Below are 115,343 nucleotides of genomic sequence, written 5' to 3'. Positions count from 1 at the left end.
CTGCTGACTCTAACGGGTTATGGCCGCCTCGCTCTATTAAACTACCGCCAACATAGCTGATGTTTGCCACACCATATAAGCATTGTAACTCACCTAACGTGTCAGCTAACACAACTTGTTGGTTGTTATAGTTATCTTCACTGCGACGACTAAAGCTCAAATTTGAGCTTTTTAATATCTCCGCGACTTTATCAAATTGCTCTGGGTGACGTGGAGCAATAATCAAAAGTGCGTGGGGTAACGCTTTTAATAGCTTCTCATGAGCAGTTAAAATAAGCTCATGTTCAACAGGATGAGTGGAGCCTGCAACCCAGATAAAGCGCTCGTTGTTATACTGTTTTTTTAGTGCTGCAACTTTATTTAATTGCTCTTCTGTAGGCGTGATATCAAATTTAATTGAGCCAAATACGCGTGCCTTTTCAGGTTTTAAACCAAGTTCAATAAAACGTTTGGCATCATTTTGATTATGACTAGCAAGATCGCTAATAGACTGCATGATCACCTTAGTTAAAGGCATTACCTTTTGGTAGCCTTGCTGTGATTTAGCTGAAAGCCGGGCATTTAAAACAAGTACTTTTGTGCCGGTGTTGCTGCTTTGCGCCATCAGGTTTGGCCAAAGCTCAGTTTCTAAAATACACAGTACCTTTGGCTGGATTCGTTTTAAAAATCGATTGGTAGCGAAGAAAAAATCAATCGGTAAATAACTACAGCTAACCGCATCTTTAAAGTTATTTTTTACTTGCTCGCGACCTGTTGGGGTATTACAGGTTACTAAAATAGTAAGCGCTGGATTTTCTGATTGAACAGCCTTAATAAGCGGGGTTGCCGCTAACACTTCACCAACAGAGGCACAATGAAAAACAACATCGTGGTGCGATAAATTCGAAAAGCCAAAGCGCTCAGCAAAATGCTCACGGTAACCCTTATTCTTTTTGCCACGTAAAACATACAGGTAAAAAACAACCAGTGGGCTTAGTAGGTATAAAAGTAAAGAGTATAAAATGCGCGCCATAATTTTTAATATATAGAGTTTTAGGGTAGTTTAACGCTAATCGAGCTGTTGCCAATAGTTAGTCTACATATAACTGTAATTATCCAGTCGATATTCATAAAAGTACGATAAACTGAACACAAAGAAATAAATCTGTGGAATAATAACATTATTACTCCTGCCAAAGTTTGTTCCAAAGAGGGATATTCATGCCTGAATTAGATTCTGTAGCAGCAAGCTACTTAGAAAGTTTGAACCGCCATCAAATGTTATTTGAAACGATGGATACATATCACCCAGAAGTGATGCAATTACTTGAAGTATGTCACAGCGCTTTACAAGCTGGTGGTAAGGTAATTTGGTTTGGTAATGGCGGTAGTGCGGCTGATGCACAGCATTTAGCTGCTGAGTTTGTCGTACGTTACAAATTGGAACGCGGTCCACTTGCTTCTATCGCATTGACAACAGATACTTCAATTTTAACCGCTCACAGTAACGACTATCATTTTGATACTGTATTTGAGCGCCAAGTGCAGGCGTTATGTAAACCTGAAGATTTGGTGATTGGCTTAACCACCTCAGGCACTAGCCCTAACATCAATCTTGCACTGGCAGCGGCAAATGAAATTGGCGCCTTTACAGTCGCATTAACGGGCCGAGATGGCGGTAAAGTAAAAGATATCGCTAAGCTACCTATTATCATTAAAAATGATGAAACAGCGCGTATCCAAGAGGCGCATATGTTCATCGGACATTGGCTATGCGAAGCCATCGATATGGTTGTAGCGGAGCAAAAGTAATGGATTTAGCGTTACTAAAAAACCTTTCAAAGGCTCGTATTTTAGTCGTTGGTGATGTCATGCTAGATAGATATTGGCATGGCGATTCAGGGCGTATTTCGCCTGAAGCCCCTGTACCTGTTGTTAAAGTCAGTAAATTTGAAGACAAAGCTGGTGGTGCAGCAAACGTAGCAAAAAATATTGCCCGTTTAGATGGTAAAGTGGGCCTACTAGGTTTAGTTGGTGAAGATGAAAGTGGGCAAATCCTCGAAACAATTTTAAGTTCGGAGAAAATTGATTCTCAATTAGTGAGTGTTTGCGATTTACCGACTATTTCTAAAATGCGAGTAATCAGCCGTCATCAGCAAGTTGTTCGATTAGACCTTGAAGAGAGCTTTACTGAGCAACACAGCCAATTGTTATTAAACCGTTTAGAGCTGGTTTTAGATGACTACGATTTTGTGTTGTTTTCTGACTACAACAAAGGTTCTCTGAGCTTAATTCAACAAATGATTCAGGTTGCAAAGAAAGCGGGTAAAACGGTACTTATTGATCCTAAATCATCTGATTTAAGCTTATATCGTGGTGCTGATTACATAACCCCTAACTTAAACGAGTTTAAGCTTGCTGGTGGTTTGACGGACTCTGAGCAAAACTTGACTGACAGCGCACGTAAGCTAATCACTGAAGCAGGCATCGCTGCTATGTTGTTAACTCGCTCAGAGCAGGGTATGTCGTTAATTAGCCAAGCAGAAAAACATGATTTTGCAGCCCAGCAGCTTGAAGTTAGCGATGTTACTGGCGCAGGCGATACCGTAATCGCGACGCTTGCAGTGATGCTTGGTGCGGGAATGGCAGCAAAAGATGCGGTCGAAATTGCCAACCTTGCTGCCGGAATTGCGGTGAGTAAACTGGGTGCCGCAACTGTGTCGCCAGAAGAGTTGAGCCGTAAGCTTGGTCAATATTTACAGCAAACTGGCGAGCATTACCAAACGCCTTTTGAAGATGTGCTTCAGCACATTGAGTTTGCTAAGCAAAATGGTGAAAAAATAGTTTTCACTAATGGTTGTTTTGACATCCTTCACGCAGGCCATGTGCGCTACCTAGCACAGGCAAAAGCACGAGGTGACAGGCTGGTTGTTGGCTTAAATAATGACGAATCAATCTCTCGTTTAAAAGGCCCAGAAAGACCGATTAATCCATTGGATGAACGTGCCATGGTATTAAGTGCGCTAGCGTCAGTTGATTGGGTTATTCCATTTGGCAGCATTGAAGAAAATGACACGCCAGCTAAGCTTATTGAGCAAATTAGCCCTGATGTACTGGTTAAAGGCGGTGATTACACCGTTGACCAAATTGCCGGTGCCGAGCATGTGTTACGCCATGGCGGAAAAGTCGAAGTACTTGAGTTTCTTAATGGTTGCTCAACATCAAACGTAATTAGCAAAATCAAAAGTTAATAAAAAAGCCAACATGTGTTGGCTTTTTTGATTCTAAAAGTTCATTTCATATTTCATAAATGCGGAGGTTTCAGTGTCTGATTCCTCCATTGATTTATTCTTAGCAGCCAGAGCACCGAAAGAGATTCTTCCTTGTAATGCTAACATTCTGTAGCGCAGTTCTAGTTGTGTGCTATCAATGGCATTTTTAGTGATTGTATGCCCTAAATCTGGGTTGCTAGGGTAAAGATCTACATTGTCGTTGTTATAATCAACTTGGCGCAGTTTAACCTGCCAATCGTTGCCATTTCTATGCTGCCCAAGCACTGTGAGTACAAGGGATTCTGTGTCGTTATCAAATGTAGAGCCTATCGTTCTTCCTTGGTAGCGATAACCAGAATTATATTTACCATGCTCGTAATAGCAGTTATTGAAGATTTCAGCACCAGGCACAGATTCATCACCAGAGCATGAAACCACAGTATCAATGTATTCAATGTTTACTTTGATATTTTGCTCTGCAAATGGAATTGTTGTTTCTACACCTGCTAAATACGCTCTGTCTGCGGGTTTAAAGTAGCTACTAGCGTCTTCGCCAATCGTACTTACATAAATAGCGTACGGGTATGAATAGAGAGTATCTGACCAGCGTAAATCAATACCTGCCAGTTGGTTGCCTAATTTTGACTTTTCAGCTTCAGTACAGTCTTGCGAACCATCAGGACAAGTACTTTTACCTGAAACCATATCAAAAAATTCTGAGATAGATTGGGGTTCACCATCCCCGCCCCATTGTGCAGACCAGCTTAGAGCAACTTCAAGTTGCTGAATTGGCCTAAAGTTCACTCGGCTACTCCAAAGTAGCGCATCAGGGACTGCTCGGGTTGATTCAAGCTTAGCCATTTGAGTTGTTAAGCTCCAAGGACCAATCCAGCTCAACCAAGCTGATTCAAAAGCGGTGGCTTTTTCACGACTGATGCTGAAAGCTTGTAAAGGTTTACTATTCGCTGTGAGAATTAGACTGTTGTCAACACCTGGTCCCCAGAATTGTTCAACTGCACCTGCACGAAAGACCCAATTGCCAATTTTATAGGCAAGGTAACTATGGTCAAAAGTAATATCATCACAGTCAGTAAGCGCTTGATGATCTTCAGCTATGTCTGATTGTTCCATGCCCTCTAGATAGCATTTTCGACCATCAGAACGATAATTAACTGCTAGTTTACCAGCTAAACTTTCACCTAAATAACTATAAGCGACGGTCGCTTCTGATTTTTGTGTGTTGGTGGCGCCAAAACTCGTGGCTGGTAATGTATCTGTTGATAGAAAAACTTCAGTATGGAAATTGTGCTGTTCGGTATTTTCGGCTTTATATCTGTGTTGTACTCGAAGTAAAGCATCTTGAACAAAACTAGGTAATTGCTCTAGTGTGGTGTCATTTAATTCATCAATAAAGCTATTCCACATTAGCGGGTATGTAGTTACAGGAGCTTTAATCACTCCTGTATCCGCTAATAATTGAATGTCGGCTCGTAAGCCATAGTCGTCTGGTTTAACCCAAGGTTCAGCAGCTAGAGGTAGACTAAATGCGCTAGCAAGAGCGAGTAATAAAAGTGTTTTTTTAGGCAATGCTTAATTCTCGGTTTGTTTTTTGGGACTAGAAGTCTACCAACCCTACATGATGATTGCAGTAAATAATTCACAACGAGCAATTCGTCTAGGTATCGTAAAAGGAACTCAATTTGATGTATAATCTGGCAAATTTTATAATTTAAAGTGTAATGGAAAAAAAACGCCTTTTATTTATCCCCGTGTCATCATCTGAAGGAATAGGTGAATACATGCGTTCGTTATCATTTGCTCATTATTTAGATGAGAGTTTTCCCGATCGTTTAGACATCCACTTTTTATTAAATAAACATACAAATTACGCCCTTGATTGCCCATTTGATACAACACTGATAGAGCAATCAGCGACAAAAGAAACGCGTAAAGTTAATCAGTTAATTGAAACATTTAAGCCTAACTTGGTTGTTTTTGATTGTGCAGGTAGAGCAGCCCAAATGAAAACAGCAAAGCGTGCAGGGGCTAAAGTGGTGTTTATTTCACAGCATAATAAAAAAAGAGCGAAAGGCTTAAAGCTAAATCGTTTAAATTTAATAGATAAACATTGGGTTGCACAACCTGACTATTGTATTGAAAAAATAAGCTTCAGTGAGCGATTAAAGCTTAAGCTCTTCCCTTTGTCACCTCCGGTAAATGTGGGTCCTTTCTTCTCTCAGTCATCAAGTACCGAAACGTATCAATTGTTAGCTCAGTTAAATCTTACGAATGAAGGTTATTTTTTAGTAAATGCTGGGTCAGGTGGGCACGGTGAAAAAAACCAGTTATTTGCTGATATTTTTTATCAAGCAGCGAAGAAAATAGCTGCTGAAACAGGCTTGAAAGGTATCGTTGTTTTTGGTTCTAACTACCCAAACGATCTACCTAAAGATGATACCCTGATCATTTTAAAAAGTTTACATGCAAGTGAATTTGTTGGTGTATTAGCACATGCTAAATTTGCAGTGTTATCAGCAGGGGACAGTTTATTACAAGCTATTTCACTCAAAGTCCCCACTGTTGCTGCAGCAATTTCCAAGGACCAACCGAAACGTTTGCAAAACTGTGTTGAAAGTAACTTAACTTTAGCCGCAGACCCAACGTTAGACAGTTTAAGTGACGCTGTTAAACGATTACTGGAACCTACAACTTATCAAGCAACTAAAAACGTTTTGGCGAAAATAAAACCGCATAATGCCAAGAAAGAAATGCTGCAAGGCGTGTCTGAGTTATTGTTTGGGGTTTCTAAATGAAGGTTGCCATAGTTATTGATTCTTTGGTTGGCGGTGGGGCTGAGAAAGTCATGCTGACGCTGGCTGGCGAGCTTTTGGCTCAACAACATGAAGTTGTCATTCTTAGTTTAGCGAATTCGATTGAATATACCTTACCATCACAACTAAATGTTGAATGTTTGTTTGACCATAAAGCAAAAAAAGTTGATAGGTTCTGGCAACTAAAAAAAAGCGTAAAACGTATCGAAAATTGGTTTGCACAATACCAATCTAAAAACGGGGAATTTGATCTCGTTTTATCAAATTTAGATCGCAGTAATAATTTGTTAATTTGCAGTACTGTTAAACATGTTTTCTATGTCATTCATAACTCAATTACGGCTGAGTTAAATAGACAAAAGAAACTTGGACCATTTGCTTATCAATATTTACTGAAAAGTAAAAAGCGCTTGTCAGGACAAAACTTAATTTGTGTTTCTGAAGGTATTGAAAGTGAAATTAAGCAGCAAAAGTTGATTGCTCCCCGCACTATCACAACAATTTTTAACCCGTTTAATGTTCAAAGCATAGTCAAAAAAGCGAGTGAAGCTGAGTTAGGATTACCACGTGAGCCCTATATTATTCACGTAGGTCGTTTAGCCAAACAAAAAAGACATGATGTTTTATTTTCAGCATTTGCTAATTTAAATACATCCCATAAGCTTGTTTTATTATGTAATAAAGTTAATAAAGCTGCCAAACTCGGTCGCCAGCATGGTATTGAAGATAGGCTTATTTTGCCAGGCTTTCAGCAAAACCCATATGCTTGGATTAAAGGCGCTGATGCTTTGGTACTGAGTTCAGATTATGAAGGATTACCCACTGTTCTCATTGAGGCGCTCATACTGGGTACGCCAGTTGTAAGCACCGATTGTACTCATGGACCAAAAGAAATCTTAACGGGTAGTTTAGCCAAGTATTTAGTTCCTACAAATAACCCTGAGGCTTTAACTCAAGCTATTGAGTCTGTGTTAAACGATAAGCCAGAGGTTGTTGATGCAGAAATACTATCAAAAATATCAGCAACACAAGTTGCAGAAAACTATTTAGCATTGGCCCAAAATCGATAATTAGTTCAGCAATGCTTGGTAGTCACACACCAGTGACTGCCAATCACTTTGTTGCCAATGCATCACTTCATTACGGCCTTGCTCTTTTGCAAACGAACGGGCAAGGCGCTTGATGTTTTCTGTTTGCCAGCTAGCATGTGGCTGTTTGATTTCACCGCGGTCAAAGTCGATGATAAACACCTTACCTGTGTCATCGAACAGTATGTTATTGATGTTTAAATCTGCGTGATAGACGCCGTGATTGTGAAACTCGCTGAGAGTCACTGCTATCGCTTTTAGCTCAGACTGGCTAAGTGGGCGCGTGATTAAAATATCTAGCACGCTTTTTGCGCCTGTTACTGCCTCGGTAATGATATCGCCGCGATAGATTAAGCCACGGGTGGTCACTTTTGCTGCAATGGGTGTAGGCACATTTAGGCCAAGCTCAATTAAGCGCATCATCAGTGTAAACTCTTTATAGACACGAGTTTGCTTTAAACCAAAATATAAGTACTGATCGCTCAGCAACTTACCTATTAAACCACCACGCCAATAGTGGCGAAGAACGCCTGTAAGCTGTTGATGTTTAAAAAACCACGCTGTTGCGCGACCTTTTTTTGCTCCAACGATTTTATCTTGTTGTTGCCAATAATTGGCATCGAACCACTGTTGCGTGAGCTCATCTTTATAAGCTGGGTGACACAAAAGGGTGGTGTTCTGCAGATGCTGAGTTTCAAACATAACAACTTCAAGATTAAATAAAATTAGCGCTATCTTACCGTATTTTTAGCTTTTCGCATAAGTGCTTGCATTAGCATCAAGTTAATTTAAGATCGCATATTATTTGCTGTAGCTAAGGGCGCACGTGACTCAATCAACCTCCTATTCAGATATTTGTATTTTAAGGCTTTCGGCTATTGGTGATGTATGTCATGCCGTATCAGCAGTGCAAGCAATTCAAAAGGCACATCCGAAGGCAAAAATTACTTGGGTGATTGGTAAAGTTGAGGCCATGTTACTGGCCGATTTACCAGGTGTTGAGTTTGTTGTATTCGATAAAAAACAAGGCAAACAGGCTTATCAGCAACTAAAAGATACGTTCAAAGGGCGTAAATTTGATGTGCTATTACATATGCAAGTCGCACTCAGAGCGAATCTAGCAGCCCGTTGTATTCCGGCAAAAGTCAAAGTGGGGTTTGATTGGGCGCGCTCAAAAGAGTTACATAGCTTGTTTATTAATAAGCGTATTGCCCCGCAATCAGAGGCGCATGTATTAGAGGGCTTTAAAGGTTTTGCTCAAGCAATTGGGACGCCTGATTACAAACCTCAATGGAAAATGCCAATTACCGAACAGCACCAACAAGCAGCCGATGCGCTATTAGGTGAAGAACGTTTAGCCGGGCGTATTTTTGTTATCTCGCCTGCGGCAAGTAAAAAAGAGCGTAATTGGTTACCTGAGCGTTATGCTGCACTTGCTGAACATGCTCATCAACAAGGCTTTTCGGTGGTTATTACTGGTGGCCCAACCCCTTTAGAAATTGAACTTGCCGAGCAAATTATCGCGCAGAGTTCGGCACCTGTGCTTAACTTAGTAGGGAAAACCCAACTAAAAGAACTGTTATGTGCTTTGAAACGTGCGGCGTTAGTGCTAGCTCCTGATACTGGGCCTGCACACATGGCTGTAACGGTAGGAACGCCTGTTATTGGTTTGTATGCCCACTCAAACCCAAAACGCACAGGGCCTTATTTATATCAAGATTATGTTGTTGAGGTTTATCACCAAAATTTACGTGAGCAAACAGGCAAAACAGCGCAAGAGCTACCTTGGGGAACACGCGTTAAAGGGGCTGATTTAATGGCGCAAATCAGTGTTGAAAAGGTGATTTCGATGTTTGACCACGTGGTAGATAAAGAGCAATTGTAATGAGCAAAGTTTTATTTTTAGACCGTGATGGTGTGGTCAATATTGATCATGGCTATGTATACAAACCAGAAGAGTTTGAATTTGTACCCGGTGTATTTGAGGCGTGCAAAGCCTTCGCTGATGCGGGCTATCAAATTGTGGTAGTAACTAATCAGTCAGGTATTGGCCGGGGTTATTATGCAGAGCAAGATTTTTATAACCTCACTGAGTGGATGAAGGGCGAATTTTTACGCCATGGCGTTACTATTCTTGATGTCTATTTCTGTCCGCATCATCCAAGCAAAGCTGAGCCTGCCTATTTGCAAGAGTGTATTTGTCGCAAGCCTGCCCCAGGTATGCTTTTACAAGCCATTGATGAGCATCAAATCGATCCATCTCAAAGTATTATGGTTGGTGATAAGCTTGGCGACCTTATTGCCGCTGAGAGAGCCAATATCGCTACCCGCGTTTTAGTTCGTTCAGGGCAAAGTTATGCCGAGTCAACTGAACAACACGCCGATGTAGTCTGTGAGTCTTTAGCTGAGTTACCTGCTTTAATTTTACAGTCTTAGCAGGTAAGACCAGTTTTATTTCGCAAGCCTTAAGGCCTGCGACGAACTGCAAACAGTGCAATTGTTCGTCTAAGCTTTTACAATAGGCGCAAAATTTAATGTCATGCTAATCATTTCTGGTTAGATACAAGAATATGTGGAGATTACAGATGAGAGCATCTGCGTTTTTTAATCAGTTGCAGCAGCAAATTGATGAAGTGAAAGCTGAAGGCTTATACAAAAGCGAGCGTGTTATCACGTCACAGCAACAGGCTCAAATTGAAGTTGCCTCTGGTGATAAGGTCATTAACTTTTGTGCTAATAACTACCTTGGCTTAGCAAATAGCCCAGAGTTAATTAAAGCAGCTCAACAAGGCCTTGACGATCATGGTTTTGGTGTTGCGTCTGTACGCTTTATTTGTGGTACTCAAGATATTCATAAAACTTTAGAGCAAAAGATCTCTGAGTTCTTAGAAACCGAAGACACTATTCTTTACTCATCATGTTTTGATGCCAACGCAGGTTTATTCGAAACAATCTTAGGCCCAGATGATGCAATCATCTCTGACGCGCTAAACCACGCTTCGATCATTGACGGTGTGCGTCTTTGTAAAGCAAAGCGTTTCCGCTATGCAAATAACGACATGAGCGACCTTGAAAAACAACTTATTGCTGCTGATGAAGCGGGTGCTAAAACTAAGCTAATCGCCACTGACGGTGTTTTCTCAATGGACGGCGTAATTTGTAATCTAGAAGCGGTTTGTGACCTAGCTGATAAATATGATGCATTAGTGATGGTTGATGACTCTCACGCGGTTGGTTTTGTTGGTGAAAATGGTAAAGGTACGCCAGAGTACTGCGGTGTACTAGACCGTGTTGATATCATCACAGGTACCCTTGGTAAAGCACTTGGTGGCGCATCAGGTGGTTACACTTCAGGTAAAAAAGAAATTGTTGAGTGGTTACGCCAACGCTCTCGTCCATACCTTTTCTCAAACTCACTTGCACCATCAATTGTTACTGCATCAATTAAAGTACTTGAGATGCTAAGCAATGGCGGCGAATTACGCGCTAAGCTTTGGGATAACGCAAAGTATTTCCGTGAACAAATGGAAGCAGCAGGATTTACCTGTGCAGGTAAAGACCACGCTATTATCCCTGTCATGTTAGGCGATGCTAAAGTTGCCTCAGCCATGGCTGACAAATTACTTGCTGAAGGTATTTACGTAACAGGTTTCTCATTCCCTGTAGTACCAAAAGGCCAAGCACGTATTCGTACGCAAATTTCTGCGGCGCATACAAAAGAGCAATTAGATACCGCTATTGCTGCCTTTACCCGTATTGGTAAAGAAATGGGTGTTATCTAATTTTATTTCCTAAACCGAAGCTTTTGCTTCGGTTTTGTTTAATTGAGTGTAAATCATGAAAGCATTATCTAAATTAAAAGCAGAACCAGGGATCTGGATGACTGATGCGCCAAAACCTGAAGTTGGCCATAACGATCTGCTTATTAAAATCCGCAAAACAGCAATTTGTGGAACAGATGTCCATATTTATAAATGGGATGAGTGGGCACAAAATACAATTCCTACGCCAATGGTTGTTGGTCATGAATATGTAGGTGAAGTGGTTGATATGGGTCAGGAAGTACGTGGTTTCCAAGTGGGTGACCGTGTTTCTGGCGAAGGTCATATTACCTGTGGTCACTGTCGTAACTGTCGCGCTGGTCGAGTGCATTTATGCCGTAATACAACTGGTGTTGGTGTAAACCGCGAAGGTGCATTTGCTGAATACCTTGTGATCCCAGCTTTCAACGCATTTAAAATTCCAGATAACATTCCTGATGAACTAGCATCAATCTTTGACCCATTCGGTAATGCAGTGCACACAGCGTTGTCGTTTGACTTAGTAGGTGAAGACGTATTAATCACAGGTGCTGGTCCTATTGGTATCATGGCTGCTGCTGTTGCCAAACATGTTGGTGCACGTCATGTGGTTATCACCGATGTAAACGAATACCGCTTAGATTTAGCACGTAAAATGGGCGCGACTCGTGCTGTAAACGTAGCAACTGAAAAGCTTGAAGATGTAATGAAAGAGCTTGGCATGACCGAAGGCTTTGATATTGGTCTTGAAATGTCAGGTGTGCCAGTTGCATTTAACAGCATGCTAAACAACATGAATCACGGCGGTAAAATTGCCATGTTAGGTATTCCACCTTCAGATATGGCGGTTGATTGGAACCAGGTTATTTTCAAAGGTCTAATTATTAAAGGTATTTACGGCCGTGAAATGTTTGAAACTTGGTACAAGATGGCGAGTCTAATTCAGTCAGGTCTTGATCTGAAACCAATTATCACTCACCAGTTCTCCGTGGATGACTTCCAAGCAGGCTTTGATACAATGATTTCAGGCCAATCAGGTAAAGTAATCCTCAACTGGGATTAATACCGAGTAATTTGATAAGGCGGCTTTGGCCGCCTTTTTAGTTTAGAGAGTACTATGTCGTATAAACATATTTCAGTGAGCGATACGTTTGCGCTGTTAGATAAAGAAGAGGTTGTGATTGCTGATATTCGCGATCCTAACTCATTTCAAACTGGGCATATCCCAGGCGCTGAGCATTTATCAAATGCTAATATCAGCGAATTTATGATGCATAAAGAGTTTGATCAGCCAATCATCATTGTTTGCTACCATGGTGTGAGTTCTCAAGGTGCTGCGAGCTATTTAGTAGAGCAGGGGTTTGAAGACGTATACAGCATGGATGGTGGCTTTACAGCTTGGCAGACACAACTTCCGGAGCACATTGAACGATGATTGAGTTGGGTAGCATAAATAATCCTCGCGCCGCACAAGGCTTTATAGATTACATAAAAAGTAAGGGCTTACATGGAGAGCTGCGCTCGCAAGATGGACAAACTGTGATTATTTGTGTTGCTCCAGAGCACTTTCATCAAGCTCAACCTCTTTGGCAGGAGTTTGCTGCTAACCCTCATGACGAAAAATACCAACAAGCTTCATGGCAGGTAGGCAGTACACAATCGCCTCTGTCATATCAAGGGCAATCCCTTAATTTAAAAGCTCGCTTTAAGGCATTAAGCTGGCTAAACCGTACAGTTACTTTAGTCTCGATAGCTATATTTATTGCCTTCTTATTAGGTGGTTTTGAAACTATTTACAGTATGTTGCAGTTCAACCCTGCACAGCCACTAACTTGGTTTACACCTGCCATTGTGCATTTTAGCGCTATTCATCTTATTTTTAATTTGATCTGGTGGATGACGCTGGGTAACGATATAGAAAAACGCAGTGGCAAAATAACCTTAGTGGGTTTATTTTTAGTGACGGCATTCATTAGTAACTGGGCACAGTTTTTAGTAGTTGGGCCTAACTTTGGTGGTTTAAGCGGCGTTGTGTATGGCTTACTGGGTTTTTGTTGGATTTACAGTGTAATGAGGCCAACAGAGCCGCCACTAGTAAGTAATAGCATCGTTGGTTTTATGCTGGTTTGGCTTATTTTGGGCTTTGTAGATATGTTGCCTGTGAGTATGGCGAACTGGGCGCATTTAGCAGGGTTATTGGCTGGTATGGCTTATGCTGTGTCAGACAAGCTGCTTTCACGCAAATAATCGCGTAAATAAAAATGGCGGCTAATGCCGCCATCTTACAATTAATGATATAAATACTTAGTAAATAACACTTCTCGGACAATTTCTTGTCCTGTTTCTTGTTTTAGTAGTGCTTTTAGCTTTTCGGTGCAGCGCTTTCTGATTTCTTCGCGACCGGTAAGCGATTTAATGTTTTCTTCAGGCTCTTTTGAGAGTATTTCAACAATCGCATCACGCAATAGTGGAGTGTGATGTTCTACGATTGCGATATCAGATAGATCATTGAGCATGAGATCCACCGTTATACGAACATAGCCAAGCTTTTTATTACCTTGACCTATGTAGTTTGTGATGATGTCAGGCTCAAAACCAAAGTAGCCAACATTTGATTCAGCGCGTACAGACCAACTTGTTGCAGTAACAAGTAGCATGCTTATCAAGTAAATTGATAACAATGATTTTTTCATAGTTAAGAATATTCCACCCTTTCAATGATTTTTAGTCTATACCCAAATTCACTTAAGATACAGGCTGTTCTGCGTTTTTTAACCCTGCTTGAGATTAAATCATGACTTTTTCGAAACGTGCAGCAGTGATATCATTTGCACGGTTTTTAAAAATAATGAGTCGTTGTGATCACATTCCCAGTTTCATTAGCTGCAAATTGGCAGCCTGCTTCAGCATTTCCAGATTTGACGCAACAACAGCAAAGTTGGTTGCTTGAAGCTGGGTCATTAACAGCCAAGCTTAAAAGTCACTGTCAGGCCTTTTCAGTTGAAGTTTTAAACGAAGCACCCTTTGACCTAACCTGCGAGCAACAAGCGTTACTCAATACCTCTCTAAGTCAGGCTTTAAACCGCGAAGTGTTACTTCTATGCGATGGTAAACCAATGGTTTATGCACAAAGCTGGTTGCCGGCAGATGATACATTAAAAAAGCAGCAGTTACTAAGTATGGGAACAAGGCCGCTTGGTGACGTTATTTTTCAAGACCCAAGCTTATCGCGCACAGAAATAGAAGTTGCTGAGTTTTCACAGCAGCACGCTATCCAAGCTTTAACATCTGAAATTGGCTTCTCTTCAAAACCATTGTGGGGAAGACGCAGTGTTTTTAGCTTATCTAATGCTCATTTTCTCGTGGCTGAAGTATTCTTACCTGGAGCATATATTTACCTATGAAGCTAGCTGCACTTAAGGTCGCACATATACCTTACTATAAACAGTTAATGCGTACCGATAAGCCAATTGGCACCTTGTTACTATTGTGGCCAACTTATTGGGCGCTGTGGCTTGCTGAGCTTGGCACACCGAGCTTATTAAATTTTGTGGTTTTTAGTTTGGGCGTCTTTGTGATGCGCAGTGCTGGGTGTGTAATTAATGACTTTGCCGATCGTAAAATAGATGGCTCTGTTAAGCGCACAGCCCAGCGACCGCTGGCAGCAGGTTTGGTATCAAGTGGTGAAGCTCTGAGCTTATTTGTACTGCTTATTGTGGTGGCCTTTGGTTTAGTATTAACACTAGGGTGGTCAACGATATTACTGTCGTTTGGTGCCTTAGCACTGGCTTTCTGTTATCCCTTTATGAAACGCTACACGCAATTACCGCAAGTTGTGCTTGGTGCTGCATTCAGTTGGGCTATTCCAATGGCCTATATGGCATCAATAGGCTCAGTACCATTAGAAGCATGGCTCCTATTTACCGCGAATCTTGTGTGGACTGTGGCTTATGACACTATGTATGCCATGGTTGATAGAGATGATGATTTAAAGATTGGCGTTAAATCAACGGCAATCTTGTTTGCCAGCTATGACAGACACATCATCTTTTTACTCAATGCCTTGTTTATTACGATTCTTGCTTACATAGGTATGAGTAATCACCTTGGCTTGCCTTATTGGGTGGGCTTAGCTGCAGCGGTTGGTTTTTTACTTTATCAACAAATGCTTATTCATAAACGAGAACGAGATCCTTGTTTCAAAGCATTTTTGAATAACCATTATGTAGGGTTAGTGATTTTTATCGGTATAGCAGCATCCTTGCCACTGCCATTTTAATTACCTTGGTGGGTCGATAATACCGCTGATTGAGGCATTTTTTCTGAACCAGCCTGCAATAGAGTAGCGTACATCGTTTGCGGGTAATACTTCATGCATAAAGCGTTCGCTTTCAAACATAACCAATAAGCCCGCTTGAGGTTTAATGACTATTTCAATGTCTTTACTTTTTGGTTTGTAGATCACCAATTCACCGCCAGACTCTGGCGTATTTAAGTAACAAACCGTTGTAAAAATGCGATTCGAACGGCCTTTGAAGGCATCATAGTGCTTTTTATAAAAGTCACCTTGTTGATACTTTGCATAATGGCATTCATAATCAAATAAGCCTAAATAGAAGCTACGGTTTAACTGTGTCTTTATTGCTTCCATGGTCGCCAGATAAGTAATTTGTGCTTGGCTAGAGCTATCAAACCAAAAGGTTTTATCTTTACGCACAGTTTTATCTATTTGTTGGTCGTTTAATCGGCCAATACCTGCGGTATGAAAATGCGGATTAATGCGATAGCAATCTGCAATTAAATCAGCAATTAAGCTTTCATCAATCGCGTTTTCAACAACAGCATATCCTGTACGTTCAATAGCATCTAAGTATGTGTCGGTAATTAGCGGTGCGGTCATTCATGTGCACAATCAAAAAAAGGTGCGTAAGTGTATATGAAAAATTCTGCGATGCACGCTTTTTATGCATTAAAAGATGAAGAAATAAAGCGGATTGGCTAGCCTGATTAATTACAGGCTAGCAGTATATATTATAGCTATTAGCTTTGGCTTGATAACGCCGTTTTTTCAATGAGGTCAAGTAAATGACTAACATGAGAATTCTCATTGATTTGTTGATTTGTTTGGATCACAAGCTGCTCGTGTGCGATACCTTTATTGGTTTTCAATAACAGTAAATCTGGATCTGAAGAGACAATATTTGTGTGTTCAATACTGGCTATTGCGATGTGGTTTGACTTTTTAAGGCCATCCATTACTTGCTCGATGCTACCTACTTTGATGCTTGATGTTTTATCAAAAGATTCGATAGCATCGTTTAGCATAGCTTGCACTTGTTTAGACTGTGAAAAACAGCTGTACATAGGGTAGTCTGCAAAGTCGCGTTTACTAATGTCGCTCTTATGCGCAAGTGGGTGGTTTTTAGCTACAAAAATAATCAGTTGATCAGGTAAATGTATATCACTACCAATGCTGTTCATTGCCTGCGAGCATACGCTAATATCAATTTCACCTAATTGCAGTTTACGTACAAGTTCACTTTGCTCTTGTAGTTGCATCTCGATTTTTACATGCGGATACTGCGCTAAAAATTGGCCGCAAGAAACAGGCACAACCGTGCTTGCTTTGTTGGTATAACCAATAACTAATTTTTCGTTAGTGCAACCGTTTAAAGATTCGAATAAACGCTTTTTGGTTTCTTCTAGGTTGTCGAGGGTTTGTTTAGCGTACTCAAGGAAAAGTTCACCTTCTTTGGTTAACTTAACTGAGCGTGTAGAGCGGGTAACGAGCTCATAACCAATTTCATCTTCGAGCGTCTGAATACTGCGAGTTAACGCTGAAGTGCTGATTTGGGTTTTTTCTGCAGCTTGTCGGAAATGCCTCAGCACCCCGAGCGCCACAAATTGTTCAAGTTGTTCAAATCTCACTTTAATAGTCCCTTGTTATAAGTAAGCCTTTTACGTCCAGGCAATATTATTATACTTCACGGTAGGCATAGTAAATTATTGTACCTATTTTGGGAAGTGTTTTACAGAAAAGTTACATCTAATCAGGATAACGGTCCTTAATCTCTAAGAAAAGTGGTAAATTTTCAAGTAATAAGTCGACTAGAATTGGATCAAAATGTTTCGCCCGCTGATCTTTTATGAGAGTTAACGCCTCTTCTAATGGCCAAGCCTTCTTATAACAACGGTCGCTGCAAAGGGCGTCAAACACATCGGCGAGGGCGGTTATGCGGCCAACTATATTAATATCGTCTGCCATTAAACCTTGCGGATACCCTGAACCATCCCACTTTTCATGATGCTGGTAAGAAATTAAAGCACCGCATGTCAATATCTCGTTACTTGAGTTTTTTAATATTTCATAGCCGATTTCTGCATGGGTTTTCATTATTTCCCACTCACCATCAGTGAGTTTACCAGGTTTATTCAATATGCTGTCTGGAATGCTGATTTTACCTATGTCATGTAATGGTGAAGCAAGCTTAATGATTTCACATTGAAATGGGTTAAGCTCTGAAAGCTGAGCAAGTAATTCACTATATAAAGCAACACGTTTAACGTGAGAGCCGGTTTCTTTAGAGCGTTTTTCTACTGCTTCTCCAAGAATGTACGACAGCTCTTTTTGCGACTCTTTTACCATTTCTCTGAGTTTTAAATTATCGTAAGCAAGCGCGATATTGTTGGCATAAAACTCTAACAGTTGATGTTCTGTGGCCTGTAACTTACTGCCTTTATGAACATAAAGCATGGTTTCAAGGCCGGCTTTGGTAGGGAAGTAACCAATATAATCATTACTTGTTTTTAGTGATGATTTTCGCTCATGTGCATCTATAAATAAGTTTTTTACTTCATCAGGAATGGTATTTTGCTGTGGTGTGGGGCCTACACCTGAGGCTGCAAGTAATTGAAAATCTTTTGCTGGTGACGATTGTAGATTAACGGCCGCAGCACAATAAATTTGCGTGTCATTAATGCCCATCACGTTAGTAACATGGCTTAAAATTGTTGAAGCAAATTCATGAACACTGTCACATTTTAAAAAGTTAGCAGACGCGTTGATGATCTGTTCAAGACCATGCTTGTGCCGGTCTATAATTTGAATATCGCGATGTGCTCTTAACGCCGAGTAGAGCAAGGTTTTAATTTTAATCGCGGTGAGCTCAGTTTTGTTTTTATAATCGTTAATGTCGTAATCGCGGATAATCGCTTCTTCAGGGGCTTCACCTGGCTGACCTGTGCGAAGAATTAAACGAATATCGTGGTTTTCTATTTCATCGCGAATGTATTGAATAAGCTCAAGACCAGCATGATTGGTTTCCATTACTACATCAACTAGAGCAACAGAAAAGGGAATATCTTTTTTTAAAAACTCTTTTGCTTCCGCCGCAGAGTAGGCGTCATAAAAGCGCAGACCTTTATTTTCGAAAGTGAAGCCAGCTAATACTAGTTTCGTAACTTGATGGATATCTTCTTCATCATCAACAACAAGAATATGCCAGTATTCAGGCTCTTCAGTTTCTATATTATTTTCTTCTAACTGTTCTTCAGAAAATAAGAAATCATCCACAAAAACACCACTTATTGTTGTATCTCATACAATAAGTATAGAGGCAGAAATTTACTCTGCCTTATCTGAAACTGGTTTTTTTTCGATATTCTTTAATTCGATTTCAATAGCATCACAAGAAATGTGGATCTCATACAAAGAGGTGAGAAGTGATAAGGCTAAGCAAGCGAGGCTGATGCCAAATAAAATGATTCCAGTAGTATTAAACTCAATAAATAAAGCAAACATTGATAAGGTACACATTAAAAAAGAGGCAACGCCATAAACCTGCATAACCCGAATGAGTTTAATGCGTTTTCTTAAATTGGTAATTTGCGCAACAACTAACGGGCGGATACTTTCCCCTTCACGTGCATTGAGCTCTCGAATAAGCTGAGCAAGCACCAAAAAACGGTTGGTGTAAGCAAGTAACAGTAAAGAAATTGCTGGGAATAACAGTCCCGGTGTTGTTAAAGTCATGTGGCTACCTTGAAATAAGCATTGCAGCGAAGTTAGTTGCTAGCGTAGTTTAGGATTTAAAGATAGAAAAGTAAAAGGGAAGTGATTTGCAAAACAATAATTTAAATCAACCTGCTAAGCAGGACCCATTCGCTTGGGTGAAAGTGTTTCAGGCTGAAAATGGCTTAGAAGCCAACATTATTAAAGGGCTTTTAAAAAGTAAAGGGATCGAATCGCAACTGCAAGGTGAGCTTTTACAAGGTGCGCTTGGAGAGATCCCATTTGAACAAACAGGGGTCGATATACTCGTTTACGCATTAAAAGAGCGCCAGGCGCAAGAAATATTGCTAAACTACCGGCAATTAAAACAATCGGCTCCTGACTGGGTATGTCCTAAGTGTCATGAGCTTAACGGAGCAACATTTGAAATATGTTGGTCTTGTGGGACTGTAAAGAATGACAAAAGCGAATAATTTTCAACGTATTAGAGAATTAAACTATTTGCAAAAAGCGGTTTTAGGTGGCGCATTACTTGAGCGTATGCTGCCTAATTACAGCTTATTTAGTGAAGCAACAGGGTTTGGTGATGCCGCGGTTTTTCGTAGCGCATTAAGTGTCTGCTGGGAAAAAATCTTACTACCAAAAAGTAAAATCAGCCTTGAAAAGCAAATTGAAAAAATAGAGCCGAATGTGCCAGAGCTTACTGACTTTGACATGTTCGGGACTTATCCCGCAATCGATACAGCAACCGCTTTGCTTGGCATGTTGCACGGTTTGATAGCTAAAGATGAACAAGAGTTTTTAAATATTAGTAAAATTTCACAGGCTTCAGTGGCTCGTTTTATTGAATATCAACTAACAGTAGATGGTGAAATTGCTGATAACAAAGCTGTTCGTGAACACCCTTTAATGCAGTATGAAATTGATGTGCTTGCAGAGCTTATTGATTTTGTAGAGCAAATGGGCCGAATTACCTCAGAGAACGTAAAAGAGCTTAAGCAACTTGCTGTATCTGACGGCCAAACCAACATAGGTATTGCAATTTAATATTCAGTAATGCGTATTTTCACTGTAAAATACGCGTTTGTTTTTTCTTGGCGGAGTAATTGATGCGAATTTTAGGTATTGAATCATCATGTGATGAAACGGGTATTGCCATTTATGATGATGAACAAGGCTTATTAGCACATCAACTGTATAGCCAAGTAAAAGTGCATGCCGATTACGGCGGTGTGGTACCTGAGCTTGCGTCACGCGATCACGTACGTAAAACCTTACCTTTGATTGATGCTGCTTTTGCACAAGCTGGTTGTGGCCCAGAAGACTTAGATGGCATTGCTTACACCGCAGGCCCTGGACTTGTTGGTGCACTCCTTGTGGGAACTTCTATTGGTCGCTCGTTGGCCTATGGTTGGAATATTCCTGCTGTTGCTGTTCATCATATGGAAGGCCACCTACTTGCGCCAATGCTTGAAGAGGACAAACCGGAATTTCCGTTTATCGCACTACTGGTGTCTGGCGGTCATACTATGATGGTTAAAGTATCTGGCATTGGTGAATACGAAGTGCTGGGAGAGTCAGTTGATGACGCTGCCGGTGAAGCATTCGATAAAACCGCGAAGTTATTAGGTCTTGATTACCCTGGTGGCCCACGTCTAGCAAAACTTGCGGAGCAAGGTACGCCTGAGCGTTTTGTATTCCCACGTCCGATGACTGATAAACCAGGCTTAGATTTTAGCTTCAGTGGCTTAAAAACAGCAGCGTCTCTTGCGATTCGTGATAGCGATGATGACGAGCAAACCAAAGCTGATATTGCTCATGCATTCCAAACAGCGGTAATAGATACTCTAATCATTAAATGTAAGCGTGCATTAAAGCAAACAGGTATCAAACGTTTAGTGATTGCCGGTGGTGTAAGTGCAAACGTGCAATTGCGTGCGCAACTTGAACGAGTAATGCAAGGCATGAAAGGGCGCGTTTATTACCCGCGCACAGAGTTTTGTACAGATAACGGCGCTATGATTGCTTATGCTGGTATGCAGCGTTTGAAAGCAGGTCAGTTTGCTAGCCTTGATATGAAAACAAAGCCGCGCTGGCCTATTGATTCACTCGAAGCACTTTAATTTATAACACTATTCCTGCTCTGGGGCTTTTTTCTTAGCCCCTACTTTAGGCTCTTCCCTCGCCATCAAGCGAGTAATATTTGCTCTGTGACGGAAAATTATCAACACGGTTAAAAAGGTAACTGGCAAGGTATACAAAGGTTTTATCCACCAAGTATAAAGAGGTGCTAACGAAACCGTAACCAGTGCTGCAAGCGATGAATATCGTGTGATAGCAATAATTATGAGCCAGGTTGCGATCAGCATCCCACCTAGCGATAAACCAATGGGTAATAACGTGCCAAAAGCGGTCGCGACAGCCTTACCACCTTTAAAGCTAAAAAACAGCGGATACATATGCCCTAAACAGGCTGCCACACCAATTAAACCTAGCATTAGCGGGTCTATTTTTAAAAAGTAGGCACCCCAGACAGGGATGGTTCCTTTTAAAATATCAAAGACAAGAACTAAAACAGCGGGGACTTTTCCCCCAAGGCGATAAACATTTGTAGCACCAGGGTTATTCGATCCATGACTGCGTGGGTCTGGTAGTTTAAACAGCCGTGATACAAGGATAGCGGAAGAGACCGATCCCAGTATGTAAGCTAAAACTAACATTAAAACTTCTAACACGCGCTTCCTTATTTTTTAATCTGCACTTTTGGGCTATCATTGGCGGCAAAACCATCTGCCGCTCTCATCGAGTAGAATGTAAGCACCTTATTGCAATGCATCTATCCGTTATTGTAGGGGTAATTTTTATATATTAAAACAGTATGACAGCTTATATAGCGCATTATTGTTATCAATAAGCGTTTAGTATGAGGAGTTGTTTTAATATTCATGTCACTTGGAGTATCAATGGACAAGGTATATATATCACAACTACATGTAGACACCATTATTGGCGTGTATGATTTTGAAAAAGAAAGTAAACAAAGCCTGTATTTTGATATCGAAATGTTATGTGATATTTCTGCCGCAGCGGCAACTGATGATATAAATTTAGCACTTGATTACGCCAAAGTGAGTGAACGAGTGATTGAGCATACAACGGCAAAACCAATTGAGTTACTTGAAACTTTAGTTGAGCAATTAGCTGCCATTATTTTAGCTGAGTTTGCGACTAACCAAGTCACTATACGTGTTAGTAAACCAGCCGCAGTACCACAAGCGCAAACGGTGGGAGTTGAGATCACCCGTCGTAAGGCAAACTAACCATGGCGCAAATTTTTATAAGCTTAGGCTCTAATGTCAATAAAGAGCATTATCTTCGACAAGCGCTTATTGCCTTAAAGCCTTTTTTTCCAGACTTTATACATTCGTCTGTTTATGAAAGTGAAGCGGTGGGGTTTGCAGGTAGTAATTTTTATAATTCAGTGGTCGCAGCAAAAACAGATATGCCATTAGCTGAACTATGTAAACTACTGAAAAAAATTGAGCTTGATAATGGCCGCACTCGTGAGGATAAAAAGTTTAGTCCTCGCACATTAGACCTTGATTTATTGTTTTATGATGACATTATCTGTGATTCGCCTGCGCAATTACCGCGGGATGAAATAACCAAAAATGCGTTTGTATTGCAGCCTCTAGCTGAAATTGCTCCTGATTTTTATCACCCCGTAGCTAAGCTAACTTTGGCTGAGTTATGGAATAATTATAATAACCCACAACAAAAACTATGGAAGGTGGAGTTTTCTAACCCATGAGTATTATTGAGATAATTGTTTTAGCCTTAATTCAAGGATTGACTGAGTTTTTACCTATTTCGAGCTCAGCACATTTAATTTTACCCTCACAAGTTTTAGGTTGGCACGACCAAGGCTTGGCATTTGATGTTGCGGTACACGTAGGTACGCTAGGTGCTGTGGTACTGTATTTTCGTAAAGAAGTGGTGGATATTCTCGGTGCGTGGTTTAAATCGTTTGGTTCACAAGGGGCAACCGATGATAGTCGTTTAGGCTGGTGGATTATTGTTGCGACCATTCCAGCATTATTAATTGGTTATTTATTTAAAGATTTTGTGGAAAGCTACTCGCGTAATGCCTGGGTTATTGCTACTTCAACCATCGTATTTGGTTTGTTACTTTGGTATGCCGATGTAAAAGCAAAGCAAGTTAAGAATATTTACCAAGTAAACTTTTTCAGTGCGCTTTTATTAGGCTTCTCGCAAGTGCTCGCTATGGTATTTCCTGGTACATCCCGTTCAGGTATTACCATTACTGTGGGCTTAATGTTGGGTCTAAACAAGCAAAGCGCCGCACGTTTTTCGTTTTTAATGTCAATTCCAGTTATTGCTGCAGCTGGTTCATATTATGTGTATCAGTTGGCTACAGCGGGCGAGGCGATTGATTGGCATGCAATTCTATTAGGCGCAGGTTTATCATTTGTATCGGCTTATGCATGTATTTTCTTTTTCTTAAAAGTGATTGAGCGCATGGGCATGATGCCATTTGTTATCTATCGCTTACTATTAGGTGTAGGTTTGTTTGCATTCTTAATGCTGTAAAATAGGCTTTAAACTTAATTAAAAAACACCTCAAGTTGAGGTGTTTTTTTATGTCGGCTATTTGGCAATACTCTAATGCCGTGTAGTAATGGTAAGTAAAGCTTATATTTGGCATTATAACGCCTTACTTATCTCTTATTCATTTTGCTCAGGACAGTAGATGCATATTCACATTCTTGGAATTTGTGGCACCTTTATGGGTGGTATTGCCGCAATCGCTAAATCGTTAGGTCATACAGTGACAGGCTCTGATCAAAATGTGTACCCGCCGATGAGCACGCAATTAGAAGAGCTAGGGATTACACTCACCCAAGGTTATGACGTTGCCCAACTAGAACCCGCGCCAGATATGGTGGTGATAGGTAATGCTATGAGCCGAGGCAACCCTTGCGTTGAATACGTACTTGATAAAGGCTTGCCTTATACTTCTGGTCCAGAATGGTTAAAGCATAATTTACTGCAAAACTCTTGGGTGTTGGCTGTGGCCGGAACACACGGCAAAACGACTACAGCCAGTATGCTGGCATGGTTACTAGAATACGCAGGAATGAAACCGGGCTTTTTAATTGGTGGTATCGTACAAAACTTTGGTGTGTCTGCCCGTGTAGGCGAAACGCCATTTTTTGTTATTGAAGCCGACGAATACGACACGGCGTTTTTCGATAAACGCAGTAAATTTGTACATTACTTACCACGCACCTTAATTCTAAATAATCTTGAATTTGATCATGCTGATATTTTTGAAGATTTAAACGCGATAAAGAAACAATTTCACCACTTGATGCGTACATTACCCTGTAGTGGCAAAGTGATTTGGCCAAGCCAAGACGAAGCACTACAAGATGTGATTGAACGCGGCCTTTGGAGCGAGAGCGAAACACTGGCGGGTGATTGGGATTATCGCTTACTTAAAGCTGATGGTAGTGAATTTGAAGTGCTACTAAATTCACAAGTGCAAGGTGTTGTCAGTTGGCAAGCTATGGGCGAGCACAATGTCAAAAATGCCATTATGGCCATTGCAGCAGCTAGACACGTAGGCATCGCGGTATCAGTCAGTATTGCAGGCTTAGCTGAGTTTATCTCTCCTAAGCGCCGTATGGAGCTTAAAGCCGACGTTAACTCAATAAAAGTGTATGACGATTTTGCCCATCATCCAACGGCAATTAAAACGACCTTAGCAGGTCTACGTGCAAAAGTAGGCACTGAGAAGATAATTGCTATTTTAGAGCCTCGTTCAAACACTATGAAAATGGGCGTGCATCAACAAACCCTGATTGATTCACTCGATGCAGCAGATGATGTGTATTTATTTGAGCCAGAAAATTTAAGCTGGTCACTTAAAGAGTACGCAGACAAAGCAGGTATGCATTGCATGAAAAGCACTGAGGAAATCATTACTCAGGTTGTTGGCAATAGTGCGCCGTCACAACATATTTTAATTATGAGTAATGGTGGTTTTGAAGGTATTCATCAGCGTTTAATCACTGCCCTTGAACAAAACTAACCAGTATACGGAGCTTAACTGTATGCAATTTAAAGATAAAATAACGTTAGCTTTTAGTGGTGCCTCAGGGGCCCCTTATGGCTTAAGGTTATTAGAAGTATTACTTGAACAGCAGTTTCAGGTGTATGTACTGATCTCAAGTGCGGCAAGAGTGGTCTTTGATACAGAATCGAATATCAAACTTTCAGGTAATGAAGACAAAGCGACAGAGCAGCTGAGTACACTTTTTAATGCCGCTCCTGAGCAACTTAAAGTATTTGGTAAAGACAACTGGTTTAGCCCAGTTGCATCCGGCTCAGCTGCGCCGAAAAAAATGGTGGTATGCCCTTGTAGTGCAGGTTCAGTATCTGCAATTGCGGTCGGGGCATCAGATAACTTACTCGAACGCGCTGCTGACGTGGTTATTAAAGAGCGTGGGCAGCTGATTTTAGTTCCGCGTGAAACGCCATTTAGCGAAATCCACCTTGAAAACATGCTGAAGCTAGCACGACTAGGCGTAACTATTATGCCTGCGGCACCGGGGTTTTATCATCAACCAGAGCAGATTTCAGATTTGGTTGATTTTATGGTGGCGCGAATTTTAGATCATTTAAACATTGAACATACTTTGACGAAACGTTGGGGTTATGGAGAGGGCAAACAGTGAGCGAAAAAACGATCGCATTAAATATTGAAGGCCTAAAAAAGGTTTATAAAAATGGTGTTGAAGCCGTAAAAGGCATTGATTTACAAGTTCAGCAAGGCGACTTCTTTGCCTTACTTGGACCAAACGGGGCAGGTAAATCAACCACTATTGGTGTTATCTCATCGTTAGTGAATAAAAGTGCCGGTCGTGTCCAGGTATTTGGTCACGATATTGATACAGACCTTGAAGCTGCTAAGTCTGAACTTGGCTTAGTACCGCAAGAATTTAATTTCAGTCAGTTTGAAACACTAAATCAAATTTTGGTTAACCAAGCAGGCTATTACGGTGTACCAAGAAAGCTGGCGCATGAGCGTGCTGAAAAATACTTAAAGCAGCTAGGTTTATTTGAGAAAAAAGATAAACAAGCGCGCACCCTTTCAGGTGGTATGAAACGCCGTTTAATGATTGCTCGTGCACTGATGCATGAACCTAAATTACTCATTTTAGATGAACCAACAGCGGGTGTTGATATTGAGCTACGCCGCTCTATGTGGGATTTTCTTCGCGAGATTAATAAGCAAGGTGTGACCATCATCTTGACCACCCATTATCTAGAAGAAGCCGAGCTGTTATGTAAAAACATCGCGATTATCGACAGTGGTGTGATTGTTGAAAACACCACCATTAAAGCGTTACTTGCCAAGCTTGATAAAGAAACTTTCGTACTTGATTTAAAGCAACCAGTGCAGCCAATTAGCATTGAAGGTTATAAATACACACTGACCGATGATCACACTTTAGAAGTTGAAGTGGCGAAGTCACAGGGCTTAAACCAGGTGTTTAGTGCGCTGACTGAACAAGGTAATACTGTGCTGAGTATGCGAAATAAAGCAAACCGTTTAGAAGAGCTGTTTGTAGGGTTATTAGAACAAGGGCGAGGCGAATAATGTTTAAATATGGAGTAGCGCTAAAAAGTATTTGGATCAAAGAGTGTATTCGCTTTTTACGTATTTGGGTGCAAACCTTAGTTCCGCCGGCAATCACGATGAGCCTGTATTTTGTGATTTTTGGTAATCTGATTGGTTCTCGTATCGGTGATATGGGTGGCTTTAGTTATATGGAGTTTATTGTCCCAGGTCTGATTATGATGTCGGTGATCACCAACTCTTACTCGAATGTTGCCTCGAGTTTTTATTCGACTAAATTTCAAAAAAGCATTGAAGAGCTCTTAGTTGCACCAGTGCCAAACTACATCATTGTACTTGGCTACATGGGCGGTGGTATGACACGAGGTATGCTGGTTGGTTTAATTGTTACCTGTGTCTCTTTGCTATTTGTTGATATTCAAATTCATAATATTTTTGTGATTATGGCTACGGTTATTTTAACGTCGGCTGTATTTGCGTTAGGTGGACTTATCAATGCAATTTATGCTAATAGCTTTGATGATATTAGTATTATCCCGACCTTTATTTTAACGCCGCTGACTTATCTCGGTGGGGTGTTTTACTCTATCACCTTGTTGCCAGAATTTTGGCAAGGCGTATCGCAAGTAAACCCAATTATTTATATGGTGAATGCATTTAGATATGGTTTCTTAGGTGTGTCTGATGTCGATTTATCGGTAGCATTTGGTGTACTTGGTTTATTTATTGTGGGTTTATTTACGTTAGCATTAACCCTTATTAAACGTGGTGTGGGGCTTAGACACTAATGACGGATGCAAATTCGAGAAGTATTGTATCGAATCAACCTGGCTTACATGAAAAGCTAGACGAAATTGTTTTAAAGCACTTAAGTGCTGAATTTAAAAAGCCGATTGCAGAGCATACGCAAGCAGCTTTTGATCAGGTAAACGAAAAGGTGCAGGCATTTAACGGGCCTATTATTCTTGATTCGTGTTGTGGTGTGGGTGAAAGCACCGCTAACTTAGCTAAACGTCACCCTGATGCATTGGTGATTGGTATTGATAAGTCATCACATCGTTTAGATAAGCATGATATTGAATACAAGCAAACAGATGCAGGGCAGTACATTTTAGTACAAGCTGATTTAAATGATTTTTGGCGCTTAGCGGTGGCTGCAAACTGGCAACCGAGTCATCATTACTTGTTGTATCCAAACCCTTGGCCAAAAGCAAAGCACTTGCAAAGACGCTGGCACGGCGCTGCAATTTTTCCGTATATCGTTAAATTAGGCGGCCGCTTAGAGCTGAGAAGCAACTGGGATATATACGTAAAAGAGTTTGCTCGCTCATTAGAGCTTGCAGGGCATAAGTGCGATGTTGAGCTGTATGAAAGCGATACTGCAATTACTCCATTCGAACGTAAATATTGGGCCAGTGGTCAACAAAGTCACCGTTTGGTGATCAACCTTTAATGAATATAGGGGGTCGGTGGTGCAAAGTGACTCCCTTGCATTAAAGTAACACCCGCTCGAGCAAGCGCGTCAGCTATTTGTTCGTTATCAACTTGCTCAGCAATTACATCTAACTTTAATTGCTGAGCATATTTCACCAAGTTTTCAATAAACAGATAGTTATCAGTATTGGTATGAATTTGGCTCACCAACCCTTTATCTAGCTTCAAGCCATCAATTTCTAGCTTTCTAATGTGGGGTAAGTTTGAAAAGCCCGCGCCGAATTCATTGATAATAACCTGAGCACCTTTATTTTTTAGGGTGTTAATAAAGGTTTTTACTTCACTAAAGTAAGCAATGGCATCACGCTCATAAAACTGAAAAATAATATTATGAGGCTGCGGATAGCGCCTAAGTTGTAACTCTAAAAACTCGCTTAAGCTTGGGTCGAGAATATCTTGTGCGGTAATGTTGATACTCCATCGCACATTGGTTTTCCTAAACTGCTCAATGCAGCGAGTAAACATGGTGCGCCTTAAAAGACCGTCCATACGTGAGCGCTTTAGCACCATCATAAAGTAATCTGGCGCATGAATACGACCTGTAGCACTGGCCATTCTGGCTAGGCATTGATAATGGTCAATGTGTTTGCTTTGGTTATTATAGACCGCTTGAAAGTAAGGTACGATGCGATTGTTATCGAAGGCTTCTTTTACTTCTTTGGCAAGCGTAACATTGCTTCTAAATTTCTCTTCAACCTGCTTAAACACATTTTCATAACGTACAATACGCTGATTATTAAGCTTTGCTTGCTGCAGCGCAACATGGGCATTTTCAATCAGCATTAATTTATTACCTGTAGCAATACCTGCATACAAGCTCACGTAGATATAAGGCTCTTTCAACGCAGGAATTGCATAGTTAAAAGCATTAATAACATCATCGATATTACGCTCATCACTATGCGTTCGTAATAGCGCAATTTTATTCGTTGCTAATCGATAGACAAACCCTTCGCTAGGCATCCTTGATTGAAAATAGCTAAGCAAGTTACCCATTACTTTGTCGCTCACTTCAGTGCCATAAAAACTGCTAATATCTTCTAACTCATTAATGGCAATAACTGCTAGCTCCATACGGTGTTTGGTGGTTTTCTTTATGTAGTATTCCAGCGCGACATGGTTAGCAAAGCCGGTGCGGGCATCTGTTGAGAGGGAGCGTTTTAGTTGTAAAAAATACAGCCCAGCAATTAGCGCTGCAATAAAGAAAAAGAAACAGCCTGTGATCATTGCACGGGTCACACTGTGCTGCAGTTGCTGATTTAAGTCACTAATGGTTATGTCGGCACCCGTTATATAGGTGTGACCATTATCATCGACAAAAGTGACAAAGATGCTTTTAAAATAGCCCCATTGATCTTTTGATACCTCAAATACAGGCTCTGTTGAAAAAAAAGCTTCTTTGTTAAGTTCTGTCGCTTCGGGGTAGGCATCTAGAAACTGTGTTACGCGGCCATTGTTTTGATCTTTTTGCGTGTAACTCGACGCACTAAAGTAGACTTTGCCGTCGCGCAGTACCATTGCGTACACATAGGCAAGCTGCATTTGTTTTGCATACTCAGATAGGGCTCGGCTTTTGTCTTTATATATTGCCGAAGAGATTGGTAAGCCCGCATTAACTATATTGTGATAGTCATCACCTAGGATATGTTTGACACTGACCGCGGCATTAAGCAGTTTGGTATCGATATTTTCCATGATCTCACTACGCGTGGTTTCATAGGTGTAATAGATATAGCCAAATAAGCTAATAAAAAATGCGGCGAAGCCATATAGCAGCCAGCTGGTTTTTTGCATTCCTTTGGGCATAGAGGTTCCCTTAGCAGTTATCGTTTGATTATACTCAAAAAAAGCGTGTCTGATAGTATAAAATGACTGCAAATTTCATTAACCGATCACTTTTTTGTCATCGAAATTAGCGCTTTTTTGCTTTATGCGAGACATTTTCGTGATATTCCAGTAAAGTTAGCCAATTTCGTAGAAACAGTGCCGCAAAAGTGCTTACCCAGATGTCCCATCATCGGGTGCATTTTTAGCTGCTAATTATGGGTATTAGGATGGATCAAAAGCGTTGTGCCGTCGCCTCTAAAGAAAGCTTGATTCGTATTTTTACGGTGCCAGAAGCACCAGACTCGACATTAAGTAAAATCGAATCTGAAATTTCTAGCAACTTAGCAGGGTTCTTAAATGAGAACATAGCTGCTATCGAAAAGCCTTTGCACGAAATTGAAAAAGACTTTCAAACGGCTACTATTCCAGAAGAGCCGACCTTTGTATCTGACTATGCTCAAGACATTATGGAGCAGTTGGTTGCTCATTCTGTTCATACCGCTGCGCCGAGCTTTATTGGCCATATGACCTCAGCATTACCGCATTTTGTGTTACCGCTTTCTAAGTTAATGGTCGGTCTTAACCAAAACCTAGTAAAAATTGAAACTTCAAAGGCATTTACGCCTCTAGAAAGACAAGTTTTGGGCATGATGCATCACCTTGCTTATGGTGAGGACGACAGCTTTTATAGTAAATGGATGCACAGTGCGAAAACGTCATTAGGCGCATTTTGTTCAGGTGGCACTGTCGCTAACATTACTGCTTTATGGATAGCCCGCAACCGTTTATTAAAAGCGGATGGTGACTATAAAGGTATTGCTGCACAGGGTTTAATCGCTGGAATGCTGCATTATGGTTATAAAGGCTTAGCTGTGCTTGTTTCTGAGCGAGGCCATTACTCATTAGGCAAAACCGTTGATTTACTGGGTATTGGTCGCGATAACATTGTCGCAATTGCAACCGGCGAAAATAATAAAGTTGATGTCGATGCGATGCGTAAAAAGGCCCATGAGCTTGAAGCCTCTGGCATTAAGGTAATGGCACTTGTGGGTGTTGCAGGGACGACTGAAACAGGCAGCATAGATCCACTAAATGAAATGGCTGATTTGAGCGAAGAACTTGGCTGTCATTTTCATGTCGATGCTGCATGGGGTGGTTCAACCTTATTATCTTCAAATTACCGCCACCTATTGAGCGGTATCGAACGTGCTGATTCAATAACCATTGATGCACACAAACAAATGTATGTACCAATGGGGGCTGGTCTGGTGTTATTTAAAGACCCAGCTGCGACGGATGCTATTGAGCATCATGCGGAATATATTCTTCGTAAAGGCTCAAAAGATTTAGGCAGTCATACCCTTGAGGGCAGCCGCCCTGGTATGGCAATGTTAGTGCATGCTTGCTTACGTGTTATTGGCCGTAAAGGCTACGAGATGCTAATTGATCGCAGTATCGTGAAAGCCCGCACTTTTGCCGACATGATCAAGCAGGATGAAGACTTTGAGTTAATCTCAGAGCCTGAGCTTTGCTTATTAACCTATCGTTACGTACCAAAAGAAATCCAAGCGAAGCTTAAAGATGCTGACGAAGAAACGAAATTAGATATTTACGCTTCGTTGAATCGCTTTACTGCAAGCATGCAAAAGCGTCAGCGTGAAGCGGGTCGTTCTTTTGTATCGCGTACTCGTTTAACTCCTGCAAAATATGACCATCAACCCACCGTGGTATTTCGCGTTGTATTAGCCAACCCGTTAACCTCTAAAGCAATTCTAAAAGATATTTTAGCGGAGCAAAAAGAGCTGGCGAAAACTGATCCGGTATTTAAAAAGTACTTGAGTAAGTATATGGATTAGAAAAGGGAGCGTGATGCTCCTATTCGCTAAAGCAGCTTGCTTTAATCATGTCACTGATAATAGCTTGCGAAGGTTTTATTTTTTCCATCGCCAAAAACTCATCTGGCTGGTGGGCTTGGTTAATTGAGCCAGGTCCCATGACGATGGTTTCACAGCCAAGCTGTTGAATAAAAGGAGCTTCGGTACAATAGTTTACAGCGACAGCTGGTTGACCCGAGATTTTTTCGGCCAGTTTTACTAATGCTGTATCAGTGCTACCACTAAATGCTGGGATAGGTTCATGCATGTCGATAACGCTCACTGCATTTGGGTATTGGGCATTAATCTCTTCTGCGGCTGTTAGCAAAATCGCTTGTAGTTCTTGCACACTTAAACCAGGTAAAGGCCGCATATCAATGTGCATTTCACAGCAGCCACAAATGCGGTTGGCATTATCGCCACCATGGATATGGCCAAGGTTCAAAGTAGGGTACGGAATTTCAAAGTGCTCAACTGAATATTTATTCTTTAATTCTTCTTTGATGATTAACAATTTTGTAATCATTTTATGCATGACTTCGATGGCGTTTAAACCACGTTCAGGATCTGAACTATGGCCTGAGCGACCAATTACTCGGATCGCTGTACTCATATGGCCTTTATGAGTAAATACTGGTGTCATATCAGTTGGCTCACCAATAATACAGCGCGCTGGTTTTAAGTCTGGGTGGCGGCAAATTTGTTGTGCACCGGCCATTGTGGTTTCTTCATCGGCTGTGGCTAAAATTAATAGTGGCTCTGTTTGTTTAGTTTCATCGAGCTCACTAATTGCTTGCAATACAAAGGCAAAAAAGCCCTTCATATCAATACTACCTAAACCGTAAAGTTTATTGTCATGTTCGCTGAGTTTAAACGGATCGTAATTCCAGCGGCTATCATCAAATGGCACTGTGTCAGTATGACCTGCAAGCATTAAACCGCCATCTCCTTCACCGCGCTTCGCTAATAAGTTGTAACTGCCTTTACCGTTTTCAAGCTCTGTGATTTCACATGTAAAACCAAGGCTTTCGCACCAGTTTGCGAGCAAGGTAATAACCCCTTTATTGCTCATGCACAAAGAATCTTCAATCGCACTAATTGAAGGGGCAGCAATTAGCTGCTGATACATAGATATAAAAGAGGGTAGCGACATAAAAAAATCCAAAAATAATTATTCAATCTAATTGCATAACAATATAAAAGTATTTATGATGAATATCAATTCACTTTTTAAGCATAAATATTAGTAAAGCTGTACGATGAACACGAAACGACGATAACCTGATTTCATTACTTTAGACAGTGTTTTTATTCGCAATTGAGCGAGTAATTTTAGGCGTATCGATAAACAGATTTAATAGGTAAAAGTAAGCAATGAATGTAGTGATTATTGGCGCGAGTGGTTATAGCGGCGCAGAGCTGGCAAGTTTAGTTGCTAAGCATCCAAAACTGACCCTTAAAGCATGTTATGTGTCTGAAGGGAGTTTAGATAAAGGTAAATTATTAAGCGATTTATACCCTGAGCACCTTGGATTGTTAGAGTACACACTGCAACCTCTAACTTCTGAAGCGTACAAAGATATCGAAAGCAATGCTGACTATGTATGCCTGTGTACAGATCACAAGGTCAGTGTTGATCTTGCTCCCCAATTTTTAGCCATGGGTAAAAAAGTATTCGACCTATCTGGTGGTTTCCGTTTAGCTGGGAATGAGGATTACCTAACTTATTACGGTTTCGCACATGAACATCCTGAGCTTTTAGAGCAAGCAGCATATGGTTTAGCTGAATGGAATAGCGATGCGATTAGTAAAGCAAACCTTGTTGCTGTAGCGGGTTGTTACCCAACAGCAGCACTTAATTCTTTAAAACCACTTAAAGAAGCGGGTTTATTAGCTGATCAAGCCATTATTGTTAATGCGGTGTCAGGTGTTACAGGCGCTGGTAGAAAAGCCAGTGTTAATACTCACTTTTGCGAAGTGTCACTTGCTCCTTATGGCTTGTTTAACCACAGACACACACCTGAGATTGAGCAGCACCTTGGTCACTCTGTGCTATTCACGCCACATTTGGGTAACTTCCCCCGTGGAATTTTAGAAACTATTTATGTGCAATTAAAACCAGGTGTAACTGCAGAGCAAGTGAGCACGGCATATCAAGTGTTAGCAAATGAGCCTTTAATTCGTTTACTTGGCAATAAAATTCCAAGCATTAAAGGCGTAGCTAAACAACCATATGTTGATATTGCATGGCAACAAAAAGGTGAGCAACTCATCGTTATGTCAGCGATTGATAACCTTCTAAAAGGTGCCGCTGGGCAAGCATTACAGTGCATTAATTTAGCCATGGGTGAACCTCACCATACTGGCTTAGTAGGAGCGCTGTAATGAAAACTTGGATCATTAAAGTCGGTGGTGCTGTGTTAAATAGCGCAGATGCCGCAAAAGCGCTTTTTGATGTTTTAGCCTCTGAGCAACAAGATAACTTTGTCATTGTTCATGGTGGTGGTGCCTTGGTGGATGCTTGGCTTAAAGACGCCGGCTTTGTGACTGCAAAACATCAAGGTCTACGTATCAGCCCAAATGAGCAAATGCCATATATTGTTGGTGCTCTTGCCGGTTGTGCCAATAAACAATTGATGAGCCAAGCAATCAGCGCTGGCCACAAACCTGTGGGTTTAAGCCTTTATGAAGCGGGTGTACTGGTATCTGAAAAACTTAAAGTATTGGCGCAAGTAGGTCAGTGCTCAGGTAGTTGTGACAGCGTGCTACCTAGCATGCTTGAACAAGGTCGTTTACCCCTAGTGAGCTCTATTGGCTTTGGGGAAGATGGCCAATGGTACAACGTCAATGCAGATGAAGCTGCAGCGGCTATCGCTAAAGAGCTTAATGCAGAACTTATTTTTATGACAGACGTAGAAGCTGTGCTTGATGCCAATAAGCAGCCTCTACATCAACTTAATACGCAGCAAATCGAAACACTTATCCTTGAAGGAGTCATTCAGGGCGGGATGGAGGTCAAAGTAAAGACCAGCCTTCTTGCTGCCCAACATTTACGACGTGGTGTGTATATCTCAAGCTGGCTGAAGCCAGAGAACTTAGTCGCTTTATTAAAAGGCGAACATGTAGGAACGAAAATTACACCATAGGTATTTCATGTTAAAGAATTTCTTAAATGGTCTTGAATTAGACCAAAAAGGCGCACTTAAATTACTAAATTTAGCGCAAAAAATTAAAGCAAACCCAGCTGACTTCAGCCAAGCATTAGCGGGCAAATCAGTGGTTACATTGTTTGAAAAGCCAAGTTTACGTACTCGTTTATCATTTGATATTGGTATTAATAAACTAGGTGGTCACGCAGTTTATTTAGATTCACAAAATGGTGCCATGGGCGCTCGTGAATCAGTTAAAGACTTTGCTCTTAATATCTCAACTTGGGCAGATGGCATTGTTGCTCGTGTGAATGCACACAAAACACTGACCACGCTTGCTGAGTATTCATCGGTGCCTGTTGTTAATAGCTTATGTGACTTATATCACCCGTGCCAAGCGCTTGCTGACTTTTTAACGCTGCAAGAAGTCCATGGCGATGTTAGCAAACTAAAGCTTGCTTACTTAGGTGAAGGTAACAACGTCACACACTCTCTAATGTTATTAGCCGCTACTTTAGGTACTGATTTTGTTGCAGTTTGTCCTAAAGGTAGTTCGCCAGATTCGCAAATTCTTAAGCAAGCAGAGCAAATTGCAGCAATGAATGGTGCCTCTGTCATGGTGAGTGACAGAATTGAGGCGGCAGTTGGCGCAAATGCAGTCTATGCTGATACCTGGGTTTCAATGGGTGATAAAACACCGCTTGAGCAGGTTAAAGCTAAATATATGCCTTATCAGCTTAACCAAGCCCTACTAGAGAAAACCGGTGCGCAAACGGTACTGCATTGTCAGCCAGCGCATCGTGAGTTTGAAATTACCTCTGAGGTAATGGATGGCCCAGCATCAAAAATTATCCAACAAGCAGAGAATCGTATGCACGCGCAAAATGCTCTACTTGTCACATTATTAAATCCAAATTTTGTTTAAGGAACACCAATGAGTTCAATTAAAAAAGTCGTATTAGCCTATTCTGGTGGTCTTGATACATCGGCAATCGTGCCATGGTTAAAAGAAAACTACGGCTGTGAAGTAATCGCGTTTGTTGCTGATGTTGGCCAAGGCGCAGAAGAGCTTGAAGGCGTTGAAGAAAAAGCCATAGCTTCAGGTGCGTCGGAATGCCATATCGTTGACTTAAAAGACGAGATGGTCAGCGACTATATTTACCCAACTTTAAAAACGGGTTCTATTTACGAAGGCACTTATTTACTAGGTACATCTATGGCGCGTCCAATCATTGCTAAAGCGCAGGTTGAAATTGCCCGTAAAGTAGGTGCTGATGCGCTTTCACATGGTTGTACTGGTAAAGGTAACGACCAAGTACGTTTTGAGTCATGTTTCGCAGCCCTTGCACCAGATCTAAAAGTGATTGCACCATGGCGTGAGTGGGACTTATCAAGCCGTGAGTCATTACTTGATTACTTAGCTGAGCGTAATATTCCATGTTCTGCGTCAGCAACAAAAATTTATAGCCGTGATGCGAATGCTTGGCATATTTCTCACGAAGGTGGTGAGCTTGAAGATCCATGGTGCCAACCAAGTGATCAAGTATGGACTTGGACTAACTCGCCAGAGCAAGCACCCAATGAAGCAGAATATGTAACATTAAACGTTGTTGAAGGTGAAGTGGTTGCTGTTAATGGTGAATCGCTTAAACCATATGACTGCTTAGTTAAATTAAATGACATTGCTGCTCCGCATGGTGTGGGTCGTGTTGATATCGTAGAAAACCGCTTGGTGGGTATGAAGTCGCGTGGCTGTTATGAAACACCAGGGGGCACTGTGATCATGGCTGCTCTTCAAGCTATTGACGAGCTAGTGCTAGATAAATCAAGCCGTAAATGGAAAGAAGTACTTGGTGGCGAGTTCTCTCACTTAGTCTATGACGGTCGTTGGTTTACGCCATTAAAAGACTCGATTCTTGCAGGCGCTGAATCACTGTCTAAGTTAGCAACGGGTGAAGTAGTGCTTAAGCTTTATAAAGGCCAAGTCACTGCGGTACAGAAAAAATCACCGAATAGCTTATACAGCGAAGATTTCGCAACCTTCGGCGAAGATGATGTATATGACCAATCACATGCAGAAGGCTTCATTCGTTTATTCTCGCTTTCAAGCAGAATCTCAGCACTAACGAAAAAGTAATTTAATTATTGCCCTGCATTGCAGGGCAATAGCCGAATTTGGAGACAGTTCAATGGCACTATGGGGCGGACGTTTTTCTACGGGTCCAGATGAAGCGTTTAAACAATTCAACGATTCACTTCCTTTTGATTATCAACTTGCAGAGCAAGACATTATTGGTTCAGTTGCTTGGGCTGGAGCGTTAAAACAAGTAAACGTTTTAAACCAGCAAGAATACGATGACCTAGTTGCAGCACTTAATAAGCTGTTAGATGAAGTTAAAGCGAACCCACAAGCAGTTGCTGTAGCAGGACATGAAGATATTCATTCTTATGTTGAATCAGCACTGATTGATAAAGTGGGTGACCTTGCTAAAAAGTTACACACCGGTCGTAGCCGTAATGACCAAGTAGCAACAGATTTCCGTTTATGGTGTCGTGATACAGCTGAGCATATTCTTGAAGCAATCGCAGAGCTGAAAGGTGAGTTTATTGCCTTAGCTGAGCGTGAGCTTGGCACTATTTTACCTGGTTACACACACTTACAGCGCGCCCAACCTGTGCTATTTAGTCATTGGTGTATGGCCTATGTTGAAATGCTTGAGCGTGATGAAAGCCGCTTAACCGATGCCAAAAATCGTATGAATTATTGCCCACTTGGTAGCGGTGCATTAGCCGGGACTGCGTACCCAATTGATAGGCAAACTCTTGCCGAAGGGTTAGGTTTTACCGGTGCCACACGCAATAGCCTTGATGCTGTATCAGATCGTGATTTTGTAGTTGAGCTATTAAGCTGCGCATCGATTTCGATGATCCACTTGTCGCGCATGGCTGAAGATTTAATTTTCTATAACTCTGGTGAAGCGGGCTTTATTGAGCTTTCTGATGGGGTGACATCAGGTTCTTCACTAATGCCGCAAAAGAAAAACCCAGATGCACTTGAATTAATCCGTGGTAAAACAGGCCGTGTTTTTGGCGCATTCAGTGCCATGATGATGACACTAAAAGCCCTACCACTTGCTTACAATAAAGATATGCAAGAGGACAAGGAGGGCTTATTTGATGCGATGCCAACTTGGCTGGCATGTATTCATATGGCGCAAGCGTGTATCAAAGGCATTAAAGTTAATGCAGATAAAACATTAGCAGCTGCAAAAGGTGGTCACTCAAATGCGACTGAACTTGCTGACTATTTAGTGGCTAAAGGTATTCCATTTAGAGAAGGTCACCACATTGTTGGTACGCTCGTGCAAATGGCTATTGCACAAGGGAATAACTTAGAAGATTTAAGTTTAGAGCAATTTAAGTCTGTGCATAGCATTTTCGAATCAGATGTATATCCTGTATTAGAATTAGACGCCTGTATTAAAGCAAGACAAGCTCTGGGTGGCACCTCTGTTGAGCAAGTAACTAGTGCCATCAAATACGCAAAAAAAAACAGCAAATAGCGGTACGTGACGCAACCTTAAATGATGTTGAGTCTATTGCTAAGCTAATTCAGCATTGGGCTACGGTAGGTGAAAACCTACCACGAGCTAAAAGCGACATGATTCACTCAATTAATGAGTTTGCTGTCACTGAAGTTGAAAACCAAGTTGCAGGCTGTGCCTCGCTGTATATTTACGACACTGGCCTTGCTGAAATTCGCTCGCTCGGGGTGGACCCCGAATCACGAATTGCCGGCCAGGGGCGTCAACTTGTTGAACATTTGCTAAAAAAAGCCAAAAGCTTGGCGCTTAGTCGGGTAATTGTCCTGACAAGAGTGCCAGAGTTTTTTGCAAGCCAAGGTTTCAGCTTTTGTAGCAAGGACAGTTTGCCAGAAAAAGTGATCAAAGATTGTGAGCTTTGCCTTCGCAAAGAGAACTGCGATGAAGTGGCAATGGAATATATTTTAAAGCCAAGTAATAGCGCGGTGATCCCGTGTAAACACGTGGCTTAAATTCCCTGGATGAGAAAAACGCACGGTTACCCCTGTGCGTTTTTTTATGCCTGAAATTTAGATTTGCTGACTTTTATGATCAAAAAGATCAAAATTTATAAAAGTTGGATCGTTAATTGCTTTTATTATCAGCGCGGTGGCAACGTCGCGATGAAGTATAAAAAAGCGTCAAAAAAATGAGAACGCTTAACTCAGCTTGCAAGCTATTGTAAGCTGTACTGAAAAAACAATTAACTTAAAGGAATTAACTTATGCAAGTTTCAAACAATAGCCAATTGCAAATGCAAGCTTACAGCCAAATGCAACAAACAAAGCCAGCTATGGAACAAACTACTAGTAATAAAACCCTGCAATCTGATACAGTAACTTTATCAAGTGAAGCCATGGCTTTATCTGGCGGTGCTGAAATCCAACGCGGTGGTATCATTGTATTAGATCCGGATAAACGCCCAAATTAATTACACTATGAGTAAAAGATGTATTTAACAGAACATTTTGGTTTATCTCTTCCTGCAATGGTTGTATGGGGATTAATGATGGCATTTTTTTTTAATGCCTTTCTCTGGATTGCAAATGCTAAAAGAAATAATGTTCTGTTAATGCTATCGCTCGTTGTTTTTGCATCATACTTTACAAGTGATCATCTATTCTCTTGGTTCGATAATTCAAGTGTCTACCTTAGTTGGGCTATCTATGATGTAATTACCCTAGCTGTAATTTTTAGTTGTACCTACTTTATTAAGGGTGTTAAGTCACCAGCATTTACCTATGTAATTTTTGTACTTTGCTCAAATACGATACTTCAATTATTGATGTATTATGATTTACATATTACTGGTAATGTAAGTCCTTGGTTCTTATGGGACTTTTACTCATTCACCGTCTACTTACTCGATTTTACGATGATTATCGCACTCATCGTTGATAGAGATATCTTGGGTCTAAATGCGTTAAAGAACCGCTTTTTACGTACAGGTAAGTCAAAACAACTTCAAAAGCAGTTATAGAACTTAAAGATGTATATAGATGCTTTTTTGGGGGACTTGTTAGGGGCCTTCATAGAGTGGGGCTTTTTGATGGCCTTTTTATTTAACTTAGCGGTTAATATCAATAAAACAGATAGTAGAGTTCTTGTTTTATCTTTTATTATGATGATTTCATACTTCATCAGCGGCTTCGTTAAACTCTCTGTTTATAGTTATTTGAACAGGTTTTACTTTGACTTACTCACTATAGCTTTAGTCTTATCTTGGATGTATTGTGCCAAGGTAGCTAACTTTTGCGGAACAACATATATCCTCTTCGGACTTACTCTCAATTCCATCCTAATGTTATCGATATACATCGATATTTTTATATACGAAAACAAATCTGAATGGTTTCTTTGGACTTTGTACTCATTTGGCGTAAACACTGTAGATGTCACTATGATTCTCGTGTTGCTTTTTAATAAGGATTTTCTAAAGCTTCATCGTGTTGTATGCATGAATTTTTCAAAAGAAAAGGTGAAAAGCTTTGGCTGAGTTTCATAAGTATGTAAGTGCTTATCTAGCAACATTTATTATGTGGGGATTTCTGATGGCTTTCCTATATAACATGGTTAGTAAATCAATAGTTCCCAATGGTGATAAAACTTTAATGTGGATTTCGCTAACAATGTTTTTGTCTTATTTAGCCTCAGATCCACTAACTTCAGCTACTTTCCAGATAGAGTCGATGAGTTATGCAACTGCCTATGTAGTTTGGACAGTTCTAGATCTCACCTGTATTGGTGCAATACTGCTTATATCTAAAGGTAAATCGATCGATAGTTACCCTGCAAAACTCTATGTGTTATTAGGTTTATTAATTAACAGCTCTCTTTTTATCAGCATGTATATAGATATTAATATACTTGAGAATACCGAAGAGTGGTGGTTATGGGGCTTTTATACGGTTACTGTCAATATTATGGATGCAATGATGCTCATCGCACTTTTCAGTAATAAAGATTTTTTAGGGCTTGTGAAGCTTTATAGGCGAATTCGAGGTCAAGCTGAACCAGCTTAACCTCAATTAGTTAAAAGCGGTATTCCCAACTGGTTCTAAGGGCTGTATTTGTTTCTGACTCATCACCTATTTCATCTTTTGAAACAAGTCCTGTCACTTTCCACAGGCCGTTAAACACAGATTGCTGATAACCGAGTTCTAACTGCAGCTGACTCATATCTGACGCGAGCTCAGCGTGTTTGGTTTCGCTTTCAATCCAACGAAGCTTAGCATGGCCACCATAACCGTTTAGAGTGTGGTAATAGGCGCCAAGGATAGCCGATTTGCTTTGTAGTGGTGTTGAGCTGCCAATTAAGCGCGAGCGTTGTGTATAGCTGCCAGAGCCATATACGCAATCGCTAATTTGCTCACAAGTTTGCTCTGTATTTGAGTATTCAAAATAGCTTTTTAATAGGCTCTCTTTCGAGCCAAAATAGCTTTCAACACCTAGCGTATAAAATGGCTCGCTCGGTGCTAAGCCACTTTCATTTCGACCCATTACCTCAGCATAAAAAGCAATAGGTTGAGCCGCTAAAGTGGTTGAGTACTTAACATCTAAACTAGTTAAACGATGTGTTGATTCATTGCTTTCGAGTGTAACAGGGTCAATTTCTAGGTTAGTTAAATAATCAGAGCCTGCACTGTTAATTGCTATTTCAAGGCCTGTTAATGGGGTGCTTGCAAATCGGAGCGCCCAAAAGTCACCGTCATCTGAGTTATTTAGATATGGCTTTTGTTTGGCGTAGATACCCGTTAACTGCCAGTTACCGATAAATGATAACCAAGTTGGACCGACATATTGTGTATTTGCTCTGGTAAAGCGCACGCCTTTCATTGGCGCCGCATTATTTGATAGTAGTAGGGCGTTATCGTTACTTGGCCCCCACCAATGGCTTACTTGCTCCACACTAAGTGACCAATTACCCAGGAGTACGGCTAAATAGCTATCTTGGTAAGTAACATGCTGCTTATCAAGGGCGTCATCGGCGTAATTTACACTGACTTTAGCGCTAACACGCTTCCCTGTGATTGAACCATAACTATTTACACCGCTTTCTTGCTGGTGGCGTTTACCAAAACCTTGCTGAGCGAGAGGTTCGCTGTTGTAGTTTAGGCGAATACCTGAGCTGCTTTTTTGTTTAGCATTATCAAGGGCATGCTTAACATGCTGGTAGGCAAATAAGCTTCGTTCATCTAGTTGGCTGGTATTGGCAACGTCTAGGTCGCGTGCGATACCTTGCCACATTAATGGGTAGCTATTAATAGGCTGTTTAATAATGCCTTGGTTAAATAGCATTTCGATTGAAGCGCGAAGTAAAGGGTCGTCACTTTCTATCCATGGCCCAGCAACACTAGGTGCAGAGATCATTAGTAATGCAGTTAAGCTAATGAACTTTTTTAATTTCATCCGTGAATTTTATCCTGTAAGGCTTTAGCTACAATAGGGTCAACAAACTCGCTCACATCGCCATTGTGGCGTGCGACTTCTTTGACGAGAGTCGATGAAATAAATGAATTTTTTTCTGCCGGTGTTAAAAATACACTTTCTAGATCTGGATTCAGGCGACGATTCATATTAGCTAACTGAAATTCATAGTCGAAGTCAGACACCGCACGAATACCACGAATAAGCACTTCGGCATTATGGTCGCGAGCTAAATCAGCTAATAAGCCTGAAAAACCAATTACATTCACGTTATCAAGATGCGCCAAAATTTTATTAGCAAGCTCAACGCGCTCATCAAGGGTAAAGCAGGGTTGTTTACTTGGGTTATGCGCAATGGCAACAATTACTTTATCGAACATTTTTGCCGCGCGATGAATTAAGTCTGTATGGCCATTTGTAAGTGGGTCGAAAGTGCCCGGATAGATTGCAGTAACGTTCATAACTATCAGCGATTTATAAATTTGCCTGCTATATTAACAGTGTTTTCTCGACGATGCAGCTTAGAAAATACGCGTATCGGATTAGGAACCTTCACCTATATAAGGTACTAAACCGATTGAGGTTAATATTTTTCAAGGTAGTATTTAATTGCCGCGCATTTGTTTATACTGCTCGGCTGGGGAACGTAATAATCATAAAAAACAGAGTAATTAGGCTATGAGCACAAAGGACAAGATCATACACACCAGCATCGAGTTATTTAATCGCCACGGTGAGCGTGCCATAACAACCAATCATATCGCTTCGCATATGGGGATAAGCCCAGGTAACTTGTATTATCACTTTAAAAATAAAGAAGATATTATTCGTCACATATTTGCTTTGTATAGCGACCACTTACACACACACTTTAAGCCTTTGACGCCTGATGATGATGCGCTAGAGAATCTAGCCGGTTATCTAGATTCACTGTTTGAATTAATGTGGCGTTTTCAGTTTTTCTACGACAACTTAGGCGATATTTTATCTCGTGATGAAGAGCTGAAAAAAGGCTATATTGCGTTTCAAGCTGAGCTTTTAGAGCAAGTCAAAGATGTGCTATTTGCATTACGTGAAGGTGGTGTTATTTGCATTGAAGACGAAGATGTTACAGAACTTGCGCATATGCTTAAAATGACCGTGAGCTTTTGGACGCCTTACATCAAAGCTCGTCGCTTAAGTGGTGAACTTGCCAGAGCTGATATTTATAACGGTATTTTAAAAGTATTACTGCTATTAAAAGCTCATTGCACTGAGCAACACCTAGAGCAAGTTAACCAATTAAGAGCTAAGTATTTAGCCCTTGCTGAAACAGAGCAAAGCGAACAATAATCCCGCAAAGCAGTTTATTTCCTAGACGCTATAATTTTTGTTATAATCGCGCGCCCTTGAGGTTGCTATACCTCAGGGCGTGTGAAATCCACAGTCTAAGAGTGAACTATGCTTAAATTTATCGTCAAATTACACCCTGAAATCGCGATCAAGAGTAAATCTGTTCGTAAGCGTTTTACCAAGTTATTAGAAAATAACATTAAGATCGTTTTGCGTCGTGTTGACGAAAAAGTTCAGGTAAGAAACAACTGGGACAATATCTCTGTTGTTAGCTTACTAGAATCTGAGCAAGTTCGCTTAGATATTATCGATGGCTTAAAACGCATTCCAGGTATCGTACAGTTTATTGAAGTAACAGAAACAGACTTCGACTCAATCGACGATATTTACCAAAAAGCACTTGAACTAATCGGCCATACGATTGCGGGCAAAACCTTCTGTGTGCGTTGTAAACGTTCTGGTAAGCATGATTTCACATCGAGCGATGTAGAGCGCTACGTAGGTGGTGGTTTAAATCAGCATGTTGAAGGTGCGCGCGTTAAATTATCTCACCCTGAAGTGACTGTTCGCTTAGAAGTACGTGATGATAAAGCATACATTGTTACTCAAACTCACTTAGGTATGGCGGGCTTCCCGCTGCCAACACAAGAAGATGTATTGTCGCTTATGTCGGGTGGCTTCGACTCTGGTGTTGCCAGCTATCAAATGATCCGTAAAGGTGCGCGTACTCACTTCTTGTTCTTTAACTTAGGTGGTGCTGCGCACGAAATCGGTGTTAAGCAGGCGAGTTATTATATCTGGAAACAGTTCAGCTCTACTCATAAAGTGAAATTTGTTACTGTTGATTTTGAACCTGTTGTAGCAGAAATCTTAGAGAACGTTGAAAACAGCCAAATGGGTGTTGTGCTTAAGCGAATGATGATGCGTGCCGGTAGTCAAGTTGCAGAAAAACTAGGTGTACAAGCACTGGTAACAGGCGAAAGTATTGGTCAGGTATCAAGCCAAACATTGGCTAATTTGAGTGTGATTGACCGTGTGACGGAAACTTTAATCATTCGCCCGTTAATCCAACACGACAAGCAAGATATAATCAATATTGCGCGTCAAATCGGCACGGCTGAGATGGCAGAAAGCATGCCTGAATACTGTGGCGTAATTTCTAAAAAGCCAACGGTTAAAGCGAAAATCAAAACTATTCTTGCCGAAGAAGCTAAGTTTGACTTCGACGTGCTAAATACAGTTGTTGAGAATGCGCGTGTGATGGATATTCGCGATATCGACACCGAAGCAAAAGAAGAAGTGAAAGAAGCTGAGTCTGTATCTGATTTACCTGAAGGGGCGGTTGTTGTTGATATTCGCTCACCTGAAGAAGAAGACGCAAACCCATTAGAGCTTGAAGGTATTGAAGTTGTACATTTACCTTTCTTCCGCTTAGCGACTAAATTTGGTGACTTACCAAAAGATAAAGAATATTACTTATATTGTGCTAAAGGTGTGATGAGCCAGCTACAAGCGCTGATCTTGCACGAAGAAGGCTTTAGCAACGTCAAAGTGTATCGTCCGTAAGAGATACTGATAAAAGCGCGACATGTTCGCGCTTTTTTAATGCCTGAAATAATTACGAGAAACGAGAAACGAGAAACGAGAAACGAGAAACGAGAAACGAGAAGCAAGTAACTTTACTCTTTCTCCTTTCCCCTTGTAGCTTAACTTTTTATTTTTATCATGCTCAGCATGGCCTGATTATAGGGAGTTTTTACCCCTAACTTAGCGCCTTGCTCGCACACATAACCACAAATTGCATCAATTTCAGATTCTCGATTATGGCTGATGTCTTGCTGCATAGAAGAAAAGTTTTCAGCGGTGGCTGTCATCACAGAATAGGCTTGATCCAGCGCCTCGCTGAGTTTTACTTTAACCCCTTGTTTATTGGCGACCAGGCACGCTTCACTAAGTAAATTGATTATGCGCGTGCTAAATTGCGGTGCACGTAGCTGGCCATTTTTTACGTTATGAATCGCTGTTAACGGGTTAATTGCAATATTCACTAACAGTTTTTGCCATCGCAATGAGTGAATATCATCGCTCACAGAAAAGTGTGGTAAGTAACTAAACTGCTGCTTAAGCTCACTGAGTCTTTCACATGCAGCTGCATTACATGCACCTAACACGCTTTCACCATTACCTGTATGGCTCACACTATAAGGCGTTGTTTTAAAACCAGCTAAACGCGTTGTTAAAAACGCTAACCCTTGTGTGTTTAAAAGTTGGGTATTGAGCTCATCGACATTCCCCATGCCATTGTGAGAAAGAATGATTTGGCATGTTTTACTGAGATAAGGTTCTACTTGTCCAAAGGCAGTTTGCACCTGAAATGCTTTTACTGTTATTAACACCAAGTCAAAGGGGGCGGATTGGCTTAGCTCTTTGTGGTGAATAAGGCGAGCTTTAATTGGGTGTGATTTACCATTACTCGCTTGATAAAAACGCGTGGTCAGGGTCGGCTTACGGGTCAGCAATGTAATGTCATGTTGTGCAGATAAAAAATGACTAAACAATAAGCCAATTGCACCGTCGCCAACAATTAAAATGTTAGCCATTACGTTGCTTACTACCTAAATGAAAACCAAGTTTAATAATAAAGTAACTTACAGCGCCGATAAAATCAGCTACAAAATCCCCAACCGAAGCTTGACGGTAAGGCAGCATATCTTGCATAAACTCTATGGCTGCACCATATCCGGCTAACAGTAAAATTTGCACCATAAGTGGCAATTTAAAGGCTTTGTCCATCACCATGGCCAGTACAAAGAAAATACCAAAATGCGCCACTTTATCAACGTGTGGAAAGAGGTTGCTCACCCCTTTAATTTCTTTGGCAAATAAAATAGTAAAGCCAATAATGCTGGCTAAAAAGATAACTTGGTAAACACGCCTTGTCACAATAAACCCTAAAAAATGCCGAAATTGAATGGCCAGTATATCAAACAATTTTTGCATCGCACCTGAACAAGTCGGATAAAAATAGAAAGAATCGACAAATAAGCGTTATAATTGCCAACCATAAATGAATTTAAAAAAGACTATGTTAGGAGAACCCCATGCCTTCATTTGATATTGTTTCTGAAGTAGAAATGAACGAAGCGCAGAATGCAGTAGATAATGCAAAGCGTGAACTAGAGACGCGTTTTGATTTTCGTGGTGTTGATGCATCAATCGAACTAAGTGACAAAGTAATCAAGTTAAAAGCAGAAGCACCACAACAAGTTATGCAACTTTTTGACATTCTTGCTGCGAAAATTTCAAAGCGTGGCTTAGATGTATCTAGCCTTGAGCTTAAAGATGAGTCGCGTAGCGGTAAATACGTAATGCGTGACGTTGCTCTTAAGCAAGGTATCGAAAAAGACGTAGCGAAGAAAATCGTTAAGTTAATCAAAGACTCAAAGATCAAAGTACAAGCTGCTATTCAAGGTGAAGAATTACGTGTAACTGGTAAAAAGCGTGATGATTTACAAGAAGCAATGCAAGTTGTTCGTACTGCTGATTTAGGTCAACCATTCCAGTTCAAAAACTTCCGCGATTAATACTCTATGTTTTTAGCTTTAAGCTGTAAGTTTTAAGCTATAAGCCTACAAGTTTCTGAACTTTACAAGGAGCGTATTTTGAGACAAATATTAGGTTACAGAGAAAAAGATATCTTCTAGCTATTTTCAGCTAGAGGATATTTATGTCAGTAAAAAACAAAGCAATAGATCGTAATAAACACGGTAAAATAAACAGAAAATACACAGGCCCACACAGTACTTATTTTTACCAACAAACACCAAGTTGGTGGGTGAAAATGACGATGACCAAGCCAAGAAGACGTTTAAATAAAGCTCTTTGTAAGCTTGTGCTGAATGGTGCTGACCCAGAAGGAATTGTTTTTCCGTTAGGAAACTCGAAACCTCATGAGTATTTCTGGTAATCATTGTTTTATAAAAGCCAATCAGCCATGCTGATTGGCTTTTTTACTTTCGGCTTACACCTTAGCACTTAACTTGCAGCTTGAAGCTTTAGACTTAAAACTTTGGTTTAGAAGTATAGCCGTCCATTGACTTTCTTCCCCAAAATCATCACAATAACGGCCTATTTTCGAGGTGCTTGCTGTATCTTCAGATACGTTTTATTTCAAAGGGTGAAATAGTCGCAAGATAATCGGGAAGTCGGTGCGTTTTCAGGGAGAAAACAATGCCAACACTGCCCCCGCAACGGTAATGTATATGCCATGCATTTACAGAGTCCGGAGACCGGCCTTGAAGTAACTTACTATTCGCGTGTGCGGTGGGCACAGGCTAGGGGATATCATGCTAAATAAATCTGCGTTAGGCGTAGCGGTTGCTGCTGCGTTGTCTTTTTCTGTATCTGCTGACGAGCAATCGATCGAGCACATCACAGTTACTGCCAATAAATTCGAACAATCAATTAATGATGTATTAGCCAGCGTTACTGTCATTGACCGTGCTGATATTGAAGCAAGCTATGTTCGTGACTTACCAAGCTTACTGGCCACTCAAGCAGGCTTTCAAATTAATGCTAATGGTGGTTTTGGGCAAAGCTCAGGTGTGTCATTACGTGGTGCAAGTTCTCGTCATACGCTAATTTTAATTGATGGTGTACGCACCGGCTCTGCAACACTTGGCTATAAAAGTATTAGCAATATTCCTTTAAACAGTATTGAGCGTGTTGAAGTAATTAAAGGCTCACGTGCTGCTGTATATGGTTCTGATGCGCTAGCTGGTGTAATTAATATCATTACGCGTAAAGCACAAAATACGACCTTAGATGTTACTTTTGGCTCAGACTCTTACCAAGAGTACCAAGTAGCGACAGGTGGTCAGTTTGCGGGTGTTGATGTGGCCGTTAATGCCGGTTACGAAAAAACAGATGGATTTGATGTTCTGCAAGGCTTAGCGCCAGATGAAGACGGCTACGAGAACAAAAACCTTGGCTTTAACCTAGGTTATCAAAATGAGCAGTTAGGTGAGTTTTTAGCGCAAGCACAATACTCAGAAGGCGAAGCAAAATACGATAGCGCTTATAGCCCTGCAGACAGCACTGTAGAAAAAGGCGAGTTTGAAAACTACCAAGCTTCACTAGGTTGGAAAAAAGCTTTCGAAAAACACAGCCATGCCATTGATATTGCAATATCAAGTGATAGTTCAGATGACTCACGTATTGATTACACAGGCGCAACGGTGGTCGATAAGTTTGAAACTGAGCGTGAGCAAATTGATTACAATGGCCAATACTTTTTCAATCAAGCGCTGACTCTTAGTGGCGGTTTGAATTGGTATAAAGATGAAGTGAACACTAACTCAGGTACTTACTTAAAAGACAGCCGTGAAGTATTCGCTGCGTTTGTTGGCGCTTATTATGACGACGAACAAGTACTGGCAAACCTAACAGTTCGCCAAGATGATGATCAACAGTTTGGTGATGAAACAACTTACACCGCAGCTGTTGGCTATCACTTAAATGACATCGCTACATTCCGCGTAAGTCAAAGTACGGGTTTTAAATCTCCAACATTTAATGACCTATATTACCCAGGCTCAGGTAACCCAGAGTTAAACCCTGAAACATCAGATAACCAAGAGCTTGGCTTATCACTCAATGTGAATGATATCAGCCTTGATATTGCGATTTTCCGCAGCGAAATCGACAACAAAATCGCTTGGGCACCAAATGCATCAGGGCAGTGGATCCCAACCAATATAAACGAAGCTCGCCACGAAGGTGTTGAGTTTAGCTTTAAAAACCAGGTGTTTGGCTTTGATCACAGCTTTAACTTTACCTACCTTTCAGCGGAAGATACTGAGACAGGTCAGTCACTAACCTATGTGTCAAATCACAGTGTGAATTGGTCATTAAACAAAGCATGGGGTGATTTTGATGCCGGTATCGATATGCAATACCGTGGTGATCGTGATGGCAAGTTAACGCACTTACCTTCGTATACGTTATGGAATTTAGTTGGTCACTACCAAGCAACTGACAACTTAACTGTGTCACTACGTGTAGAAAACCTATTCGATAAAGAGTACAACGCCGTTGATGCCTATGGTACAGACCTAGATGGTGATTACATCAACGACGAATTTTATTACTACAACACGGCCGAGCGTCGCCTGTTTGTAGGTGCCCGCTATCAGTTCTAATAACCAATAAGGTCAGTTGAGCTGTTTACTTATAGCTAGTAATTGACATTAATTTGCCCGTTGATGTCATTAGTCTTAAGTTAAAACAAGCTCAGCGTTATTATTAGTTCTGCGTCTAAAAGCTCGCTACCTACTTAGCGGGCTTTTTTCATTTTAGTTTATCTGCGTAATACTGTTCGAACTTTGCAAGCTTAGGGGCAATCAGAATACTGCAATAACCTTGATTTGGGTTTTCATTGTAATAGTCTTGATGGTACTGCTCTGCAGGGTAAAAGTTTGTAAGCGGGCTAAGCTCGGTGACAATCGGCTCACGAATTTGCTTTTGTAAGGCATCAATCATGGCTTGAGATTCTGCTTTTTGCTTTTCATCATGATAGTAAATAACACTTCGATACTGGGTGCCGACATCATTACCTTGGCGGTTTAACTGTGTGGCATCGTGTAAAGTGAAGAACATTTCAAGTAGGGTGTTATAGCTTACAATACTGCTGTCAAAATCGAGCTGAACAACTTCAGCGTGACCCGTTAAGCCAGTACAAATTTGCTGATAACTTGGGTTTTCAATCTCACCGCCGGCATAGCCAGAGCTGACATTAAGCACGCCTTTTACGCGTCTAAATGCGGCATCAATACACCAAAAGCAGCCGCCGCCAAAAGTGGCTATTTGTATGTTGTTATCCATATTTCACTCCCTTACCGTTTTGCTGACTATAGCCGAAAAAACAAAACGCCGTAAAGACGGCGTTTTGTTAAAGCTCAAGCTTGTTTAAATTTCTTCTAACGGCTTGTCTTTTGCTTGTTGTTCTAACTTGCTCTGCAAGTACTCAGGCGACTGGGTATTTCGAGCAAGTGCGCTGTATGCTGCAGGTACTACGAATAAGGTCAGTAAGGTTGCAACAATAACACCTGTAAATACCACCACACCAATTACCATGCGACTTTCTGCACCTGGGCCACTTGCAAGTACTAGCGGTACCGAGCTCATTACTGTGGTCAATGAGGTCATAATAATTGGGCGTAAACGCTGCGTTGCCGCTTGGCTAATCGCTTCGTTAAACTCAACGCCTTTATCGCGCAGCTGATTTGCAAACTCAACAATCAAGATACCGTTTTTCGCACTCAAGCCTATCAGCATTACGATACCAATTTGGCTGTAAATATTTAGAGTAAGTCCGGTGTACCACAAGCCAAATAACGCACCCACTAAACCAAGTGGCACAGTAAGCATGATCACAAATGGGTGAATAAAGCTTTCAAACTGGGCTGCAAGTACTAAGAAGGTAACTGTCAGTGCCAGTATGAATACATAGGTCATCGCCGATGCACCTTCATAGAACAGCTGCGATTCACCCTTGTAGTCAATTGCACCGTCGATGTCGTTTTCTTCTGCTGCAACTTGATTTAAGAAGTTAAGCGCTTCTTCTAGGGTATAACCATCTGCTAAGTTCGCACTTAACGTAATTGCGCGCATACGGTTATAACGGTTTAAACGCGATGCAGTGGCTTCTTCTTTTAAGCTAATTAAGCTATCAAGCGGCACTAATTCGCCACTACGTGATTTTAAATAGATATTTGAGATATCAGTTGGGTTAGCAAAGTCTTCTTTGGTGCCTTTTAAAATCACATCGTATTCTTCACCGCGGTCGATAAAGGTCGTTACGCGGCGTTGCCCTAACATGGTTTCTAGCGTGCGACCCACATCCGATACAGAAACCCCTAAATCAGCGGCTTTGTTTTTATCAATGTTGATTAAAAACTGCGGGAATGTTTCTTTGTAATCGTGGTCAATTCTTACCAAGCCTGGGTTTTTCTCAGCACGCTTAATAATACGGTCTCGCCAATCGGCTAGCTGGTCGTAATCGTTACCTTGCAGTACAAATTCAATCGGACGAGATGAACCGCCGCCACCAATACCACGGCGCATAATGGCAAACGCACGCACATCAGTCACTTCAGTCATTTTACCGCTGATTTCGTCCATCACTTCCCAGGTTGAGCGCTTACGCTTATCCCAGTCGGCCATACCAATGATAGCAACACCACCTTGGCCGCCCCAGCCCGGAACACGAACAAGCACTCGGCTCAATTCACCAGACTCAGAGTAAGGCATTAAACGCTCTTCAATTTTAGCCATGTTTGCAGCGTTATTTTCATAACTTGCGCCCTCTGGGCCACTCATCATGATAAAGAAAGTACCGCGGTCTTCTTTTGGAGTAAGCTCTGAAGGCACTTTTTGAAACAGCATAAAGCTGGCAACACCGGCCAAAATCATAGTCAGTAGTAAGCTCCACTTACGGCCCATATTTGAAGCCAGAGAGTTACGATAGGCGTTTTCGATTTTGGCGAAGGTTCTATCCATCCACTGGCTAAATTTACTCTCTTTTTCTGAAGCTTTTAACACTTTAGAACAAAGCGCCGGAGAAAGCGTTAACGCCGTAATACTCGAGAAGAACACCGCGGCACTTACTGCCATCGCAAATTCGGTAAAGAGGGCACCAATACGGCCATCCATAAACACTAGTGGCACGAATACCGCAATCAATACGAGGGTAGTGGCAATAATCGCAAAGCCAACTTCACGGGCACCACGGAATGCAGCAAGCAGTGGCGGCTCACCCAACTCTATACGACGATGAATATTCTCAAGCATTACAATCGCATCATCTACCACTAAACCGATAGCAAGCACGAGTGCCAGAAGAGTTAACAAGTTGATTGAGTAACCCATAGCCAGCAAGAACATAAAGCTGCCTACTAACGCCACTGGTACGGTTACAGCAGGTACTAGGGTTGCGCGGATATTGCCTAAAAATAGGTAAATAACCAAGACAACTAGCGCCATTGAAATCCCAAGGGTTCTATAAACTTCATCAATAGACTCTTTGATGAAAATAGATGAGTCATAGCTGTCTTGAATGGTGGTGCCTTCTGGCAGGTTACGCTTAATTTTTTCAAGCTCTGCGCGGGCATTATCAACCACGGTTAGGGTATTGGCTTTGGCTTGTTTTACAATACCCAAACCAATCATATTACGGCCATTGCCACGGAATAAGCTTTCGTCGTCAGCAGCTTCTAAGTGAACATCAGCCACTTCACCTAAACGTACTAAATAGCCATCATCGCCACGTTTGATTACTAGGTTTCGAAAGTCTCGCTGATCTTTATAACTACGCGCGGTACGTACTGTAAAATCACGGTCGATAGATTCGATTTCACCGGCAGGTAATTCAACGTTTTCAGTGCGTAAGGTGTTTTCAATATCGCTACTGGTAATACCGCGTGCTGCCATCGCTTTACGGTTTAACCAGATTTTCATTGCGTATTTACGCTCGCCACCAACGCGTACGTTAGAGACACCATCAACAACGGCTAATCGGTCAACAATAAAGCGCTGTGCGTAATCAGATAACTGCAATGAATCCATAGTGGTACTGTTTAGTACAAACCAGGCAATTGGGCTTTCATCACTATTTGACTTAGAGACCTCTGGTGGGCGAACTTGCTCCGGTAAGCTATCAAGGGCACGGGCTACACGTTCGCGTACATCGTTTGATGCGGCATCGATATCGCGGCTGATATTAAACTCAATGGTGATATTTGAGCGACCATTTCGGCTTGATGAGTTAATACTTTTAATGCCTTCGATACCCGAAATGCGGTTTTCGAGTACTTGGGTGATTTTCGTTTCAATAATCTCTGCGCTGGCACCTGTGTAATCAGTGCTAACGCTGACAATCGGTGTTTCAATATCTGGGTATTCGCGCAGTGGCAGCATAGAAAATGCCACTAAACCAAAGGTAAGTAACAACAGGTTTATTACGATAGCAAAGACCGGGCGTTTAACACTAGTATCAGTAATTTTCATGTTTAGCCCTTGATACTTACTTTGCTGCCAGTACGGATTTTAATGATGCCTTCAGTCACGACTTGCTGACCATTTTCAAGGCCTTTATCAATAGCTACCCAGCCATTGTGACGACCCGCCACATGTACTTCGACTTTGTTAGCAACGCCACCTTCAATTTGGAACACGTAGTGTTTGTCTTGCTGAGGAATGACGGCTTTCTCTGGCACCATTAGCGCTTGGTTTGAGCTTAACTCTAGTGCGGTGTTTAACAGCATACCTGGGCGTAAAAGGCCTTTTTCATTGATAAAGCTTGCAGTCACTTCAACGCTACGAGTGACTGAATCGATACGCGAGCTAATATGCGTCACTTTACCGTTAAAGGTTCTATCTGGGTAAGCATCGTTTTGGGTCATCACTTTCATTCCTAGCTGTAACTGCGCTAGGTATTTTTCTGGTACTTTAAAGTCGACTTTAATGATGCTGATATCATCAAGGGTGGTGATGTTTGTAGTATTGCTAACATAAGTACCAATTGAAATTTCGCGCTTGCCAAGTAAGCCAGAAAACGGTGCTTTAATCGTCATTTCGGCAAGTTTTGTTTTAGCGCTTTCAAGTTGTGCTTCGGTTGCGTCTACGCGAGATAGCTGCTCTTCTAGTAACGATTTAGCCGTAGCCTGTGAGCGAGATAGCTCAGTAAGGCGTTCAAGTTGACGGCGTTCTTCACGTAAATTAATGCTTAACTCTTTTACTGCTAACTCTTCTTCTTGAGATTGCAATTGAACTAGCTTTTGACCTTTACTAACTAAGTCGCCATCATTGAAAAAGATATCGGTAACATAATCGTTTTGTGCACTGCGAATATAAATCGCTTGGTTAGCACGAGCACTACCAATTGCTTCTATTAGCACCGCATTTTCTTCGGCTGTAACAGTGTGTGCTGTCACCTGCGTTGCTCTGTCGCCAAAGTTGCTTTGCTCACCTTGGCTTGAAGGTAAATACAAATAAATACATAACCCTAGCAAAAGGGTAATAATAAAAGGAAAAAGTGCTTTACCAGATTGTGTAGAATACATCATCGTGTTACCAGAAAATTAGTTGAGTGTAGTGTACAAAATTAGTACGTGCCCCGTATGTCAGGTATCTCATAAATTTGTGCATTTGGCGTAAAAGTTAAAAGTTCGGCTAATTTGTTCCTTTATTGTGACTAAAAGAGAGGTTTTAGTATGGGTAAAGAGCCAAAATGTAATTATTGTTTAACGCTTAGAAAGATAGTTTTGGTCACAATTGTGATGTTTATTTTTTACTTTTCTGTTTATGGATAAGAAACCTCCTGCACTTAGAGTGCGCGCACAAGCATCCCGCCATGGCAGTGAGTTTTTAATTGTGGGCGGTATTGGGTTAATCATTATTATGCTAGTTAACCTATTGAGGCCCGGTGAAATTAGCATTGTTGAGATTTTTTTAGCCACAACCTGCATAGCGGCAATTTTTATTGGCTTTTTAAAAACTCAAGAACCATACTTTAGCCTAACATTTACTCAGAATTTACTTATTTATCATCACAAAGTTGGGAATTGGCAGCTAAATCATGCTAATTTTCATCATAGTGGTATACCAAAAGTGGAACAGGGCTTAGAATACCTTGAGTTAAATGCAGTTGGTATTAAACTCAATAACATAGATGAATTTTTAACACAGATTCACCCAAGAATTGCCGGACGATTACTAATAGAGCAGCGTCATCTATTTATGCAAGTTATTCAAAAACATTGCAAAAATGGTGATTGCCCATCAAAATGGTTAATAGAAGAGACGGACTACACTGCCCCAAGTGGTCAGCTTTACAAAGGATTGATTGCCATGTTTGCCAATCGTACGCAGCATTTAAGGCAGTTGACAGGATACGACTTATTATTGCCTGCCAATGTACTTGATGTTGATATTTGGCAATTTAGTGCTGATTTGAATCGTTGGAAACTGAATCCTAGTGAGTTTATAGAGACTCGCTTACTGAAAAAGTAAGCTATAGGTGGCAGTAAGTAGTAGGAAAAGGCTATGAGTCAAGAACGTTCTTTTATTAAAAGCGGTCGAAACACAATTATACATAAAGATAAAAAACTCGACTTAGTGATTGTGAATGGTGAGAACCACCCACGCATTAAAGTTACTCAAAATGGTTTAGAGCCGTTTAAAGAAGACCTGCCAAAAAACCGTCGTGAAGCCAAAGAGCGCTACTTAGAGATGGTGTATGTATCAAGCCCAGATGTATTTGCAGAAGAAAAGCGTTTGTTGTTTATCCAAGCCTTAGATGGCAGAGAGTACAAAGTTGATTACAGTAAAATAGGCACTAAGCTCTTCGTACGTATTCATCAAGAAAGTTATTTATAACCCCGACTCTGGCACTTTAATTGCTTGTTATTAGCTTATTTGGCAGTCGGCCATGACCGACTTTGCATTTTAAGGTGGTAAACATGAGATTAGTGCCTCTTACCCTAGTTGCATTAACGACATTAACAGCCTGTGGCGGCGGTGGCGGTTCGAGTGATTCGAATACAATCGCAGCAACAGTTAATGCAGGCTCAGATCAGCAAATTATTGAAAAAAGTGAATTTACTGTCTCTGCCCAAGGCTCACCAGCTGATGGCACCTTTACTTGGGAACGAGTCAGTGGCCCCGCACTAGAAGGGTTCCCTGCAGAGGGCGCTGAACAAACCATTACCGCGCCTGATATTAAACTCGACTCTGAACTTGTTTTAAAAGTGAATTATCAAACCGATGGGCAACTTGTTTCCGATCAAGTCAGTATTTTTATTACATCAAATAATCAACTGCCAGTTGCAGTGATCACGCAAACAGCTCCTGAAGAGTTACCATCACAATATAGTGATGTGATCACATTAAGTGGCGAAGAGTCTGCTGATATCGATGAAAATGGCTCAGTTGACAGTTACTTGTGGACTCAACTTGATGGCCCTGATTTAACGGCTGACAGCTACAACAATCAAACCATTAGCTTTACTCACCCACTACTTGAATCGAATACAGCGATGACATGGCGTTTAACTGTAACGGATGATGAAGGTGGCTCAGCAAGCACTGAGGCGTCGTTTACCTTAAACAAAACCGTTGAAGTTATTATTGCGGATGCAGGTGAAGATCAACAGATTATTGAATTTGATACTGTAACCCTTGATGCCAGCAATAGTGAAATTGTGACGGCAACAAAGTCATGTTTTTGGGAGCAATTAACAGGCGAAACTGTGACCTTGGCAAACCAGAACCAGTGTATCACGACGTTTGTAGCCCCTGATGTTGATACCGATTCAGAGCTGAGCTTTGAAGTTACCGTGACCGACAGTAAATCGCGAAGCGACACAGATACTGTGATTATCGATATTAGTCCAAAACCACTTGGTTTAATTAACGATACAGGCATGAGTGATTGCTATAACAACTCACAAAAAATTAATTGTGACAGCGAAGACTTCCCAAGCCAAGACGCCGATGTAGGTCGTGATAGTGTCGCAAACCAACTAGATAAAGTAGGTCAGGGCGACTTAGCGTTTGATTTTACTAAAATGAACGAATATGCCGACGAACTCCCAGATGATGCGACCAGCTTTAGTTGTGTTCGCGATAACGTCACGGGGCTTATTTGGGAAGTAAAAGAAGCCAGTTCAACATTACCACCGTCGACAGCCGATCGTGCAGCAACAAACCATTATACCTGGTATTTAAATGGTTCAAGTGGTGTGCAAACGGGTAGTGTGCAAGGGGCTGCGAGCTCTACTTGCCCAAGCACCAGTGACTGTGGCCTGCAAACTTACATTAATGATGTGAACAGCAACGATTTTTGCGGTGGTACAAATTGGCGTGTGCCAACTTACACCGAGTTATTAGGGTTATTAGATTATGCCAAGCAAGGTGAGTCTACGTTACTTAATAGTGATTTCTTCCCAAATCAACCAAGTGATATTCAGCTAAGCAGTGATAGCAGCTCATTTATGCCTTATTGGACTTCGCAAACAGCGGCAGATGGTACGAGTTTATCGCAAGCTTATATTATCGATATGAGTAGTGCTAATGACTTAGCATATCCAAAAAGTAATACCGCCTTTGTGCGCTTAGTTAGAACGCCGGGAGAGTAATATGCGAAAGTTACCTTTAATCACAGTAATTACCGGTATTGCTCTGCAATCGGGTTTTGCTGCTGCGCAAGTATGTTACAGCGCCGTCACAGAGACGACCCCTGATAGCCGTTTTGTAATAAACGAAGATGGTACAGTAAGTGATAGCGAAACGGGTCTTATGTGGCAACGTTGTACGTTTGGTCAAAGTTATGATAGTGACACGGATACTTGCGAGGGCACGAGCCAGCAACTTACTTGGGGCGAAGCTTTACGCGGGGCTGAAAATGCAACCTTTGCTGATTACAGCGATTGGCATGTACCAAATGTTAAAGAGTTAGCAAGTATTTTAGAGCATAGTTGTGTGCAGCCTAGCATTAACGAAAACGCATTTTTATCGACTAAGCTGCAAAACTACTGGAGTAGCACTTCAGGGATCAGTCGCACTGATCTAGCTTGGGTGTATCAATTTGATAAAGGCATCAACAGCCTTCACGCAAAAACGTCCGATGTTTATTTGCGTTTAGTGCGCTACGAAAAGTAGCCTTTAATAATCTCTAACCGCGCTTGCTCAAGCGCGGTTTTTATTTCTGCGCCTTTAATACCTTGTGCAATAAACTGTTGCGGGCTGACTGCTCGTGCTTGCGTGGCTGCATTTACTAAAGAGTCATAGCGGGTTACTGGCTGTTGTTGACTTATCTCTAACACCTTTAAAACTTGCTCAAAACGTTCAGGGCGACGCCATAAATCAAGTTGGTTAAAGCAAGCAAAAACGGCCTCGCTAGATGGTTTTTCTGCACTTAACGTTGTTTGATGTGTTTGGCTAAATAGCGCTAAATCGCGCACTTCATTAGGTAAGCGTATCTTGCTAGCCATCGCTTTTATCTCGTCGCTTGAAAGCGCTAAGGTAACTTGGCTAAATAACAACGCAGTGTCACTAACTTGCAGTTTATTCGCATAGGCAAAGCGAGCTTGTAAAGTACGGTAAAGCTCATCACACCATTTACTTTCAAGCTCAGGGCTAATTACATGCAGGCCGCCAATACTATCAAGTACATTTAAAAACTCGCTAAATGCGCCATCACTGAGGGATTTTTCGCATTCTAACCAAACGCGCTCAGCTGTGAGGGTGCTCAGTTCACCGGCTTTAACCATCTCGGTTAATAGTGACTGGGTTTCTGGGGCGATAGTAAAGCCTAGGTAATGATAACGAGCAGCAAAACGGGCTACTCGCAATATGCGCAAAGGGTCTTCACTAAAGGCATCGGAGACATGACGTAATACACGATTTTCAAGATCCTGCTGACCAGAAAATGGGTCGACTAAGCTGCCATCTTGGGCTTGAGCAATGGCATTTACGGTGAGATCTCGACGTATTAAGTCTTGCTCTAATGTGACATCAGGCGCGAAATCACAAATGAAGCCGGTATAACCTTGGCCTTGTTTTCGCTCGGTGCGCGCTAGCGCATATTCTTCTTTACTTTGTGGGTGTAAAAATACCGGAAAATCTTTACCAACTTGTTGATAGCCTTGGCTGATCAGTTGCTCAGGCGTTGCACCAACTACCACATAGTCGCGCTCTTTAACGTCACGACCAAGTAGGGCGTCTCTGACTGCGCCACCGACTAAATAAACCTGCATAAAACACCTATAATTTTGCCTTTTCGCTATTTTACGTTATTTAGCCAATAAAATGTAAACAAGGTTTTAAGTAGCGATGTTTTTTGCCATTATAGACCGTGATTTTAAACGCAAGGAATAACACGGTGTATTTAAGCTATTTTGGCTTGTCAGAAAAACCCTTTTCGATTGCCCCAAATCCTGAGTATTTATTTCTTAGTGAGCGCCATAAAGAGGCGTTAGCGCACCTTACCTATGGATTAGGTGAAGCGGGTGGCTTCGTTTTGTTAACAGGCGAAGTGGGTACAGGTAAAACAACACTAACAAGAAGTCTGCAAGAGCAGTTACCTGAAAACACCCAAGTGGCACAAATTCATAATCCGGCTTTGTCACAACTTGAACTGCTTGCCAGTATTTGTGATGAATTAAAGATTGAGTACGACTGTACTAATGCGACTCTGAAGACCCTTACTGATGTGATTAAAAAGCACCTTGAGGCAAACAATCAAGCGGGCGGTCACACCATCTTAATTATTGATGAAGCACAATTACTCGCACCTGATGTGCTAGAGCAGCTGCGCTTGTTAACCAATATCGAAACAGATCATAAAAAGCTGCTGCAAATTGTATTAGTAGGGCAACCTGAGCTTCAAGAACTACTAAAACGCACTGAATTAAGACAACTTGCCCAGCGTATTACTGCGCGTTATCACTTATTACCACTCACTGAAGGACAAGTGTTTGCCTATGTTAAGCACCGTTTATTTAAAGCGGGCACAGAGCAAGCATTGTTCTCAGGGGATGCGTTAAAAGCGATTTATCAGGTTACTCAAGGCGTACCAAGATTGATCAATTTATTATGTGAGCGCTGTTTAGTGGGGGCATTTTCACAGCAAAAATTGAGTATCGACAGCGAACTTGTGATGCGCTCAGCCGCAGAAGCACTGCCGCCAACCAGCACTCCTGTTGCTGTAGCAAATAAAGAGCCGAGTTATGTTTGGCTTTACCCAGTTTCATTTTTAGCCGTATTAGGAATGGGTATTGGTTTATCCTACCTAATATAACGAGTGTTCATTTATGTCATTATTACTAGATGCAATTAAACAATCAGATCAGCACGCACAAACTGCCGTTGATCATGACCAAGCCGCACTTGCGCTCAAACAACAGCAAGAATTAACACGGTATCGACGCTTAGCTTTTTCATTTGGGCTATTACTGGCGGCAATATTGACGCTTATGGCAGGATTTTCGATTGGTAAATGGTTACAGCAAACTAAACCTGCTGCTGAGCAGCCAAAGCTTGTTAATAACAGCAATGAAACCACAGAAAGCGTTGCCACTGAGGCTCAGGTAAGTCCTGAAACACAGCAACCCGCTAAGCAACAGCAAGTAGCGCAAAGCCAAACCCCGCAAGCGACCAATAACCCAGCCCAAGTAACAACGATGCAACAAGGGCAAGTGCAACAATCTGTACCACAACAAATGATGCAGCAGGTGCCAGTGCAAGGTCAGCAATATCAGTGGGTGCAAGTTCCGGTAAATTCAGCCCCTGTGTATGCAAATCAAGGTTATCAAGTACAACCTCAGTACCAGCAACAAGCTGTGTATCAAAATCAGCCAGTGTATCAATCACAGCCACAGTTTTCGCAGCCAATGCAACAAATCAATCCGCAGCAAATGAGCAGTAATGGCATTGATTTAAGTAAATACAAGGTGCTCGGCAAGCCACTTAATGGTCAGCCAACTCAACCAGCTTCTCAACCATCAACAAATGATGAGCTTAAAGATGTACCAGATACATTGAAAGATGCTTTTGCTAAAGCGGTTGAAGATGTTGATAACAAACACAGTGTTGATATTACCCGTAGCACTAAAAATACGTCTTATGCAGAGCCAATTGAGCTCTTGCCTGATGCATTACAAAGTCTCATTCCTACCATTAAATACCAAGCGCATATTTATGCTTCAGAAACATCGAAGCGCTGGATTAAGTTAAATGGTCGTGAGTTATACGAAGGCGATAACATCGGCGTGTTATCAGTCATTGAAATCACTCCAGAGCAGAGCTTATTAAGCTACGATGGCTATGAGTTTACTTTAAAAGCATTACAAGACTGGCCTGAGTAGCCAGCCTTTATTTTAGGGCTAAGGTAAAATAGCACTCTTAAAAAAGCGGATCAGGTCGATGTTAAAGTCTCTCGGCCTGACTGCTGATTCTAAGCTATCGTGGCAACGGCTGTTAGCCAAATCAATATCTTGCACTTCGGTATAGCGTGCATGTTTAGCGTTATAAAACACTTTAACTTGAGGTTTTAAAGGACTAGTAGGGTTACTGTGAGTGACCACACCTAATTTTTGGCTTTCAAGTTTCACTAAGGTGCCGACTGGGTGAACACCTATGCACTGAATAAACTTAGTGACTAGGTCTCCGTCAAAGCTATCTGGGCAGCCATCTTTAAGTATCTTAAACGCCTTAATTGGCTCCATGCCTGCTTTGTAAACCCGCTCAGCGGTCAATGCATCATACACATCAACAATCGAAGCCATACGTACATATAAGCTTATCTCGTCACCACTTTTACCAAACGGGTAGCCACTGCCATCTAAACGTTCGTGATGGAAGCCAGCTATATCTACAGCAATCCCGCTCAAGCCTGCTTGCTCTAAAATTTCTTTACTGAAACGAGCATGGTCTTGAATTACTTGGTACTCTTCGTCGGTTAATTTGCCAGGCTTATTGAGTATCTCATCGGGAATATTGATCTTGCCAATATCGTGAAGTAAAGCACCGGTCGCAAGCTCTTCAATAATGGCTTTTTCAATACCTAAGTGCTTAGCAAAAATACTCATCAAAATTGATACATTGATAGAATGCTCAAGTAGGTAAGCATCTTTTTCACGCATACGAGTGATACAGGCAAGCGCATCTTGGTTACGAAAAACCGAATCAATAAAGCCACTTGCGAGTTCTTTAAAAGGGGCTATATCAATTTTGTTGCCATCGCGGATATCGTCAAAGGCTTTGCTTTGTAATGACCTTGCTTCGTTATATAAGCTGTTTGCTTTGCCCATTTCTGCCGACACACTGTGAGTGGTGTGCCAAGGATCGAATGCGGTCGTCTCGCCAACAGGTTGCGGATTATGTTGCTGCTCAACCACTTTATTCTCACTGTCTAAGGTCAGTGTTTTGTCTGGGTCGATAGCTATTTCTAATATGCCAGCCTTGATCAGCTTATCTATACTTCCCTGTGTTTTTACCCAACCTTGGTTTTTTATACGGATCTTGCCTGTTTGTTTTGTCACACTTTGGACAAACATGCCGGGCTTTAGTTGATTGATAGGGAGTGTTTTCAAAGCCTTTACTTCTAGTCGAATACATTACTATAAAACTAGCAGAAAATTTGTAGCTCGGTAAACAAGAATAGTAAAAAGGTATCTGTAAAATCAAAAGCCCCCGCAAATGCGAGGGCTTTTAATTAGCTCAGGAAAGTTTAATTTCCTTTAACTTATACGATTACTCGTCGTCTTCAACTAAGGTCATTAGTGATGTGTTACCACCTGATGCGGTTGTATCAACACTGATTGTTTTCTCAGTGAGTAAGCGCTTGATTAGCGTGTCGTAGTACTCAGAGCTGATCACAGGCAGAATCGCACCTTTACGTTGTGCTAGCTGCTGGCTAAAGTAGCCTAAGCGTGATGAACGAGCAGCAACAACCGCACCTGCAAGGTGAGGGTGCGCCAAGATAGCTTGTAACTGATTAGGTTTAGCTACTTGGAATACACCTTCAGCGATACCTGTTGAGATAAACTTGTCTCTGAATGCAACTGCTTCGTCAAAGAATAACTCAGAAGCAACAGTGATTACTGTGTTACCAGCAGCAAGTGCTGTGATAATCGAAATTGCCCAGAAGTTAAATGACGTACTCTTATCAGCATAACAAACCACACAGCCACGAGGCTCTAAGTGAAGTGTGTTTGACTCACCCGTTGGTCCAGGTAACACAGTGTGCTTACGCATGTGTTTTTCAAGACGGTTAAGTTGCGCACGGGCATCAGCTAGCGTTAATGCTAAATCATCTGCAAGCTCGTCGATAATTTCTACAGTCGCTACTTTTGCAAGTAATTGACGTACGGCAGAAACTCGGTCGTTCAGTGGTGTCGCACGCCAGATTTTCTCGTCGCGTAATGAGTTATCCATTAGCGTAGCAACCTGCTCAGCTGCACCTGAATAGTGGTGAGTATCTAACTCATCAGGTGTTAGATTAGTCATTTGTACGTTATCTGGTGATGCTTTTTCTTTCACTAGACGTTGTAGGTAGTTAGGGCCACCCGCTTTAGGACCAGTACCAGATAAACCACGGCCACCGAAAGGTTGTACGCCAACAATCGCACCGATCATATTACGGTTGATGTAAACGTTACCTGCACGTGACATTTTCGCTAGGTATTCACAGCGCTCTTCGATACGCGAATGCACACCCATAGTTAAGCCAAAGCCTGTGCCATTGATTTGGTCAATCACGTTATCAAGCTCTGTACCTTTAAAGCGGATGATATGTACACATGGGCCAAATACTTCGCGCTTAAGTACAGATAAATCTTTGATTTCGTATAAACGAGGCGCGAAGAAGTAAGCACCATTTTCATTGTTATCAGGAATAGCACACTCATAGTGAAGTGTTGCATTACCTTTTAAGTATTCAACATGGTCATTTAAATTTTTCAGTGCTTTTTCGTCGATAACAGGACCGATATCAGTTGAAAGCAATGACGGGTCGCCAACGTGAAGCTCTTTTAAAGCACCTTTGATCATCTCAATGATGCCATCAGCAACGTCTTCTTGTAAGAATAATACACGCAGTGCAGAACAGCGTTGACCAGCACTTTGGAAACCTGAACTGATCACATCGTCAACAACTTGCTCTGGTAGAGCGGTTGAGTCAACGATCATACAGTTTTGACCACCAGTTTCAGCAATAAGTGGTACTTGAATATCATTACGCGCAGCAAGTGTTTGCGAAATAACAGTACCTGTTTCTGTAGAACCTGTGAACATAACAGCTTGAATACGCTCATCAGGAACGATGGTTTTACCTACTTCGCTACCACGAGCAATAACAGGTTGTACAACGTGCTCTGGTAAGCCTACAGATAGCATAAGTTCAATGGTACGAAGTGCGATTAAGCTTGTTTGCTCAGCTGGTTTCGCAATAACTGTGTTACCTGTCACGATTGCTGCAGCTACTTGACCTAAGAAGATTGCAAGTGGGAAGTTCCATGGGCTGATACATAAGATCACACCACGTGCTTCGAAGCGCTCATCTTCAGAAAGTTCCTCAGCGCGTGCAGCGTAGTAGCGGCAGAAATCCACTGCTTCACGAACTTCATCGATACCATCTTGAGTTACTTTACCTGCTTCTTTGATACATAGTGCCACTAACTCATCGTGATGACGCTCTAAGATGTCAGCAACACGACGTAATAAGTTTGCGCGCTCTTTTACTGGCGTTTGTGACCATGACTCAAATGCTTTTTCTGCATTTTCTAAAAGAGCAGTCATTTCGTCAGAAGATTGTAGTTTCACATGACCAATGATCTCTTTGTGATTTGCAGGGTTCTTCACAGGAAGAGAGCCTTCTGGCACATCGCTTAATTCAATGCGGTGCTCAGCAAACCAGGTATCAAGGTTTTCTTTAAATGGTGTGATTACATTGATATCAGTTAAGTCCATGCCTTTTGAGTTAGCACGTTCTTCACCGTATAAATCAATAGGCATCTTAATTTGCGTGTTGTACTTGTTACGTAAACCTTGCAGTGTTTCTACAGGGTCAGGTAATAGTGATTCAACAGGCTTAGTCGTATCAACAATCGCATTAACGAATGACGAGTTAGCACCGTTTTCTAATAAACGACGTACTAAGTAGGCAAGTAAGTCTTCGTGTTGACCCACTGGTGCGTAAACACGACATTGAATTTTCTCTTGGGTTACGATTTGGTCGAATAACGACTCACCCATACCGTGTAGGCGTTGGAATTCAAAACCTTCGTTATCACCTTTTGCAACTTCTAAGATTGTTGCTGCAGTGTAGGCGTTGTGTGTAGCAAATTGCGGGTACAGTACATCACGTGCTTCTAGAAGCTTAATTGCACAAGCTTTGTAAGAAACGTCAGTGGTCGCTTTACGTGTAAATACCGGGTAATGATCTAAACCATCTTGTTGAGTGGTTTTGATTTCTGTATCCCAGTATGCACCTTTTACAAGGCGAACCATTAGTTTACGACCAACGCGACGAGCTAGCTCTGCAACCCACTCAACGACAAAAATAGCGCGCTTTTGGTATGCTTGAACTGCTAAACCAAAGCCGTTCCAGTTACCTAAATCGTCATCACTGAATACCGCTTCAATAACATCTAAAGAGATATCTAAACGGTCAGCTTCTTCAGCATCAACAGTAAAGCCGATATCGTAGCTTTTCGCTGCAAGCGCAAGTTCTTTTAACTTAGGTACGATTTCAGCAATAACACGTTCACGATGTGTGAATTCATAACGTGGGTGAATCGCAGAAATTTTAACTGAGATACCAGGGCTCTTGATTGGACCACGGCCATTTGCTGCTTTACCAATCGCGTGGATAGCTGTCATGTAGCTGTTGAAGTAACGCTCTGCATCTTTCATTGTGCGTGCGCCTTCACCTAGCATATCGTATGAGTATACGTAGCCTTTTTGCTCTTTATCGGCTGCACGTTCAATTGCTTCGTCGATAGTACGACCCATAACGAATTGCTTACCCATGATCTTCATCGCAAAGTTCACAGATTTACGAATAACAGGCTCACCTAAACGACCAATTGTTTTCTTAAGAACACCGAATTGCTGCTCTTTTGACTTGTCGCTGTAGTTAACCATTTTACCGGTTACTAACAGACCCCAAGAAGAGGCGTTTACAAATAAAGAATCGCTGCTACCTAAATGCGAGCTCCAGTCACCTTTAGCAAGTTTGTCACGAATTAGTGATTCTTGCGTTGCTTTATCTGGAACACGTAATAGTGCTTCTGCAAGACACATTAATACAACGCCTTCCTCACTTGAAAGTGAGAATTCATTTAATAGTGCATCTACACCGCTTTGACCATCCTGATCGCGACGGATATTTAAAACCATTTGACGAGCACGTTCCCACGCTCGGCTACGCGCTTTCACGCCTACTTCAGCCAAAGGCAAAATATGATCAATAACCGCATTTTCGTCAATACGGTAGAAATCACGGATCTTTTGTCTAATTGGACATTCAGTTGTCAAATCGCCATTAAATAGCATATGTAACCCTCTGGTATGTGGAGTCTAGAAATGAACTTATTGCATTTCTTACCATTGATATAATTCGTGCATTCTAATTAAAATCCAGCAGAATATGCTGGTTAAATTTTTCGATTTACGATAATTTACAGGGCATACCGTTAACTTAGCCGCATAAAATTCTGTTATGACCAGTCCGAATAGATTACGCATGTTAGATCGCATCGATTTAGCAATTTTAGACGCTCTGCAAAAAAATGGCAGAATATCGAACGTAAACCTCGCAAAACAGGTAAATCTGAGCCCAAGCCCGTGTCTAGATCGTGTAAAACGTTTAGAGCAAGAAGGCTACATCGAAGGCTATTACGCAAAGCTTAGCGAAGCAAAGCTTAACCAGAGCTTGTTAGCACATGTGCAGGTATCGTTAGTGACCTCGAATACATCGGTATTTAAAGTCTTTCGTGAATATATTTTAAATATTCCACAAGTGGTTGAATGCGACATGGTTGCTGGTGGCTATGACTACTTATTAAAAGTACGGGTGTCTGATATGGATGAATACCGCCAAGTGCTGGGGGATTTAGTTGATATCCCAGGGGTAGGTACGCATCACACCTATATGGTGATCGAAAAAATTAAACAAGATACCGGACTAAGGTTCGATATATAGATACAAAAAAAGCACCATCAGGTGCTTTTTTATTGACTATTTAGTGGCTTATGCCCAGCCGTCGTAACGTTTACGGCGAGATAACACCACGGTTAAGATAATACCTAACAGTAAGCCGATAAATGCAATTGCTCCGCCATATGTAAGTAGCTGACGCTTCTCTTTAGCACTGGCTGTTTGCTTTGCATTGCGCTCAGACTCAATGGTGTTCTTAAGTGTTTCGATTTGCTTGCTAAGAGCTAGGTTTTGCTCTGTAAGTGATTTGTTCTGCTCTTGAAGTTGTGGCAGTTCAATTTCAGCTTGGCGAAGCTGCTCTTGCATGACCGTCATGTCGTTATTCAGCGCTTGAAACTGTTGTTGAATACCCGCGTTTTCAGTAACAAATTTTGACTCTACCCAACCTTCACGATCTTTATCATCACGAATTTTAAAGTAGCCATTATCTTCACCTGACAACAACACAACTTGCGTACCAGCATCAACTGAACCCAAAATGCGGTAGTTTTTGCTTGGGCCTGAGTGCATAAAGGTATACAGGTTATCGACTATGTATGCGGTGTTTTGGCTGTCGCTGCTTGGTGCTTCTTCTGCGTAGCTAATAAAAGAGGTGGCCGCAAGGAGCAACCCAAAAATACACTGTTTTAACATCAATCTACCTTGTTAATGTGATCTTGCCTAGAAGTGGCTAAATTTATAATTTCTTTATGTATAGAGATAGTAGGGATTTCAACTATTAATAGCAAGGCTGATATTGTAATCCGTGCGTGAGCTTAACCGTAAAAAACAGGAAAAAATTTGCATTAACAGTCTGCTTTGTTTATTTTGATCACTTATTTATTTTAAATGTACTCCGCAAAGCGAATGGATACTGAGATAGAACTGAAGTTTTTGGTGTCAGATGCCGTTGTTCCACTGATCCCCGCATTAATTACCCAATTTGCAAAAACCGTTACTAACAAACCGTCACGCAATTTACAAAATGCTTATTACGATACGCCAAGCCGAGAATTACGCGCTTTAGATATTGGCCTTCGTACTCGCTGTTGCGATGGTGAGTGTGAACAAACTATCAAGCTTGCTGGCGAAGTGGTTGGCGGCTTACATCAGCGCCCAGAATACAACTTACCACTGTCAGGTAACCGCCCTGATTTACTCGCATTTGATGCTGCTATTTGGCCGCATGGCATGCAAGTGTCTGGTATTGCAGAAAACCTATACCCAATTTTTAGCACTAACTTTATACGCCGTACTTGGTTACTCGAAACCGAAAATGGCGCAAAAATTGAAGTGGTATTAGATAAAGGTGAAGTTGCTGCGTCGGGTCAGGTTGAGCCAATCTCTGAACTTGAAATCGAACTGATTGAAGGCAGTCGCAATGAGTTATTTGCACTGGCAGATAAATTGGTTAGTGAAAGCCATGTTCGCTTAGGGCTTTATTCTAAAGCTGCTCGAGGTTATCGTCTTGCAGATGACAAACCATTAAAAGCAAGCAAATCAATTGGCTTTGTGCCACTAAAACGTGGTGCAACCCAAGAACAAGCTTTAGTAGAAAGCATTAACTACGCGATTCGCTTTGTACAAAAACATGAAGCCTGCTATTTCATAAAACCAAGCTTAAAAACCCTTAAGCGTGTCACAGACGGTATTCGTTTAATTCGCCATACATTTTGGCTGTTTGACGATATTGTTAGTAAAGACGATACCGACTCATTGCGTACAGAGTTAAAGTGGTTATTGAGCGAATTAGCGTGGGTTGAAAATGCTATTCAGCTAAAAACTTACACATCTAAGCGCCACGCGTACTACAAAAAAATCAACAGTGCGCCTGAGCTCACTCAAGTTATTAATGACTTAAAAGAGCTTCAGCCCAGCATTGAAGATATTGAAACTCTTTTTCATAGCACTCGATACAACCGCTTATTATTACAATTAACAACCTGGTTAATTGAAAAACAGTGGCGCAAATCATGGGGGCAAGCTGAGTTTCAGGCAGCAGAAAAACCAGTTGCCGATATTGCTAAGCGTTTATTTGCTAAAGATTGGCACGACATGCACGAGCTTATTCCTGAGCAGCAAGTGTTTACCGATAAAGACTATTTGGCACTGCGCACCCGCCTTGAAAACTCATTACTCAGCGGCAATTGCTTAGGCGCTTTGTTCGATAAAGAAGACAGAAATGAGTTCCGTATGCCGTGGGTTGATATCTCTCATGGTATTTATGAGTTAAGCACCCTTGAGTACTTAAAGCAGTTATGCGCAGGACAAGACGACTTAGAGCTGACCAAAATTCAATCATGGCTTGATCAAAAGTCAGAGTTTCTGGTCAGTGCGATGGAGCAAAGTCGCCACGCGTCATTTAATACAGACCCTTATTGGTTTTAAATAAATGCACTTGTGCCTATGGATAGGGTTAGTATGTTTGAGTCTCTCGGCAGTAGCTAACCCTATTGAATGGCAAACTTACAAACAGCAAGACGACATCACCGTTAGCTATAAAAAGCATGAAACCGGTATTATTGAAATTAATGCTTCTGTGCTGGTGAAAAATGCCAAAGCCAGTGACTTTATGGCATTGCTCAGTGATACCGACAACGCCGCAAACTGGCTCGAAAATGTCAAAAGCGTGACCTTAATGGAGCGCTTAAGCCCTTCAGAAACCCTTGTTTATACCCACTTTAACTCGCCTTGGCCGGTGTCAGACCGAGATTTAGTAAGTTACTCTTGTTATCGCGCTTTAGATGAGCACAAAACCGAGTTACAAATCAAAAGCCAACCTTATGCAAAAGCCGAAGTCTCTGGCGTTGTGCGTATTAAAGACCTCACCGCTTATTGGCGTTTAGAACAGCAACAAAGTAATTTGTTGGTCAGCCATCAAGCCTACGCAGATCCTGGAGGTTCCATTCCGCATTGGTTAAGTAACAAGGTTTCGCTAAAAAGTGTTTATAAAACGCTACAAGCACTGAGAGAACAATTAACTAACAATCAGTTTTCCCGCGCAAACACCAGCAGTATTCCAGGTGATTGCTAGCGTTTAATCAAGCGTATTTGGGTGACAGAGTAAGAATTTATCATTATGATCGGGCTAATTCTGAGCGGGTAGGTAAAAAATGAAAGAACCAAAAATTCCCCTAGTTAATAAGCCAAATGGTATTGGCTTTGGGCGTATTTTAAAAGCAACCAAGTGTTCTATTAAAGGCTTTAAAGCGGCATTTAAAGAAGAGTCGGCATTTCGCTCTGAAATCTATCTAGGGGTGTGTTTATTACCCTTGTCAGTGGTTCTTGCGCAGTCATTAAATCATTGGTTAGTGTTGTTTATTCCTTACTTATTATTGTTAATTGTTGAGTTACTGAACTCGTCGATAGAAGCGCTCACTGACCGAGTAGGGATTGAGTATCATGTATTATCGGGACGAGCTAAAGATATGGCTTCTGCGGCAGTGACATTGAGTTTGCTAATTCTAGCCTTAGTTTGGGGTGTCGCAGTTTACGAAAAGATAGTGAGTTACTTATAAATCAGACACAAAAAAAGCGCCAAACGGCGCTTTTTTCATTTTATCTAACCTATTACAGGCCAGCAGCTGCGCGAAGTGCGTCTGCTTTGTCTGTACGCTCCCAAGGGAACTCATCACGACCGAAGTGTCCGTATGCCGCAGTCGGTTGATAGATAGGACGCTCAAGATCAAGCATTTGGATTAAGCCGTAAGGGCGTAGGTCGAAGTGCTCACGTACTAATTCAATTAGACGCGCTTCTTCTAATTTACCTGTACCAAATGTCTCGATGCTGATAGATGTTGGCTCTGCAACACCGATAGCGTAAGAAACTTGTAGCTCACATTTGTCAGCAAGGCCAGCAGCAACCACGTTTTTAGCAACGTAACGAGCAGCATATGCAGCTGAACGGTCAACTTTTGATGGATCTTTACCAGAGAAAGCACCACCACCGTGACGAGCCATACCACCGTATGTATCAACGATGATTTTACGACCTGTAAGACCACAGTCACCCATTGGGCCACCGATAACGAAACGGCCAGTTGGGTTGATGAAGAACTTAGTTGCGCTAGAGATTAGCTCGGCAGGAAGAACCGGCTTAATGATAGTTTCCATTACCGCTTCAACTAAGTCGTTTTGTGAGATTGAATCACAGTGTTGAGTTGAAAGAACAACGGCATCAATACCAACAGGCTTGCCATTTTCGTATGCAAACGTTACTTGAGATTTTGCATCTGGGCGTAACCAGTTAAGCTCACCGCTTTTACGAACTTCAGCTTGACGCTGAACTAGACGGTGTGAGTAAGTGATTGGTGCAGGCATTAAAACGTCAGTTTCATTACATGCGTAACCGAACATTAGACCTTGGTCACCAGCGCCTTGCTCTTCAGGGCGAGCACGGTCAACACCTTGGTTGATGTCTGGAGATTGTTTACCGATAGTGTTTAGGATTGCACAAGAGTCAGCATCGAAGCCCATGTCTGAGTGCGTGTAACCGATTTCACGTACTGTTTTACGTGTGATTTCTTCGATATCAACCCAAGCGCTAGTTGTGATTTCACCACCAACCATCACCATACCAGTCTTAACGTAAGTCTCACATGCAACACGGGCATGAGAATCTTGCTCAAGGATAGCATCTAGAACCGCGTCAGAGATTTGGTCCGCGATTTTATCCGGATGACCTTCAGAAACAGATTCAGAAGTAAATAAATGTTTTGCCATTGTATTTCTGCTCACAAATATTGCGCTTCACAAACGTCGGTAATAGCGCTAAAAAATTAAGGGGCGTATTTTATCTAAAACAAATATGTTTGCATAGTAATTTTACGCCTAGACGTCTATTTAAAATTACTAATAACGTATTGTTCTTAACAAACGCCCATAATTGGTGCATTTAATGCGGATTTTTAATTGCACTGTACCCTTACAATAAGTAAGAATGGGGCTTCATAAACAACCAGCGCAAATACATAAAGGTAGGAGAATTCATGCCATCACGCAAAGAACTTGCAAATGCTATTCGCGTCTTATCAATGGACGCAGTACAACAGGCCAAATCTGGTCACCCTGGCGCCCCTATGGGCATGGCAGATATCGCAGAAGTACTATGGCGCGATTATCTAAAGCACAATCCAACGAATCCAGAGTGGGCAGACCGAGATCGATTTATTCTTTCTAACGGCCACGGTTCAATGCTGATCTATTCTCTACTGCACTTAAGTGGCTATGACTTACCACTAGAGGAAATTAAAAACTTCCGTCAAATGCACTCAAAAACACCAGGTCACCCAGAGTATGGGTATGCACCAGGTATTGAGACTACTACGGGTCCATTAGGTCAAGGGATCACAAATGCAGTGGGCATGGCAATTGCCGAAAAAGCGCTAGCTGCACAGTTTAACCGTGAAGGTCACGATATTGTTGATCACTTCACGTATGCATTCATGGGCGATGGCTGTTTAATGGAAGGTATTTCACACGAAGCCTGTTCATTAGCCGGTACATTAGGCCTAGGTAAACTAGTTGCGTTTTGGGATGACAACGGCATCTCAATTGATGGTGAAGTAGAAGGTTGGTTCAGCGATGACACACCAGCGCGCTTCAAAGCATACGGCTGGCACGTAGTAAGCGATGTTGATGGTCATAACCCTGATGCAATTCGCGCCGCTATCGAAGAAGCGCGTAGCATCACTGATAAGCCATCATTAATCTGTTGTAAAACAGTGATTGGTTACGGTTCACCTAACAAGTCAGGTAGCCATGACTGTCACGGTGCACCACTAGGTGAAGACGAAATCAAAGCATCTCGTGAGTTCCTAGGTTGGACTGGCGATGCATTTGAAATCCCAGCTGATATCTACAGCGAGTGGGATGGCAAAGAAAAAGGTAAGCAACTAGAAGCAAGCTGGGATGAAAAGTTTGCAGCATACGCAAGTGCACACCCTGAACTTGCTGCTGAATTTAAACGCCGTACAAATGGTGAGTTACCAGCTGATTGGGCTGAAAAGTCACAAGCTTACATCGAAGAGCTACAAGCAAACCCAGCAAACCCAGCAACACGTAAAGCATCACAAAATGCATTAAACGCGTTTGGTCCGTTACTACCAGAATTCATGGGTGGCTCTGCTGACCTTGCGGGTTCTAACTTAACACTTTGGGATGGCTCAAAAGGCCTAGAAGCTAACGATGCTAGCGGTAACTACATTTTCTACGGTGTACGTGAATTTGGTATGTCAGCGATTATGAATGGTATTGCACTGCATAAAGGCTTTATTCCTTACGGTGCTACCTTCTTAATGTTCATGGAATACGCACGCAATGCAGTACGTATGGCAGCATTAATGAAGCAGCCAAGCATCTTCGTTTACACGCACGATTCAATTGGTCTAGGTGAAGATGGTCCAACGCACCAACCTGTAGAACAAATCGCAAGCATGCGTTTGACGCCTAACCTAGTTAACTGGCGCCCATGTGACCAAGTTGAGTCAGCGATTGCATGGCAACAAGCAATTGAGCGTAAAGATGGCCCAACATCACTGATTTTCACTCGCCAAGGCCTTGAGCAACAAACGCGTACTGCACAGCAGTTAGCAGATGTGAAAAAAGGTGGTTACGTACTTAGCTGTGACGGTGAGCCAGAGCTTATCCTTATTGCAACAGGCTCTGAAGTACAGCTTGCACAAGATGCTGCTGCAGAACTTCGTTCACAAGGTAAAAAAGTACGCGTGGTATCTATGCCTTCAACTGACTTATTTGATGAGCAAGACGCTGCGTATAAAGAAAGCGTACTACCAGCAAGCGTTACACGTCGCGTTGCAATCGAAGCGGGCATCGCAGACTACTGGTACAAATATGTAGGTCTAAACGGCGCAGTAGTTGGTATGACGACCTTCGGTGAGTCAGCACCTGCAGGCGAGTTATTCAAGCACTTTGGTTTCACTGTTGAAAACATCGTAAACAAAGCAAACGCCTTGTTCTAAGCTTTAGTCGCTAAAATTTAAAAGCCCGCCCTGTAAAACCACAGCGCGGGTTTTTTTGTGTTTGACTGGTAGGTTGGGTAGAACGGAGTGAAACCCAACACATTCACTATAAACCTCACTCCTCGTGATGTGCTAAAGAACCCTCTTCAATTATCACATCATGCAAATTGTTAAGCTTTCCTAATGTGTTGTAAGAGATTAGTTAATAGGGGCTTTTTGCTATATTATCGTCCAGTCAAAGTAATATTTAAGGAATGAAAATGAAATGGTTGTATATGCTGGCTTTACTGTTAGCTAGTTTTAATAGCTTTGCTTTATGTTTTGATATGCCGTTTTTTCGAGTGGGTGTTTGTGGAGACGATCTTGAAAGTATTAGTATCGATTTACCATTTATTTTATGGGTGCTTGCGGTTGTTTTCTTTGGGCAGTTATTAGTAAAAAGTAAGGTTAATGCTTACTTACTATCTTTACTTTTTATTCTCTCTCTACCACTTAGCCCAATTGTTCTTTTAGTGACTTACAGCTTTAAGTTAATTAGTAGAAATTATAAAAAAGTATTGAGAAAAAGTGAGCAAGAAGATACTCAAGAAGTAGAGGAAAAAAACTTTTCTCTTTCAGACCAAAGCACTTTGATGATCGGTGAATATACATTTAATTACGAAGAAAAAAGCATTTCAAAAGATGAGCAAGTAACTTATTTAGAACCAAAAATGATGCAAGTACTTAGCTATTTAATAGAGCAGCAACCTAGAGTCGTCAGCTTAGAAGAGCTACACAGCAATGTTTGGCAAAATCAAATAGTCACCGACACTGCTATTCGCCGAGTAATTAGTAAGTTGCGAAATGCCTTTTCAGATACTGATACAAAAAACCCTAAATATATAAAGTCCCAGATGAAAAGAGGGTATCAATTTATAGCTGAAGTTTTTAGCTAACTTTTTGATTTATAGGTATTGTTATTGGTGTGATTATAGTTATAACTTTGGTTATAAGTAAGTGATGATTAAGTAATGGCTAAATTATGGTGTAATTTTCAGAGTCATTTAAATTGAAATGACAGAGGCAGTTGCTTGCTTCTTTTTACTTTTAATTTAATAAGGAAATGACCATGAAATACATCATTACAGCAATCACTTTAATATCTATGACAGCACTTACTTTTTACGCACTAAATACAAGTCAGTGTATATCGTTTGATCTTTTATTAGTCGACGTTGCTTTCGGAAGCTGCGAATTGAAGGCTGAAAATACGAGCTTGTTATCGTACCTTATTCTCGCTGGCTGGCTAATTTGTAATTTCTTATATGGTAAGTTTTACATTAATGGAACATCTCCAAGAGTATTAACCCCATTGTTGTTTATTGTTGGTCTACCTGGAACTTTCTTTGTTTTCTTACTTGCTCAGTTTATTAAAGATAATAAAAAGCCAGCTTAAATAATGGTTTTAATTGAATAATCTTCAGTTGCTGCGCACTTGAAATTCGGGCAGGGTGGATTAGATTTAAAACAAAACAACAGGAGTGAGGATGTCTCAGTTTGATAATGTAAGTGTGCTGAAAAAAGCCAATGTGTATTTTGACGGTAAAGTGTCTAGCCGTACTGTGGTATTTGCTGATGGCAGCACGAAAACGTTAGGCTTTATGCAACCGGGTGAGTTTGAATTTGCTACGAGTAAAAAAGAGTTGATGGAGCTTAACGGTGGCAGTTGGCAAGTGCTTTTACCCGGTGAGAGCGAATGGCAAACAATGCAAGCTGGAGAGTCTTTTACCGTTGATGCAAATGTTACCTTTCTAGTAAAGGTCAGCGAGTTTGCCGACTACTGTTGCTCGTACAGTTAATGAGCAGTTGTTAACCTCTTTGAAAAGCCCGTGTGATGCGGGCTTTTGCATATTTTATCCGCAACGCATGATCTAAATCATCTGTGGTTACAATCAATTACTAATTATCTGCAATTTTCGCTTGTGTTAATTCAATTCGCCCCCAATACTAACTGTGAGGTAACAAGAAAAAAGGATACCCTATGAAGATTAATATTTCTGGTCATCATGTTGACGTTACTGAGGCTGTTAGAGCTCATATCAACGAGAAGTTCTCGAAAATTGCTAGCCATTTTCCATCATTAATATCACTCGATATTATTCTTTCAAAAGAACACAATAAGTATCAGGCTGAGATTAGTACAACCTATGAAGGCGCACGTTTATCAGTAAAAGCTGAAGATGATGTGATGTACCCAGCTATCGCAGGTGCTGCTAAAAAACTAGATGCATCACTTAAACATCGTAAAGGGCAAATGAAAGCCAAACTACACGAAAAGCCGGTCAGTACTACACCAGAAATTGCCCACGAAATCATTCAGGAAATGAACCTGAGCTAATTACAGAGCACTAGCCTAAGCGGCTAGACTTAAACTAAATCTGAAAAAGCCAACCGTTGCGAAACGCTTGGCTTTTTTGGTTTTAATATTTAACTATCAGCTGTCAGATTGAAGTTCCAAAAGTTAGCGAGTTGCTAGGGGAAAGAGTAAAGTTAGTGAGTTAGAAAGAGTAAAGGGGAAAGTTTGCGAGTTAGAGACGTAGGAGGCGTTTTAACGCCGAACAAAAATGGAGATATTAGATATCAGTCGTTAGAAGTCAGATTAAAAAACCAAAGAGTAGCGAGTTACTTGACACAATTGGTAGGCAGTCTAGAGTTGCTAACTTGCTAACTTGCTAACTTGCTAACTTGCTAACTTGCTAACTTGCTAACTTGCTCTGCTTCCAATCTCACCTAAAACGCTGTAAGTTGCTTGTTACTAAGAATAAAACACACACAACTTATGCAATCAGCAGTATCAAATTGGCAATCTAAATTAAATGCATTAGGGCCGGGAGTTTTAATGGCTACAGCCGCCATTGGTGGCTCACATCTAGTAGCATCAACACAAGCAGGATCGTTATTCGGCTGGCAGCTATTTTGGCTAATCATTGTAGTAAACGTATTGAAGTACCCATTCTTTCGATTTGGCATGGAGTACACGCTCGCGACCAAACAAAGTTTAGTTGAGGGCTACAAGCAAAAAGGGCCGGGGTATTTCTATAGTTTTATTGCGCTTAATATTGTCGCTGCGGTAGTAAATACTGCGGGGGTTTTATTATTAACGGCCAGTCTGCTGCACTATGCATTACCTGTCACTGTTTCTGTAACCTTATTATGCTGGCTGATTTTAGCTGTGTGTTTGCTCATTTTATTATTAGGGCACTTTAAGGCGCTCGATAATGTCTCAAAGCTCATTATGGGGCTGCTAACGGTTACAACCGTGGCTGCGTTGGTTGTGGCAATTAATAATGGCCCAATGGCCCCAGTTGACTATGTGGGCCCGTCGCCGTATGAGCTTGCCATGCTTGGCTTTATGGTCGCGCTCATGGGCTGGATGCCTGCACCCATTGAAATATCAGCAATCAGCTCACTGTGGCTAAAAGAAAAGCAGCATCAACAAGCCGTGACAAAGCAACAAGGCTTGTTTGATTTTAATTTGGGCTACTGGCTTACCGCAGCACTTGCGTTAGTGTTTTTTTCATTAGGTGTGTTAGTGCAATATGGCCAAGCACAAGCTGTGCAATTAGGTGGAGTCGCTTTTGCAAAGCAGCTAATTGATATGTATGCCCTCACTATGGGCGAATGGGCAAGGCCACTGGTTTCAGGTATCGCTTTTTTATGTATGTTTGGCACCACGCTAACAGTGCTTGATGGCTACGCCAGAACATTAAATGAGTCACATAAACTGCTACCGATTAAACAATCTAAACACAGTTTAAATATGTGGTTATTACTACAAGCATTTGCAGGTATGGCAGTGATTTTATTCTTTAAATCAGCCCTTGGCCCAATGCTCACTTTTGCTATGACCCTCGCTTTTGTAACCACTCCCGTATTTGCATGGCTGAACTTTAGTTTAGTACGCTCAGAACCCAGCATTCATCACTCACCTTTATTACGCACCCTAAGCTGGTTAGGCTTAGCTTATTTGGTGGGCTTTGCGCTGGTGTTTTTGGTTTGGAAGATAATGTAATGGGAGCTGTCAGCTTTCAGCCGTCAGTTTTTAGCTGATCGAGAAGGTGCTTAGTTATTTGCGTTTATAAACAATTGTAACGTTACATTCATTTCTCAGTTTTTATGCTGTTTGACGGCTGACTGATCTGACCCCGATAAAGTAGACACGGGGTTTAATTAACTTGTTCGTATTGCATGGGACTTTTATATCCAAGGGTGCCATGCCTTCTTACTGAGTTGTAGTATTTTTCAATATAAAAATACGTTTGTGTTGTCATTTCACTACGACTCAGTTCATTTAAATTCTTTATCCACTCCTTTTTATACTGCGCGAAGAAGCTTTCTGAGCATGCGTTATCCCAGCAGTTGCCTTTTCTAGACATACTCACTGTGACACCTCTATTAGTTAACCACTTCACTGTTTCCTTTGCGACATACTGAGCTCCTTGGTCTGAATGAAAGAGCAAGTTCGCACCATCTGGGTTGCGTGCTGACCATGCTTTTTTCAGTGTTTTAATAACTAACTCGGCGTTGTTTATCCGGCTTGTTACCCAGCCAACAACCTTACGAGAATACAAATCAAGGATGACGCACAAATACTGCCAACCATCTTTACAGCGTACTTGTGTGATGTCTGATACCCACACGGTATTTGCTGTATCAACATTAAACTGGCGTCGTAATAAATTACTCGCTTTGATTGTACCTTCTTTCTTCGCGCGGCTTGTATAGCGCTTCTTACCTGACTTTGAACGATAGCCAACGCTTTGTAACAGCCTCTGCACACGTCCTTTACTGCAATCAAAGCCATGTGCTACCGCTGCTTCCCAAAGCTTTCTATAGCCTGGGATACAGTGCTCCTGGTCGCTAATATGCTTTAGAAACTTAAGTAACAAACTGTTCTCTTTATGACGTGTGCTAGGTAATTGTTTTAACCATTTATAATACCCAGCCGGCGACACAGATAACCAACTGCACAATTTCTTCACTGTGCGTTTGGCGTCTGTGACCTTGTGGATATATTCGAACCTTATTCTTTTAGGCTGTCGAAGTAGACCTTCGCCTTTTTTAAAACGTCATTCTCCAACTGAGCATCTTCGAGTTGCTTCTCAAGCTTGCGAATTTGGCGCTCTAAATCTGTGTATGATTTGTCAGGGCCTTGGTTCTTAAGTGGCTTTGATGTTTTCTTCTTCGAGGTCATGTGACTTCTCCAACTTGATAGCATGTCAGGATGAATACCGTATTTATTAGCGACCATCTTAACTGTATCTGAGGTGTCTAACGACTCTTGAACGACTTTTATTTTAAATTCGAGGGAATATCTACGCTGTGACTTTACTTTCATGATTACTGACTCCAAAGAGGTGTCTACTTTTATGGAGTCAGATCAGACGGCTGACGGCTGACGGCTGACGGCTGACGGCTCTAACTCAACTCCCTAATCGCATTACTAATCCCGTCTAGCGTGAGTGGGTACATGCGGTTGTCCATTAACTGCTTTATAAAATCAATTGATTGATAATAGCGCCAGTGTTCAACGGGTTGTGGGTTGAGCCAAGCGACTTTATCAAAGTGATTGGTTATGCGGTTTAGCCAAGCGCTGCCGGGCTCTTCATTCCAATGCTCAACGCTGCCACCGGGGTAGGCGATTTCGTAGGGGCCCATAGTGGCATCACCAACAAAGATCACCTTGTAGTCGCTGGTGAACTTGTTAATCAAGGTCATGGTATCAATGACGTTAGAGTGACGACGTTTGTTGTCTTGCCAAACATGCTCATACAAACAGTTATGAAAATAGTAAAACTCAAGGTGCTTAAATTCGCTGTGAGCAGCGCTAAATAGCTCTTCGCAGGTATGAATGTAATCATCCATTGAACCGCCGATATCAAATAGCATCAATACTTTTACTGCATTGTGGCGCTCAGGTGCCATTTTTACATCGAGCATGCCGCCTTGCTTTGCAGTTGCGCGGATGGTTTCGGTTAAATCGAGACTGTCGCTGGCACCAGTACGGGCAAATTTACGCAGTTTTTTTAGGGCGAGTTTAATGGTGCGCGAGCCGATTTCACGGTCACTATCAAGGTTTCGGTAGCTGCGTTTATCCCATACTTTTACCGCACGGCGATGTCGGTTTCCGTCTTGACCAATACGCACACCTTCAGGGTTATAACCATAGGCGCCAAATGGCGAAGTGCCACCGGTACCTACCCACTTATTGCCCCCTGCATGGCGTTTTTGCTGCTCTTCAAGGCGTTGCTTGAGGGTTTCCATGAGTTTATCAAGGCCGCCCATGGCTTGTAATTGCGCCTTTTCTTCTTCGCTTAAGTGTTTTTCAAACTCTTTGCGTAGCCAATCATTAGGCAAGTCGTGTTGCTGTTTTAAACTTTCGAGCAGATCAAGGTCGGCCACGCCACTAAAGTAATCTGCAAAGGCTTTATCAAAACGATCAAAGTGGGTTTCGTCTTTTACCATGATGGTACGCGCCAAATAATAAAACGCGTCAACGTCGGCAAAAATAACCCCTTGCTTGAGCGCATTGATCAAATCAAGTAGCTCTCGCAAACTAACAGGTAAGCGGTATTCTCGAAGCTTGAAGAAAAACGCAATTAACATATTAACGGCGGCTCATAAACGCAAGTTTTTCGACTAAGCTAATGTCTTGCTCGTTCTTTAATAACGCGCCAAACATTGGCATTAAGCCGCCTTTTTGGCTTTTATCATGCAGTGTTTTAGCGTCTATATCTTCAGCCATTAGCAGTTTTAACCAATCAAGCAATTCGCTGGTTGATGGTTTTTTCTTAATGCCGTTTACTTCACGTAGATTAAAGAACACCTCAAGTGCTTGGCGAACTAGGTCTTGTTTAACATGCGGGTGATGCACATCGATAATTTGTGCCATTTCTTCACTACTAGGGAAATCAATGTAATGGAAGAAACAGCGACGTAAAAAGGCATCTGGCAGCTCTTTTTCATTATTCGACGTAATGATCACAATCGGACGTTGCTTTGCAATAACGCGCTCGCCGGTCTCATAAACATGAAACTCCATTTTATCGAGCTCTAATAGCAAGTCGTTGGGAAATTCAATATCGGCTTTGTCGATTTCATCAATCAATAGCACAGGGCGTTTGTTATGTTGCTCACCATAAGTAAAGGCTTGCCATAATTTCCCTTTTACAATGTAGTTGCTGATATCGTGCACTCGCTCGTCACCTAACTGGCTGTCGCGAAGGCGCGATACCGCATCATATTCATACAGGCCTTGCTGCGCCTTAGTGGTTGATTTGATGTGCCATTGAATTAGCGTGGTGTCTAAACTTTTTGCAAGCTCCTCGGCCAGCATGGTTTTACCTGTGCCGGGCTCACCTTTTATTAGCAGCGGCTTTTCGAGCAAGATCGCTGCGTTAACCGCTTGTTTTAATGAGTTACTGGCAATGTAGTTATCGGTTGAATTAAAAAGCACGATGTCACCTTATCTGGTCTGAGCAGTGATTAATAACGTCATGATGCCACAGTTAGTCGGCGTCTGAAAGGTATGCAAAACGCGGTATCGTTTTACCCTCCACAGTGACGGTTTCTGTAAACATACTAAGCGGGCGTGCCCACATGCCAAATTCGCCATATAGCGCTTGATAAATTACCAGTGGCTCATTCGTTTCGCTATGAGTAGCAACATATTCAACTTTGTATTTTGGACCTTTGTAATGTTGGTAAATACCGGGTTTGATTGTCATGTGTTTATCTCGCATCTTGGAGTCATTTGGGTATAATTGCAGTTTGCACATTTTACGCTGAAACAAACTGCCTAAACTATGAATTATATTTCGTTAGATGAATACAAAAAAGCCTGGGTTTTTCGTCATAAAGATATGCCGATAAGCAGCGAAGACGCAGCGCAAATAAAACCAATGAGTGCTGAACGCGCTGCGGTTTTATGGACTACCATGGTGAGCCGCGAGCATGATCACCCTGACTTTTTTGATAAAACAGATTGGTGCGGCAAAGACGACAGCTTTTCAGAGACCATTAACTGGGAAAGTGCATGGGAAGCTGGCGACGAGCAGTTACCAGAAGAAATCCTTAACCACTTGGCGTGGGAAGCAAACACCACTGTTTATTTTTGCATGGCTCGCGACAACATCATTGAAACCAGCTTTGCTGTTTTTAAACGTTGTTGGCAAAACTTTATGTTTTTAGCTGATGGTAGTTTGTTATTAGGTAAAAAGCGTGATGCAGTGGTGCAGTTTTTAGAAACTGGTAACGCAAAATTGGGTAAAAAAGGCGCAGTAAAGTAGCGCTCAATAAACGCTCTATGCTATAAAACAGTCAAGCAATTGTTTTATCAGAGCGCGCATTGTCTAAACCAACTTCACAGAGCGAACACTCGCAACAAGCCGAAATTTGGCAAACTGATGCCGAGCGAGCTTTGTATGCGCAGTTATGTAATGCATTTTATGCTCGTGAGATCCCGCGTTTAGTTGATGAACCTGATACAGCAAGGCTAAAACGTTTATTAGCAAGCCTGCCTTACTATATTGAGCGTTTAGCTATGCGTATTGTCAGTGGTGATGCACCACTACAGCTCGATTCACAAAATGGCAGTTGGCTTGAAAAACAAAAAACAACGCCGCCTGTTTATAATAAAAAAGACTCAAAAGACTTTTATAGTCAACATGCTAAGCGCGGGTTAATTGTTCCCGTGCTAATTAATGACGAGCAATGTACAACCGTGCGCATAGACAGCTTAGATCAAGTAAGCGACAATAAGGTACATTGCAACGAGCTTGGTTGGTTTGATACTTCCGGTGAATCGCTAGAAAACACGCATATTCAATTGCTTAAGCCTGCAAAGGCGGTGATGGCTGCGGCGTGTTGCGGTCATCAATGGCAATTTAATAAACGCATCACACCTAAGCGTTTGTCATTAAGAGAAATGCTGTTAGCAAGCAATATAAATTGGCGTAATTTAAAACGCCCTTTGACTTAATTTAACCGCGAAGGAGTGTTCAATGCGGGTTTTTCAATTCGCCTTGTTGTGTTTGGCTTTATTTATTCAGTACCGCTTATGGTTTGGCCATAATGGGGTGCAAGATTACACTCGTTTAAAACAAGCGGTTACCTCTCATCAAGACACCAATGCGAAATTATTAAAGCGCAATAAAGTGCTCAAAGCCGATATTGAAGACTTAAAACTCGGTCAAGAGGGCATCGAAGAGCGGGCGCGTAATGAATTAGGAATGATTAAACCTGGCGAAACCTTTATTCGCGTATTACCAGGTCAACAGCAAAATGAACACTAAGCAAACTATCACCGCCATTGTTCCCGCTGCGGGAGTTGGCAGTCGAATGCAGCATTCGGCGCCAAAGCAGTATATTGAACTTGCGGGTAAAACTATTTTAGAACATACCCTAAGTAAACTTGCAGAACTTAACGAATTAAACACCATCAAAGTAGCAATTAGCGATGATGACGGCTACTTTGCTGATTTACCACACATAGATAAGCGTATTGAGCGTGTGAGTGGTGGTAAAGAGCGCGCTGATTCTGTGCTTAACGCCTTGCTATCACTTGCTGACAACCCACCTGATTGGGTACTTGTTCACGATGCGGCAAGGCCGTTAGTGTGTCTTGCTGATATTCAGCGTTTAATAACTGAATGTATCGCTGCCAATGAAGGCGGTATTTTAGCGTCAAAAGTAAAAGACACCATTAAGCGCGGTCATACCCACAGTGAGCAAACGGTGCCACGTGATGATTTATGGCAGGCACTCACCCCTCAGCTTTTCCCTTATCAAGCGCTGACTAATGCGCTATCAAGTGCCCTTAAAAATGGTGTGACTATCACTGATGAGGCATCGGCAATTGAATGGGCTAAGCAGCCTGTTAAGCTGGTTGCAGGTCGCAGTGACAACATTAAAATCACCACCCCAGAAGATTTAGATTTAGCAGCATTTTTACTGCAAAAACAACAAAACGAGAGTACCTCATGATTCGAATTGGCCATGGCTTTGATGTACACAAATTTGGCGGCGAAGGCCCGTTGGTAATTTGTGGTGAAAAAATAGATTACCCACAAGGCTTTTTAGCTCATTCAGATGGTGATGTTGCCATTCACGCATTGTGTGATGCCATTTTAGGCGCATTGGCAATGGGTGATATTGGCAAGCATTTCCCTGATACTGCTAGCGAATACGAAAATATTGATAGCCGAATTTTACTACGCCACGTGGTTGGGCTTGCTAAAGAGCAAGGTTATGTACTTGGCAATGCCGACGTCACGATTGTTGCGCAAGCACCAAAAATGTTGCCACATATTCAAGCTATGCGTGAAAACTTATGCCAAGACCTTGAAGCTGATATTTCACAAGTTAATGTGAAAGCAACAACCACTGAGAAGCTTGGGTTTGAAGGTCGTAAAGAAGGTATCTCAAGCCACGCAGTGGTGATTATGAGCAAACAAAGCGCATGAGTGAGTTAAACTACCTATACGGTAAACCTCTTTCTAAGGCTGACTTTAAAACTCATGCTGAAGACTTCATGGTTGATGAAGACTTAGGTATTGAGTTTACCGGTTCTGGTGAACATGTTTGCTTGCAGGTTGTAAAAAAAGGCGAAAATACTCAGTTTATTGCGAAACGCATTGCCGAAAAAGCAGGGGTATCTCCACGTGATGTGAGTTATGCAGGCTTAAAAGACCGTCATGGCGTGTGTACCCAATGGTTTAGCGTGCCAGTTCCCATTAAAAAGCACATAGAATTTAGTGAGCTGAATAACGAGCAGTTTTTTGTAATATCGCAACAGCGCCATAACCGTAAGCTCAGAACTGGCTGCCATAAAGGCAATCGCTTTACCATTACATTACGTAATGTCACTGAGCCGCTGGATATTTTGTGCCGTATCAACGCGGTGCGTGCTGGTGTGCCTAATTACTTTGGTGAGCAGCGCTTTGGCCATGGTGGTCACAACCTTGAAATGGCAAAGCGCATGTTTGCTGGTGAGCGTATCCGCGATAAAAAATTGCGTGGCTTAGTTATTTCAGCTGCGCGCTCTTATGTATTTAATGAGATCGTGAGTATGCGAGTTGCCGAGCATGGCCTTGCGAAAACAATGCACCGCGAAGTGTTTATGCTCAGCGGCAGTAATGCATTTTTTGAAGACAATATTAGTGATGACAATATTGCGCGCTTAGCGTCTGGCGATATTGTGATGTCGGCACCTATGGTTGGTAAAGGCGAAAAAGGCCTGACCGAAACCGAAAAAGTGTGGCTCGAACCTTATCAGTCTTGGATAGATGGCCTTAGCGAACTTGGCCTTAAGAATGAGCGTAGAATGTTACGACTTATTCCTGATTCATTAGCTGTTGAAACGATTGATGAAACTACTTTAAAGTTAAGTTTTGGTTTACCAAAAGGCTGTTTTGCTACCGCCCTGCTGCGTGAGCTGGTGGACTATCAAGATACAAGCCCCAGAGAACAAAAACAAAAGGATGCGTAAATGAAAATCTTATTGAGCAATGATGATGGCGTACATGCTAAAGGGATTGCGGTTTTGTATCATGCATTGACGCAAATAGCAGATGTGACCTTAGTAGCGCCAGATCGTAATTGTAGTGGCGCAAGTAATTCATTAACGCTCATGAATCCACTTCGTGCAACTATCCTTGATAATGGCTTTATTTCGATTAATGGCACGCCGACTGACTGTGTGCATTTGGGAGTTAATGAATTAGTCGAGCAGCAGCCAGATCTAGTGGTTGCAGGAATAAACCACGGCGCCAACCTAGGTGATGATACCTTGTATTCAGGTACAGTAGCAGCGGCCACTGAAGGGCGCCACTTAGGACTGCCGGCGATTGCTGTGTCGTTATGCTCTAAAGAAGGAAATCACTTTGAAACTGCAGCTGCGGTTGCGGTGAGTATTATCAAAGAGTTGGCATCGCACCCATTACCGAAAGATCAAATCATCAACTTAAACGTGCCAGATATTCCGCTTACAGAGCTTAAAGGAGTTAAGGTAACCCGTTTAGGTTCGCGTCATAAAGCTGAAACCATGACGAAACAACAAGACCCATGGGGCCGTGACATTTATTGGTATGGTACCCTTGGCGCTGAAAGTGATGCAGGTGAGGGCACTGATTTTTATGCCATTAATAATGGTTATGCATCAGTGACCCCACTTAGTGTTGATATGACGGCGAAAGAGAGCTTACAAGCCGTCGATAGCTGGTTAGCAAATATGGAGATTAATAGTGCTGACTAATTATAATCGCAGTGCACTGGCATTAGCTGAATTATTAAAACGCGAGGGTGTAGAAGACAGTACTGTGCTTGAAGCGATTGCCTCAACACCCAGACACATTTTTATTGATGATGTTTTGCAGCACAAAGCTTATCAAAATACCGCATTGCCAATCGGTCAAGGACAAACGATTTCGCAGCCATATATTGTCGCACGCATGACAGAGCTGCTTCGCTTAGCAGGCGTACGTGATAAAGTGCTCGAAATTGGCACAGGCTCTGGCTACCAAACGGCAATATTGGCAAAAACCTTCACTAAAGTGTGCTCGGTAGAGCGTATTAAAGCATTGCAATGGCAAGCAAAACGCCGTTTGCATAAGCTTGATTTATATAATGTCACCATGAAACACGGTGACGGTTGGCAAGGCTGGCAGTCGCAAGCTCCATTTGAGGGGATTATTGTTACTGCCGCTGCGGCCACTATGCCACAAGGACTTCTGGCACAACTTGCTGATGGGGGCGTTATGATTGCACCTATCGGTGAGCAAGATCAGCAATTAATGATGGTCGTTAGAAATGGCGACACTTTTACAGAACATAAAGTTGCACCAGTACGATTTGTACCTTTGGTACCTGGTGATATTGAATAGGACGTTATACTTTGAAGTTGTTTACTAAGTTATATGATATGGCGCTGGTATGGGCTAAACACCGTCATGCGGAGCGTTATTTAGCAGGGATGAGTTTTGCTGAATCTGTTTTTTTTCCGGTGCCACCGGATGTCATGCTAGCCCCTATGTCGCTTGCTCAGCCAGATAAAGCATGGCGCTTTGCCAGCTTTACGACTATTGCTTCAGTGATTGGCGGTATTTTAGGTTACTTACTTGGCTTTTGGTTATTCGAACCTGTAGTTGAGCCGCTGATTGCGCAAATGGGTTGGCAAGCTAAATTTGACACAGCGCTAAGTTGGTTTGAAAACTATGGTGTATGGGTGGTGTTTTTAGCGGGCTTCTCTCCTATACCTTATAAGGTTTTCACCATAGGTGCAGGTTTGATGCAAATGGCATTCTTGCCATTTTTAATTGCCTCGGCAATAGGTCGTGGCGCGCGTTTCTTCTTAGTGTCGGCTTTAATGAAGTGGGGCGGCGTTAAAATGGAGCAAAAATTACGTCAATATGTTGAAGCGCTTGGCTGGGGATTAGTTGTTTTAGTTGTGGTTGCGTACTTTTTACTACGATAACCCGTAAAACCATTAAACTAGTACGATAAGGAGCATTTTACGATGAGCAGGCAGTTAACAGTCTATGTTACTTTGTTTCTTAGTATTTTGCTCTTTGGTTGTACTTCTCGCGAAGCACCGGCACCGGTTAGTAGTTTAGATAATAAAGTTAAACCCGCCACACGCAAAGTAAATATCTCTGGCTCAAAATATGTAGTCAAAAAGGGCGATACTTTGTATTCAATTGCTTTTAGCGCTCAGCAAGATTTTCGAACACTCGCAAAAATAAACGATATTCCAGCACCTTATACCATCTTCCCTGGGCAGAGTATTTCGCTCACAAAATCGGCACAAAAATCAAAAAAGACGAAAAAATATACGAATTCGAGTAAAAAGTCTACTGTTTCTATACAAAAAAATAACAAAAAATTAAAGAAAGGGCTTGATCAGCCAAAACAACGAGAGTATGTTCAGAAACAAGCCAACAAAATAATTAGTGAAAAAAAGCGTAATTCTAATGCTAAAGTTGTATGGGGCTGGCCTGCAAAAGGTAAAGTCACAAAACGCTTCTCTAATAAAGAGAACGGCTTTAAAGGATTACAGATCACTAATAAACAAGGGGCTTCTGTTTTAGCTGCTGCACATGGAACTGTGGTATACGCGGGCAACGCATTGAGGGGGTACGGTAATTTAATCATATTGAAACACAATGATGATTACCTAAGCGCTTACGCGCACAATTCAAAGTTGCTTGTAAAGGAAAAACAGGAAGTAAAGGCAGGGCAGAAAATAGCAGAAATGGGCAGTTCAGACTCTTCGGTTACGGCTTTGAGATTTGAAATTCGTTATCGGGGTCAAGCAGTCAATCCTGCTAAGTATCTACCTTAGCCATTTAGGGTATTGATAAAGTGATTTAGCTCAATCACATATTTGCTCGGGAGGACGCTTATGGGTCACACAGCAAAACTTGAGAAAAAAACTGACGCGATTGACGATAAATTTGATGACACGGTAGTCGAAGAAGAGTCTTCTGAATTACTTGAAGAAGTCGACAACGAAGATGAAATTTTTGCAAAAGAAGAAGTTGCCAAGAATTTAGATGCTACACAGCTGTATCTTGGTGAGATTGGTTTTTCTCCGCTGCTAAGCGCAGAAGAAGAAGTTTATTTTGCTCGAAAAGCACTGAAAGGCTGTGAAGCCTCTCGCAAGCGAATGATTGAAAGTAATTTACGTTTAGTGGTGAAAATTGCCCGCCGCTATAACAACCGTGGCCTTGCGCTACTAGACCTTATTGAAGAAGGTAATTTAGGCCTTATCAGAGCCGTTGAGAAATTTGACCCAGAACGTGGTTTTCGTTTTTCAACTTATGCAACTTGGTGGATACGTCAAACTATCGAACGTGCCATCATGAACCAAACACGTACGATTCGTTTACCTATTCACGTGGTTAAAGAGCTTAATGTTTATTTAAGAACAGCCCGTGAATTAACGCAGAAACTTGACCATGAACCAACCGCAGAAGAAATTGCAGAGTGCTTAGATAAGCCGGTTGAAGATGTCACTAAGATGCTGCGTTTAAACGAAAAAATCACCTCGGTGGATACACCTATCGGCGGTGAAAATGACAAAGCGTTATTAGATATTATCGCCGATGAAAAAGACTATGGTCCAGAGGGCGAAGTACAGAGTAATGACATTAACAAGCACATTGTTGATTGGCTTGGAGAGTTAAACCCAAAACAGCGTGAAGTACTCGCTCGTCGTTTTGGTTTACTAGGCTATGAGCCATCAACCCTTGAAGATGTTGGTCGTGAAATAGGTTTAACACGGGAACGTGTAAGACAAATTCAAGTTGAAGCATTACGTCGCTTAAAAGACATTTTGCAACACGAAGGTTTAAGTACAGATAGCCTATTCGACCAATTCACCTGATTTGACAACAATACATAGGCCTTCGGGTCTAGAACACACAAAAAAGCTGACGTTACGTCAGCTTTTTTTATATCTACTCAAAATTTAAAGTAAATCTTTTAATTGATACAGTAGTTGGTGTGCTTGTCTTGGCGTTAAGCTATCTGGATCAAGCTGTTTTAAGGTTAATTCAAGCTCAGAAGGCTCATCATCAAAACTTAATGTTTGCTGTTGTTGCTCAATAGGAGCAGTAACAGGTTGATGGTTCTCAAGCATTTTAAGCTTTTGTTTTGCTTGTTGGATAACCGCTTTTGGTACACCAGCCAAGGCAGCAACTTGTAAACCAAAGCTCTTGCTTGCTGCGCCTTCAAGCACGGTATGCATAAAGGCAATGGTGTCGTTGTGCTCAATGGCATCTAGGTGCACATTAACTAACCCCGTTTTTTGCTCGGCCAGTTCGGTTAACTCAAAATAGTGGGTTGCAAACAAAGTTTTAGCAGCAATTTTTGATGCTAAATAATCAGCCGTTGCATAGGCAAGCGATAAGCCATCATAAGTTGAGGTACCGCGACCAATTTCATCCATCAGTACCAGTGATTGTGCTGTGGCGTTATTTAAAATAGTTGCTGTTTCGGTCATTTCAACCATGAAGGTTGAGCGTCCTGATGCTAGGTCATCACTTGCGCCAATACGCGTAAAGATACGGTCAATATTCCCAATTTCTGCACTATCAGCAGGAACGTAACAACCAATGTGAGCCATTAGAACAATAAGTGCAGTTTGGCGCATATAGGTCGATTTACCACCCATATTTGGACCTGTGATAATCAGCATTTTACGGTCGTTATTAAGCTCTACAGGGTTAGCTATAAACGGGTCTTTCATTACCTGCTCTACTACCGGGTGGCGACCTTGCTTAATACTGATGTTATCGTTATCGCACAGAGTTGGCTTAGCATAATTAAGCGCTTGTGCACGTTCGGCTAAATTGTTCAGTACATCTAAATCTGCTAGAACAGCTGCCATTGTTTGTAGCTGCTCAATGTGCGGAGCAATAAACTCAAAGAGTTGCTCGTAAAGCTGTTTTTCAAGCGCTAGCGCTTTTGACTGGCTACCAAGTACTTTATCCTCATGCTCTTTAAGCTCTGGGATAATATAGCGCTCATTATTTTTTAGCGTTTGGCGGCGAATATAATCCGCAGGAACCAAGTGCGAGTTCGCACGGCTTACTTCAATAAAAAAGCCATGCACTTTGTTATAACCAATTTTTAAGGTGCTAATGCCAGTGCGCTCACGCTCACGCTCTTCAAGCTTTTCAAGAATATCGGTAGCACCTTGGCTTAGCGCTCGCCATTCATCAAGTTCGCTGTTGTAACCTGGTGCAATCACACCCCCATCACGAATAAGCACCGGTGGGGTTTCGATTACAGCACGCTCTAGTAAATCTTGTAGTTCAGGTAACTGTTGCGACTTAGCAATAATTTGACTAATACGCGGATCGTTAGCATCTAGTAATAGTTCGTGAAGTGGCGCGAGAGCTTGCAGCGCGCTACGCAGGCGCGTTAAATCTCGCGGCCTAGCAGTGCAAAGCGCTAGGCGTGCAATAACACGTTCAATATCGCCAATTTGCTTTAATGACTCTTGTAGCTCACCACATAATTGCGCATCGATAATTGCGCTAATTGCGTTTAGTCGAGAGTTGAGCTCTGTTTTGCTGCGCACAGGGGTATGAATACGACGCTTTAATAAGCGTGAACCCATAGCTGTGGCTGTTTTATCAAGTACTTGAGCAAGAGTGTTTTCGTAACCACCCGATAAATTAACCGTTAGTTCAAGGTTTTTACGAGTTGCTGCATCTAAGATCACCGCGTGTTCGTTTTGTTCAAGGGTGATTGCACGGATATGCGGTAGGGCAATACGCTGAGTGTCTTTTACGTATTGCATTAAGCAGCCTGCAGCGACTAAAGCTGCGTGTGCTTTGTCTACTCCAAAACCAACTAAATCTTTGGTGCCAAATTGGTCGCAAAGTAAATGCTGCGCAGTATCTAGATCAAATTCCCATTCCGGGCGACGACGCGCGCCTTTGATATGTTCAATTAAGTGCACATTTGCAAATGTTTCACTGTAAAGTAGCTCAGCAGGGGCTAAACGCTGTAATGTTGAGCTAAATGCTTCGTCGGTATTAACTTCTAACACATTGAACCGGCCAGAGTTAATATCTAAATAAGCAATACCATATAGGCCTTGTTTGTTTTGCCATACACTGGTTAGCAGGTTGTCTTGGCGTTCTTGTAATAATGCTTCGTCAGAAATTGTGCCCGGTGTAACAATACGTACAACTTTACGCTCAACAGGGCCTTTGCTAGTCGCTGGGTCACCAACTTGTTCACAAATAGCTACTGACTCACCCATTTGTACAAGGCGAGCTAAATAGTTTTCGACTGCGTGATAGGGTACGCCCGCCATTGGAATGGGGTCGCCACCGGCTTTACCTCGATGGGTTTGAGAAATATCAAGAAGTTGCGCTGCACGCTTGGCATCATCAAAGAAAAGTTCGTAAAAGTCGCCCATACGATAAAACAATAAAATATCCCGATGCTCGGCTTTTATTTTTAGATACTGCTGCATCATAGGGGTTTGTTGTTTTATAGTGTGCGGTGCATAAAGATCAAACGACATGTATTTACCCAAAGGCTGAATATGGAATTACATCAAGAGATTAAAACACTTGCTGCGAAATTAGGAGCTATTTTAACGGATAAACGCTTATGGATCACTACCGCAGAATCATGCACTGGCGGTGGAGTGAGTTATGCATTAACCGATACCCCTGGCAGCTCTAATTATATTGACCGAGCGTTTGTTACTTATAGTAACCAAGCAAAACATGAGCTCATTGGCGTTAGCGAGCAAACCTTAAACAGCTTTGGTGCGGTGAGTGAGCAAACCGTTGTTGAAATGGCATCGGGGGCGGCAAAAGCTGCAAACGCAGATATCGCAATAGCTATTTCGGGGATAGCAGGCCCCGGTGGTGGAACACTGGATAAACCTGTGGGATTAGTATGGTTTTGCATTCATTTTGCTGGTCAAAACTACCCAAGTCAGCAAGTTTTCTCTGGCGATCGAGCTGAAGTTAGACTGCAAGCTATTGTTTACTCATTAAAAAATATAATTGAATTGATAAAATCTGAAAATTAGCTTGATACTGTGATTTCATACAGTATACTGTCTGCATTAGCCGGATTTGGAGAACAGAATGAACGATAACAAACAAAAAGCCTTAGACGCTGCTTTATCACAAATTGAGCGTCAATTTGGTAAAGGCTCAATTATGAAACTGGGCGACAATAAAGCCCTAGATATTGAAGCAATCTCAACAGGTTCACTAGGTATCGATATCGCATTAGGTATTGGTGGTTTACCTACGGGTCGTATTGTTGAAGTGTATGGTCCTGAATCATCAGGTAAAACAACGCTTACTTTACAAGTTATCGCTGAAGCTCAAAAGCAAGGTAAAACGTGTGCATTCGTAGATGCTGAGCACGCTCTAGATCCTGTATACGCACAAAAATTGGGTGTAAACATTGATGACTTACTTGTTTCTCAACCAGACACGGGTGAGCAAGCATTAGAAATCTGTGACATGTTAGTTCGTTCAAGTGCTGTTGATGTTGTGATTGTTGACTCGGTAGCAGCTTTAACACCTAAAGCTGAAATCGAAGGTGACATGGGTGACTCACACATGGGTCTACAAGCTCGCTTAATGTCACAGGCATTACGTAAGCTTACAGGTAACATCAAGCGTTCAAACACACTATGTATTTTCATCAACCAAATCCGTATGAAAATTGGTGTTATGTTTGGTAACCCTGAAACAACGACAGGTGGTAACGCACTTAAATTCTACTCTTCAGTACGTATCGATATTCGTCGTATTGGTTCTGTGAAAGAAGGCGACGAGGTTGTAGGTAACGAAACCCGCGTTAAAGTTGTTAAGAACAAGGTTGCTCCGCCGTTTAAACAAGCTGAGTTCATCATTATGTATGGTGAAGGTATTTCTAAACAAGGCGAGTTAATTGACCTAGGTGTTAAGCATAAGATTGTTGAAAAATCAGGTGCTTGGTACAGCTACAATGGCAGCAAAGTTGGTCAAGGTAAAGCAAACTCAATTAAGTTCTTAAAAGACAACCCAGAGATCGCAGATGAGATCGAAGGTAAGTTACGTGAGATGCTATTACTTCAGGCAACTGAACAACCAGAAGATGGTGAAGATGCAGGCCTATTAGCTGAAGACGAGCTATAAACACCGCAAAAGAGTACAGTTAAGCGTGATTTGACCCGCACTTAACACAAAAAAGACCGCTACATAGTTAGCGGTTTTTTTATGGGTGAAAGTTAGAAAGGGGAAAGTTAGCAAGGGCAAAGTTAGCAAGAGTAAAGTTAGAAAGAGTAAAGTTAGAAAGAGTAAAGTTAGAAAAGGTAAACTTTACTCTTGCAACTCTTTCATGAAAAAGCCGCATATAATGCGGCTTTTCATGTACTTAAAGCTTAAAACTTTCAGCTTCTAGCTCAAGCTTAAAGCTGCCAGTTGAAAGACACTGAGTAGTTACGCGGTGCGCCGTAATAACCTTGAGCCCAGAAAAGACTATGGATGTACTTTTCGTTGGTCACGTTATTAACGTTCAAGTTAACGCTCATATTGTCGTTAATATCGTACGTTGCCATTAGGTTTAATAGGCCGTACGCATCTTGCGTTGTGGTGATAAGTGCAGCATTCGTAGCCGCATCACGCACTTGTACGCGCTTTGTATCGTCTTGCCAACGATAGTTTAAGCCAAAGGTTAAACCATCAATCTCAGGCACTTTATGAGTTACAGCAAGTTTGAATTGGTTTTCAGGCGTGTAGTCTTTTACTAACTCATCACCATCAATGTTTAGATTGCTGTAGCTGAAGCTTGCACTTAGTGTTTCGTTGATTTGACCACTAAGTTCTACTTCAATACCATCGCTGTTAATACCATCTGCGCCATAGTAGCGAGTGTCATCAGGTAATGAATCAGGGATAGCAACGGCAAGGCCAACTTGTTTAGCGTCAAAGTAAGCAACTGTTACAAATAAGTCGTCATCAAGTAGCTGTGCTTTCACACCAACTTCGCTGCTTTTACCTGTGATTGGATCTAAGTAATCACCATTGATGTCACGCTCTGTTTGCGGTACGAAGGTTTCTGTGTAGCTTGCGTAAGTTGAGAAGTTTTCGTTGATATCATAAACAGCACCGAAGTATGGCACCGTTTGGTCGCTATCTTTGTCTTTTGCAACGCCGTAAGAGGCACCTTCAGTTTCCCAATTTACTTGGCTCACACCTGCTAAAATGCTGAATGCGTCAGTTGCACGAATGCGTGTTGAAATATATGCAGAGCGTTGACGGCTAGTGATATCAGCTCCTGTTAAACCATCAGTAAGTGTTGGTACTGGCGCTACACCGTCCCAACCACCTAGCTCAGGCATTGCAGGGAAACCATTGCCTGTAGTGTAGTCATACAATGATTTATCTTTGTTATCCATATCTGCTTGGTTTACACCAAATGACAGATCATGTTCCATACCAAATAAATCAAACTTACCTGTGGCGTAGATATCTAAAATGTCGTGCTTATCTTTGTGGTCATATTCACTGGCATAGCCAGTTAGGCCAAGGCCTGTTTCTCTGTCTGGGGTGCCGTAAACATAGAAAAGCTCAGAATCTTGCTCATTTTCTAAGTGCGCGTAGCTTGCTTTTAAGAACCAAGTATTGGTGATTGCTTGCTCAATTGATAAGAACAGCTGCTCAGTTGTGTTATTCCAGTATGACCAATCAGACGCTGTGCTAGTTGAAGCGTCAAAGTTTGTTGCTGAACCATCGCTGTAATAAAGCGGTAAAGCACCCCACAGTGGGCTATCAGCATCTTTCTTTTGATTTACATAGTTTGCAGTTACTACTGTGCTGTCAGTTAACTGACCTTCGTAGGCTAGGTAATAAATTGTTTTATCTTGCTCGTAACGATCAAGGTATGACTCAGTTTTGTGCTTGGTGAATACAGCACGTACAGCGTGGTTTTCGTTGATAGCAGTTGAAGCGTCAAGCTCTAAACGCTTGTTATCCCAAGAACCATACGATACAGACGCATTTACTTGCGTTTGATAAGTAGGGCGCTTTAGAACCATGTTGACTGTTGCTGATGGGTTACCAGCACCTGTCATTAAACCATTGGCACCACGTACAATTTCAACACTATCGAAAATAGAAGTATCAAGAGTACCTTGGATTGAACCGTTGTCTTGCGGCATACCCATGCCATTAACTTGGAAGTTGGTGATCTCAAAACCACGAGCTTTAAAATAAGTACGGTCAGTTTCTATTTGCTCAACAGTCACACCCGGTGTGCTTTCAAGTACAGCGTTTAAATTATCGAGTGAGAAGTCATCCATTAGCGCACGTGATACAACAGAGATTGACTGTGGCGTTTCTTTAATTGTTAGCCCTAATTTGGTTGCTGACTGTGCTTCTTCAGTGATGTAGTTTTTATGATGCTGGCCATACACGGCAATTTTTTCAATTGCTTGTTCTTCTTTTTGTTGTTCTGCAAAAGCGTGGCCACTTAAAAGTGCTGAGGTCACAAGGCTTAATTGAGATAAGCGCAAAAATTTTGTTGATGACATGCAAAGTTCCAATTAGTTCAATGAATAGTGAAATTAATGCGTAATTTAATCTAAATGAAAATAATTTGCAATTAGGGTTTTCTGTTTTAGTGAATAATTGTTTGCAAAAAAGTTTAAAGGGCACAGAAATATAAAAAGAAGATATAAAAAAAGCGGCCGAAGCCGCTTCAGGAAGTAAAATAAGTTTAAATCTTAAAATACGTATTTTGCAGAGAACTGCAGACGGTCCATATCGCCGTCAACACCGCTTTCTAGCTCACGCTCAGCATGTTTAAACTCAACACCAAATGTAAGCTTTTTAACAGGCGAATATAAAAGGTTGGCACTATAGCTTTGGCTCATTTCTGTAGGGTCGCCAGTCACAGCAAGTAAATCTGTGTTGTTATCTGCTGAGAAGAATGAATAAAGGAAAGTTGAGCGCCATTGGCTGTTCCAGTGTTGTTGATAGGCAATGAAACCTGATGTTGAATCAATTGCATCTAAATCATCACCGTCAAGCACCGCACCATTTGCTACGTTTAAACCAATGTAGCGGCCTAAACCTGAGCCTTGAGTTAGCATAAATTTAAGGTTATTTTGACCAAAATTTACTTTACCAGATGCACTGATACCGAACGATGATGTATCTGCATCAATGCCATTTTGTTTATAAGTTAACTGACGAGCAAGACCGGTAAATACTAATTCACCCCAGTCAGCTTTATGTGCGTAACGTGCTGTAAAGTCAGGCATTGATGCATCATCAGTAGCTACACGTGCGCCGCCAACTGTAACTGTGCTCTCTGGGTTTTCGATAGAGAATGACCAATTACCGGTAGTGTAACGTGCCTGTGCTTGACGTACGAACACAGTACCTTCTGCAGGACCAACGAAGTCGAGTGTTTCAGGTAATGCACCTACGTTTTGAAAGTTTGACCAAGCTTGACCAAATAACCAACCATCATAAGTCACAAATGCTTGACGAATACGAGGCGCGTAAGAGTTACTAACACGTTCGTTACCGCCTGGCGCTGAAGCAATAAAGTCTATTTCAATTTTAGTTTTGATGGTTTTACCATCGTCTAATTTTGTTGCTGTACCTAGGTTAAAGCGAGATTGGCGTGCATGCATGTCAAATACTGCATCGCTATCGCTGTCTGCGCCTACAGGTGTTGTACCTGGTACATAGAAGTCACGGCCAATGCTGCCGCCAGCTGGTACGCCTGCAGAGTAATCACTCCACATAGCATCAAGTTTTACATAGCCACCATAAGAAACGTCTGTGTTACCAATGGTTGCGGCGTTAGCGGTACCTGCAAGTGCACATAAAACAGCTGAAGCTGTGAGTGTCTTTAATGCGGTTACTTTTGTTGTTGTCATAATGTGTATTCCTGTCGAAGCTACTTGTTGATTGCATTAATGTTGTTGTATCACTGTTGTTTAAGAAATGACTTCTCTCAATTATCTATTGGTCTATTAGACTAAGGTGGAATGGGTAGTTAAATCGCATCCAACCTAACATTGGACTAGATTATAGAAGGCAATTTTAAAGTTTTTTGTTAAATGACAAGATATACAACTAAGGTCTAATACTTTCAGGGGCTTTGCTGAGTGATCCTTGAAGCAGGCCGTAGGCAAGTAATTAAAATGGAGACGACAACAATGTCAGAAAGTATCTATCCAGTACCAGCGCATATCAAGAATGCAGCACTAGTTGATAACGATAAATATAATACACTGTACAAGCAATCTATTGATGACCCTGAAGGATTTTGGCGAGAGCACGGTAAACGCCTTGATTGGTCAACTCCTTATAACAAAGTAAAGAACACCTCATTCGACAAAGGCCACATCAGCATTCGCTGGTATGAAGATGGTCAACTTAATGCATCTTACAACTGTATTGACCGCCACCTTGCCACTAAAGCCGATAAAACAGCCCTTATTTGGGAAGGCGATAACCCTGAACACAACGAAAATATTAGCTACCAACAGCTTCACGACGAAGTCGCTAAACTGGCCAACGGCCTTAAAAAATTAGGCGTATCAAAAGGTGACCGTGTCGCTATTTACATGCCAATGACACCGCAGGCTATTTACGCTATGCAAGCGTGTGCGCGTATTGGTGCTATTCACTCTGTAGTATTTGGTGGTTTCTCTCCATCAGCGATTGCTGACCGAATTAATGACTCAGGCGCTAAAGTGGTAATTACTTCAGACGAAGGTCGCCGTGCTGGCAACTGCGTACCACTTAAAGCAAATGTTGATGAAGCGGTATCACAAGACTCAGTAACCACTGTTGAGCACGTTATTGTTCATCAGCTAACGGGTGGTGAAGTTGAGTGGAATAGTCATGATGTTTGGTGGCATGAGCTTGTCGCTGACTTACCAGCCGAGTGCGAACCAGAGCCAATGAATGCAGAAGATCCACTTTTCATTCTTTATACTTCAGGCTCAACGGGTCAACCAAAAGGTGTGGTTCATACTACCGGTGGTTACCTTGTTTATGCATCGATGACACATGAATATGTGTTTGATCTTAAAGAAGACGATATTTTCTGGTGTAGTGCCGATGTTGGCTGGATCACAGGTCACAGCTACATTGCTTATGGCCCATTAGTGAATGGCTGCACGCAAGTCGTATTTGAAGGTGTACCAACTTACCCAACAGCGGGCCGTATGGGTGAAGTAATTGATAAGCACAACGTGACTATTCTTTACACAGCACCAACTGCTATTCGTGCTCTAATGGCGAAAGGCGATGAGCCAACAGCGACTTCAACTCGTAAAAGTCTTCGTGTTATGGGTTCTGTAGGTGAGCCAATTAACCCAGAAGCGTGGGCATGGTATTACGAGCATATTGGTAACGAAAACTGCCCAATCGTAGATACCTGGTGGCAAACAGAGACTGGCGGCATCATGATCACACCATTACCAGGTGCGACAGATATGAAGCCTGGCTCAGCAACACGTCCATTCTTTGGTATTGCACCAGCACTATTTGATGCTGAGGGTAATACACTAGAAGGCGCGGTTGACGGTAACCTTGTTATTTTAGATAGCTGGCCATCACAAGCACGTACAGTTTATGGCGACCATGAACGCTTTGAACAAACCTATTTCTCAGCATACCCAGGCGTGTACTTCACAGGTGATGGTTGTCGCCGTGATGAAGATGGTTACTACTGGATCACAGGCCGTGTAGATGACGTACTTAACGTATCAGGTCACCGCCTAGGTACTGCAGAAATCGAAAGTGCATTGGTTGCTCACGAAGCAGTAGCAGAAGCTGCAGTCGTAGGTTACCCACATGATATTAAAGGTCAGGGCATCTATGTTTACATCACTCCAAATGAGGGGATTGTAGTAAGCGATGAACTAACAAAAGAGGTACGTAACTGGGTTCGTAAAGAATTAAGCCCAATTGCTTCACCAGATATGATCCAATGGTCTCCAGGTTTACCGAAAACTCGTTCTGGTAAGATCATGCGTCGAATTTTACGTAAAATTGCGGCAAATGAGCACCAACAGCTTGGAGATACTTCTACACTAGCCGATCCGAGCGTTGTTGATGAGCTAATCGAAAACCGATTAAATCGTTAAAATCGCGTTAAAAACTTGATTAGAAGTTGATTCTAAACGTAGTATATCGGCTGTCACTTAGAAATAGGTGTCAGCCGAATTTATTAGGAGTGAACCATGAGTCAGTTTTTAATAGCGGACGATCATCCGTTATTTCGTGAAGCGCTGAAAGGGGCATTGAGTGCTAAGTTCGCTGATTTAGAAGTGTTTGAATCGGAAAACTTTGATACCACCTTGCAGGTGCTGAGCGAGCAAGAAGATCTTGATATCTTACTACTAGACCTTCACATGCCAGGCAATGGCGATTTATACGGCCTTATTCGCATTCGCGAAGATTATCCAAGCTTACCAATAGCTGTTGTTTCTGGCAGCGAAGACATCAATGTAGTTTCTAAAGTAATGGGTTATGGTGCGATGGGATTTATTCCTAAATCATCTTCATCAGATGATATTGCGCTGGCAATTAACCACATTCTTGAAGGCGATGTTTGGCTTCCACTTGAGCTTAAAGATAAAGTGGCTGCCGTAGATGGCGAAGACAAGGAAATTGCAGCGCAAGTGGCTTCACTGACGCCGCAGCAATACAAGGTGTTGCAATACTTGCACGAAGGCTTGTTAAACAAACAGATTGCTTACGAGTTACATATTTCTGAAGCAACCGTTAAAGCACACATTACAGCAATTTTTAGAAAGCTAGGTGTGTATAACCGTACTCAAGCGGTATTAATTGCCTCTAAGTTACAATTAGAGCCTATTGAGTCGGCATAACAAAAGATAATAAAAACAATAAAGAGGCCACTCAGCCTCTTCATTTTATTGCTTAAGCGAACACCACGGTTCGATTTCCATTGATAAACAGTTTATGTTCAGATGCGAGTTGCAGCGCTTTACAGAACACAGTTTTCTCTACATCTTTACCCATTTTTGCCATCATCTCTGCGGTATCAGCATGACTGACATGCGTCACATCTTGTAAAATAATCGGCCCTTCATCGAGCTCATTATTAACAAAATGAGCGGTCGCGCCAATAATTTTTACACCGCGCTCAAATGCCTGATGGTAAGGCTTTGCGCCAATAAAGGCAGGCAAAAATGAATGGTGAATATTAATAATCTTACCTTCAAAGCGCGCCACAAATTCAGGGCTTAAAATACGCATATATTTAGCAAGGCCAATAATGTCAGGCTGATAGCTGGCTATTAAATCACCGACTTGTTGATCATGCTCTGCACGGCTTAAACCTTCGTGCGATACCACATGAAATGGTACACCAAAGCCAGCAGCCAGTGGCGCTAAGTCGGCGTAGTTGGCAATCACAGCTAATACTTCGATGTTTAAGGCTTTTTCGAATTGCTTAAGTAATACCCCACCTAAACAGTGCGCTTCTTTGGTAGCAAGCAATACCACTTTCGTTTTTTCGCTGCTGTGCAGGGCAAGCTCTGCGCCATTAGGAAGTAGCTCAGCAAGGCTTGGTAAAAAGTCATCTGAAATAACGCCGCTTAACTCTGTACGCATAAAAAAGCGTTTAGCGTCTTTATCTACAAATTCGTTATTACGTGTAATGTTTAAGTTATGCTGATGACAAAGGCCGGTGATCTTGGCAATTAGACCAACATCATCATCGCATTGTGTGGTTAAAATCGTGTTCATAGTCCTCATTCTAATCCCGTTTGTGTGAACACCATTATTTGCTAATTTTTTTGTGCTGCATAGCGCAAATTTAACTATCTAATAATTTATCTGATTTGATTGCATAAGCGCCTAAAATGTAATCATTATTTACTTTTCGTGTAAAAGTAAGCTGCTTTCAGTATAAATGTGATTTTCTGTCCATAATTATGATTAATTAAGTGCTTTTCTACATCATTTTCTACACTTTTTAACCTTATCGTAAGTAACTGTAAGTGAAGGTAATAGTTTGTAAAACATAGAATTTTTTCGCACTATTCGAGTCAGAATGGGGTATTACAAACAATAAGGAAAAAATTCCATGAAAAGCACTCTGCTTAAAACAATTGTTGCCTCAAGTTTGCTTTCGGTACTGGCTGCCTGTTCAAGCGATGACAGCAGCAGTAGCAACAGTGGCTATGTGCAACTGTACAATGGCTCTTACAACAGCCCATACACACGTTTATTTGTTGATGACACTGAACGTTCGGGCGCAGATTTTGGTGATGTATCAACTCGTCATAACTACAGTTCGGGGGAGTATGAACTCAGTTTTGAATATGTTGATGCCAATGATAGTTATATCACCATCGATGAAGAAACCATCAAAATTAAAAATGATCAAACTCAGTTGCTAGTAATGAATGGTGATTTTGCTGAACCAATTTTTACTGAGCTCAGTGTGCCGACGTCAAGCGATGAAGATGAATTCAATGTTGGCTTTTTTAATATCGTTGGTGAAGATAACCTTTACGATGTATACGTTGCTACTGACGACGGGTTATTTGATACCGCTGAGTTATTAATGACTTCGCAATACCTCGTTGAGCCAGAGTTAGCGACGCTTGAGGAAGGTTATTACACTATTTATATTACTGCAAGCGGCAGCACTGATGTGATTTTTGAATCACCAACCGTGTACTTTAATGATGAAGCAACGTACATGGCGATGATCCGCCCAAGTTATGCAACAGAAGAAGATGGCATTACGCTTGATGTTGTGACGGCTAGTAGCTCAGTAACACAACTAAACCACCAAGACGCGCAAGGTCAGCTGCGTTTTATCAATACAATAGATGATTACACGCAAACCCAGTTTAAAGTAACCCGAGGCACAACGGCGACCAACACCGAAGTTGTTAGCAACGATAGTTACTCAGAATACATGAGCATGTCACCAAATAGTTATAGCGTCGCTATGTTAGACGAAGCGGGTGACACAATTGTCGATAACTTCTTAATGACATTAGAGCGTGAGCAAAGTGCGGTTGGTCTTTTCTACAATGATAAAGATTACGGGCCTCGTATGATGACCATTGAAGAAAACCTAACTCCAAGCAGCTACAGCCACGCAGTTACTGTGGTTAACTTAATTGATAGTTATGCAGGGCAAGAGATTGACGAAGTTGATGTGTACTTCACCCTCAATGGTGAAACGGTTGAAGATACTAGCAATGTTGTTGAAGGGTTAGATCAATACGACCAACAAGAGCAGGTGGTTGATAACGAAGTTTATACAACTTATGTGGTGTTTGAAGATAACGGTCAACAGATTGTGCTATTACAACAAAGCGATATGGATTTTACTGAAGAAGGTAACTATATCTTAGTGATTGAACACGATGAAACCACAGACTCAGGTTTTAAAATGACCTTAGAGCGTACGGTGACTGAACAGTCTTAACCGGCTAAAACGCAATATCGTTGTTTATTTACTCTTGCTAAGTGTTTATTGTATAAACAATTAAGGCTTATGCTTTTTTGTTTAAAGCGTACACAAGGAGAGAGTATGGATGGCGTTATTGCGTTACTAATATTACTAGCACTAGTTGTTGTCGGTGGCTCAATTGCGGGTATTTTTGCCTTTTTTCAACTCTCTAGTTTAAAGCGAGAAGTAGCTGCTCTTCGAGTCAAACTTAACGCGACATATACCCATCATCCACAAACAAATACTGCAAACCAGTTTGATAATTCAAACGACGATCTGACTGACACAGTAAAATTTGAACCAGAGCCTGTAATTATTAGTAAGCCGATTGAGGCTATCCCTAAAAAGCCCGAGCAAACAAAACCCAAGCCTGCGACTTTAAATCAGCTAGTAAGCCAACTCGTTACACAAATCAAAGCTAATTGGTTAACTTGGGTAGGAGCGGTTGCACTTGCCTTTGGCGGTATCTTTTTAGCACGCTATTCACTGGAGGCAGGCTTATTATCCGAAACCATGCGACTTACGCTTGGCGCTATTTTTGGTTTGAGCTTAATTGTTGCTGCGGAGGTTTTACATCGTAAAGGTATTATCTTTGATGGGTTTAGCAACTATATTCCCGCGGCGCTGGCAAGTGGCGGCTTTATTAGTTGTTTTGCATTGACCTTGCTGGCCTACAGCCATTATGGCTTACTGCAAGCTTTACCTGCATTTAGCATTTTAACCTTAGTTTCTGTAGCAGCCAGCTGGATGGCTCTGCGTTTTGGTCCTGTGCTAGCGGTCATTGGCATTATTGGCGCCTACAGCGTGCCGGTTTGGGTTAATACCGGGAGCAATGACTTTATAGCACTGCTAACTTATGTTGCTTTTGTTAGTGTATCGGCTTCGCTAGTTGCTCATTACGTAAAACGGCATTGGTTGTGGTATCTGTTATGGGCAGGTCATTTAGGCTGGTATTACCTAGTTGCAATGAGTGCAGCTAAAAACCTGCATTGGTTTATTAATCTTTATGCTCTATTTAGCATCCTATTGTTAATTGCGATTCCACGCCTAGGGCTGAGTATTAAACAAATAGAATACCGTCCACATCGCTTTAAAACACTACTTAAGCAACTGCCCGACAACCCTCTGTTGATAGCTGTTGTCGTACCACTTTATCTTTTACTGATGAGCAGTAACCAACTGCTTACTTGGCAGCTTAGTATGTTGTCGTTAGTGGCTTTACTGCTTCTTTTGGTATTAAAAAACAGTGCATGGGATCATTGGCTGATACTAGCTGCCGTGAGTGTAATGTGTTTGCTCACAGGGCAATACAATGCTGTTGATTACTCTGAGCAGCTTTTTGTATTTCGGCAAAATTACGGAGCAGGGCTGTTTTTTATTGCTTTGTTTGCGGGTTATGGGTTTTTGTTTGGTCGTAAATACCCTAAACGCTTAGGTTTTGCTTTACTTGCTTCACTTTCAAGTTTTGTGATTATTAGTTGCTTATATGTCATCACTCCCGAACATGCCTTGATGACGGCGTATCCGGTTTGGTGCTTTGTATTACTGGCACTGTCTGCTTGGTTATTTAAGTTATCAATTAATAGCACAAATCCAATGCGGGTATTTAGTTACTGGCTTGGCGGTAATGCCAATATTAGCTTAGCGTTAACCATGCTCCTTGAAGGCAACAGCTTGACCTTAGCGCTTGCTGCGCAAGTGTTGTTGATCAGTTTTTATGTCAATAAACAGTCACTCAGCATACCTACTTGGCCGCTTAAGAGCTTAGTTGGCGCTTTACTAGTTAGGTTAAGCTTTGCACCTTGGTCAGCTGATTACAGTGGTGCGTTGCTGCTCGGTGTGCACTGGAGTTTGGTTGTATACCCAGTTTGCGCTTGCTTATTTTACTTTGCAGCGAGGCACTGGCAGCAGCAATCTGTTCGGGTGTGGCTAGAAGGTGCAACGCTTCATTGTATTGCTTTATTTCTTACCACAGAGACGAGCTATCAGTTGGTGGGGCACTACCCAGACTTTGAGAACTTGTCTGTGTATGAGCATATTTTATTAACCTGTAACTGGGGTATATTAGGTTGTATTTATTTACTGCGTTCACGCTTTACTGCGCAATTGGCAAAACTCTATCAAGTAGCAGGTTTTGCGTTATTAACACTGAGTGGCTTACTAATACTGAAAAGCTTTACTGCTGTAAATCCGTTTTTTGAGCCGATAAATATAGGCAGTTGGCCGATTATTAACTGGTTACTATTACTTTGGTTAGTCCCCGCCTGTATTGCAATTTGGGCAAGCCAACTGACTAAATCTCAGCACTATTTACAAAAGCTGTTTACAGCACTTGCAGGTGTGATGAGTGTTTTATATATCAATGCGGAAATTCGCCATAACTGGCAAGGCGAGTTTATAAATATTGCTTTGCCAACCTCAGATGCCGAGCTTTACAGTTATTCTTTAGTTTGGCTTGTTATCGGTGCCTTGGTGGTTGTGGTGGGGCAGTTAAGAACCATTACGGTATTACAAAAGCTCGGCCTTGGCTTATTGGCGCTGGTGGTGTTAAAAGTGTTCTTGATTGATATGGCAAACTTAACCGGGTTGCTGCGAGCTATTTCGTTTATCGGCTTAGGCTTGTCGTTAGTTGGGCTTAGTTGGTTGTTCCAAAAATTTAAGGCAAAGCCTACTGCTTTGCCTTAAATCGATGTTGTTAAAAACGTTGGTTAAGTACTGTGGTTAAGCAGTGCTTTAAGTTTTGCGGGCTTAACAGGTTTACTAAGGTAATGAATTTGCTCTTCTTTGGTTTGCTGTTTTAGGGCTTCATCACGCACCGCTGTGATTAAAATGGCAGGCACTGGGCTTTGCCAAATTTCTCTTAGGGTTTTAATAAGCGTGATGCCATCGCAATCATGACCCAACTGGTAATCCATTAAGATCACATCGGGCGCTCGGTGCTCTTTGGCATAGGCCATCACGGTTTCAACTTGATCAAAGAGCTGATAATTTGCCTGCCACTTTTGCAATAGGCTTGCCATGGCATTAAGGTTTTCAGGGTCATCATCCACAGCAATAATGTTCATTGCACTGCGGTTCTCAACCCCTTTTTTAGGCGTATCTTTTTGTTGAATAAATTGGCTTTCACCATAAGGTACTTCAATACTAAAGCGGCTACCTTTGCCAGGTGTTGAACTTACATCTAAACGTAAAGAAAGTAAGTCGGCCATTCGTTTTACAACTCCTAAGCCAAGGCCAACCCCTTTGTTATCACCGGCTTCAATACGATAAAAGTCATTGAAGATTTTCGCTTGCTCTACTTCTGTAATGCCGGGGCCTGTGTCCCATACTTCAATCCGTAAATGATGTTTGCGTTTGCGACAAGCAATTAAAACTCTGCCACTATCGGTGTATTTAACCGCATTTGACACCAAGTTTTGAATAATTCGGCGTAAGTAAGTGATATCACTATGAACGATAATTCCCTTTGAACGCACTGTCAGTTTTAAGCCTTTTTCGCTCGACATAATGGCGTATTCATTTTTCAGTGGGGCAAGTATGTCATCAATACTAAAGTGACGCGGAGTAGGGGTCATTGCTCCTTGCTCGAGCTTGGCAATTTCTAACAGCGCCGACATCAAATGCACCGTTGAATCTAAGCTTGCACCCAGCTTTTCAAAGTTATTTAAGTTGTTGCTCGAAAGGGTTTTATCATCAATAGCTGCAAGGTATAGGCGCGCTGCATTTAGCGGTTGTAAAATATCGTGGCTAGCTAAGGCTAAAAATCGCGTTTTACTGTCATTAGCTTGCTCAGCCTCTTTTTTCGCTAAAGTAAGTGCTTGCTCAGTTTGTACTCGGCTATCGATTTGTGCTTGTAAATCTTTATTGATAGTACGGATTTCTTGAGTACGTGCTTCAATGCGGTTTTCAAGATCCATGTTTACTTCTTCAAGCGCATTTTGCGTTTCGATATGCGTGGTAATATCAGAGAAACTTGTTACAAAGCCGCCATCAGGCAGTGGGTTACCAATCATTTCGAACACTTGGCCATTACGGCGGTGACGAATAAAGTGATGGGGCGTGCCGTTTTTAAGATGCTGCACGCGCTTTTCTACATGGCGTTCAACTTCACCGGGGCCACATTCACCGCGCTCGGCATTGTATCTAAGCACATCTTCAATTGGTTGGCCTACTTCGAGAAAGTCATCTGGGTAGGCAAACATCTCTGCGTAGCGCTTATTCCATGCCACTAAATTAAGTTCTTTATCAACAACCGAAATACCATGGCTGAGGTTTTCGAGAGAGGTAAATAATAAGTTTTGATTAAATTGCAGGGCCTGTGTGGTTTCATCAAAAAAGTTAACCACTTCTTCAAAGGCCATGCGTTTACCAGAAGCAACCGTGTGGATCAGCGCTTGTGCTGAAGAGGCACCAAGTACACCGGTTAAGGCGCGCTCACAATAAGCAATAAACTCAGGTTCTGGGTGCGCGTTGTTGTCATCTAAGTTATGCGACAACGCAAAGTGAGCCAGCACTTGCTGCGAGCGCTGCACACCTAAGAAGGTTTGCAGCAGTACTTTAAAATCGTAAACAGTGGCTTTTACGTTTTTATTTAAACGTCTAGCGAATACCGCTTGCTCTTTTGGATTAACAAAAGCAGCTGCTTGAATTTTATCAATTAAACGCTCATCTGCACCGAGTGAAAAACTTATGTAACAGCCAATATTGGCAAATAAGGCGATTAGGGTGCCACGAGTAATAAGTGTTTGTTGCAGCTCTGCGTTTAAGGTATTGCCTGCATCTAAAATAGGCAGCATTAAGAACAAAACCCAGCAAATAAAGCCTGCTAATAATCCGGCATAAACCCCATACGCATGGCCTTTTCGCCAGTATAAGCCGCCAACAATAGCTGGGAGTAATTGCGATACCAAAGAAAAGGCCACTAAACCCATACTAGCCAGCGCTTTACCATGGCCAAACCATTGCTGGTAGAAATACGACAAAATCAAAATGCCAGCAATTGTGAAGCGTCTCACTAACAGGATTTGCGACTTATAGCTGCTAGTAATGAGGTTACGTTTAAACTTACGACGCAGCATTAACGGCAGCACTACATCGTTTGAAATCATGGTACTGAGCGTGAGTGTGGCTACAACAATCATCGCTGTAGCCGCTGATAGACCTCCGATAAATACAAAGGTCGTTAAAAAGGCGTTTTCGTGCATCAGCGGTAGGGCTAATACAAAGCTATCTGGTGAGAAGCCACTGCCAATGCCAGGGTGTATAGCTGCCGTTGCAATAGGGAAAATCATTGCAGCAGTCAGTAATAAATACAGGGGGAATGCCCAGCGGGCAGTATAAAGGTGGCGTTTATCTTGGTTATCGACCACAGTCACGTGGAACTGCCTTGGTAAACAGATAATCGCCGCTGCCGCCATTAATGACTGGCCGATAAAGTTAAAGCTAAAAAAGTCGAAGTTCTGCCAATGTTGCCAAATAGAGCCCGTTAGCTGCTCTGTTTGCACAGTACTTAAATTAAATAATGTGTATAAAGCAAGCCCAGCAACGGCCACCAAAGCTAATAACTTAATCATAGATTCAAAGGCGACAGCGAGCATTAGCCCTGAGCGATATTCGGTTACATCGACTTTGCGCGTACCAAAGAATATCGCAAACATCGCCATAATGAGTGTTGCCGAAAGGGCCAGCACAGAGCCAGAAATACGATCGTCGTTTTGCAGTAGTAAGAAGCTGCTACTCAGTGCTTTTAATTGCAGTGCGATATACGGAATCGTCGCCAATAAAGCGATAATGGTTACCATAATGGCGGTGGTTTGCCGTTTACCATAGCGAGCTGAAATAAAGTCGGCGATGGTCGTAATATTTTGTTTTTTACTGACCAGTACTAATTTGCGTAAAAACCCTTGGCCAAAGAAAAAAAGCAACGCAGGGCCGATTAAAATAGGTAAGTAATTCCAACTGCTGGTGGCTGCTGTACCAACTGAACCGTAGTAGGTCCAAGACGTACAGTAAATCCCTAATGAAAAAGAATAAACAAATGGGTGGTGACTAATTCTTTTAGCAAGAGGAGTGGTTTTGTCTCCCCAATTTGCCAACCAAAACAACACGCCAATATAGGCGAGTGCAACAAATAAAAGCGCAGCTGTCATGTTTAAATTCAGTAGTTATTGTAATAACACTACCTTACCAGAATTATGCGCGATTTCGATGGCAAGATTTTTTGCAATAATAATTAATTAAATGCAAGTTGTTGAAAATTAATGAATAGTACTGTTTTGTGTATCTTTATTAGACTAATGTCGCAGATCATTCGTTTTTACTATTTTCGCTATTTCGCAAATTTATCTTTATAGGTTAAGTTGTTGTTAATTATTGTTTTTTACCATCCATTAACAAATGGTGTTTTGCAGTTTACGTAAACGTAAACTAGCTGTTACGACTATGGTCTCAATTCCATAAATCAGAACCCTTGCTAACTTAGTTAATGACAACTAATACCACTCATTACTTTCTTGTAATGCATAAGGGGATAAAAAATGGCTTTTAAAGATGAAGAACAAGCAAAAGCTTATTGGGCGGAAAACCTCGCACTGCTATTTAAATTATTAGCAATTTGGTTTGTCGTGTCATTTGGCTTCGGTATTTTACTGGTAGACGTACTTAACGAGATACGTTTCTTTGGGTTTAAACTCGGCTTCTGGTTCTCCCAGCAAGGCGCTATTTACACCTTTGTTGCTTTGATTTTTGTTTACGTTTTCAAAATGAATACGTTAGATAAAAAATATGGCGTAGACGAATAGGAGCTAAGCAATGGATGTTCAAACACTCACGTTTATTATCGTCGGTTTAAGCTTCGCGCTTTATATCGGCATCGCAATCTGGGCTCGTGCTGGGTCAACAAATGAATTCTATGTTGCAGGGGGCGGTGTACCGCCGCTAGCAAATGGTATGGCAACCGCTGCTGACTGGATGAGTGCGGCATCGTTTATCTCAATGGCGGGTATTATCTCGTTTGCGGGCTATGACGGTGGTGTATATCTAATGGGTTGGACAGGTGGTTATGTACTACTTGCACTTTGTTTAGCACCTTACCTACGTAAGTTTGGTAAGTTCACGGTGCCAGATTTCATCGGTGACCGTTATTACTCACAAGCTGCACGTGTTGTTGCAATTTTATGTGCCATCTTTATCTGTTTCACATACATCGCAGGTCAAATGCGTGGTGTGGGCGTAGTTTTCTCTCGCTTCTTAGAAGTAGATATTGAGACCGGTGTTTACATTGGTATGGTGATTGTATTCTTCTACGCTGTATTAGGCGGTATGAAGGGGATTACATATACGCAAGTAGCTCAGTACTGTGTACTGGTATTTGCTTACCTTGTTCCAGCAATCTTCATTTCAATGATGATGACAGGTCACTTCTTCCCACAAACAGGTTTTGGTGCAACGCTTAGCGATGGCTCAGGACAGTTTGTACTCGATAAACTAGATGGGCTCAGTACGGAGCTTGGCTTTGCGCAGTACACCGAAGGCTCGAAGAGCATGATTGATGTATTCGCAATCACAGGCGCACTAATGGTTGGTACTGCAGGTTTACCGCACGTAATCGTTCGTTTCTTCACTGTTCCTCGTGTTAAAGACACGCGTATCTCAGCTGCATGGACACTTGTTTTCATTGCAATTGTTTATACAACAGCACCTGCTGTAGCGTCATTCGCTCGTGTAAACATGATTGATACAATTAACGGTAAAGACGGTAGCGGTACAGAGTACGCTGAAGCACCAGCTTGGGTTAAAAACTGGGAAAGAACAGGCCTAATCACCTTTAATGATAAAAATGGTGACGGCAAAATGTTCTACTCAGCAGGTAAGATTGATGATCCAAACAGCGCAAACGAAGTTAAAGTTGACCGCGACATCATGGTACTTGCAAACCCTGAGATTGCAGACTTACCAGCATGGGTGATTGCATTAGTAGCAGCAGGTGGTATCGCAGCAGCGCTATCAACAACAGCAGGCTTACTATTGGTGATCTCGACCTCGGTATCGCATGACTTATTAAAACGTACCTTAAAACCAGATATAAGTGACAAACAAGAGCTACTAGCAGCGCGCCTAGCTGCGATGATAGCGATTGTAATTTCAGCTTACTTTGGTATTAACCCGCCAGGATTCGTGGCCTCGGTTGTTGCCTTTGCCTTCGGCTTAGCAGCGGCGAGCTTCTTCCCAGCCATCATTATGGGTATCTTCTCTAAGAAGATGAATAAAGAAGGTGCGATTGCGGGTATGGTGACAGGTATTACATTCACAGCGGCTTATATTATCTACTTCAAGTTCGTAAGCCCTGAATTGAATGCACCTGCAAACTGGTTATTTGGTATTTCACCTGAGGGTATCGGTCTTGTTGGTATGATTGTTAACTTTGTAGTTGCAGCTATCGTACTTAAACTAACGGCTGAAACACCAGTTGAAATCCAAGAAATGGTTGAAGGTATCCGTAACCCTAAAGGTTCGAGCGCAGCACACGCGCACTAATAAAACCATTTTATAAGAACACACTCTTGAAGTTCAAAAGCCCGACTTAAGTCGGGCTTTTTATTTATTTCAAACAGGGGTAGTGTAGATATTGTCTCTATTTTATAGCGAGAATGACCATGAATACCGAGCAACAGGAAGTCGCCCAATTTGTGATGCAGCAAACGCCATTTAATCAGCTTGATGGTGCTGCCAGTGAGTATTTTGTAAACCATCTCGATATTATTTATCTGACCCGCGAAAATCAAAATCAGTGGTTAAGTTCAGATAATCTCAGATTATTTTTAATTCGCTCTGGCGATTATGATTTAGTCGACCCAAAAGGCGATGTGATTACTAAGTTATCGAGTGGCGATTACTTTGGTTTTCCTTCACTGTTAACTGGCGAAGCGATTCAAAATAGCATTTCAGTGCAAAAGGAAGGCATTGTTTACATGCTAAACCAAGCGGCATTTGATTACTTACGCCGTGAGTATAAAGTGTTTGAGCAATACTTTGTTCGCGCCCACAAAAACCGTTTATTGTCGTCTCATTATAAAAGTCAAAACGACAGTTGGTCGGAGAAGAAAATTTGCGAATTGATGAATCGCAAAGCCGTTACCTTGGCTCCTGATGCAAGTATTCGTCAAACCGCTAAAAAAATGAAACAACAGGGTGTTTCGTCGATTATGCTAACTGAACATGATCGCCTCGTTGGGGTTGTCACCGACCGAGATTTACGCAACCGCGTATTGGCCGATGAGGTTGACCCTCAAGAGTCAGTAAGTAGCATCATGACGTGTAAACCCAAGTTTATTTTTGAAAATAACCGCGTGTTTTCGGCGCTGCACTTAATGCTTAAGCATAATATTCACCATTTACCAGTGCTTGATGAACATCATAAACCGCTTGGTATGCTCACCAGTACTGATTTACTGCGTCAGCAAAAAAGCGACCCAGTACAATTAATTGGGCGAATTTACAAAGCGCACAGCGTGGTTGACTTAAAGCGTTATTCGCAAGAGATACCCGGTTTATTAAAAGGTTTTTCAAACAATATTGATGATATCTCCTTGATTGGTAAATTATTAAGTGGCTTAACCGATGCACTGACTTCGCGTTTGATCCGTTTGTTCCAAGAAGATAATGGCGCGGCACCAACCAGCTTTAGTTTTATTTGTTTTGGTTCACAAGCGCGAGAAGAACAAACACTGCATTCTGACCAAGATAATGGCCTGTTGTTACCTGATGATTTAACAGAAGAACAACACGATTACTTTAAGCGCATGGGCGAGTATGTCTGTGAGCACTTAATTGAGTGCGGTATAAAACGTTGCCCTGGCAATATTATGGCGAGCAATGCACAGTGCCGTATGGGCATTAATGCTTGGACAGAAAAGTTTCATAAGTGGATCACCTCACCCACACCAGAGGCGATGCTCAATTGTAAGATATTTTTTGATCTACGTTTTATTGAAGGCTCAACCACCTTATATGCGCGCTTTTGTGAGCAGCTAAAACGCATTTCTAAAAACGACTTATTCTATGCAGCTATGGCCAGCGACATTAAAAATACGCCAGTGCCTATTGGTTTGTTTAATCAATTTAAATTAGAAACTGACGAAAAGCAGCATAAGTACCTCGACTTAAAAAAACGCGGTGTGGTGATCATCAACGACATAGTACGTTTATATTCGCTTAAAGCGGGTATTCAGCGTGCTAATACGCAAGAGCGTATTGATGCGTTAATGAAATTTTCGCTACTCAATAAAGATGACTTATATAACCTAAAAGACTGTTGGCGCTTTTTAACCCAGCTGCGTTTAGGTACGCAAATTAACGAAGAGGGATTGCCTAGCAACTGTATTAACCCAAATGCGTTGAATTCATTAGAGCGACATCAATTAAAAGAAGCATTTTATTTGGTTAAACAGGCACAGCAAGCGGCCGCATTTAAATTTGCTCGCGGTAGTTTATAGGAGGCGTTATGGTTAAACGCTGGTTAAGTCGGTATTTAGCACGTAAGCAACTCTTGGCAGCCGATGCCTATAAAGAGCGCTACGTAGTGATAGACATGGAATTAACGGGCCTTGACCCTCGCCAGCACGAAATTGTCTCAGTGGCGTGGGTAATGATAGAAGATCAGTGCATTAAGCTCAGCGGTGCGCAGCATTTAATAAATAAAGACGTGCAAAGCTTAGAACAAAGCCCGATTTATCACGGTATTGCAAAACAAGACATAGATACTGGTGAAAGCCTCGAAATCATTCTTGGCAAGCTGCATCAGCATTTTGGTGAGTGCATTTTAGTGTTTCATAATGCGGCACTTGATTGGGGGTTTTTAAAACAGGCCTGCAGAACGCTTGGCTTAGATGCAAAAGCGCGTTTAATTCTTGATACCTTTGTTATTGAAAAAAAACGCCTGCACCAGCAAGGCCACGAAATTGGCCACGATGATTTAACACTTAGCGAATGCCGTAAACGCTACAACTTACCGCATTACAGCTCGCACCATGCCCTTACTGATGCCATGGCAACGGCCGAGTTATTCTTAGCCCAGTGTCATCAAATTAGTCGTGGTAAGGCATTGAAAGTAGGGGAGCTTGTGTGAATCAGTTAGAATTAAAAATTCCTCCAGTCGCGCTGCTGCTGATCATTGCATTGATGATGTGGGGCACAGCTGAGTTGTTTACGAGTTTTAGCTTCTCGTTTTTTGTATCACCTTTTGTAGCACTACTCATAGCATTTTCAGGTGTGATGTTTGCTTTATTAGGGGTTTATCAATTTCGCAAGCAAGGCACGACCGTTGACCCTCGAATTCCAGAAAAGTCGGCGAGTCTTGTTACAAGTGGTGTTTATCAATTTAGCCGTAACCCAATGTATGTAGGTATGTTATTAATGTTAGTTGGTTGGGGAATTTATCTTGGTAATATTGCGAGTTTTATAATGCTGCCGGTATTTATTCTCTATATGAATCGATTTCAAATTATGCCAGAAGAAACGTTTATGGCAGAGAAGTTTGGGTCAGCATACCAGCAATACAAAAAATCTGTTCGTCGCTGGCTATAAAGGAAAAAAGTAAGATTGAGGTTGCTAACGCAGTTTTATTTACCTTGCCCTCTTATAAAAATGTGTAAGGTCGATTACCAAAACTGCGCCATCTAAAACATGCTAAGCAATTTTTATTTTGGCTGACCTCTTATAAAAACTCTTCAGGTCGATT

General features: G+C 41.7%; 106 protein-coding genes, 1 pseudogene and 1 riboswitch (1 of these 108 only partly in view). Of the genes and pseudogenes, 75 read left to right on the top strand and 32 right to left on the bottom strand.

What is annotated here, in order from left to right; translation table 11 throughout:
* Positions 1 to 1,012, bottom strand: partial view of a lipid IV(A) 3-deoxy-D-manno-octulosonic acid transferase gene (gene waaA / locus VRK28_RS06065; RefSeq protein ID WP_062566439.1) — the 5' portion only. 248 nt of this gene lie to the left of the window's left edge; only the first 1,012 of its 1,260 coding nucleotides appear in the window; it begins with the start codon at positions 1,010 to 1,012; its stop codon lies beyond the left edge, outside the window.
* Positions 1,013 to 1,200: 188 nt separating this feature from the next.
* On the opposite strand from waaA, the gene VRK28_RS06060 reads away from it, so the two are divergent.
* Together VRK28_RS06060 and hldE are read left to right on the top strand one after the other, a co-directional pair.
* Positions 1,201 to 1,791, top strand: a complete 591-nt coding sequence (locus VRK28_RS06060) for a D-sedoheptulose-7-phosphate isomerase (protein ID WP_058585836.1) — start codon at positions 1,201 to 1,203, stop codon at positions 1,789 to 1,791.
* The gene (hldE, locus tag VRK28_RS06055) at positions 1,791 to 3,230 is read left to right on the top strand and encodes a bifunctional D-glycero-beta-D-manno-heptose-7-phosphate kinase/D-glycero-beta-D-manno-heptose 1-phosphate adenylyltransferase HldE (RefSeq protein WP_062566438.1); all 1,440 of its coding nucleotides are present in this window, start codon (positions 1,791 to 1,793) and stop codon (positions 3,228 to 3,230) included. Before VRK28_RS06060 ends, hldE begins: the two co-directional genes overlap by 1 nt.
* A 33-nt stretch (positions 3,231 to 3,263) precedes the next feature.
* Here the strand turns inward: hldE and VRK28_RS06050 are convergent, their stop codons facing one another.
* Positions 3,264 to 4,838: a capsule assembly Wzi family protein gene (locus tag VRK28_RS06050; RefSeq protein WP_062566437.1), complete on the bottom strand. Its 1,575-nt coding sequence runs from the start codon at positions 4,836 to 4,838 to the stop codon at positions 3,264 to 3,266.
* A 212-nt stretch (positions 4,839 to 5,050) separates the two neighbouring features.
* Between VRK28_RS06050 and VRK28_RS06045 the strand changes: the two genes are divergently transcribed.
* Entirely contained in the window at positions 5,051 to 6,064 is a 1,014-nt protein-coding gene (locus tag VRK28_RS06045) for a glycosyltransferase family 1 protein (RefSeq protein WP_244269410.1), read from the top strand.
* Positions 6,061 to 7,152, top strand: a complete 1,092-nt coding sequence (locus VRK28_RS06040) for a glycosyltransferase (protein ID WP_062566435.1) — start codon at positions 6,061 to 6,063, stop codon at positions 7,150 to 7,152. The genes VRK28_RS06045 and VRK28_RS06040 overlap by 4 nt, the downstream gene beginning before the upstream one ends.
* On the opposite strand, the gene VRK28_RS06035 is transcribed toward VRK28_RS06040, so the two are convergent.
* Positions 7,153 to 7,872, bottom strand: a complete 720-nt coding sequence (locus tag VRK28_RS06035; RefSeq protein WP_062566434.1) for a 3-deoxy-D-manno-octulosonic acid kinase — start codon at positions 7,870 to 7,872, stop codon at positions 7,153 to 7,155.
* Positions 7,873 to 7,996: 124 nt separating this feature from the next.
* Between VRK28_RS06035 and VRK28_RS06030 the strand changes: the two genes are divergently transcribed.
* The 6 genes from VRK28_RS06030 (at position 7,997) to glpG (ending at position 13,217) form a co-directional block, all read left to right on the top strand.
* A complete protein-coding gene (locus VRK28_RS06030) occupies positions 7,997 to 9,055 on the top strand; it encodes a glycosyltransferase family 9 protein (protein WP_062566433.1) in 1,059 nt (352 codons plus the stop codon).
* On the top strand, positions 9,055 to 9,606 hold the full coding sequence (gene gmhB, locus VRK28_RS06025; protein WP_062566432.1) for a D-glycero-beta-D-manno-heptose 1,7-bisphosphate 7-phosphatase: 552 nt from the start codon (positions 9,055 to 9,057) through the stop codon (positions 9,604 to 9,606). The genes VRK28_RS06030 and gmhB overlap by 1 nt, the downstream gene beginning before the upstream one ends.
* Before the next feature lie 149 nt (positions 9,607 to 9,755).
* Positions 9,756 to 10,952: a glycine C-acetyltransferase gene (locus VRK28_RS06020; protein WP_054560964.1), complete on the top strand. Its 1,197-nt coding sequence runs from the start codon at positions 9,756 to 9,758 to the stop codon at positions 10,950 to 10,952.
* 55 nt (positions 10,953 to 11,007) lie between these two features.
* Positions 11,008 to 12,033 carry an L-threonine 3-dehydrogenase gene (gene tdh, locus VRK28_RS06015; RefSeq protein ID WP_054551064.1) on the top strand — a complete coding sequence of 342 codons (1,026 nt, stop codon included), beginning with the start codon at positions 11,008 to 11,010 and terminating at the stop codon, positions 12,031 to 12,033.
* Positions 12,034 to 12,087: 54 nt separating this feature from the next.
* A complete protein-coding gene (glpE, locus tag VRK28_RS06010) occupies positions 12,088 to 12,405 on the top strand; it encodes a thiosulfate sulfurtransferase GlpE (RefSeq protein WP_062566431.1) in 318 nt (105 codons plus the stop codon).
* Positions 12,402 to 13,217, top strand: a complete 816-nt coding sequence (gene glpG, locus VRK28_RS06005) for a rhomboid family intramembrane serine protease GlpG (RefSeq protein WP_062566430.1) — start codon at positions 12,402 to 12,404, stop codon at positions 13,215 to 13,217. Before glpE ends, glpG begins: the two co-directional genes overlap by 4 nt.
* Positions 13,218 to 13,258: 41 nt before the next feature.
* On the opposite strand, the gene VRK28_RS06000 is transcribed toward glpG, so the two are convergent.
* Positions 13,259 to 13,627 carry a flagellar basal body-associated protein FliL gene (locus tag VRK28_RS06000; protein ID WP_371351978.1) on the bottom strand — a complete coding sequence of 123 codons (369 nt, stop codon included), beginning with the start codon at positions 13,625 to 13,627 and terminating at the stop codon, positions 13,259 to 13,261.
* A 201-nt stretch (positions 13,628 to 13,828) separates the two neighbouring features.
* On the opposite strand from VRK28_RS06000, the gene VRK28_RS05995 reads away from it, so the two are divergent.
* Both VRK28_RS05995 and ubiA read left to right on the top strand, forming a co-directional pair.
* A complete protein-coding gene (locus tag VRK28_RS05995) occupies positions 13,829 to 14,374 on the top strand; it encodes a chorismate--pyruvate lyase family protein (protein ID WP_062566429.1) in 546 nt (181 codons plus the stop codon).
* Complete coding sequence (ubiA, locus tag VRK28_RS05990; RefSeq protein WP_062566428.1) at positions 14,371 to 15,249, top strand: 4-hydroxybenzoate octaprenyltransferase; 879 nt, start codon at positions 14,371 to 14,373, stop codon at positions 15,247 to 15,249. Before VRK28_RS05995 ends, ubiA begins: the two co-directional genes overlap by 4 nt.
* Here ubiA and VRK28_RS05985 read toward each other — a convergent pair whose 3' ends face one another.
* The 4 genes from VRK28_RS05985 to VRK28_RS05970 form a co-directional block, all read right to left on the bottom strand.
* On the bottom strand, positions 15,250 to 15,870 hold the full coding sequence (locus VRK28_RS05985; RefSeq protein WP_062566427.1) for a 2OG-Fe(II) oxygenase: 621 nt from the start codon (positions 15,868 to 15,870) through the stop codon (positions 15,250 to 15,252).
* A 140-nt stretch (positions 15,871 to 16,010) separates the two neighbouring features.
* Positions 16,011 to 16,898 (bottom strand): LysR family transcriptional regulator, encoded by an 888-nt coding sequence (locus VRK28_RS05980; protein WP_054560958.1) that lies wholly within the window; start codon positions 16,896 to 16,898, stop codon positions 16,011 to 16,013.
* 118 nt (positions 16,899 to 17,016) lie between these two features.
* Entirely contained in the window at positions 17,017 to 18,543 is a 1,527-nt protein-coding gene (locus VRK28_RS05975) for a response regulator (protein ID WP_062566426.1), read from the bottom strand.
* A gap of 51 nt (positions 18,544 to 18,594) precedes the next feature.
* Positions 18,595 to 19,002 (bottom strand): DUF2721 domain-containing protein, encoded by a 408-nt coding sequence (locus VRK28_RS05970; RefSeq protein WP_054560956.1) that lies wholly within the window; start codon positions 19,000 to 19,002, stop codon positions 18,595 to 18,597.
* 86 nt (positions 19,003 to 19,088) lie between these two features.
* Here VRK28_RS05970 and VRK28_RS05965 point away from each other — a divergent pair, with 86 nt between their 5' ends.
* The 3 genes from VRK28_RS05965 (at position 19,089) to tsaD (ending at position 21,104) form a co-directional block, all read left to right on the top strand.
* On the top strand, positions 19,089 to 19,454 hold the full coding sequence (locus VRK28_RS05965; protein WP_055198283.1) for a putative signal transducing protein: 366 nt from the start codon (positions 19,089 to 19,091) through the stop codon (positions 19,452 to 19,454).
* Positions 19,438 to 20,028, top strand: a complete 591-nt coding sequence (locus tag VRK28_RS05960) for a YjaG family protein (protein ID WP_054551075.1) — start codon at positions 19,438 to 19,440, stop codon at positions 20,026 to 20,028. The genes VRK28_RS05965 and VRK28_RS05960 overlap by 17 nt, the downstream gene beginning before the upstream one ends.
* 62 nt (positions 20,029 to 20,090) lie before the next feature.
* The gene (gene tsaD, locus VRK28_RS05955; protein WP_054560954.1) at positions 20,091 to 21,104 is read left to right on the top strand and encodes a tRNA (adenosine(37)-N6)-threonylcarbamoyltransferase complex transferase subunit TsaD; all 1,014 of its coding nucleotides are present in this window, start codon (positions 20,091 to 20,093) and stop codon (positions 21,102 to 21,104) included.
* Between the two features lie 9 nt (positions 21,105 to 21,113).
* Here the strand turns inward: tsaD and plsY are convergent, their stop codons facing one another.
* Positions 21,114 to 21,716, bottom strand: coding sequence for a glycerol-3-phosphate 1-O-acyltransferase PlsY (plsY, locus tag VRK28_RS05950; protein WP_062566425.1), 603 nt, complete (start codon positions 21,714 to 21,716; stop codon positions 21,114 to 21,116).
* 228 nt (positions 21,717 to 21,944) lie between these two features.
* On the opposite strand from plsY, the gene folB reads away from it, so the two are divergent.
* The 8 genes from folB (at position 21,945) to trmB (ending at position 28,100) form a co-directional block, all read left to right on the top strand.
* A complete protein-coding gene (folB, locus tag VRK28_RS05945) occupies positions 21,945 to 22,301 on the top strand; it encodes a dihydroneopterin aldolase (RefSeq protein ID WP_062566424.1) in 357 nt (118 codons plus the stop codon).
* Between the two features lie 2 nt (positions 22,302 to 22,303).
* Positions 22,304 to 22,792, top strand: a complete 489-nt coding sequence (folK, locus tag VRK28_RS05940; RefSeq protein ID WP_062566423.1) for a 2-amino-4-hydroxy-6-hydroxymethyldihydropteridine diphosphokinase — start codon at positions 22,304 to 22,306, stop codon at positions 22,790 to 22,792.
* Positions 22,789 to 23,592, top strand: coding sequence for an undecaprenyl-diphosphate phosphatase (locus VRK28_RS05935; protein WP_054560951.1), 804 nt, complete (start codon positions 22,789 to 22,791; stop codon positions 23,590 to 23,592). The genes folK and VRK28_RS05935 overlap by 4 nt, the downstream gene beginning before the upstream one ends.
* 160 nt (positions 23,593 to 23,752) lie before the next feature.
* Complete coding sequence (mpl, locus tag VRK28_RS05930; RefSeq protein WP_062566422.1) at positions 23,753 to 25,096, top strand: UDP-N-acetylmuramate:L-alanyl-gamma-D-glutamyl-meso-diaminopimelate ligase; 1,344 nt, start codon at positions 23,753 to 23,755, stop codon at positions 25,094 to 25,096.
* A gap of 22 nt (positions 25,097 to 25,118) precedes the next feature.
* Positions 25,119 to 25,742 carry a flavin prenyltransferase UbiX gene (locus VRK28_RS05925; protein ID WP_054551081.1) on the top strand — a complete coding sequence of 208 codons (624 nt, stop codon included), beginning with the start codon at positions 25,119 to 25,121 and terminating at the stop codon, positions 25,740 to 25,742.
* Entirely contained in the window at positions 25,739 to 26,668 is a 930-nt protein-coding gene (locus VRK28_RS05920; protein ID WP_054551082.1) for an ABC transporter ATP-binding protein, read from the top strand. Before VRK28_RS05925 ends, VRK28_RS05920 begins: the two co-directional genes overlap by 4 nt.
* Positions 26,668 to 27,435, top strand: a complete 768-nt coding sequence (locus VRK28_RS05915) for an ABC transporter permease (RefSeq protein WP_036970898.1) — start codon at positions 26,668 to 26,670, stop codon at positions 27,433 to 27,435. The genes VRK28_RS05920 and VRK28_RS05915 overlap by 1 nt, the downstream gene beginning before the upstream one ends.
* A complete protein-coding gene (gene trmB, locus VRK28_RS05910) occupies positions 27,435 to 28,100 on the top strand; it encodes a tRNA (guanine(46)-N(7))-methyltransferase TrmB (protein WP_062566421.1) in 666 nt (221 codons plus the stop codon). Before VRK28_RS05915 ends, trmB begins: the two co-directional genes overlap by 1 nt.
* On the opposite strand, the gene VRK28_RS05905 is transcribed toward trmB, so the two are convergent.
* Positions 28,097 to 29,947 carry a bifunctional diguanylate cyclase/phosphodiesterase gene (locus tag VRK28_RS05905; protein ID WP_062566420.1) on the bottom strand — a complete coding sequence of 617 codons (1,851 nt, stop codon included), beginning with the start codon at positions 29,945 to 29,947 and terminating at the stop codon, positions 28,097 to 28,099. The two genes, trmB and VRK28_RS05905, sit on opposite strands and share 4 nt — an antisense overlap.
* A 248-nt stretch (positions 29,948 to 30,195) precedes the next feature.
* On the opposite strand from VRK28_RS05905, the gene panP reads away from it, so the two are divergent.
* Complete coding sequence (gene panP / locus VRK28_RS05900; protein WP_054560945.1) at positions 30,196 to 31,824, top strand: pyridoxal-dependent aspartate 1-decarboxylase PanP; 1,629 nt, start codon at positions 30,196 to 30,198, stop codon at positions 31,822 to 31,824.
* Between the two features lie 19 nt (positions 31,825 to 31,843).
* On the opposite strand, the gene argE is transcribed toward panP, so the two are convergent.
* The gene (argE, locus tag VRK28_RS05895) at positions 31,844 to 32,995 is read right to left on the bottom strand and encodes an acetylornithine deacetylase (protein WP_332393615.1); all 1,152 of its coding nucleotides are present in this window, start codon (positions 32,993 to 32,995) and stop codon (positions 31,844 to 31,846) included.
* Positions 32,996 to 33,216: 221 nt separating this feature from the next.
* On the opposite strand from argE, the gene argC reads away from it, so the two are divergent.
* From argC to VRK28_RS05855, 8 genes and pseudogenes are all read left to right on the top strand, one after another.
* Positions 33,217 to 34,227: an N-acetyl-gamma-glutamyl-phosphate reductase gene (argC, locus tag VRK28_RS05890; RefSeq protein ID WP_062566418.1), complete on the top strand. Its 1,011-nt coding sequence runs from the start codon at positions 33,217 to 33,219 to the stop codon at positions 34,225 to 34,227.
* Positions 34,227 to 34,988 (top strand): acetylglutamate kinase, encoded by a 762-nt coding sequence (gene argB, locus VRK28_RS05885; RefSeq protein WP_054560942.1) that lies wholly within the window; start codon positions 34,227 to 34,229, stop codon positions 34,986 to 34,988. Before argC ends, argB begins: the two co-directional genes overlap by 1 nt.
* Before the next feature lie 7 nt (positions 34,989 to 34,995).
* Positions 34,996 to 35,916: an ornithine carbamoyltransferase gene (locus tag VRK28_RS05880; RefSeq protein ID WP_055198268.1), complete on the top strand. Its 921-nt coding sequence runs from the start codon at positions 34,996 to 34,998 to the stop codon at positions 35,914 to 35,916.
* Positions 35,917 to 35,925: 9 nt separating this feature from the next.
* Complete coding sequence (locus VRK28_RS05875) at positions 35,926 to 37,128, top strand: argininosuccinate synthase (protein WP_054551091.1); 1,203 nt, start codon at positions 35,926 to 35,928, stop codon at positions 37,126 to 37,128.
* Positions 37,129 to 37,180: 52 nt separating this feature from the next.
* Positions 37,181 to 39,045: pseudogene (gene argH, locus VRK28_RS05870) on the top strand (argininosuccinate lyase).
* A 251-nt stretch (positions 39,046 to 39,296) separates the two neighbouring features.
* Positions 39,297 to 39,503, top strand: coding sequence for a hypothetical protein (locus VRK28_RS05865; RefSeq protein WP_062566416.1), 207 nt, complete (start codon positions 39,297 to 39,299; stop codon positions 39,501 to 39,503).
* Positions 39,504 to 39,578: 75 nt separating this feature from the next.
* Positions 39,579 to 40,052 carry a hypothetical protein gene (locus VRK28_RS05860; protein ID WP_156426502.1) on the top strand — a complete coding sequence of 158 codons (474 nt, stop codon included), beginning with the start codon at positions 39,579 to 39,581 and terminating at the stop codon, positions 40,050 to 40,052.
* A 508-nt stretch (positions 40,053 to 40,560) separates the two neighbouring features.
* Complete coding sequence (locus VRK28_RS05855) at positions 40,561 to 41,094, top strand: hypothetical protein (protein ID WP_062566414.1); 534 nt, start codon at positions 40,561 to 40,563, stop codon at positions 41,092 to 41,094.
* 10 nt (positions 41,095 to 41,104) lie between these two features.
* On the opposite strand, the gene VRK28_RS05850 is transcribed toward VRK28_RS05855, so the two are convergent.
* Together VRK28_RS05850 and coaD are read right to left on the bottom strand one after the other, a co-directional pair.
* Positions 41,105 to 42,481, bottom strand: a complete 1,377-nt coding sequence (locus VRK28_RS05850) for a capsule assembly Wzi family protein (RefSeq protein ID WP_062566413.1) — start codon at positions 42,479 to 42,481, stop codon at positions 41,105 to 41,107.
* The gene (gene coaD, locus VRK28_RS05845; RefSeq protein ID WP_058585805.1) at positions 42,478 to 42,960 is read right to left on the bottom strand and encodes a pantetheine-phosphate adenylyltransferase; all 483 of its coding nucleotides are present in this window, start codon (positions 42,958 to 42,960) and stop codon (positions 42,478 to 42,480) included. Before coaD ends, VRK28_RS05850 begins: the two co-directional genes overlap by 4 nt.
* A 217-nt stretch (positions 42,961 to 43,177) precedes the next feature.
* Here coaD and VRK28_RS05840 point away from each other — a divergent pair, with 217 nt between their 5' ends.
* Positions 43,178 to 43,831, top strand: a complete 654-nt coding sequence (locus tag VRK28_RS05840; RefSeq protein ID WP_054560933.1) for a TetR/AcrR family transcriptional regulator — start codon at positions 43,178 to 43,180, stop codon at positions 43,829 to 43,831.
* Between the two features lie 108 nt (positions 43,832 to 43,939).
* Positions 43,940 to 45,397 (top strand): tRNA uracil 4-sulfurtransferase ThiI, encoded by a 1,458-nt coding sequence (thiI, locus tag VRK28_RS05835; protein ID WP_062566412.1) that lies wholly within the window; start codon positions 43,940 to 43,942, stop codon positions 45,395 to 45,397.
* Between the two features lie 140 nt (positions 45,398 to 45,537).
* Here thiI and VRK28_RS05830 read toward each other — a convergent pair whose 3' ends face one another.
* Together VRK28_RS05830 and VRK28_RS05825 are read right to left on the bottom strand one after the other, a co-directional pair.
* Positions 45,538 to 46,431: a ketopantoate reductase family protein gene (locus tag VRK28_RS05830; protein WP_062566411.1), complete on the bottom strand. Its 894-nt coding sequence runs from the start codon at positions 46,429 to 46,431 to the stop codon at positions 45,538 to 45,540.
* A complete protein-coding gene (locus VRK28_RS05825) occupies positions 46,424 to 46,774 on the bottom strand; it encodes a VanZ family protein (protein ID WP_055021578.1) in 351 nt (116 codons plus the stop codon). Before VRK28_RS05825 ends, VRK28_RS05830 begins: the two co-directional genes overlap by 8 nt.
* A gap of 158 nt (positions 46,775 to 46,932) precedes the next feature.
* Here VRK28_RS05825 and VRK28_RS05820 point away from each other — a divergent pair, with 158 nt between their 5' ends.
* The 3 genes from VRK28_RS05820 (at position 46,933) to VRK28_RS05810 (ending at position 50,031) form a co-directional block, all read left to right on the top strand.
* Positions 46,933 to 47,415 (top strand): YajQ family cyclic di-GMP-binding protein, encoded by a 483-nt coding sequence (locus VRK28_RS05820; RefSeq protein ID WP_054551104.1) that lies wholly within the window; start codon positions 46,933 to 46,935, stop codon positions 47,413 to 47,415.
* A 143-nt stretch (positions 47,416 to 47,558) separates the two neighbouring features.
* Positions 47,559 to 47,798 carry a hypothetical protein gene (locus tag VRK28_RS05815; RefSeq protein ID WP_054551105.1) on the top strand — a complete coding sequence of 80 codons (240 nt, stop codon included), beginning with the start codon at positions 47,559 to 47,561 and terminating at the stop codon, positions 47,796 to 47,798.
* A 189-nt stretch (positions 47,799 to 47,987) separates the two neighbouring features.
* Positions 47,988 to 48,143: riboswitch (cobalamin riboswitch) on the top strand.
* Positions 48,144 to 48,177: 34 nt separating this feature from the next.
* Complete coding sequence (locus VRK28_RS05810) at positions 48,178 to 50,031, top strand: TonB-dependent receptor domain-containing protein (protein WP_062566410.1); 1,854 nt, start codon at positions 48,178 to 48,180, stop codon at positions 50,029 to 50,031.
* A gap of 148 nt (positions 50,032 to 50,179) precedes the next feature.
* On the opposite strand, the gene msrA is transcribed toward VRK28_RS05810, so the two are convergent.
* The 3 genes from msrA to VRK28_RS05795 all read right to left on the bottom strand — a co-directional run bounded on the left by msrA (position 50,180) and on the right by VRK28_RS05795 (position 54,951).
* On the bottom strand, positions 50,180 to 50,713 hold the full coding sequence (gene msrA / locus VRK28_RS05805) for a peptide-methionine (S)-S-oxide reductase MsrA (RefSeq protein ID WP_054560929.1): 534 nt from the start codon (positions 50,711 to 50,713) through the stop codon (positions 50,180 to 50,182).
* Positions 50,714 to 50,797: 84 nt separating this feature from the next.
* On the bottom strand, positions 50,798 to 53,896 hold the full coding sequence (locus tag VRK28_RS05800) for an efflux RND transporter permease subunit (protein WP_062566409.1): 3,099 nt from the start codon (positions 53,894 to 53,896) through the stop codon (positions 50,798 to 50,800).
* A 2-nt stretch (positions 53,897 to 53,898) separates the two neighbouring features.
* Positions 53,899 to 54,951, bottom strand: coding sequence for an efflux RND transporter periplasmic adaptor subunit (locus VRK28_RS05795; protein ID WP_062566594.1), 1,053 nt, complete (start codon positions 54,949 to 54,951; stop codon positions 53,899 to 53,901).
* Between the two features lie 241 nt (positions 54,952 to 55,192).
* Between VRK28_RS05795 and VRK28_RS05790 the strand changes: the two genes are divergently transcribed.
* From VRK28_RS05790 to VRK28_RS05775, 4 genes are all read left to right on the top strand, one after another.
* The gene (locus tag VRK28_RS05790) at positions 55,193 to 55,900 is read left to right on the top strand and encodes a DUF2982 domain-containing protein (protein WP_062566408.1); all 708 of its coding nucleotides are present in this window, start codon (positions 55,193 to 55,195) and stop codon (positions 55,898 to 55,900) included.
* A gap of 33 nt (positions 55,901 to 55,933) precedes the next feature.
* Positions 55,934 to 56,266 carry a hypothetical protein gene (locus VRK28_RS05785; protein ID WP_062566407.1) on the top strand — a complete coding sequence of 111 codons (333 nt, stop codon included), beginning with the start codon at positions 55,934 to 55,936 and terminating at the stop codon, positions 56,264 to 56,266.
* 83 nt (positions 56,267 to 56,349) lie between these two features.
* Positions 56,350 to 58,026, top strand: coding sequence for an Lcl C-terminal domain-containing protein (locus VRK28_RS05780; RefSeq protein ID WP_062566406.1), 1,677 nt, complete (start codon positions 56,350 to 56,352; stop codon positions 58,024 to 58,026).
* Position 58,027: 1 nt separating this feature from the next.
* Complete coding sequence (locus tag VRK28_RS05775; protein WP_062566405.1) at positions 58,028 to 58,549, top strand: Lcl C-terminal domain-containing protein; 522 nt, start codon at positions 58,028 to 58,030, stop codon at positions 58,547 to 58,549.
* Here the strand turns inward: VRK28_RS05775 and VRK28_RS05770 are convergent.
* Positions 58,537 to 59,646, bottom strand: coding sequence for a tRNA nucleotidyltransferase (locus VRK28_RS05770; RefSeq protein ID WP_062566404.1), 1,110 nt, complete (start codon positions 59,644 to 59,646; stop codon positions 58,537 to 58,539). The genes VRK28_RS05775 and VRK28_RS05770 overlap by 13 nt on opposite strands.
* Before the next feature lie 125 nt (positions 59,647 to 59,771).
* On the opposite strand from VRK28_RS05770, the gene VRK28_RS05765 reads away from it, so the two are divergent.
* Entirely contained in the window at positions 59,772 to 60,689 is a 918-nt protein-coding gene (locus VRK28_RS05765) for an ExeA family protein (RefSeq protein WP_062566403.1), read from the top strand.
* 13 nt (positions 60,690 to 60,702) lie between these two features.
* Positions 60,703 to 61,755 carry a general secretion pathway protein GspB gene (locus VRK28_RS05760; protein ID WP_062566402.1) on the top strand — a complete coding sequence of 351 codons (1,053 nt, stop codon included), beginning with the start codon at positions 60,703 to 60,705 and terminating at the stop codon, positions 61,753 to 61,755.
* An 18-nt stretch (positions 61,756 to 61,773) separates the two neighbouring features.
* Here the strand turns inward: VRK28_RS05760 and VRK28_RS05755 are convergent, their stop codons facing one another.
* Positions 61,774 to 62,982 carry an HD-GYP domain-containing protein gene (locus VRK28_RS05755; protein WP_062566401.1) on the bottom strand — a complete coding sequence of 403 codons (1,209 nt, stop codon included), beginning with the start codon at positions 62,980 to 62,982 and terminating at the stop codon, positions 61,774 to 61,776.
* A gap of 160 nt (positions 62,983 to 63,142) precedes the next feature.
* Positions 63,143 to 66,946, bottom strand: a complete 3,804-nt coding sequence (putA, locus tag VRK28_RS05750) for a bifunctional proline dehydrogenase/L-glutamate gamma-semialdehyde dehydrogenase PutA (protein ID WP_062566400.1) — start codon at positions 66,944 to 66,946, stop codon at positions 63,143 to 63,145.
* A gap of 166 nt (positions 66,947 to 67,112) precedes the next feature.
* Here putA and VRK28_RS05745 point away from each other — a divergent pair, with 166 nt between their 5' ends.
* Positions 67,113 to 67,595, top strand: coding sequence for a winged helix-turn-helix transcriptional regulator (locus VRK28_RS05745; RefSeq protein WP_054551119.1), 483 nt, complete (start codon positions 67,113 to 67,115; stop codon positions 67,593 to 67,595).
* Positions 67,596 to 67,643: 48 nt separating this feature from the next.
* Here the strand turns inward: VRK28_RS05745 and VRK28_RS05740 are convergent, their stop codons facing one another.
* A complete protein-coding gene (locus tag VRK28_RS05740) occupies positions 67,644 to 68,243 on the bottom strand; it encodes a TIGR04211 family SH3 domain-containing protein (RefSeq protein ID WP_054560918.1) in 600 nt (199 codons plus the stop codon).
* A 213-nt stretch (positions 68,244 to 68,456) separates the two neighbouring features.
* Here VRK28_RS05740 and VRK28_RS05735 point away from each other — a divergent pair, with 213 nt between their 5' ends.
* The 3 genes from VRK28_RS05735 (at position 68,457) to VRK28_RS05725 (ending at position 71,107) form a co-directional block, all read left to right on the top strand.
* Positions 68,457 to 69,977, top strand: coding sequence for a CYTH and CHAD domain-containing protein (locus VRK28_RS05735; RefSeq protein WP_063529951.1), 1,521 nt, complete (start codon positions 68,457 to 68,459; stop codon positions 69,975 to 69,977).
* Between the two features lie 37 nt (positions 69,978 to 70,014).
* Positions 70,015 to 70,623 carry an START domain-containing protein gene (locus VRK28_RS05730; protein ID WP_332393614.1) on the top strand — a complete coding sequence of 203 codons (609 nt, stop codon included), beginning with the start codon at positions 70,015 to 70,017 and terminating at the stop codon, positions 70,621 to 70,623.
* Positions 70,624 to 70,702: 79 nt separating this feature from the next.
* Entirely contained in the window at positions 70,703 to 71,107 is a 405-nt protein-coding gene (locus VRK28_RS05725; protein ID WP_063529953.1) for a diacylglycerol kinase, read from the top strand.
* A 52-nt stretch (positions 71,108 to 71,159) separates the two neighbouring features.
* Here the strand turns inward: VRK28_RS05725 and metK are convergent, their stop codons facing one another.
* On the bottom strand, positions 71,160 to 72,311 hold the full coding sequence (gene metK, locus VRK28_RS05720; RefSeq protein WP_054551125.1) for a methionine adenosyltransferase: 1,152 nt from the start codon (positions 72,309 to 72,311) through the stop codon (positions 71,160 to 71,162).
* A gap of 266 nt (positions 72,312 to 72,577) precedes the next feature.
* On the opposite strand from metK, the gene tkt reads away from it, so the two are divergent.
* From tkt to VRK28_RS05690, 6 genes are all read left to right on the top strand, one after another.
* Positions 72,578 to 74,569 (top strand): transketolase, encoded by a 1,992-nt coding sequence (gene tkt, locus VRK28_RS05715; protein WP_054560913.1) that lies wholly within the window; start codon positions 72,578 to 72,580, stop codon positions 74,567 to 74,569.
* Positions 74,570 to 74,829: 260 nt separating this feature from the next.
* On the top strand, positions 74,830 to 75,504 hold the full coding sequence (locus VRK28_RS05710; RefSeq protein ID WP_274168820.1) for a winged helix-turn-helix domain-containing protein: 675 nt from the start codon (positions 74,830 to 74,832) through the stop codon (positions 75,502 to 75,504).
* A gap of 173 nt (positions 75,505 to 75,677) precedes the next feature.
* A complete protein-coding gene (locus VRK28_RS05705) occupies positions 75,678 to 76,004 on the top strand; it encodes a hypothetical protein (protein WP_062564831.1) in 327 nt (108 codons plus the stop codon).
* A gap of 91 nt (positions 76,005 to 76,095) precedes the next feature.
* The gene (gene ppnP / locus VRK28_RS05700; protein ID WP_054551131.1) at positions 76,096 to 76,407 is read left to right on the top strand and encodes a pyrimidine/purine nucleoside phosphorylase; all 312 of its coding nucleotides are present in this window, start codon (positions 76,096 to 76,098) and stop codon (positions 76,405 to 76,407) included.
* 182 nt (positions 76,408 to 76,589) lie between these two features.
* Positions 76,590 to 76,946, top strand: a complete 357-nt coding sequence (gene hpf / locus VRK28_RS05695) for a ribosome hibernation-promoting factor, HPF/YfiA family (protein ID WP_054551132.1) — start codon at positions 76,590 to 76,592, stop codon at positions 76,944 to 76,946.
* A gap of 501 nt (positions 76,947 to 77,447) precedes the next feature.
* Complete coding sequence (locus VRK28_RS05690) at positions 77,448 to 78,620, top strand: NRAMP family divalent metal transporter (protein ID WP_414628169.1); 1,173 nt, start codon at positions 77,448 to 77,450, stop codon at positions 78,618 to 78,620.
* Between the two features lie 154 nt (positions 78,621 to 78,774).
* Here VRK28_RS05690 and VRK28_RS05685 read toward each other — a convergent pair.
* From VRK28_RS05685 to VRK28_RS05670, 4 genes are all read right to left on the bottom strand, one after another.
* Positions 78,775 to 79,946, bottom strand: a protein-coding gene (locus VRK28_RS05685) for an IS3 family transposase (protein ID WP_332393612.1) whose coding sequence is annotated in 2 segments (ribosomal slippage) — positions 78,775 to 79,673 and positions 79,673 to 79,946 — 1,173 coding nt in all. Because the reading frame shifts where the segments join, the coding sequence is not laid out codon by codon here.
* A gap of 80 nt (positions 79,947 to 80,026) precedes the next feature.
* On the bottom strand, positions 80,027 to 81,214 hold the full coding sequence (locus tag VRK28_RS05680) for a vWA domain-containing protein (protein WP_332393611.1): 1,188 nt from the start codon (positions 81,212 to 81,214) through the stop codon (positions 80,027 to 80,029).
* A gap of 1 nt (position 81,215) precedes the next feature.
* The gene (locus VRK28_RS05675) at positions 81,216 to 82,064 is read right to left on the bottom strand and encodes an AAA family ATPase (RefSeq protein WP_055021018.1); all 849 of its coding nucleotides are present in this window, start codon (positions 82,062 to 82,064) and stop codon (positions 81,216 to 81,218) included.
* 52 nt (positions 82,065 to 82,116) lie between these two features.
* Positions 82,117 to 82,350 carry a DUF1653 domain-containing protein gene (locus tag VRK28_RS05670; RefSeq protein WP_371319660.1) on the bottom strand — a complete coding sequence of 78 codons (234 nt, stop codon included), beginning with the start codon at positions 82,348 to 82,350 and terminating at the stop codon, positions 82,117 to 82,119.
* A 63-nt stretch (positions 82,351 to 82,413) separates the two neighbouring features.
* Here VRK28_RS05670 and VRK28_RS05665 point away from each other — a divergent pair, with 63 nt between their 5' ends.
* From VRK28_RS05665 to rpoS, 11 genes are read left to right on the top strand one after another with little or no spacing between them, the layout of a single operon-like run.
* Positions 82,414 to 82,896 (top strand): DUF2947 domain-containing protein, encoded by a 483-nt coding sequence (locus tag VRK28_RS05665; protein WP_058585776.1) that lies wholly within the window; start codon positions 82,414 to 82,416, stop codon positions 82,894 to 82,896.
* A gap of 59 nt (positions 82,897 to 82,955) precedes the next feature.
* A complete protein-coding gene (locus VRK28_RS05660; protein ID WP_054560904.1) occupies positions 82,956 to 83,588 on the top strand; it encodes a hypothetical protein in 633 nt (210 codons plus the stop codon).
* A 22-nt stretch (positions 83,589 to 83,610) separates the two neighbouring features.
* Positions 83,611 to 83,901: a cell division protein FtsB gene (ftsB, locus tag VRK28_RS05655; RefSeq protein WP_054560903.1), complete on the top strand. Its 291-nt coding sequence runs from the start codon at positions 83,611 to 83,613 to the stop codon at positions 83,899 to 83,901.
* On the top strand, positions 83,891 to 84,592 hold the full coding sequence (ispD, locus tag VRK28_RS05650) for a 2-C-methyl-D-erythritol 4-phosphate cytidylyltransferase (protein ID WP_054560902.1): 702 nt from the start codon (positions 83,891 to 83,893) through the stop codon (positions 84,590 to 84,592). Before ftsB ends, ispD begins: the two co-directional genes overlap by 11 nt.
* Positions 84,589 to 85,071, top strand: coding sequence for a 2-C-methyl-D-erythritol 2,4-cyclodiphosphate synthase (gene ispF / locus VRK28_RS05645; protein WP_055198208.1), 483 nt, complete (start codon positions 84,589 to 84,591; stop codon positions 85,069 to 85,071). Before ispD ends, ispF begins: the two co-directional genes overlap by 4 nt.
* Positions 85,068 to 86,096: a tRNA pseudouridine(13) synthase TruD gene (truD, locus tag VRK28_RS05640; RefSeq protein ID WP_062564836.1), complete on the top strand. Its 1,029-nt coding sequence runs from the start codon at positions 85,068 to 85,070 to the stop codon at positions 86,094 to 86,096. Before ispF ends, truD begins: the two co-directional genes overlap by 4 nt.
* Positions 86,097 to 86,861 (top strand): 5'/3'-nucleotidase SurE, encoded by a 765-nt coding sequence (gene surE, locus VRK28_RS05635; protein WP_062564837.1) that lies wholly within the window; start codon positions 86,097 to 86,099, stop codon positions 86,859 to 86,861.
* Entirely contained in the window at positions 86,851 to 87,489 is a 639-nt protein-coding gene (locus VRK28_RS05630; RefSeq protein WP_054551144.1) for a protein-L-isoaspartate(D-aspartate) O-methyltransferase, read from the top strand. Before surE ends, VRK28_RS05630 begins: the two co-directional genes overlap by 11 nt.
* A gap of 11 nt (positions 87,490 to 87,500) precedes the next feature.
* Positions 87,501 to 88,079: a YqaA family protein gene (locus VRK28_RS05625; RefSeq protein WP_054551145.1), complete on the top strand. Its 579-nt coding sequence runs from the start codon at positions 87,501 to 87,503 to the stop codon at positions 88,077 to 88,079.
* A gap of 42 nt (positions 88,080 to 88,121) precedes the next feature.
* Positions 88,122 to 88,946, top strand: a complete 825-nt coding sequence (locus tag VRK28_RS05620) for a peptidoglycan DD-metalloendopeptidase family protein (protein WP_055021015.1) — start codon at positions 88,122 to 88,124, stop codon at positions 88,944 to 88,946.
* Positions 88,947 to 89,006: 60 nt separating this feature from the next.
* Positions 89,007 to 89,990 carry an RNA polymerase sigma factor RpoS gene (rpoS, locus tag VRK28_RS05615; RefSeq protein WP_062564838.1) on the top strand — a complete coding sequence of 328 codons (984 nt, stop codon included), beginning with the start codon at positions 89,007 to 89,009 and terminating at the stop codon, positions 89,988 to 89,990.
* Positions 89,991 to 90,074: 84 nt separating this feature from the next.
* Here rpoS and mutS read toward each other — a convergent pair whose 3' ends face one another.
* The gene (mutS, locus tag VRK28_RS05610; RefSeq protein ID WP_055021014.1) at positions 90,075 to 92,648 is read right to left on the bottom strand and encodes a DNA mismatch repair protein MutS; all 2,574 of its coding nucleotides are present in this window, start codon (positions 92,646 to 92,648) and stop codon (positions 90,075 to 90,077) included.
* Positions 92,649 to 92,669: 21 nt separating this feature from the next.
* Here mutS and VRK28_RS05605 point away from each other — a divergent pair, with 21 nt between their 5' ends.
* A complete protein-coding gene (locus VRK28_RS05605) occupies positions 92,670 to 93,167 on the top strand; it encodes a nicotinamide-nucleotide amidohydrolase family protein (RefSeq protein ID WP_054560895.1) in 498 nt (165 codons plus the stop codon).
* A 58-nt stretch (positions 93,168 to 93,225) separates the two neighbouring features.
* Positions 93,226 to 94,272, top strand: coding sequence for a recombinase RecA (gene recA, locus VRK28_RS05600; protein ID WP_054560894.1), 1,047 nt, complete (start codon positions 93,226 to 93,228; stop codon positions 94,270 to 94,272).
* A 272-nt stretch (positions 94,273 to 94,544) separates the two neighbouring features.
* Here recA and VRK28_RS05595 read toward each other — a convergent pair whose 3' ends face one another.
* Together VRK28_RS05595 and VRK28_RS05590 are read right to left on the bottom strand one after the other, a co-directional pair.
* The gene (locus VRK28_RS05595; protein WP_332393610.1) at positions 94,545 to 96,668 is read right to left on the bottom strand and encodes a TonB-dependent siderophore receptor; all 2,124 of its coding nucleotides are present in this window, start codon (positions 96,666 to 96,668) and stop codon (positions 94,545 to 94,547) included.
* A gap of 192 nt (positions 96,669 to 96,860) precedes the next feature.
* Positions 96,861 to 98,027 carry a DcaP family trimeric outer membrane transporter gene (locus VRK28_RS05590; protein ID WP_332393609.1) on the bottom strand — a complete coding sequence of 389 codons (1,167 nt, stop codon included), beginning with the start codon at positions 98,025 to 98,027 and terminating at the stop codon, positions 96,861 to 96,863.
* Positions 98,028 to 98,309: 282 nt separating this feature from the next.
* Here VRK28_RS05590 and acs point away from each other — a divergent pair, with 282 nt between their 5' ends.
* Both acs and VRK28_RS05580 read left to right on the top strand, forming a co-directional pair.
* Positions 98,310 to 100,250, top strand: coding sequence for an acetate--CoA ligase (gene acs, locus VRK28_RS05585; RefSeq protein ID WP_175078418.1), 1,941 nt, complete (start codon positions 98,310 to 98,312; stop codon positions 100,248 to 100,250).
* Positions 100,251 to 100,346: 96 nt separating this feature from the next.
* Positions 100,347 to 100,997 carry a response regulator transcription factor gene (locus VRK28_RS05580; RefSeq protein ID WP_054551155.1) on the top strand — a complete coding sequence of 217 codons (651 nt, stop codon included), beginning with the start codon at positions 100,347 to 100,349 and terminating at the stop codon, positions 100,995 to 100,997.
* Positions 100,998 to 101,049: 52 nt separating this feature from the next.
* Here VRK28_RS05580 and purU read toward each other — a convergent pair whose 3' ends face one another.
* A complete protein-coding gene (gene purU, locus VRK28_RS05575) occupies positions 101,050 to 101,880 on the bottom strand; it encodes a formyltetrahydrofolate deformylase (protein WP_332393608.1) in 831 nt (276 codons plus the stop codon).
* 340 nt (positions 101,881 to 102,220) lie between these two features.
* Between purU and VRK28_RS05570 the strand changes: the two genes are divergently transcribed.
* A complete protein-coding gene (locus VRK28_RS05570; RefSeq protein WP_175078417.1) occupies positions 102,221 to 103,582 on the top strand; it encodes a hypothetical protein in 1,362 nt (453 codons plus the stop codon).
* A 105-nt stretch (positions 103,583 to 103,687) separates the two neighbouring features.
* On the top strand, positions 103,688 to 106,291 hold the full coding sequence (locus tag VRK28_RS05565) for a DUF2339 domain-containing protein (RefSeq protein ID WP_332393607.1): 2,604 nt from the start codon (positions 103,688 to 103,690) through the stop codon (positions 106,289 to 106,291).
* A gap of 23 nt (positions 106,292 to 106,314) precedes the next feature.
* Here VRK28_RS05565 and VRK28_RS05560 read toward each other — a convergent pair whose 3' ends face one another.
* The gene (locus tag VRK28_RS05560; protein WP_062564845.1) at positions 106,315 to 109,755 is read right to left on the bottom strand and encodes a PAS domain-containing hybrid sensor histidine kinase/response regulator; all 3,441 of its coding nucleotides are present in this window, start codon (positions 109,753 to 109,755) and stop codon (positions 106,315 to 106,317) included.
* Between the two features lie 387 nt (positions 109,756 to 110,142).
* Here VRK28_RS05560 and VRK28_RS05555 point away from each other — a divergent pair, with 387 nt between their 5' ends.
* From VRK28_RS05555 to VRK28_RS05535, 5 genes are all read left to right on the top strand, one after another.
* Positions 110,143 to 110,406, top strand: coding sequence for a DUF4212 domain-containing protein (locus VRK28_RS05555; protein ID WP_054551160.1), 264 nt, complete (start codon positions 110,143 to 110,145; stop codon positions 110,404 to 110,406).
* A 10-nt stretch (positions 110,407 to 110,416) separates the two neighbouring features.
* Positions 110,417 to 112,141 (top strand): sodium:solute symporter family protein, encoded by a 1,725-nt coding sequence (locus VRK28_RS05550; protein ID WP_062564846.1) that lies wholly within the window; start codon positions 110,417 to 110,419, stop codon positions 112,139 to 112,141.
* A 119-nt stretch (positions 112,142 to 112,260) separates the two neighbouring features.
* Complete coding sequence (locus tag VRK28_RS05545) at positions 112,261 to 114,099, top strand: DUF294 nucleotidyltransferase-like domain-containing protein (protein WP_062565099.1); 1,839 nt, start codon at positions 112,261 to 112,263, stop codon at positions 114,097 to 114,099.
* 8 nt (positions 114,100 to 114,107) lie between these two features.
* The gene (locus VRK28_RS05540) at positions 114,108 to 114,731 is read left to right on the top strand and encodes a 3'-5' exonuclease (protein ID WP_062564847.1); all 624 of its coding nucleotides are present in this window, start codon (positions 114,108 to 114,110) and stop codon (positions 114,729 to 114,731) included.
* The gene (locus VRK28_RS05535; protein ID WP_062564848.1) at positions 114,728 to 115,189 is read left to right on the top strand and encodes a methyltransferase family protein; all 462 of its coding nucleotides are present in this window, start codon (positions 114,728 to 114,730) and stop codon (positions 115,187 to 115,189) included. Before VRK28_RS05540 ends, VRK28_RS05535 begins: the two co-directional genes overlap by 4 nt.
* The last annotated feature ends 154 nt before the right edge of the window (positions 115,190 to 115,343 follow it).

The organism is Pseudoalteromonas sp. P80D2, from assembly GCF_036680945.1.
GTDB lineage: Bacteria > Pseudomonadota > Gammaproteobacteria > Enterobacterales > Alteromonadaceae > Pseudoalteromonas > Pseudoalteromonas shioyasakiensis.
This window is presented reverse-complemented; position numbering and strand designations above follow the sequence as displayed.

Bases quoted from the DNA above. Each gene is read 5' to 3' on its own strand.
- VRK28_RS06060 (WP_058585836.1), top strand. From the start codon at position 1,201: ATGCCTGAATTAGATTCTGTAGCAGCAAGCTACTTAGAAAGTTTGAAC.
- hldE (WP_062566438.1), top strand. From the start codon at position 1,791: ATGGATTTAGCGTTACTAAAAAACCTTTCAAAGGCTCGTATTTTAGTC.
- VRK28_RS06045 (WP_244269410.1), top strand. From the start codon at position 5,051: ATGCGTTCGTTATCATTTGCTCATTATTTAGATGAGAGTTTTCCCGAT.
- VRK28_RS06040 (WP_062566435.1), top strand. From the start codon at position 6,061: ATGAAGGTTGCCATAGTTATTGATTCTTTGGTTGGCGGTGGGGCTGAG.
- VRK28_RS06035 (WP_062566434.1), bottom strand. From the start codon at position 7,872: ATGTTTGAAACTCAGCATCTGCAGAACACCACCCTTTTGTGTCACCCA.
- gmhB (WP_062566432.1), top strand. From the start codon at position 9,055: ATGAGCAAAGTTTTATTTTTAGACCGTGATGGTGTGGTCAATATTGAT.
- VRK28_RS06020 (WP_054560964.1), top strand. From the start codon at position 9,756: ATGAGAGCATCTGCGTTTTTTAATCAGTTGCAGCAGCAAATTGATGAA.
- tdh (WP_054551064.1), top strand. From the start codon at position 11,008: ATGAAAGCATTATCTAAATTAAAAGCAGAACCAGGGATCTGGATGACT.
- glpE (WP_062566431.1), top strand. From the start codon at position 12,088: ATGTCGTATAAACATATTTCAGTGAGCGATACGTTTGCGCTGTTAGAT.
- glpG (WP_062566430.1), top strand. From the start codon at position 12,402: ATGATTGAGTTGGGTAGCATAAATAATCCTCGCGCCGCACAAGGCTTT.
- VRK28_RS06000 (WP_371351978.1), bottom strand. From the start codon at position 13,627: ATGCTACTTGTTACTGCAACAAGTTGGTCTGTACGCGCTGAATCAAAT.
- ubiA (WP_062566428.1), top strand. From the start codon at position 14,371: ATGAAGCTAGCTGCACTTAAGGTCGCACATATACCTTACTATAAACAG.
- VRK28_RS05985 (WP_062566427.1), bottom strand. From the start codon at position 15,870: ATGACCGCACCGCTAATTACCGACACATACTTAGATGCTATTGAACGT.
- VRK28_RS05970 (WP_054560956.1), bottom strand. From the start codon at position 19,002: ATGACTTTAACAACACCGGGACTGTTATTCCCAGCAATTTCTTTACTG.
- VRK28_RS05960 (WP_054551075.1), top strand. From the start codon at position 19,438: ATGACAAAAGCGAATAATTTTCAACGTATTAGAGAATTAAACTATTTG.
- tsaD (WP_054560954.1), top strand. From the start codon at position 20,091: ATGCGAATTTTAGGTATTGAATCATCATGTGATGAAACGGGTATTGCC.
- folB (WP_062566424.1), top strand. From the start codon at position 21,945: ATGGACAAGGTATATATATCACAACTACATGTAGACACCATTATTGGC.
- folK (WP_062566423.1), top strand. From the start codon at position 22,304: ATGGCGCAAATTTTTATAAGCTTAGGCTCTAATGTCAATAAAGAGCAT.
- VRK28_RS05935 (WP_054560951.1), top strand. From the start codon at position 22,789: ATGAGTATTATTGAGATAATTGTTTTAGCCTTAATTCAAGGATTGACT.
- mpl (WP_062566422.1), top strand. From the start codon at position 23,753: ATGCATATTCACATTCTTGGAATTTGTGGCACCTTTATGGGTGGTATT.
- VRK28_RS05925 (WP_054551081.1), top strand. From the start codon at position 25,119: ATGCAATTTAAAGATAAAATAACGTTAGCTTTTAGTGGTGCCTCAGGG.
- VRK28_RS05915 (WP_036970898.1), top strand. From the start codon at position 26,668: ATGTTTAAATATGGAGTAGCGCTAAAAAGTATTTGGATCAAAGAGTGT.
- trmB (WP_062566421.1), top strand. From the start codon at position 27,435: ATGACGGATGCAAATTCGAGAAGTATTGTATCGAATCAACCTGGCTTA.
- VRK28_RS05905 (WP_062566420.1), bottom strand. From the start codon at position 29,947: ATGCCCAAAGGAATGCAAAAAACCAGCTGGCTGCTATATGGCTTCGCC.
- panP (WP_054560945.1), top strand. From the start codon at position 30,196: ATGGATCAAAAGCGTTGTGCCGTCGCCTCTAAAGAAAGCTTGATTCGT.
- argE (WP_332393615.1), bottom strand. From the start codon at position 32,995: ATGTCGCTACCCTCTTTTATATCTATGTATCAGCAGCTAATTGCTGCC.
- argC (WP_062566418.1), top strand. From the start codon at position 33,217: ATGAATGTAGTGATTATTGGCGCGAGTGGTTATAGCGGCGCAGAGCTG.
- argB (WP_054560942.1), top strand. From the start codon at position 34,227: ATGAAAACTTGGATCATTAAAGTCGGTGGTGCTGTGTTAAATAGCGCA.
- VRK28_RS05880 (WP_055198268.1), top strand. From the start codon at position 34,996: ATGTTAAAGAATTTCTTAAATGGTCTTGAATTAGACCAAAAAGGCGCA.
- VRK28_RS05875 (WP_054551091.1), top strand. From the start codon at position 35,926: ATGAGTTCAATTAAAAAAGTCGTATTAGCCTATTCTGGTGGTCTTGAT.
- VRK28_RS05865 (WP_062566416.1), top strand. From the start codon at position 39,297: ATGCAAGTTTCAAACAATAGCCAATTGCAAATGCAAGCTTACAGCCAA.
- VRK28_RS05860 (WP_156426502.1), top strand. From the start codon at position 39,579: ATGATGGCATTTTTTTTTAATGCCTTTCTCTGGATTGCAAATGCTAAA.
- VRK28_RS05850 (WP_062566413.1), bottom strand. From the start codon at position 42,481: ATGAAATTAAAAAAGTTCATTAGCTTAACTGCATTACTAATGATCTCT.
- coaD (WP_058585805.1), bottom strand. From the start codon at position 42,960: ATGAACGTTACTGCAATCTATCCGGGCACTTTCGACCCACTTACAAAT.
- VRK28_RS05840 (WP_054560933.1), top strand. From the start codon at position 43,178: ATGAGCACAAAGGACAAGATCATACACACCAGCATCGAGTTATTTAAT.
- thiI (WP_062566412.1), top strand. From the start codon at position 43,940: ATGCTTAAATTTATCGTCAAATTACACCCTGAAATCGCGATCAAGAGT.
- VRK28_RS05830 (WP_062566411.1), bottom strand. From the start codon at position 46,431: ATGGCTAACATTTTAATTGTTGGCGACGGTGCAATTGGCTTATTGTTT.
- VRK28_RS05820 (WP_054551104.1), top strand. From the start codon at position 46,933: ATGCCTTCATTTGATATTGTTTCTGAAGTAGAAATGAACGAAGCGCAG.
- VRK28_RS05815 (WP_054551105.1), top strand. From the start codon at position 47,559: ATGTCAGTAAAAAACAAAGCAATAGATCGTAATAAACACGGTAAAATA.
- VRK28_RS05810 (WP_062566410.1), top strand. From the start codon at position 48,178: ATGCTAAATAAATCTGCGTTAGGCGTAGCGGTTGCTGCTGCGTTGTCT.
- msrA (WP_054560929.1), bottom strand. From the start codon at position 50,713: ATGGATAACAACATACAAATAGCCACTTTTGGCGGCGGCTGCTTTTGG.
- VRK28_RS05800 (WP_062566409.1), bottom strand. From the start codon at position 53,896: ATGAAAATTACTGATACTAGTGTTAAACGCCCGGTCTTTGCTATCGTA.
- VRK28_RS05795 (WP_062566594.1), bottom strand. From the start codon at position 54,951: ATGTATTCTACACAATCTGGTAAAGCACTTTTTCCTTTTATTATTACC.
- VRK28_RS05790 (WP_062566408.1), top strand. From the start codon at position 55,193: ATGGATAAGAAACCTCCTGCACTTAGAGTGCGCGCACAAGCATCCCGC.
- VRK28_RS05785 (WP_062566407.1), top strand. From the start codon at position 55,934: ATGAGTCAAGAACGTTCTTTTATTAAAAGCGGTCGAAACACAATTATA.
- VRK28_RS05780 (WP_062566406.1), top strand. From the start codon at position 56,350: ATGAGATTAGTGCCTCTTACCCTAGTTGCATTAACGACATTAACAGCC.
- VRK28_RS05775 (WP_062566405.1), top strand. From the start codon at position 58,028: ATGCGAAAGTTACCTTTAATCACAGTAATTACCGGTATTGCTCTGCAA.
- VRK28_RS05770 (WP_062566404.1), bottom strand. From the start codon at position 59,646: ATGCAGGTTTATTTAGTCGGTGGCGCAGTCAGAGACGCCCTACTTGGT.
- VRK28_RS05760 (WP_062566402.1), top strand. From the start codon at position 60,703: ATGTCATTATTACTAGATGCAATTAAACAATCAGATCAGCACGCACAA.
- putA (WP_062566400.1), bottom strand. From the start codon at position 66,946: ATGCTATTTAATGGCGATTTGACAACTGAATGTCCAATTAGACAAAAG.
- VRK28_RS05745 (WP_054551119.1), top strand. From the start codon at position 67,113: ATGACCAGTCCGAATAGATTACGCATGTTAGATCGCATCGATTTAGCA.
- VRK28_RS05740 (WP_054560918.1), bottom strand. From the start codon at position 68,243: ATGTTAAAACAGTGTATTTTTGGGTTGCTCCTTGCGGCCACCTCTTTT.
- VRK28_RS05735 (WP_063529951.1), top strand. From the start codon at position 68,457: ATGGATACTGAGATAGAACTGAAGTTTTTGGTGTCAGATGCCGTTGTT.
- VRK28_RS05725 (WP_063529953.1), top strand. From the start codon at position 70,703: ATGAAAGAACCAAAAATTCCCCTAGTTAATAAGCCAAATGGTATTGGC.
- metK (WP_054551125.1), bottom strand. From the start codon at position 72,311: ATGGCAAAACATTTATTTACTTCTGAATCTGTTTCTGAAGGTCATCCG.
- tkt (WP_054560913.1), top strand. From the start codon at position 72,578: ATGCCATCACGCAAAGAACTTGCAAATGCTATTCGCGTCTTATCAATG.
- VRK28_RS05710 (WP_274168820.1), top strand. From the start codon at position 74,830: ATGAAATGGTTGTATATGCTGGCTTTACTGTTAGCTAGTTTTAATAGC.
- VRK28_RS05705 (WP_062564831.1), top strand. From the start codon at position 75,678: ATGAAATACATCATTACAGCAATCACTTTAATATCTATGACAGCACTT.
- ppnP (WP_054551131.1), top strand. From the start codon at position 76,096: ATGTCTCAGTTTGATAATGTAAGTGTGCTGAAAAAAGCCAATGTGTAT.
- hpf (WP_054551132.1), top strand. From the start codon at position 76,590: ATGAAGATTAATATTTCTGGTCATCATGTTGACGTTACTGAGGCTGTT.
- VRK28_RS05690 (WP_414628169.1), top strand. From the start codon at position 77,448: ATGGCTACAGCCGCCATTGGTGGCTCACATCTAGTAGCATCAACACAA.
- VRK28_RS05680 (WP_332393611.1), bottom strand. From the start codon at position 81,214: ATGTTAATTGCGTTTTTCTTCAAGCTTCGAGAATACCGCTTACCTGTT.
- VRK28_RS05670 (WP_371319660.1), bottom strand. From the start codon at position 82,350: ATGCGAGATAAACACATGACAATCAAACCCGGTATTTACCAACATTAC.
- VRK28_RS05665 (WP_058585776.1), top strand. From the start codon at position 82,414: ATGAATTATATTTCGTTAGATGAATACAAAAAAGCCTGGGTTTTTCGT.
- ftsB (WP_054560903.1), top strand. From the start codon at position 83,611: ATGCGGGTTTTTCAATTCGCCTTGTTGTGTTTGGCTTTATTTATTCAG.
- ispD (WP_054560902.1), top strand. From the start codon at position 83,891: ATGAACACTAAGCAAACTATCACCGCCATTGTTCCCGCTGCGGGAGTT.
- ispF (WP_055198208.1), top strand. From the start codon at position 84,589: ATGATTCGAATTGGCCATGGCTTTGATGTACACAAATTTGGCGGCGAA.
- truD (WP_062564836.1), top strand. From the start codon at position 85,068: ATGAGTGAGTTAAACTACCTATACGGTAAACCTCTTTCTAAGGCTGAC.
- surE (WP_062564837.1), top strand. From the start codon at position 86,097: ATGAAAATCTTATTGAGCAATGATGATGGCGTACATGCTAAAGGGATT.
- VRK28_RS05620 (WP_055021015.1), top strand. From the start codon at position 88,122: ATGAGCAGGCAGTTAACAGTCTATGTTACTTTGTTTCTTAGTATTTTG.
- rpoS (WP_062564838.1), top strand. From the start codon at position 89,007: ATGGGTCACACAGCAAAACTTGAGAAAAAAACTGACGCGATTGACGAT.
- mutS (WP_055021014.1), bottom strand. From the start codon at position 92,648: ATGTCGTTTGATCTTTATGCACCGCACACTATAAAACAACAAACCCCT.
- VRK28_RS05605 (WP_054560895.1), top strand. From the start codon at position 92,670: ATGGAATTACATCAAGAGATTAAAACACTTGCTGCGAAATTAGGAGCT.
- recA (WP_054560894.1), top strand. From the start codon at position 93,226: ATGAACGATAACAAACAAAAAGCCTTAGACGCTGCTTTATCACAAATT.
- VRK28_RS05595 (WP_332393610.1), bottom strand. From the start codon at position 96,668: ATGTCATCAACAAAATTTTTGCGCTTATCTCAATTAAGCCTTGTGACC.
- VRK28_RS05590 (WP_332393609.1), bottom strand. From the start codon at position 98,027: ATGACAACAACAAAAGTAACCGCATTAAAGACACTCACAGCTTCAGCT.
- acs (WP_175078418.1), top strand. From the start codon at position 98,310: ATGTCAGAAAGTATCTATCCAGTACCAGCGCATATCAAGAATGCAGCA.
- VRK28_RS05580 (WP_054551155.1), top strand. From the start codon at position 100,347: ATGAGTCAGTTTTTAATAGCGGACGATCATCCGTTATTTCGTGAAGCG.
- purU (WP_332393608.1), bottom strand. From the start codon at position 101,880: ATGAACACGATTTTAACCACACAATGCGATGATGATGTTGGTCTAATT.
- VRK28_RS05570 (WP_175078417.1), top strand. From the start codon at position 102,221: ATGAAAAGCACTCTGCTTAAAACAATTGTTGCCTCAAGTTTGCTTTCG.
- VRK28_RS05565 (WP_332393607.1), top strand. From the start codon at position 103,688: ATGGATGGCGTTATTGCGTTACTAATATTACTAGCACTAGTTGTTGTC.
- VRK28_RS05560 (WP_062564845.1), bottom strand. From the start codon at position 109,755: ATGACAGCTGCGCTTTTATTTGTTGCACTCGCCTATATTGGCGTGTTG.
- VRK28_RS05555 (WP_054551160.1), top strand. From the start codon at position 110,143: ATGGCTTTTAAAGATGAAGAACAAGCAAAAGCTTATTGGGCGGAAAAC.
- VRK28_RS05550 (WP_062564846.1), top strand. From the start codon at position 110,417: ATGGATGTTCAAACACTCACGTTTATTATCGTCGGTTTAAGCTTCGCG.
- VRK28_RS05545 (WP_062565099.1), top strand. From the start codon at position 112,261: ATGAATACCGAGCAACAGGAAGTCGCCCAATTTGTGATGCAGCAAACG.
- VRK28_RS05540 (WP_062564847.1), top strand. From the start codon at position 114,108: ATGGTTAAACGCTGGTTAAGTCGGTATTTAGCACGTAAGCAACTCTTG.